Source organism: Bacteroides sp. 1001136B_160425_E2, assembly GCF_015559655.1.
In the GTDB taxonomy this organism is placed as follows: domain Bacteria; phylum Bacteroidota; class Bacteroidia; order Bacteroidales; family Bacteroidaceae; genus Bacteroides; species Bacteroides luhongzhouii.
Window position 1 is genome coordinate 115,344 of the sequence record NZ_JADMQH010000008.1, and the last position, 115,343, is coordinate 230,686.

General features: G+C 40.1%; 92 protein-coding genes, 1 tRNA gene and 4 pseudogenes (2 of these 97 cut by a window edge). 52 read left to right on the forward strand and 45 right to left on the reverse strand.

Annotated features, from left to right (window positions below; all coding sequences use genetic code 11):
* On the forward strand, window positions 1–98 hold the 3' end of the coding sequence (locus I2I04_RS09830; RefSeq protein ID WP_143258408.1) for an ATP-binding protein. The gene continues 649 nt to the left of window position 1, outside the view; the window shows 98 of its 747 coding nt (coding positions 650–747); its start codon lies beyond the left edge, outside the window; the stop codon is at window positions 96–98.
* A 15-nt stretch (window positions 99–113) separates the two neighbouring features.
* A complete protein-coding gene (locus tag I2I04_RS09835) occupies window positions 114–485 on the forward strand; it encodes a DMT family protein (RefSeq protein WP_195471180.1) in 372 nt (123 codons plus the stop codon).
* Here the strand turns inward: I2I04_RS09835 and I2I04_RS09840 are convergent.
* From I2I04_RS09840 to I2I04_RS09860, 5 genes are all read right to left on the reverse strand, one after another.
* The gene (locus I2I04_RS09840; protein ID WP_195654921.1) at window positions 417–3,704 is read right to left on the reverse strand and encodes an efflux RND transporter permease subunit; all 3,288 of its coding nucleotides are present in this window, start codon (window positions 3,702–3,704) and stop codon (window positions 417–419) included. The two genes, I2I04_RS09835 and I2I04_RS09840, sit on opposite strands and share 69 nt — an antisense overlap.
* An 11-nt stretch (window positions 3,705–3,715) precedes the next feature.
* Entirely contained in the window at window positions 3,716–6,766 is a 3,051-nt protein-coding gene (locus I2I04_RS09845; protein ID WP_195654922.1) for an efflux RND transporter permease subunit, read from the reverse strand.
* A gap of 56 nt (window positions 6,767–6,822) precedes the next feature.
* On the reverse strand, window positions 6,823–7,902 hold the full coding sequence (locus I2I04_RS09850; RefSeq protein ID WP_195654923.1) for an efflux RND transporter periplasmic adaptor subunit: 1,080 nt from the start codon (window positions 7,900–7,902) through the stop codon (window positions 6,823–6,825).
* Window positions 7,903–7,907: 5 nt separating this feature from the next.
* The gene (locus I2I04_RS09855) at window positions 7,908–9,392 is read right to left on the reverse strand and encodes a TolC family protein (RefSeq protein WP_195654924.1); all 1,485 of its coding nucleotides are present in this window, start codon (window positions 9,390–9,392) and stop codon (window positions 7,908–7,910) included.
* Between the two features lie 256 nt (window positions 9,393–9,648).
* Window positions 9,649–10,056, reverse strand: coding sequence for a fibronectin type III domain-containing protein (locus I2I04_RS09860; RefSeq protein WP_195654925.1), 408 nt, complete (start codon window positions 10,054–10,056; stop codon window positions 9,649–9,651).
* A 107-nt stretch (window positions 10,057–10,163) separates the two neighbouring features.
* On the opposite strand from I2I04_RS09860, the gene I2I04_RS09865 reads away from it, so the two are divergent.
* Window positions 10,164–11,297 carry a hypothetical protein gene (locus I2I04_RS09865; protein ID WP_229126966.1) on the forward strand — a complete coding sequence of 378 codons (1,134 nt, stop codon included), beginning with the start codon at window positions 10,164–10,166 and terminating at the stop codon, window positions 11,295–11,297.
* A 210-nt stretch (window positions 11,298–11,507) separates the two neighbouring features.
* On the opposite strand, the pseudogene I2I04_RS09870 reads toward I2I04_RS09865, so the two are convergent.
* Window positions 11,508–12,029: pseudogene (locus I2I04_RS09870) on the reverse strand (DUF3874 domain-containing protein); the annotation flags it as partial.
* Between the two features lie 6 nt (window positions 12,030–12,035).
* Entirely contained in the window at window positions 12,036–12,185 is a 150-nt protein-coding gene (locus I2I04_RS23220) for a hypothetical protein (RefSeq protein WP_223225835.1), read from the reverse strand.
* A gap of 308 nt (window positions 12,186–12,493) precedes the next feature.
* On the opposite strand from I2I04_RS23220, the gene I2I04_RS09875 reads away from it, so the two are divergent.
* Window positions 12,494–13,132, forward strand: a complete 639-nt coding sequence (locus I2I04_RS09875; protein WP_117684312.1) for an HU family DNA-binding protein — start codon at window positions 12,494–12,496, stop codon at window positions 13,130–13,132.
* 108 nt (window positions 13,133–13,240) lie between these two features.
* Here I2I04_RS09875 and I2I04_RS09880 read toward each other — a convergent pair whose 3' ends face one another.
* The 6 genes from I2I04_RS09880 to I2I04_RS09905 are packed head-to-tail and all read right to left on the reverse strand — an operon-like array spanning window position 13,241 to window position 17,749.
* Window positions 13,241–14,251, reverse strand: coding sequence for an FAD:protein FMN transferase (locus tag I2I04_RS09880; RefSeq protein WP_195654926.1), 1,011 nt, complete (start codon window positions 14,249–14,251; stop codon window positions 13,241–13,243).
* A gap of 30 nt (window positions 14,252–14,281) precedes the next feature.
* On the reverse strand, window positions 14,282–14,863 hold the full coding sequence (locus I2I04_RS09885; protein ID WP_143258458.1) for a manganese efflux pump MntP family protein: 582 nt from the start codon (window positions 14,861–14,863) through the stop codon (window positions 14,282–14,284).
* Window positions 14,864–14,869: 6 nt separating this feature from the next.
* On the reverse strand, window positions 14,870–15,619 hold the full coding sequence (locus I2I04_RS09890; protein WP_185911445.1) for a DUF6048 family protein: 750 nt from the start codon (window positions 15,617–15,619) through the stop codon (window positions 14,870–14,872).
* Entirely contained in the window at window positions 15,603–16,187 is a 585-nt protein-coding gene (locus I2I04_RS09895) for a DUF6452 family protein (RefSeq protein ID WP_143258461.1), read from the reverse strand. The genes I2I04_RS09890 and I2I04_RS09895 overlap by 17 nt, the downstream gene beginning before the upstream one ends.
* Before the next feature lie 21 nt (window positions 16,188–16,208).
* Entirely contained in the window at window positions 16,209–17,159 is a 951-nt protein-coding gene (locus I2I04_RS09900; RefSeq protein WP_143258463.1) for a glycosyltransferase family 2 protein, read from the reverse strand.
* 32 nt (window positions 17,160–17,191) lie between these two features.
* Window positions 17,192–17,749 carry a DUF4199 domain-containing protein gene (locus I2I04_RS09905; RefSeq protein ID WP_143258465.1) on the reverse strand — a complete coding sequence of 186 codons (558 nt, stop codon included), beginning with the start codon at window positions 17,747–17,749 and terminating at the stop codon, window positions 17,192–17,194.
* Window positions 17,750–18,057: 308 nt separating this feature from the next.
* Here I2I04_RS09905 and I2I04_RS09910 point away from each other — a divergent pair.
* A tRNA-Thr gene (locus I2I04_RS09910) sits at window positions 18,058–18,131 on the forward strand.
* Window positions 18,132–18,315: 184 nt separating this feature from the next.
* Here the strand turns inward: I2I04_RS09910 and eno are convergent.
* From eno to crcB, 3 genes are all read right to left on the reverse strand, one after another.
* Window positions 18,316–19,596, reverse strand: coding sequence for a phosphopyruvate hydratase (gene eno / locus I2I04_RS09915; protein ID WP_143260335.1), 1,281 nt, complete (start codon window positions 19,594–19,596; stop codon window positions 18,316–18,318).
* A 179-nt stretch (window positions 19,597–19,775) separates the two neighbouring features.
* Window positions 19,776–20,438 (reverse strand): pentapeptide repeat-containing protein, encoded by a 663-nt coding sequence (locus I2I04_RS09920; protein ID WP_143260336.1) that lies wholly within the window; start codon window positions 20,436–20,438, stop codon window positions 19,776–19,778.
* Window positions 20,435–20,809, reverse strand: coding sequence for a fluoride efflux transporter CrcB (gene crcB, locus I2I04_RS09925; RefSeq protein WP_118194696.1), 375 nt, complete (start codon window positions 20,807–20,809; stop codon window positions 20,435–20,437). Before crcB ends, I2I04_RS09920 begins: the two co-directional genes overlap by 4 nt.
* A 356-nt stretch (window positions 20,810–21,165) precedes the next feature.
* Here crcB and I2I04_RS09930 point away from each other — a divergent pair, with 356 nt between their 5' ends.
* The 6 genes from I2I04_RS09930 to I2I04_RS09955 all read left to right on the forward strand — a co-directional run bounded on the left by I2I04_RS09930 (window position 21,166) and on the right by I2I04_RS09955 (window position 30,325).
* Entirely contained in the window at window positions 21,166–23,325 is a 2,160-nt protein-coding gene (locus I2I04_RS09930; RefSeq protein ID WP_195471194.1) for a glycoside hydrolase family 97 protein, read from the forward strand.
* 164 nt (window positions 23,326–23,489) lie between these two features.
* Window positions 23,490–24,899, forward strand: a complete 1,410-nt coding sequence (locus tag I2I04_RS09935) for an amidophosphoribosyltransferase (protein WP_143260340.1) — start codon at window positions 23,490–23,492, stop codon at window positions 24,897–24,899.
* Window positions 24,900–25,052: 153 nt separating this feature from the next.
* Window positions 25,053–26,276 carry a peptidase T gene (gene pepT / locus I2I04_RS09940; protein ID WP_143260341.1) on the forward strand — a complete coding sequence of 408 codons (1,224 nt, stop codon included), beginning with the start codon at window positions 25,053–25,055 and terminating at the stop codon, window positions 26,274–26,276.
* A gap of 63 nt (window positions 26,277–26,339) precedes the next feature.
* The gene (gene gcvT, locus I2I04_RS09945) at window positions 26,340–27,425 is read left to right on the forward strand and encodes a glycine cleavage system aminomethyltransferase GcvT (RefSeq protein WP_143260342.1); all 1,086 of its coding nucleotides are present in this window, start codon (window positions 26,340–26,342) and stop codon (window positions 27,423–27,425) included.
* A gap of 151 nt (window positions 27,426–27,576) precedes the next feature.
* On the forward strand, window positions 27,577–29,850 hold the full coding sequence (locus I2I04_RS09950; protein WP_195654927.1) for a cation:proton antiporter: 2,274 nt from the start codon (window positions 27,577–27,579) through the stop codon (window positions 29,848–29,850).
* Between the two features lie 49 nt (window positions 29,851–29,899).
* The gene (locus I2I04_RS09955) at window positions 29,900–30,325 is read left to right on the forward strand and encodes an HIT family protein (protein ID WP_143260344.1); all 426 of its coding nucleotides are present in this window, start codon (window positions 29,900–29,902) and stop codon (window positions 30,323–30,325) included.
* A 292-nt stretch (window positions 30,326–30,617) separates the two neighbouring features.
* On the opposite strand, the gene I2I04_RS09960 is transcribed toward I2I04_RS09955, so the two are convergent.
* The 4 genes from I2I04_RS09960 to I2I04_RS09975 form a co-directional block, all read right to left on the reverse strand.
* A complete protein-coding gene (locus I2I04_RS09960) occupies window positions 30,618–31,043 on the reverse strand; it encodes an RNA-binding S4 domain-containing protein (RefSeq protein ID WP_143260345.1) in 426 nt (141 codons plus the stop codon).
* Between the two features lie 108 nt (window positions 31,044–31,151).
* Window positions 31,152–31,718: an aminoacyl-tRNA hydrolase gene (gene pth / locus I2I04_RS09965; protein WP_195654978.1), complete on the reverse strand. Its 567-nt coding sequence runs from the start codon at window positions 31,716–31,718 to the stop codon at window positions 31,152–31,154.
* A 136-nt stretch (window positions 31,719–31,854) separates the two neighbouring features.
* A complete protein-coding gene (locus I2I04_RS09970; protein WP_143260346.1) occupies window positions 31,855–32,445 on the reverse strand; it encodes a 50S ribosomal protein L25/general stress protein Ctc in 591 nt (196 codons plus the stop codon).
* Window positions 32,446–32,582: 137 nt separating this feature from the next.
* Complete coding sequence (locus tag I2I04_RS09975; RefSeq protein ID WP_143260347.1) at window positions 32,583–32,984, reverse strand: PUR family DNA/RNA-binding protein; 402 nt, start codon at window positions 32,982–32,984, stop codon at window positions 32,583–32,585.
* 168 nt (window positions 32,985–33,152) lie between these two features.
* On the opposite strand from I2I04_RS09975, the gene nusB reads away from it, so the two are divergent.
* The 6 genes from nusB (at window position 33,153) to I2I04_RS10005 (ending at window position 37,268) form a co-directional block, all read left to right on the forward strand.
* Window positions 33,153–34,079, forward strand: a complete 927-nt coding sequence (gene nusB, locus I2I04_RS09980; RefSeq protein WP_143260348.1) for a transcription antitermination factor NusB — start codon at window positions 33,153–33,155, stop codon at window positions 34,077–34,079.
* A gap of 39 nt (window positions 34,080–34,118) precedes the next feature.
* Entirely contained in the window at window positions 34,119–34,442 is a 324-nt protein-coding gene (gene yajC / locus I2I04_RS09985) for a preprotein translocase subunit YajC (RefSeq protein WP_195471204.1), read from the forward strand.
* Window positions 34,443–34,463: 21 nt separating this feature from the next.
* The gene (locus I2I04_RS09990) at window positions 34,464–35,477 is read left to right on the forward strand and encodes a CdaR family protein (RefSeq protein WP_143260350.1); all 1,014 of its coding nucleotides are present in this window, start codon (window positions 34,464–34,466) and stop codon (window positions 35,475–35,477) included.
* Window positions 35,467–36,081 carry a dephospho-CoA kinase gene (coaE, locus tag I2I04_RS09995; RefSeq protein WP_195654928.1) on the forward strand — a complete coding sequence of 205 codons (615 nt, stop codon included), beginning with the start codon at window positions 35,467–35,469 and terminating at the stop codon, window positions 36,079–36,081. The genes I2I04_RS09990 and coaE overlap by 11 nt, the downstream gene beginning before the upstream one ends.
* A gap of 24 nt (window positions 36,082–36,105) precedes the next feature.
* Window positions 36,106–36,534 (forward strand): DUF5606 domain-containing protein, encoded by a 429-nt coding sequence (locus tag I2I04_RS10000; RefSeq protein WP_143260352.1) that lies wholly within the window; start codon window positions 36,106–36,108, stop codon window positions 36,532–36,534.
* A gap of 476 nt (window positions 36,535–37,010) precedes the next feature.
* A complete protein-coding gene (locus tag I2I04_RS10005) occupies window positions 37,011–37,268 on the forward strand; it encodes a hypothetical protein (protein ID WP_195654929.1) in 258 nt (85 codons plus the stop codon).
* A 56-nt stretch (window positions 37,269–37,324) separates the two neighbouring features.
* Here I2I04_RS10005 and clpB read toward each other — a convergent pair whose 3' ends face one another.
* On the reverse strand, window positions 37,325–39,913 hold the full coding sequence (gene clpB / locus I2I04_RS10010) for an ATP-dependent chaperone ClpB (RefSeq protein ID WP_143260354.1): 2,589 nt from the start codon (window positions 39,911–39,913) through the stop codon (window positions 37,325–37,327).
* A 285-nt stretch (window positions 39,914–40,198) separates the two neighbouring features.
* On the opposite strand from clpB, the gene I2I04_RS10015 reads away from it, so the two are divergent.
* The 4 genes from I2I04_RS10015 (at window position 40,199) to I2I04_RS10030 (ending at window position 43,442) form a co-directional block, all read left to right on the forward strand.
* Window positions 40,199–40,783, forward strand: a complete 585-nt coding sequence (locus tag I2I04_RS10015) for a DUF6621 family protein (protein ID WP_195654930.1) — start codon at window positions 40,199–40,201, stop codon at window positions 40,781–40,783.
* Window positions 40,784–40,856: 73 nt separating this feature from the next.
* The gene (locus tag I2I04_RS10020; RefSeq protein WP_195654931.1) at window positions 40,857–41,753 is read left to right on the forward strand and encodes a LysR substrate-binding domain-containing protein; all 897 of its coding nucleotides are present in this window, start codon (window positions 40,857–40,859) and stop codon (window positions 41,751–41,753) included.
* A gap of 116 nt (window positions 41,754–41,869) precedes the next feature.
* The gene (locus tag I2I04_RS10025) at window positions 41,870–42,244 is read left to right on the forward strand and encodes a YccF domain-containing protein (RefSeq protein WP_143260357.1); all 375 of its coding nucleotides are present in this window, start codon (window positions 41,870–41,872) and stop codon (window positions 42,242–42,244) included.
* Window positions 42,245–42,368: 124 nt separating this feature from the next.
* On the forward strand, window positions 42,369–43,442 hold the full coding sequence (locus tag I2I04_RS10030) for a YeiH family protein (protein ID WP_143260358.1): 1,074 nt from the start codon (window positions 42,369–42,371) through the stop codon (window positions 43,440–43,442).
* Between the two features lie 120 nt (window positions 43,443–43,562).
* Here I2I04_RS10030 and recA read toward each other — a convergent pair whose 3' ends face one another.
* From recA to I2I04_RS10050, 4 genes are all read right to left on the reverse strand, one after another.
* The gene (gene recA / locus I2I04_RS10035) at window positions 43,563–44,597 is read right to left on the reverse strand and encodes a recombinase RecA (RefSeq protein ID WP_004302078.1); all 1,035 of its coding nucleotides are present in this window, start codon (window positions 44,595–44,597) and stop codon (window positions 43,563–43,565) included.
* Window positions 44,598–44,622: 25 nt separating this feature from the next.
* Window positions 44,623–45,078 carry a thioredoxin-dependent thiol peroxidase gene (bcp, locus tag I2I04_RS10040; RefSeq protein ID WP_143260359.1) on the reverse strand — a complete coding sequence of 152 codons (456 nt, stop codon included), beginning with the start codon at window positions 45,076–45,078 and terminating at the stop codon, window positions 44,623–44,625.
* Window positions 45,079–45,107: 29 nt separating this feature from the next.
* Entirely contained in the window at window positions 45,108–46,301 is a 1,194-nt protein-coding gene (locus tag I2I04_RS10045) for a saccharopine dehydrogenase family protein (protein ID WP_143260360.1), read from the reverse strand.
* Window positions 46,302–46,399: 98 nt separating this feature from the next.
* Complete coding sequence (locus tag I2I04_RS10050; RefSeq protein ID WP_195654932.1) at window positions 46,400–47,683, reverse strand: hypothetical protein; 1,284 nt, start codon at window positions 47,681–47,683, stop codon at window positions 46,400–46,402.
* A 145-nt stretch (window positions 47,684–47,828) separates the two neighbouring features.
* On the opposite strand from I2I04_RS10050, the gene I2I04_RS10055 reads away from it, so the two are divergent.
* From I2I04_RS10055 to I2I04_RS10100, 10 genes are all read left to right on the forward strand, one after another.
* Entirely contained in the window at window positions 47,829–48,617 is a 789-nt protein-coding gene (locus tag I2I04_RS10055) for an META domain-containing protein (protein ID WP_195654933.1), read from the forward strand.
* Between the two features lie 325 nt (window positions 48,618–48,942).
* Complete coding sequence (gene dnaK / locus I2I04_RS10060; RefSeq protein ID WP_143260363.1) at window positions 48,943–50,856, forward strand: molecular chaperone DnaK; 1,914 nt, start codon at window positions 48,943–48,945, stop codon at window positions 50,854–50,856.
* 203 nt (window positions 50,857–51,059) lie between these two features.
* Window positions 51,060–51,605, forward strand: a complete 546-nt coding sequence (locus I2I04_RS10065; RefSeq protein WP_195654934.1) for a helix-turn-helix domain-containing protein — start codon at window positions 51,060–51,062, stop codon at window positions 51,603–51,605.
* Window positions 51,602–52,864 carry a site-specific integrase gene (locus tag I2I04_RS10070; protein ID WP_195654935.1) on the forward strand — a complete coding sequence of 421 codons (1,263 nt, stop codon included), beginning with the start codon at window positions 51,602–51,604 and terminating at the stop codon, window positions 52,862–52,864. The genes I2I04_RS10065 and I2I04_RS10070 overlap by 4 nt, the downstream gene beginning before the upstream one ends.
* Before the next feature lie 312 nt (window positions 52,865–53,176).
* Entirely contained in the window at window positions 53,177–53,530 is a 354-nt protein-coding gene (gene mads1 / locus I2I04_RS10075) for a methylation-associated defense system helix-turn-helix domain-containing protein MAD1 (protein WP_004313943.1), read from the forward strand.
* A complete protein-coding gene (locus I2I04_RS10080) occupies window positions 53,527–54,126 on the forward strand; it encodes a BT4734/BF3469 family protein (protein WP_195654936.1) in 600 nt (199 codons plus the stop codon). Before mads1 ends, I2I04_RS10080 begins: the two co-directional genes overlap by 4 nt.
* Window positions 54,077–55,882, forward strand: a complete 1,806-nt coding sequence (locus I2I04_RS10085) for a DUF3987 domain-containing protein (RefSeq protein WP_195654937.1) — start codon at window positions 54,077–54,079, stop codon at window positions 55,880–55,882. The genes I2I04_RS10080 and I2I04_RS10085 overlap by 50 nt, the downstream gene beginning before the upstream one ends.
* A 101-nt stretch (window positions 55,883–55,983) precedes the next feature.
* Complete coding sequence (locus tag I2I04_RS10090; protein WP_195654938.1) at window positions 55,984–56,352, forward strand: MobC family plasmid mobilization relaxosome protein; 369 nt, start codon at window positions 55,984–55,986, stop codon at window positions 56,350–56,352.
* The gene (locus I2I04_RS10095) at window positions 56,336–57,235 is read left to right on the forward strand and encodes a relaxase/mobilization nuclease domain-containing protein (protein WP_195654939.1); all 900 of its coding nucleotides are present in this window, start codon (window positions 56,336–56,338) and stop codon (window positions 57,233–57,235) included. Before I2I04_RS10090 ends, I2I04_RS10095 begins: the two co-directional genes overlap by 17 nt.
* Window positions 57,235–57,888: a hypothetical protein gene (locus tag I2I04_RS10100; protein WP_195654940.1), complete on the forward strand. Its 654-nt coding sequence runs from the start codon at window positions 57,235–57,237 to the stop codon at window positions 57,886–57,888. Before I2I04_RS10095 ends, I2I04_RS10100 begins: the two co-directional genes overlap by 1 nt.
* A 27-nt stretch (window positions 57,889–57,915) precedes the next feature.
* On the opposite strand, the gene I2I04_RS10105 is transcribed toward I2I04_RS10100, so the two are convergent.
* From I2I04_RS10105 to I2I04_RS10140, 8 genes are all read right to left on the reverse strand, one after another.
* The gene (locus tag I2I04_RS10105; RefSeq protein WP_195654941.1) at window positions 57,916–58,437 is read right to left on the reverse strand and encodes a very short patch repair endonuclease; all 522 of its coding nucleotides are present in this window, start codon (window positions 58,435–58,437) and stop codon (window positions 57,916–57,918) included.
* Between the two features lie 76 nt (window positions 58,438–58,513).
* Entirely contained in the window at window positions 58,514–62,644 is a 4,131-nt protein-coding gene (locus tag I2I04_RS10110) for a hypothetical protein (RefSeq protein WP_195654942.1), read from the reverse strand.
* Between the two features lie 152 nt (window positions 62,645–62,796).
* Complete coding sequence (locus tag I2I04_RS10115; protein WP_255553077.1) at window positions 62,797–65,013, reverse strand: DUF2357 domain-containing protein; 2,217 nt, start codon at window positions 65,011–65,013, stop codon at window positions 62,797–62,799.
* A gap of 14 nt (window positions 65,014–65,027) precedes the next feature.
* Window positions 65,028–66,197 (reverse strand): McrB family protein, encoded by a 1,170-nt coding sequence (locus tag I2I04_RS10120; protein WP_229126968.1) that lies wholly within the window; start codon window positions 66,195–66,197, stop codon window positions 65,028–65,030.
* 683 nt (window positions 66,198–66,880) lie between these two features.
* The gene (locus tag I2I04_RS10125; RefSeq protein WP_195654943.1) at window positions 66,881–68,080 is read right to left on the reverse strand and encodes a DNA cytosine methyltransferase; all 1,200 of its coding nucleotides are present in this window, start codon (window positions 68,078–68,080) and stop codon (window positions 66,881–66,883) included.
* Between the two features lie 14 nt (window positions 68,081–68,094).
* On the reverse strand, window positions 68,095–68,304 hold the full coding sequence (locus I2I04_RS10130) for a helix-turn-helix transcriptional regulator (protein WP_065538137.1): 210 nt from the start codon (window positions 68,302–68,304) through the stop codon (window positions 68,095–68,097).
* A 137-nt stretch (window positions 68,305–68,441) separates the two neighbouring features.
* Window positions 68,442–69,152 carry a hypothetical protein gene (locus tag I2I04_RS10135; protein ID WP_195654980.1) on the reverse strand — a complete coding sequence of 237 codons (711 nt, stop codon included), beginning with the start codon at window positions 69,150–69,152 and terminating at the stop codon, window positions 68,442–68,444.
* Window positions 69,153–69,159: 7 nt separating this feature from the next.
* Complete coding sequence (locus I2I04_RS10140; RefSeq protein ID WP_195654944.1) at window positions 69,160–70,710, reverse strand: RNA-binding domain-containing protein; 1,551 nt, start codon at window positions 70,708–70,710, stop codon at window positions 69,160–69,162.
* Window positions 70,711–71,183: 473 nt separating this feature from the next.
* On the opposite strand from I2I04_RS10140, the pseudogene I2I04_RS23505 reads away from it, so the two are divergent.
* Window positions 71,184–72,820: pseudogene (locus I2I04_RS23505) on the forward strand (M64 family metallopeptidase).
* Between the two features lie 33 nt (window positions 72,821–72,853).
* On the opposite strand, the gene I2I04_RS10150 reads toward I2I04_RS23505, so the two are convergent.
* From I2I04_RS10150 to I2I04_RS10170, 5 genes are all read right to left on the reverse strand, one after another.
* The gene (locus I2I04_RS10150; protein WP_195654945.1) at window positions 72,854–75,109 is read right to left on the reverse strand and encodes a cation:proton antiporter; all 2,256 of its coding nucleotides are present in this window, start codon (window positions 75,107–75,109) and stop codon (window positions 72,854–72,856) included.
* Window positions 75,110–75,236: 127 nt separating this feature from the next.
* The gene (locus tag I2I04_RS10155; protein ID WP_008644519.1) at window positions 75,237–76,253 is read right to left on the reverse strand and encodes an inorganic phosphate transporter; all 1,017 of its coding nucleotides are present in this window, start codon (window positions 76,251–76,253) and stop codon (window positions 75,237–75,239) included.
* A gap of 15 nt (window positions 76,254–76,268) precedes the next feature.
* The gene (locus I2I04_RS10160; RefSeq protein WP_143260367.1) at window positions 76,269–76,916 is read right to left on the reverse strand and encodes a DUF47 domain-containing protein; all 648 of its coding nucleotides are present in this window, start codon (window positions 76,914–76,916) and stop codon (window positions 76,269–76,271) included.
* A gap of 77 nt (window positions 76,917–76,993) precedes the next feature.
* Window positions 76,994–77,629: a DedA family protein gene (locus I2I04_RS10165; RefSeq protein WP_195471229.1), complete on the reverse strand. Its 636-nt coding sequence runs from the start codon at window positions 77,627–77,629 to the stop codon at window positions 76,994–76,996.
* A gap of 149 nt (window positions 77,630–77,778) precedes the next feature.
* On the reverse strand, window positions 77,779–78,210 hold the full coding sequence (locus I2I04_RS10170) for a hypothetical protein (protein WP_195654946.1): 432 nt from the start codon (window positions 78,208–78,210) through the stop codon (window positions 77,779–77,781).
* A gap of 390 nt (window positions 78,211–78,600) precedes the next feature.
* Here I2I04_RS10170 and I2I04_RS10175 point away from each other — a divergent pair.
* From I2I04_RS10175 to I2I04_RS10185, 3 genes and pseudogenes are all read left to right on the forward strand, one after another.
* A pseudogene (locus I2I04_RS10175) lies at window positions 78,601–78,759 on the forward strand (carboxypeptidase-like regulatory domain-containing protein); the annotation flags it as partial.
* Window positions 78,741–79,342: pseudogene (locus I2I04_RS10180) on the forward strand (carboxypeptidase-like regulatory domain-containing protein); the annotation flags it as partial. The pseudogenes I2I04_RS10175 and I2I04_RS10180, both read left to right, overlap by 19 nt.
* Before the next feature lie 61 nt (window positions 79,343–79,403).
* Entirely contained in the window at window positions 79,404–79,580 is a 177-nt protein-coding gene (locus tag I2I04_RS10185; protein ID WP_004316890.1) for a DUF4250 domain-containing protein, read from the forward strand.
* Between the two features lie 93 nt (window positions 79,581–79,673).
* Here I2I04_RS10185 and I2I04_RS10190 read toward each other — a convergent pair whose 3' ends face one another.
* Window positions 79,674–85,136, reverse strand: a complete 5,463-nt coding sequence (locus tag I2I04_RS10190; RefSeq protein WP_195654948.1) for a TIM barrel protein — start codon at window positions 85,134–85,136, stop codon at window positions 79,674–79,676.
* 43 nt (window positions 85,137–85,179) lie between these two features.
* Window positions 85,180–86,346 carry an Ig-like domain-containing protein gene (locus tag I2I04_RS10195; RefSeq protein WP_195654949.1) on the reverse strand — a complete coding sequence of 389 codons (1,167 nt, stop codon included), beginning with the start codon at window positions 86,344–86,346 and terminating at the stop codon, window positions 85,180–85,182.
* Between the two features lie 583 nt (window positions 86,347–86,929).
* Here I2I04_RS10195 and I2I04_RS10200 point away from each other — a divergent pair.
* Genes I2I04_RS10200 through I2I04_RS10210 form a run of 3 tightly spaced genes read left to right on the forward strand, consistent with a single transcriptional unit; the run spans window position 86,930 to window position 92,138 of the window.
* Window positions 86,930–89,929: a SusC/RagA family TonB-linked outer membrane protein gene (locus I2I04_RS10200; protein WP_195654950.1), complete on the forward strand. Its 3,000-nt coding sequence runs from the start codon at window positions 86,930–86,932 to the stop codon at window positions 89,927–89,929.
* Between the two features lie 11 nt (window positions 89,930–89,940).
* On the forward strand, window positions 89,941–91,734 hold the full coding sequence (locus I2I04_RS10205; protein ID WP_195654951.1) for a RagB/SusD family nutrient uptake outer membrane protein: 1,794 nt from the start codon (window positions 89,941–89,943) through the stop codon (window positions 91,732–91,734).
* Between the two features lie 50 nt (window positions 91,735–91,784).
* On the forward strand, window positions 91,785–92,138 hold the full coding sequence (locus I2I04_RS10210; protein WP_195654952.1) for a hypothetical protein: 354 nt from the start codon (window positions 91,785–91,787) through the stop codon (window positions 92,136–92,138).
* A 339-nt stretch (window positions 92,139–92,477) separates the two neighbouring features.
* On the opposite strand, the gene I2I04_RS10215 is transcribed toward I2I04_RS10210, so the two are convergent.
* Complete coding sequence (locus I2I04_RS10215; RefSeq protein ID WP_008651343.1) at window positions 92,478–93,566, reverse strand: LacI family DNA-binding transcriptional regulator; 1,089 nt, start codon at window positions 93,564–93,566, stop codon at window positions 92,478–92,480.
* A 74-nt stretch (window positions 93,567–93,640) separates the two neighbouring features.
* Between I2I04_RS10215 and I2I04_RS10220 the strand changes: the two genes are divergently transcribed.
* From I2I04_RS10220 to I2I04_RS10285, 14 genes are all read left to right on the forward strand, one after another.
* Window positions 93,641–94,939 carry a Gfo/Idh/MocA family protein gene (locus I2I04_RS10220; RefSeq protein ID WP_229126969.1) on the forward strand — a complete coding sequence of 433 codons (1,299 nt, stop codon included), beginning with the start codon at window positions 93,641–93,643 and terminating at the stop codon, window positions 94,937–94,939.
* A gap of 11 nt (window positions 94,940–94,950) precedes the next feature.
* Window positions 94,951–96,423 (forward strand): divalent metal cation transporter, encoded by a 1,473-nt coding sequence (locus I2I04_RS10225; RefSeq protein ID WP_195471242.1) that lies wholly within the window; start codon window positions 94,951–94,953, stop codon window positions 96,421–96,423.
* Between the two features lie 3 nt (window positions 96,424–96,426).
* On the forward strand, window positions 96,427–97,263 hold the full coding sequence (locus I2I04_RS10230; protein WP_195654953.1) for a sugar phosphate isomerase/epimerase family protein: 837 nt from the start codon (window positions 96,427–96,429) through the stop codon (window positions 97,261–97,263).
* Window positions 97,254–98,198 (forward strand): sugar phosphate isomerase/epimerase family protein, encoded by a 945-nt coding sequence (locus I2I04_RS10235; protein WP_195654954.1) that lies wholly within the window; start codon window positions 97,254–97,256, stop codon window positions 98,196–98,198. Before I2I04_RS10230 ends, I2I04_RS10235 begins: the two co-directional genes overlap by 10 nt.
* A 57-nt stretch (window positions 98,199–98,255) precedes the next feature.
* Window positions 98,256–99,407, forward strand: a complete 1,152-nt coding sequence (locus tag I2I04_RS10240) for a 2,4-dienoyl-CoA reductase (protein ID WP_195471248.1) — start codon at window positions 98,256–98,258, stop codon at window positions 99,405–99,407.
* Between the two features lie 39 nt (window positions 99,408–99,446).
* Window positions 99,447–100,445 (forward strand): sugar phosphate isomerase/epimerase family protein, encoded by a 999-nt coding sequence (locus I2I04_RS10245; protein ID WP_229126970.1) that lies wholly within the window; start codon window positions 99,447–99,449, stop codon window positions 100,443–100,445.
* A gap of 7 nt (window positions 100,446–100,452) precedes the next feature.
* Window positions 100,453–101,415, forward strand: coding sequence for a VOC family protein (locus I2I04_RS10250; protein WP_195654955.1), 963 nt, complete (start codon window positions 100,453–100,455; stop codon window positions 101,413–101,415).
* 84 nt (window positions 101,416–101,499) lie between these two features.
* A complete protein-coding gene (locus I2I04_RS10255) occupies window positions 101,500–103,119 on the forward strand; it encodes a DUF1080 domain-containing protein (RefSeq protein ID WP_195654956.1) in 1,620 nt (539 codons plus the stop codon).
* Window positions 103,120–103,147: 28 nt separating this feature from the next.
* The gene (locus I2I04_RS10260; RefSeq protein WP_195471318.1) at window positions 103,148–103,663 is read left to right on the forward strand and encodes an RNA polymerase sigma factor; all 516 of its coding nucleotides are present in this window, start codon (window positions 103,148–103,150) and stop codon (window positions 103,661–103,663) included.
* Between the two features lie 157 nt (window positions 103,664–103,820).
* Window positions 103,821–104,360, forward strand: a complete 540-nt coding sequence (locus tag I2I04_RS10265; protein WP_060451175.1) for an RNA polymerase sigma factor — start codon at window positions 103,821–103,823, stop codon at window positions 104,358–104,360.
* Window positions 104,361–104,364: 4 nt separating this feature from the next.
* Window positions 104,365–104,709: a hypothetical protein gene (locus tag I2I04_RS10270; RefSeq protein WP_143260371.1), complete on the forward strand. Its 345-nt coding sequence runs from the start codon at window positions 104,365–104,367 to the stop codon at window positions 104,707–104,709.
* A gap of 33 nt (window positions 104,710–104,742) precedes the next feature.
* Window positions 104,743–105,306 carry a hypothetical protein gene (locus tag I2I04_RS10275; RefSeq protein WP_143260372.1) on the forward strand — a complete coding sequence of 188 codons (564 nt, stop codon included), beginning with the start codon at window positions 104,743–104,745 and terminating at the stop codon, window positions 105,304–105,306.
* 48 nt (window positions 105,307–105,354) lie between these two features.
* Entirely contained in the window at window positions 105,355–108,108 is a 2,754-nt protein-coding gene (locus tag I2I04_RS10280) for a TonB-dependent receptor (RefSeq protein ID WP_195654957.1), read from the forward strand.
* A gap of 89 nt (window positions 108,109–108,197) precedes the next feature.
* Window positions 108,198–109,769, forward strand: coding sequence for a ClC family H(+)/Cl(-) exchange transporter (locus tag I2I04_RS10285; protein WP_195654958.1), 1,572 nt, complete (start codon window positions 108,198–108,200; stop codon window positions 109,767–109,769).
* A 278-nt stretch (window positions 109,770–110,047) separates the two neighbouring features.
* On the opposite strand, the gene nfo is transcribed toward I2I04_RS10285, so the two are convergent.
* The 4 genes from nfo to I2I04_RS10305 form a co-directional block, all read right to left on the reverse strand.
* Entirely contained in the window at window positions 110,048–110,881 is an 834-nt protein-coding gene (nfo, locus tag I2I04_RS10290) for a deoxyribonuclease IV (RefSeq protein ID WP_195654959.1), read from the reverse strand.
* A gap of 80 nt (window positions 110,882–110,961) precedes the next feature.
* A complete protein-coding gene (locus tag I2I04_RS10295; RefSeq protein ID WP_195654960.1) occupies window positions 110,962–113,583 on the reverse strand; it encodes a DUF4962 domain-containing protein in 2,622 nt (873 codons plus the stop codon).
* A gap of 34 nt (window positions 113,584–113,617) precedes the next feature.
* The gene (locus tag I2I04_RS10300; RefSeq protein ID WP_185911448.1) at window positions 113,618–114,886 is read right to left on the reverse strand and encodes a sugar MFS transporter; all 1,269 of its coding nucleotides are present in this window, start codon (window positions 114,884–114,886) and stop codon (window positions 113,618–113,620) included.
* Window positions 114,883–115,343 carry the final stretch of an ROK family protein gene (locus I2I04_RS10305; protein ID WP_195654961.1) on the reverse strand. 511 nt of this gene lie beyond the right edge of the window, so only the last 461 of its 972 coding nucleotides appear in the window; its start codon lies beyond the right edge, outside the window; its stop codon occupies window positions 114,883–114,885. Before I2I04_RS10305 ends, I2I04_RS10300 begins: the two co-directional genes overlap by 4 nt.

The window sequence follows — 115,343 nt, forward strand, 5'->3', positions numbered from 1 at the left end:
TGCGACAACTGGAAGCGATGAATCCGGAGGCACGTTACAGCCTTTGGGGAAGCATGACCAATGTACAGGAAGAATTATTACCAGATCAAATAGATTAATTTGAATAGATTGTTATGAAAGGATTCTATACCATTTTGTTGCTGATCGTATCCAATGTTTTTATGACATTTGCCTGGTACGGCCATTTAAAGATGAAACAGGAGTACGGCTGGTTCGCAGCTCTTCCGTTGATCGGTGTTATTACGTTTAGTTGGGCAATCGCTTTTTTTGAATATTCCTGTCAGATACCAGCCAATCGTATCGGCTTTATAGGTAATGGAGGACCGTTTTCACTGATGCAGTTGAAAGTCATCCAAGAGGTGATAACACTTATTATTTTTACAGTGTTCACTACTATCTTCTTTAAAGGCGAAGCGTTACATTGGAATCATTTGGCTGCGTTCGTTTGTTTGATTGCGGCGGTGTATTTTGTGTTTATGAAATAACGGCATTAATATTGGCATAAAGAATACCAATGCGATGATTGAAAATAGTAAACCTCCTATTGTGCCAATCGCGAAAGAGAACCAAAACGCTTCTGCCTGCGGACCATCGATCAAGAACGGAACCAAGCCCAATACAGTAGATAATACAGTCAATAAGACTGCAACAATCTTATGATTATAGGCTTTAACATAGAGCTTGACAGGAGGGAGCGGTTTGGCTCGATAGCGACAGTTGCTACGAATGCCATTGTATTCGTTTATGATATAAATAGCTGCATTCACCACCAGTCCGCTTAATAAAACCAGCGATGCAAAACCACCTGTTCCAAAGTTAGTGCCAGAGAAATAGAACGTCAAAAAGGTCCCGATAAAGGATATCGGAATCAGTGATATAATCACAAGTGGCTGTCGCAATGATTCAAACAAAATGGAACAAGTGAAGAAGATAATGACAACGATTAGTAGGATCAACCAATATTGAGTTCCTTGATCGTCATACCATCCATGACTTGTGTTGACTACACGAAAACCGACCGGTAGAGCAGCATTCACCTCTTCGGTGGTCTTTTTTATGAACTGATCGGACAGGTCATACGTTCCCATATAATCAAATGCTACATCAAGCGAATACTCCTGATCTTTTTTGGTGATTTGGTTACTGACAGATTGTAGGCTAATCTCTCCGATATGAGCATAACAAATGGGATTGTCATCTACGTCTATATAGCTGTTCATCAGATGCCACACATCGAACTTATCACGCAGTGTAGAGTGACAATCAATATCTATGTATTGATCTTTATTGCGGTAAGTACCTACCGATCCTTCATACAGCAGTGCAGAAAGCGCTGAATACCCTTGGTTGAGATTCAGATCATAGAGTGCGATTTTTTTCATATCATATTTGATATACATCTCATCGGTAGAATTATCTTGGTCGGCGTAATCACCGGGGCCTCCTAACTCTATATCAATGTTGGTGACTCTCTTGTTGTCTTTAATCTTTTCGGTTACCATCTCTGCACATTTGTAAAGATAGTCATAGTTATAACCACTCAACCCTATACGGCACGATTTACTTTTTCCCAGTGTGAGCGAGTTGGAGAAACCTTTTTCACTCACTCCTGTTGTGCTCCAGTCTACGCCGCCTATTGACAACGCTTCCCTAATCACTTGTGACTCTAAATGTTGAGGAAATGCCCCATATTTATATTCATCGGTAAATTCCACTTCAATAGAACCACTTTCTCCATTGATTTGTGTCACGAATTTCTTGATCTCCTTGTATTTTGTCAGGAAATGATCCATTTGCCACATCTTTTGATTCAACAGTTCCGCGTCGCCCTTTTCTGTTAATTTGGCCGATATTCGAAGTTTTACATCATAGTCACTCTGCGCAAATGTACGAGATGATTGGGTGGATGAGAAGAGATGCAGCGTCCCACCTGTCACCTTTTCAAGAGGCTGGCGCAATTTGTTTTGATAAAACTCACTGCCAATGGTCTTATTATAGGCTACTTCATACCATTTGAGTTCCGGTTTTTCTTTATTGCTATAAAAATAATGGGAGCGGCCTAATTCTCTCGGCAACTGATTCAACGGAATACCAAATACCAGCACCAAAATTGTGATATAGATCCATTTTTGTTTTTGGGTAAAGGTGATATAGCGGTTGTAGAATTTATTCCATTTTATGATCCTGCGACAACGGCGATAGTCTCTTTTCTCCTGACGACGGTTCAAGCCGTTACGATCAATAATAGCCGGCACAAAAAACAGAGCCACAAACAGAGCCACAATAAGATTGATGATGATAATAGTAGCAAAGTCATTCAGTGTTCCTCTTACATAATCGGGCATAAAGAAGATAATCACTAATGACCCGATCGTAGTGAGCAGTGCTGCCAAAATTGCGATGAAGACGCTTCGGTTACGGTAATAACTGTAGTGATCCACCATCACGATCGTGGTATCGATCATAATTCCGAACGATACGGCAACACCAGTCAACGAGATTAAATTCAACTCTATATCAAACAGATAAAAGAAGATAACCGATATCAACACATTAGCGAAGAGCGCCACGGCTATGATAGATAAATAACGACCGCTTCGACTTGATATCCAGATAAAAAGAAAAAGGATCAGTAATGAAAGGAATGTTCGTTTTATTAATTTATTCAGCTCCTTAAGCACATCCTTGGCAGCATCATAGGTTAGAGAGATATAAAACCCATCTGAAAGATTGGCTTGCACCTCCTCCATCTTTTTACGTAATTCGGAAGAGGCTTTGATGATATTCACATCAGCATCGGCTGATATACTTAGGTTGATCGTATTCAGACCGTTGATGCGGTAAAAATTGCTTTCGCGGCGTTTTTTATAGTTTAGTTTAGCGATATTATCCAAATAGATGATTTTTCCCTCTATGGTGGTAAGCGGCGTTTTCCCGATATCAGAACCAAGCGGCTCAGTTTCTAAAAGTAGCGTGATACGCTCTTTGTTACCATTACGGTCGATCTTGTCAATATCCCCGACAATAGATCGTTGCCCTAAGAAGTTTTGAAGCCCTGATGTGATTATATTGGATTCCAGGCCGTAACGTTGCAACTCTGTCTGATCATATTCTATATCCAGATAGGTTGGAGGTGCTCCCGAAACGGTGACCTCCCGCACATAATCAATTTGCGTCAGATAGGGTTTGATATTTCGCTCTACATAATTCTGAATATTGGCCGGCTCCATATCCGCATTGATGATATAGGATAAAACTTGCCGGGAATTTTGTTTCATGCCGCTTCCGACATCTCCTCCTGACAGGGAAGGGTAACCGGCTCCTTCAGGCAGCTTGCCGGCTACCTGTTTCAGTAGGGAGGATATTTCAAAACGGACGGCTGATACGCTGGCGTTCTCTTTCAGTTCAATCGCGACGTTTCCACTTCCGTAGGACGATGTAGAAGAGGTTTTCTTGACTCCAACCACTGATGAGACCATTCCTTCTATTTTAGAGGTAATCTCCTGTTCAATTACCCGTGGTGATGCTCCCGGCCAGCTGAACGAGACGTTCAACTGTTTTCCCTGTTTCGGCGTAGGATTATAAGCGACTCGTAGTAGTGGTATCAGCGCTATTCCAATCACCATCAATACCGCCATAATCAGTATGAGGGAGAAGCTGGGTATCCGCTCTAAAAAGCCTTTTTTTGTTGTATCTTTACTCATAAGCAGCAGGATTAGTGTTTACGGTAAATAACATAATAAATCAACGGTATAAAAAACAGGCTGATAAGTGTTCCGGCCGTCATGCCAATAATAATAGAGAATGACAATGGATATTGCAGATCCGAACCCATGTCTACCCGGTTCAAGAACGGCGCAATAGCCAATATGGTCGTTAGGGAAGTCATAATGATCGGCTTCAAGCGACTGTGACCACCCACTAAAATTGCCCGCAGCAGTGACATACCTTGTTTTCGCAGGCGATTAATCGTATCTACTTTCAGGATCGAGTCGTTGATGATAATACCACTCATTACCACTAAGCCAATCATTGACATGATATTCAGACTTTCACCAAATAGCCACAAACCAAACAACACGAAAAAGATATCAACCACAATCTCTGAAAGGATGATTAACGGTTGAACAATACTTTCAAATTGTGCTGCCAGAATAAAATAGAGTAACAAAATAGCTACCAATAGAATGATAATCAACTCCTTGATGGTCTCACGACTTGAAAAATACTCTCCGGTAAAGGTCACAAAGAAGTTACTATCCTCTTTTACAACCTGCTCGATGGTTTCCATTACTTGCTTCACATCGCTGTCCGGCACATCAAGAGCGATAGGGTAGTAGTCGCCATCACTGCCGGAGTAGAGCTTCTTAAAATCTTCCCCTTTAGTCTCACGTATTACCATCGAGAGCGGTATCTCCACGCTGTTTTTATTACGCACTTTGCCCGATAAAATGTCAGAAGCTTCGGCACGTGATTCCCCCGTTGTGACAGGCATCGAATAACCGCCTTGATTGATGCGAAACAGCACATTCTGACTAATGATATTTTTCATCTTTCCGTAGATATCATCATACGTAATATCATATACCGCCATTGCCTCCACATCGGCTATATAACGGATATTTTGCTCCATCACAGCCGGAGGCACAACTATATCTGGCAGTGCTTTTCGAATCTTCCCTGTCAGCTCTGTTATCTGTTCCACTGTTGGAGCTTGTCCCCCTTTGCTATGTAGTTGCACCACCAACGGACTTCCCTGTTCGGCAAATATCAGATTAAATATATTGCCCGAAACCTGAAATGTAACCAATGCTTTCGGATGATTTTCATTCACATAATCTGTCAGTCTTTTCTCTATCTTCGCCAGCGTCTCCGCGTCTTTCGCTTTGATATAAACAATACTTTCGGAGGGTGTAATCTCTTTGGTATGAGACATTAAAAACTGCTGCACGCCAATCATTGAGGTGGTTTGCTCAACCAAACTATCAACTTGCGACAACAAACGATGCACCCGCAAATCATTCTCTTCGAGTGATATACCGCTATTCCAGTCGATTGTCATAATAGTATCATCATGCGAGATATGTGGCAGACGGCTCTTTTCAACTATCTGATAGATGAGATAGGTCATCGGAATAAGTGCTACAAAGCAGACGATCATCATTTTGCCGTGCCGAAGTGCCCATTTAAGCGTCTTTTCATACGGACGGTAGTAGTTGAAAGTAAAAAAACGGGCAATAAAACGATTTTCGGTATGTGCCGGCAGCTTTTTGTACAACAAGTAGAAATAGACTGGAAGTACCAGTACGGCTACGAGTAATGAGGCAAACAGGGCTATCGTCACCGCCATTGCCTGATCGTAGAAGAGCGCGCCGGCCGTACCGCTTAGGAAGATCAATGGTACGAAAACCGAACAAGTGGTCAGCACACTGCTAAGCATCGGCGTAAAGACCTCACTGACTGCTTCAGCGATGGCGTCATTGAGTTGCATCCCCGATTGCCATTTTTGCGATATATTATCAATAACAATAATCGAATTATCAACAATCATACCTGTTCCGAGAATCAAACCGGATAACGAAATGATGTTAAGCGATATCCCCAACAGATGGAATGACAACAAAGTGACGATTAATGACAGAGGGATGGTGACAACGATCAACATCGGTGAACGGAAATCCTTCATAAACAGGAAAATGATCAGTGCCGCTAAAATAGCGCCTACCAACAGATTACTATCCAAATTTTCGATTGAATAGGCCAGCAACTTAGTTTGGTCACGGGTCAGTTCAAACCGGATGTTCGGATGTTCTGCCTCCAGATCGGCTATTAGTGTGGCGATACCCTGTTGCAGATCTTCCATCTTGGCATCGTTCTGTTTAATAATTGCCATTGAAACGGCTGGTTCGCCTTTGCTACGTACTAATCCATTTCGCTTGGCCGGACGCTGCACAATCTCACATAGCTCTTTGAACTGATAGATACGTCCATCGTGTTTGATGTATATATTTTCGATGTCTTCTTTTGAAATGATATGCGCATCGAAATGAATGCTGTAGCGATATTGACCATCTTTGATGCTCAATGCACCCAAAGATATGTTGTTGTTATTGATTGCCTGCTCCAACAGACTAATATCCGCCCCCATAGAGGTTAGCTTAGTATAATTGGGAATACAAAGCAGTTCCGGTGTCACTACCCCGCTAATATCGACCATCGCCGTTTGTGGTAACTGTTCAATACGTTTAGAGATTACGTCACGAGCAAACTGTCCCAGCTCGCTAAAATCAATACCCGCTTCACGAGGCTCCCCCTCTTTGGGCGGAATACCATTTTTAAGTGACAGGTTGAGATAGAAAGCCGGAATATCAGTCACACTGGCTTTGATTACCTTGGGACGCTCCACATCTTTTGGAAGTGAGGTGATTGCCCGGTCCATTTTTTCATTGACATCAATAAAGACGATGTCTATATTGCAGTCGGGCTCAAAGTTCATATAGATCGCTCCGACATCGGCACGAGCTTCTGCGGTTATATTTTTCAATCCGGCCACCTGCGACAACTGGTTCTTGAGTGGTTTTAACAGAGTGTTGTCTACCTCTCGCACCGACAGACCGGGAGCTGATACCTGTACAGTGATCTGCGGTATATTAATAGCTGGCATAAGCGATACCGGCAGATAACCCACCGCCACCATACCCAGCACCACGATAGCAATTACGCTCATTGTCACTGCTATGGGGCGTGTTATCAGTCTTTTTATCATACTTTTAGGGATTAAGGGTTCGCCAATTGTGTGTTGTAAGCTATAAGTTGTGTCTTTTAATTAGGCGTTACCTCCGTTTTATCAGCCAAATTCAGATTGTTAGATACAATAACAACATCATTCTCTGAAATAGTAGTCTGTTTCTTTGCGTTGCCCGTAATCACATGAGAATCAATATTAGACATAACCACATCCACGTACGTCCATACCGCTCTACCATCTTTATAACGGAAAATCACTTGGAACCCATCTCGAAGTACCACCGCATCTTTTGGAACAACAAACTGCTGTTTCAATTCACGTTCTAATAGAATCTTCACATTCATCCCTTCCACCAAATAATTATTGTGGTTGCGTACTTTTGCACGTACTTTAATCTGTCCTCGTTCATCAATCAGCGGATTGACCTCCGTTATTTCACCTACAAAGCGTTGATCTTCATTGATAAAGGGTGAGACTGTGATCTGCAATCCTCGTGTCACCTCTTCCATCTCCGCTTCCAATACACTAAACTCCACATCGAAATAGGAGTCGTCAATCAACGTACATAGTTTATCTGTCGAACGACTATATATCTTGGAATCCAAATTTGCCACACGACCGCTAAACGGGGCGATCAGGTAACAGTTAGCTAACTGACGTTCGGCTGCCTCCAACTGATCCATCGCGCTTTCATACCCTGATGAGGCCTTCATATTCTGCAAAATAGTGGGTGGTACAGCTGTTGTATCAGCCGTATAGCCCTGTCCGATCAATTTATCTACCAAGTCAATGTTTGCTTTGGCCATTGCACGGCGACTTTTTCGAAGTTCTATTTCCGCCTCTTTCGTGTCGAGCACTGCTAGCGTCATTCCCTTGTTTATTCTGTCTCCGTTGTGTATATGAATAGCAGTAATAGTCCCCGAACCATTAAATGCAAGGTCACTCTTTACTACTGCACGTAACTTACCGTTACATACGATCTGTTTTTGGAAGGACCGTTTTTTCAATACCAGCGTATCAACAGTAATCAATTGTGTTTTCTCATTGCTCTTACCGATTGGAACTTCTTCTTTCTTCTTCCCGTTACCACAAGCTGTCACTCCCAACAGGCAAATGATTATCAATAAACTTTTATGTAGGGCAAACTTCTTCATAGCTTTTATTTTTCAATGATTTTATCGAATTCCGCGCTAATATCTTTTTTATGAATAAAGTCATATAGCGATAATTTTCTTAACTCAAAATAGGCACTCCAAAAGGTACTTAATTGTGATATATATTGCTCGCTGGCATCATCCAGTTCTTTCTGCGCCGTATTCAGATCGGTCACGGTGATACCTCCGTTTTGGAACCTGTCTTTGGTGATGTCGTACCGTTGTTGTGCGATAACCAATGCTTTTTCCGATATCTCGCACTGTCTGCCTTGTTGGTTAAACTGCATTACTTTAATTCGAATATCTTGTTGAAATTGTATGGCATCCTGTTCATTTTGAGTGCGTGTCAACCGGGCTTTTGCTTCAGCCATCTTTACCTTTCCCCGGCTCATGCCCCAGTCGTAAATAGGCATTGTTAGCGAAAGTCCGACAATTTCCTGATCTTTCAAGAGGCGATATGCCTCATTGAAACTGTTTCCTGTTTGCGAAAAGCCTAGATTAGCTTGTAGCTCTACCTGAATACCTTTTGCCGCTTTGGCTTGTGCTACTTCCTGTTGCGCTTCAACCTCTTTCAGTTGAAGTGAAAAGTTCTGCGATGAATTTTGCAAGGCTTTGCTTAACACAAAATCATATTCCATAATGACATCCGGAGCTATTGTGGGCGGCAGCACCGCAAAAGAAGTCGTTTCCGAAATACCTAAATAGGTCTTAAAGTTGAAAAGTGCAATCTCTAAATTTGTTCTGCTATTACTAACCGTCAGTTCCGCATTCATCAGTGCCAATTCCAGTTGTAATAGTTCACTTTTGGTCACAGTGCCGATTTCTGAACGTTTGAGTGCTATGTCATACATCTTTCGAGTATCATTCAGATTCTCTACATTTTTCTGATGACTGGTCTGTGCCGATAAAACGGAAAAGAATTGGGAGGTAGTTCGGAGGGTTATATCCTCCATTGCTTCTAAATATACTTTCTTTTCCTTTTCGTACCGCAAAGGTTCTGTTTTCTTCTGCCATTTTAACTCATTAAACGATCGCAGAGGTTGTGTATAACGGATTGTAAGCGGATTCGAGTTATAGATTTGTGTGCCATAATTGAACTGATCCAGTCGGTCGAGTGATGTATTAAGTGATACTTTACCACCCGTCAGAGAAATGTTCTGATCTATCGAAATAGACAAATCGTTGCTTAATGTGTTATTGGCTACATAGCTGATACGACCTGTTTCCGGATCACGTACATCTACCAATGAGCGGTTATAGTTCCCTAAATTACCATGCAAATTAAGCGACGGTAGTAACTGCGCTTTATAAGAACGAAAATTCCAGTACTGTGCCATAAAATTGAGCTGTGCCATCTGAACCTGTGGAGAGTGAGAATGTGCAATCTCAATCGCTTGTTCGAGGGTCATCTTTCTCGTAGGCAGATTTTGTCCGGTAATGACATTACTGAGTAGCCACCCGACGGATATTAATAGTAGCCTTTTTCGCATTTGTGTTTATGTCTTTAAATTTATCTTCTTTTTAATCTGCGATATCTGTTCTGTAGCTATATTCCCACAATAAATACTTTATATGCTCATTGAAAAGCAGGGTGTTTTCTCCATAGTATTCTGCGGTTTTCTTAACGTGTACAAAGGTCTGCTCATTGTTTTTTATAGTGTTATTGAGTTCTTTTATAAAAAATATCCCGAATAACTCAGCATTATGATTATACGGGACTTTTCATATCTTAATATATTATTGCAATTAGAATGGATTCCTGAATGTTATAGAATTGGAAACCTCTGAATTCATGCCTCGCCCATTACTATTTTGAGCAGAAACACGAAAAACTACCGGATCTGTTCCAACCCTATTATCTACATCGGATTGCATTGTATTATCCATAGGATATTGGGGCTTAACTCTCCTTTCTAGTTGCCACCTACCTGTTTTTAACGATCTATACTCGATAATATAAAATAGTATTGGCAATCCTCCATCACTAAGGGGCTTTTTAAATCTTAATTTACAGAAGTCAGCCTCTATGTCAAAAGCACTAGGTCTTCCTGGACGACTAGGAGTAGTAGTAAGCGCAAATGTAATTGTTGCAACTGTTAAGCCTAAACAAGCAAATAACAATGGTTTCAGGATTCTTCTTTTAAGTGTTTTCATAGCTTTTTTATTTTGTTTGGTATAAAAATACAGATGTCTTTTGCAAAGGTAAAGATAATAACTATATTCGCAAGTAATTATCATTAATTATTTAAAAATACACACTTATGAAAACAAATGCTCAATTATTATTGCTTTTAATCAGTTTTTCTTTTTTTAGTTGTAATAGTGCTGTCAAGAATCAGGCTGCCCCTATCTCCAATATAGATACGGATTTCCCCATTACCGAAGAATTGGAATTCACCCCTTTTAATAAATTTGATATTCTGGAAATCGGTGGCTGCATGATTGATGACTCTATACTGTGGTTTGTCAGAAGAGGAGAAGATGATGATGACTTCGGATCCTGTTATAATTTAAATACCGGGGAGAAATTATCTATCATTGCATCGAAAGGAAGAGCGGCCAATGAATTAATTGGATTAGAAGACTTTCAAATAATAGGTGATTCCGTTCAACTTTATGCATATCCCAATATGATAAAGACTTTTGCTAAAAAAGAAATAATAGCTAATGTGCCTATGGGTGAACGAATATTTTCTGTGACAATAGCCCCGGATAGTATTTGGGTGCGCCGAATGGTCAAACTTCCTAATGGTTCTGTTCTTGCAACTATAATACCGGCTTTATCGGAATCTGAACGAACAGAAATAAATGAGTTTAATAAGAAATCAGTTACCATATTCAATAATGAGGAAGCGGACTCTTATGAAACAATAAATTATGGAAGTTTTGATCTTGAAAAAGCTAAAGGTATGGAACTGCCTGCAAATGATCTAATAAAATGTGCTTATGCTGATGGCTGTATTGCAATAAAGGGTAATGATATGGCAGCCTTTTCTGTATGTCATCAATTCATATTATATACGTTTGATATTAAGAGTGGAAATGTAGTAAACGAAAAAAGATACACAGAGATGCAGCGCGTTGAGTCAAGAGATGAAATGTCTACATCGCTTAGTACAATAAATAACAGGCAGATAGAAATTGAGACTATGCAAACTAATGACAAATATATTATATGCTCGGTTCGAGGATTTTTTAACGAAAAAGATGAAGAACTGAGACTATTTAGCGAGGCTATATTTGTATTTGACTGGGAGTTAAATCCAATCAAAAAGTTTGATTTGCCATATAGAAAAAATGGTTATTATACAGTCTCTAACGATGGTAGTGCTGTGTACTTCTGTGAGAGTAACGAAGATAGCCTCTCATTGTATAAAGCTGACTTAAATATTTAATTCATAGTCTTTATGTATTAATAATATAAAGGAATAGAGAAAGTGACAAATAAACCTTGTACACTTTCTCTATTTCAAAATGTCCCAGCTATCCTTGGTGCTTTTTGATTATATTTATGTATTCTTTCTTCACATTTTTCACATCATACTAAGCTCCTGATTTATAGATACATCCTGTGAATGAATGATACTATTTTCATTCTTCATACCCTTCACCCTCTTCACCGGATACACATTCCCCAATCTTGTATGCTGTCGGCTGATACCTGCTGCGGTCAGCACTTGCGCCAATTGGATAGGAGTACAGTTACGCAGTACAGCCGGAAACCTCTTTTTCAATTCCTGATGAATGATAGCGACGGAGAGCGACAAACAATCCGGTTCATCCAACGTGACAGGTGCGTATGTGTTACGGACAATATCTTCTATGGGGTTAACATGATAGTATGCGCTGTTATGACGTTGCAAAGCATGTTCTTCCTCCTTGCTGAACCAGTGACGGGCACCCGCAAGCAGTTCTTCTTTCAGTTGGGCATAGATTTGTGAATGTTCAATTCCGGTACAGTCAATGTCATGCTCTGCTTCAATACAAAAGAATCTGCGGCTGCCTGTCGGGTCGTGAAGCAGGTCGGTGCGGTTACTGATTCCTATGAAAGAGGCGATACGAGGTAGCGGCCGGAAATTTTTCTGATAGGCTTTGCAGATGTTGAGGCTGGACATTTGCATCAGATTTACTTGTTATGTCAGAAGGACGGGGTGTTTATGTACTTCTTGCATTTTTGGCTCTTCCTTTGACGTATTTGTTGAAACGATGACGTTTGACGATTCTTTCATCAATACCCGTATTCTTTTCGCCAAACGTTTCGAGTTATATTCTAATGTCTTCATATTTTTCTTCTTATTAAATGAATAAATGTTGTTTTTTCGACCGGTTGATGCTGCTAAGGTATAACATGAGATATGGGGGGTGCAAGTATTTAACTAAGAAAAAGTTTATTTTCTCCTGAAATGAAAAACAAGCTTTCTTATGCGGATAAGTCGTTACTTTATCGTATCTTTAGTGCTTGTTTAGGAAAAGCCGACTGGAGTTGTCCGGTTGGCTGACAATAGTTGACTGAACAGCCGATTCCAGTCGTCCGAATAGCCGATTAAAGTTGTCCTATGATGAAGTTACACATTTAAATTGATAAGAAGTAATGGCTATTGTGTTTGATTGGTATGAAAATCCTAATGCTTCTTCGGAAGAAGAAGCAGCGTTGCATCCGCGTATCTTTATGAATGGAAAGGTGGATACGGATACTCTTTGTTACAAGATTCATGACTACAGTTCGTTGACTGTGGGCGATGTAAAGAATGTGCTTGATAACTTATCGAAGATTCTTGGCGAGTCGTTGCGTGAGGGGAAAGAAGTGCATATCGAGGGGATCGGTTATTTTTATCCCACTTTGGAGGCTACGGGGAAAGTGACTCGCAGCACTCCGCATAAGACTAATAAGGTGGCTTTCAAAACTGTCCGATTTCGCCCTGACAGTAATCTGAAAGGATATTTTGTGGGTGTCCGCGCCAGTCAGTCCAAGTATGTCCGTCATTCGGAGAAGGTGTCAGAGGTGGAGATTGATATGCTGTTGAAAGAATATTTTGCCGAACATCAGATGATGACCCGCCGTGATTTTCAGGAAGTGTGTGGTTTGGCACGTACTACGGCCAAAACGCATTTGGTACGTTTGCGTGGAGAAGGAAAGCTGGTGAATATCGGTCTACGCAATCAGCCGATGTACGTACCTGCTCCCGGTTATTATGGCGTATCCAGAGATGCGGCACATCCTTCACGCTAACGACTGTGAAGGATGTGAAGAAGCATATTCCTTAGAGTAATCACACGAAAGAGTTGATAGCTTGAGACTTATCCTCATGTGAAGGGGATGAAGGAAAAGAAGCGGATCTTATTTCGCTATGTATTTTTTCATTCCTTCCGTGTAGAAAGTCTTGAACTCTCCATTTTCTTCGCTATAAATAAAGTAGGCGTCAATCTCCGGGTTCGCTTTGCAGAAGGCTTCCGCTTCTTCCAGTCCCATCACCATGAAGGCGGTAGCCAGGGCGTCAGCGGTCATACAGTCTTTAGCGATTACGGTGGAAGACAAGATGCTGTGCTGTACCGGATAACCCGTTCTCGGGTCGATGGTATGAGCATATTTCTTTCCGTCTTTGTAATAATAGTTGCGGTAATTTCCTGAAGTTGCCAAGCCTAAATCAGAAATTTCAAGTATTGTTTGTAAGTCTTGGTTTACGGCCAGTGAATCGTCGACGGGCTTATTGATTCCAATGCGCCATAAGCCTTTGGAAGGGTTTTTGCCTTTCACTACTACCTCTCCGCCGATGTCTACCATATAATTTTTTATACCTTTCCGGTCGAGCAGACGGGCTGTTACATCTACCGAATACCCTTTGGCGACTGCGCTACAACTCAACATGATACGCGGATCTTGTTTGATCACTTTGCCACTTTCCATTTTCACCTTTTCGTATCCGGTGATTTGCAACAGGCTATCTATCATGATTGAATCAGGGAAAGCGCCTTTTTTGAAACCGAATCCCCAAGCATTGGCAAGAGGGGCTACCGTGATGTCGAAAGCACCGTTTGTCTCGCGGGAAATTTCCATCGAGCGGTTGAAGCATTTCTGAAAGAAACTATCGGTAACTAATTCCTCGTTGCGGTTGACGCGACTGATAACTGAACTGTCGTTAAATGGAGACAGAGATTGATCGAAGCGTTTCAGTTCAGCTTCTATTTCCGGTTTTAAATCACCGTCATATTGATAAGTAATCTTGTATACCGTCCCAAACACCAAACCTTTGACGCTGTAATAGCCAACTTGTTGATTATGTCTGACTAATATCCAGATGGTTGCCAAAATCAGGAAAGCCAGCCAAAGGAAACTTTTCTTTGTTTTCATACGCTCTTCTTTTTAATGAGAAAACTCATTTTATTGGAGAAATAAATGTTCAATTAATATCTTTAGTCCGATAATGACTAGAATGATACCTCCCCATAACTCTGCTTTCAGTTTCCGGGCGATGCCACAGCCACATTGGATACCAAAAATCAGACCGATGAGTGACATGACAAATGAAACCAATCCGATGATGCCGATAGGAGGGAGGATTTCAGTATAGTCCTGAACTCCCAGAAAGGCAAAGGAAATACCAATTGCCAACGCGTCGATACTTGTTGCTATTGCCATTGTCAATACCACTTTTGGGTTTGCCGGGTTGAATAGTTTGCAACATTCTTCTTCTTTGAAAGATTCCCAAATCATTCGTCCACCTAAAAAGGCAAGAATTGCAAAGGCAATCCAATGGTCTACGTTTTCTATGAGATGGCTAAATGTTTTTGCACACATCCATCCGATAAATGGCATGATTGCTTGAAAAAGTCCGAATGCAAAAGCCATGATTAGCATGGGTTTCCATTGGGTACGTTTCAAAATAATGCCACTTGCAATGGAGACAGCGAAACAATCCATCGCCAAACCTACTGCAAGCAACCAAATCTCTAGTCCTGTCATTATATTCTAAAGAGGCAATTTGTAAATAAGGGAATAAGTGATTCCCATGTTGTTTGATTTAAACTTTCCGTAGCCGGGCACGTACCATGGTTCTCCGTATTCACCGGTAGATGCTTTTATCTTGTATTTCATGCGTACGGACCACCCCATGTTGAAGTTTTTGTAAATACGGACTTTTACGCCTAGTACGAGTTCCAGCCATTGCACCGATCCTTTCATACCCAAATGACTGAAAGGTACGCTGCCTCCCCAATAATCGTCTTCCAGACTGGGGTTACCTATGGCGTCTCCCCAAATAGGGTCGTCCGCCGGCATTGTGGATACATCATATTTGAATGAACTGAACGCATAACGAAGCCCTGCATATAGGTAGCTGTTCTTCTCTTTCTTCTTTGCCATGGTGTTGTAATCCACACCGATTCGGAAGAATGGAGCCATTTTGCTTTTATAGTGTATGCCTGTTTCGCTCCAAGTATCTGTTCCTCCCATACCAAATTCAAAGGTAGGGATGAATTTGTTTTTGAGGTTGACGGCTACGCTGACTTCGGAACTCATAAAGTCACCTCCCAGAAGCTTGCTTCCGATGCCATATAAATCCACACCGACATACGTACCATTGTAAAACGGAATGGTATCTATCTCGGCAACCTCTTTCTTTTTCTGGTCTCTTTTGGGCGTTTGCGTAGGGCGCTGTTGTTGGGCCAGCAACGGAAGTCCAATGCAAAAGAGCAGAAGCAGACTAATCAGTCGTTTCATCAGATGTGCGTTCTGGCCGATAATTATAGAATATCTGCAAGTTCTGGATTTCATTTGTATTGGCTTCTTTATTTTGTATATGAAGAGAATCTATCTGGTCCGGTTGTCCATTACCGTACGGAGGAGGATTGCCTGGTCTTCCCGGTTTGCCAAATTTAGCACTGATGATATTTTGTTTCATCATATATCCACATTCCATGGACTGGAAATAAGGCGTATTTTGTTGTACGATGTATAATGTGTCGACGTCATTTTTTCTACGTTTAGGGTCATATCTGAGTATGAACACAGTAGAGTCACTTGTGTATCGTAGTGGTAGCATCAGGGTATGCACATTCTTCTCATTGTTCAGAATGATAGAATCGGTGCCTAATGCGGTGATTGTCAACGAATCAAGTGTATCTTTTAGTGCAACATTAGGGTTGTCCGGATCGATGGTATATATCGTGCAATACATCATCGGACGTCCTGCCAATGAGCAATCATTCTCGTCCGAGCACGAGGTATGTATGCTGACAGCACCGCCAACGATTATCAAAAGAAGAAAGATACGAATTAAATTCTTCATAGTCAGTTCATTGAATGTGAATCAAATTTTCTTTTCTATCTGATAGTTATTCCGTTCCGGTGCATTGCGGGAGATTAATTCGCCAAGGAAGCCGGCTAAGAATAATTGTGTACCTATAATCATTGCCGTCAGTGACAAATAGAAATAGGGAGAGTCGGTCACCAGTCGGTAGGGGAGACCGTTGGACATAGCATATAATTTACTGGCACCTACGATGATGACAGAAATCATTCCTACGAGAAACATCAATGATCCCAGCAGTCCGAAGAAATGCATCGGTTTGATACCGAATCGGGAAAGGAACCAAAGAGAGAGTAAATCCAGATACCCATTCACGAAACGGTTTAGTCCGAATTTGGTTGTGCCGTATTTACGCGCCTGGTGGTGTACCACCTTTTCACCGATTTTATTGAATCCGGCGTTCTTTGCCAGATACGGGATATAACGGTGCATTTCGCCATAGACTTCGATATGCTTTACAACGTCTTTTCGGTACGCTTTTAAACCACAGTTGAAGTCGTGCAGGTTTTTGATGCCCGACACTTTGCGGGCAGTCGCATTAAACAACTTGGTCGGCAGGGTCTTCGAAATAGGATCATATCTCTTTTGCTTCCAGCCGGATACCAGGTCATAACCATCCTTGGTAATCATTCGGTAGAGTTCGGGGATTTCATCCGGGCTATCTTGCAGGTCAGCATCCATCGTTATGACTACGTCTCCTTTCGCTTCTGCGAATCCACAGTAGAGCGCAGGTGATTTACCATAGTTGCGACGGAATTTGATACCTTTTACGTGTTCCGATTGAGCTTTAAGCTTTTCGATCACTTCCCATGAATGGTCGGTACTTCCGTCATTAACGAAAATCACTTCGAATGAGAATCCGTTGGTTTGCATTACCCGTTCTATCCAAGCATAGAGTTCGGGTAGTGACTCTTCTTCATTGAATAATGGGACTACAACTGATATATCCATTTTTTAATAACTAATTACTTACGAATCACAAATTATGATTGAGACAGTCCGTCATCTTCCGGTTTGGCCTTTTTCATTACCATCAATGCGGTAGGGATGGCCAGGATACTTCCCCAGAATACATCCCATGACAATAGTTGCATGGTGATATTAATGGAAGTAAGTGAACGGGCGGTATCTATCGTTTCTTTTATAACTTCTTTGTTTTCTATCAAAGCCGGAGTGTTGGTCATCAACTCGTCCCATAGCTGGATGTAAGAGTTAACGATAAATCCGTGATCGATGAACTGGAAATAAGCGTAGTGGGCCACGGCTACCAATAGGGAAGCAAACATATACATAAATATAGTGAAGAGCATGGCATGTGAAAATTGGATACTTCCCCCGCAAATTTTATCCCGGTACATTTTCGTGTAGTGATATCCGATGAAAGGTACGGATAATGTCAGGATTACAAATAAAAGCGAAAGGAAAGGTATGTGGAATCCCAGCGGAAATAATATGAACTTCAATATCCAGTAGATTCCCATGTACGTGCCAAAATGCATGGCATATTTTTGTAAATAGCTTCTGTTCTCTGTCATCTTCATTTATAAATTGCGCACAAAGGTACAAATAATATCGGTTGGTAGGGGAAATCTGGTTGTTAAAGTTAATAAAGCAGGGGAAGTTGCTGTCTGAATATTTTTTTTCGATTTTAATTGCTTGAAACGTAGCTTGTTAGTGTTTTGTTAGTAAAAAAGTTGTCTGCAGCTATTGCAGAATACATAAAAATGTCTACCTTTGCAACCGCAAAACGGGTAAGTCCTATACGGCCAGCTCCCTTCGAATCCTCCAGGGCTTGATCGCAGCAAAGGTAGTTGGTTGTAGCGGCGCGATATAGATAGCTTACCCACCCGCCTCTTTAGCTCAGTTGGCCAGAGCACGTGATTTGTAATCTCGGGGTCGTTGGTTCGAATCCGACAAGAGGCTCAAAAAAAAGTATAATAAATCCAAGAGAAAAAGCATTCAGGTATTGATCTGGATGCTTTTCTTTTTCCATCCTAATGAAGATGGAAGTGGAGGTATTTTTGCGGGTAGCAGATTAATGTAAAAAAGAGGTGTAAAAAGCTTTTTTCTGACACACCTCTTTTTAGTTTTATAGAGATTTAGTTTTTTACTTGATTCTCTTGTATCCATACACAGCCAAGTCACCGAGTTCTTCTTCGATGCGGAGCAGCTGGTTATATTTAGCCATACGATCCGAGCGGCTTAAAGAACCTGTCTTGATTTGTCCGCTGTTAGTAGCTACTGCGATATCAGCGATAGTAGCATCTTCTGTTTCACCTGAACGGTGAGAAGTAACAGTGGTGTATCCATGACGGTGAGCCATTTCGATAGCATTCAATGTTTCGGTCAACGAACCGATTTGGTTTACTTTAATCAGGATAGAGTTGGCACAGCCTTTTTCGATACCCATGGCAAGGAAGTCTACGTTAGTTACGAACAAGTCGTCACCTACCAACTGGCAGCGGTTACCGATGCGTTCTGTTAATTTCTTCCAGCCTTCCCAGTCGTTTTCGCTCATACCGTCTTCGATGGAGTCGATAGGGAACTTGTTAATCAGTTCTTCCAGATAGTTGATTTGTTCTTCAGCGGTACGTTTCTTGCCTTTTTCGCCTTCAAACTTGGTATAATCATAAATACCATCGTGGTAGAATTCAGAAGAAGCGCAGTCCATACCGATCATTACATCTTTGCCCGGTTCGTAGCCTGCGGCCTTGATAGCGGCAAGGATCGAGTTCAGGGCATCTTCTGTACCTTCGAGGTTCGGAGCGAAACCTCCTTCATCACCTACGGCAGTACTTAAACCACGGTCTTTCAAAACCTTCTTCAAGGCATGGAATACTTCAGCACCCATCCGCAGACCTTCTCTGAAAGAAGGAGCACCGACAGGACGAATCATAAATTCCTGGAAGGCGATAGGAGCATCGCTATGTGAACCACCGTTGATGATGTTCATCATCGGTACAGGCATTACATACGTATTTGTTCCACCGATGTAACGGTATAGAGGAAGATCCAAGTAGTTGGCGGCAGCTTTGGCTACGGCAAGAGATACACCGAGAATAGCGTTGGCACCTAAATTGGATTTAGTCTTAGTGCCGTCTAATGCCAGCATTGTGTAGTCGATACCTCTCTGATTGAGCGAAGACATACCAACCAGTTTCGGAGCGATGATTTTATTTACATTGTCAACCGCTTTTTGTACTCCTTTTCCACCATAGCGTTTTTTATCACCATCGCGAAGCTCCAATGCTTCATGTTCACCTGTGGAAGCACCGGACGGTACAGATGCACGTCCTGTGATGCCGGATTCCAATACTACGTCAACCTCTACTGTGGGATTACCTCTTGAATCGAGAATTTCTCGAGCTACAATTTTTTCAATTTTCATCGTTTCTATTGTTTTTGAATAAGATTTCTGCAAAAGTACGGACTTGACAGGGAGTGAGAAATCACTATAAATAGGTATTCTTTTTGAACCTATTCCCTATATGTCGTTAGTCCGACCTTATACTATAACAATGGGACGATGTTTTTTGTTTGAGTGTGGCGGGGTGAATTTGCAGGATTTTAATCTTCGATAATAACCCCTAACAGTGGAAGCAAATCCATAGCCTGCAAGGAGGTGATGATGGCCCCTTTCAGATCGCTGATGTTAAGCGTGATTCCGCTGATGCGGGAAGTGCGCAAATCTATTCCGCGGAGCGAAGCATGTGAGAAATCGGCTTCTACAAGGTCGCAACCGTCAAAAGCGACAGATGAAAAACGACAGTCGTTTAGAGTCCCGTTGCGGAGCAGGCTGTGTGCGAAACGTACCTGATTCATTTTACTCATGGCGAGGTTGATGTAACCGGCGTTGCAGTCGTGCAGCAGGACATGATTCATTGTTGTTTCAGATAAATTGGTACCCAATAGTTTGCAGGAAATGAATTCTACCCGGTAGAGGGAACTTTCAGCGAAAGAGATGTTGGATAAATCACAGTTTTCGAACCTGACATCGGTCAGTTGGGAAGAACGGAATTTACATTCGCTGAATGTCTGATTTTGGAAAGTGCAGTTCTTGAAACTTTTATAAGATTTGTCGATGCCTTCTTCTTTTCCTTTGCAGAATAAAAGATGAGAGACGGTTTCTTCTCTATCGAGCCATTCCCGCAGGGGAGTCGTGCTGACTTCCTGTTCCTCCATCATAGGAGGAACTACTCGGACGGGTTTGATTGGGTTTCTTTTCATCATGCCTTTCCCACATATCCGCCGGCTACCACAGCGGCCAATCCTATACCTATACTTATTAATGTATATAGAATAAATGCTCCGTAAAATTCTCCTTTCAATAGAGCTACACCGTCGTTGGAGAATGTGGAGAAAGTGGTGAATCCTCCGCATATACCTGTTGTCAGAAACAAACGGGCTTCGAGTGGAAGATGAAATCGTTCTGAAAGAGCATAAAACAGGCCGATAAGAAAACTACCGAGGAGATTGACGGTGAAAGTAGCCCATGGAAAATGGTAGGGGACAATCCGTTCGTGCATTAACAACTGAATGAGATAACGCAATGCACTGCCTGTGCCTCCGCCGATAAAGATATAGATAATTTCTTTACTCATTTGATTGATAGATTGATATTATTTGTAGGCGACCTCGAAATCCTTTTCGACTTGCTCGAAACCTCCGGGGTAAACCAAGGTGTTGTGTCATATAAATAATAAAATGTTTATTGATGTGATTGAGATAATAGTCTGCAAATATAGAAAGATTATGCAATATTCATATTTAATCCTTTTAATTTATTCACCATAGACACTATATTTTTTTTGAGAGTAAAATATGTTATCTGCTTTATTATTAAATACTTATTTCATTTTTGATTTTGTATTCCTCTATATTTTCTTTATAAAGAAAAACACCTCTTGTGTTTCCGGTCTATCTTTGTCATACGATTATTAACTAACTCATTTATATCATGAAGAACATGAAAATAGGAACCGCAATAGGGCTTTGCTTGTTGCTCTCTTTTTTCTTCGGCACATCAGCTAAAGCCGAAAGTATCACTTCTCCTGACGGACAATTAAAACTTAATTTCTCTGTCAATACGCAAGGAGAACCGGTGTACGAACTCTCTTATAAAGGAAAAGAAGTAATTAAACCTTCGAAACTGGGATTGGAATTAAAGAATGATCCGGGACTGATGAACGGATTCACGCTGATCGATACAAAAACTGCTACTTTTGACGAAACATGGCAACCTGTGTGGGGAGAGGTGAAATCCATCCGCAACCATTATAATGAAATGGCTGTCACCTTGAATCAAAAGGCACAAGAGCGTAATCTTATTATTTGTTTTCGTCTTTATAATGATGGTTTGGGATTTCGTTATGAATTTCCACAGCAGAAAAATCTGAATTACTTCGTTATCAAAGAAGAACATTCCCAATTTGCTATGGCTGGCGATCATACCGCCTTCTGGATTCCCGGCGATTATGATACACAGGAATATGACTATACCGAATCCAAACTTTCAGAAATTCGCGGATTATTGCAAGGGGCAATCACTGGAAATGCTTCTCAAACACCTTTCTCTCCGACAGGTGTACAAACTTCCCTGCAAATGAAAACGGCTGACGGATTGTATATCAATCTGCATGAAGCTGCTTTGATCGACTATTCTTGTATGCATTTGAATCTGGACGATCAGAACCTGATTTTTGAATCATGGCTGACTCCTGATGCGAAAGGGGATAAGGGGTATATGCAGACTCCCTGCCGTTCACCTTGGCGTACGGTGATTGTAAGTGATGATGCCCGTGATATTCTAGCTTCCAAATTGACTTTGAATCTGAATGAGCCTTGCGCTTATGAAGATGTTTCCTGGATTAAGCCGGTGAAATATATCGGAGTGTGGTGGGAAATGATCACCGGAAAAGGTTCCTGGTCATATACGGATGATGTTTATTCGGTGAAACTTGGACAGACGGATTATTCCCAAACGAAGCCAAATGGACGCCATTCGGCCAACAATGATAAAGTGAAACGTTATATCGACTTTGCTTCAGAACATGGATTTGACCAGATATTGGTGGAAGGCTGGAATGAAGGTTGGGAAGACTGGTTTGGAAATTCGAAGGATTATGTCTTTGATTTCGTCACTCCGTATCCTGATTTTGACGTGAAAATGCTCAATGCGTATGCTAAGGAAAAAGGGGTGAAGCTGATGATGCATCACGAAACTTCTGCTTCTGTACGTAACTACGAACGTCATCTTGATAAAGCATATCAGTTTATGATAGATAACGGGTATAATGCAGTGAAGAGTGGATATGTAGGTAACATTATTCCTCGTGGAGAGCATCATTACGGACAGTGGATGAATAATCATTATTTATATGCGGTAGAAAAAGCAGCCGAGTATAAGATATGTGTAAATGCTCACGAAGCAACCCGTCCCACAGGATTATGCCGTACCTACCCGAATCTGATTGGTAACGAATCGGCTCGTGGCACGGAATATGAAGCTTTTGCAGGCAACAAACCGTTCCATACCACTTTGCTTCCTTTCACCCGTCTGATTGGCGGACCGATGGATTATACGCCGGGTATTTTTGATACCAAACTTTCTTTCCTGTCGGGCGATCACAGCTTTGTACGTACTACTTTGGCTAAACAATTAGCGCTTTATGTAACTATGTACAGTCCTTTGCAAATGGCAGCCGACCTTCCGGAAAGTTACGAACGCCACATGGATGCCTTTCAATTCATCAAAGAGGTAGCTGTTGATTGGGATGACAGCAAATATCTGGAAGCAGAACCGGGCGATTTTATCACGGTTGCCCGTAAAGCAAAAGGCACTGATAACTGGTTTGTAGGCGGCATTACCGATGAAAATCCCCGTACCTCTACTTTTGCACTTGATTTTCTCGAACCGGGAAAACAATATGTAGCCACTCTTTATGCTGACGGAAAAGATGCGGACTTTGAAAAGAATCCGACCTCTTATCAGATAAAAAAAGGATTGGTGACAAACAAGAATAAGATGTCTGTAAAGCTGGCACGCAGCGGAGGATTTGCGGTAAGTCTGATAGAAGCAACTCCCGCCGATTTGAAAACAATCAGGAAATGGAAATAAGATTCAGGTAAAAAGATTGTTTACGGATTCCTCGTTTTTTAATAAATATTAGTTGTGCTTCGCAAAGAAAACTAAAACTTTGCGGAGTACTTTTTTTATAGGACGAATTCTTTTTTGTACTTTTGCGCCATCTTTTTTAAAACATCATCAATAAAGAGAACAACATGGGAGGTTTTTTCGGAACAGTCTCGAAAACTAGTTGCGTGACTGATTTATTCTATGGCACAGATTATAACTCACATCTGGGTACCAAGCGAGGAGGACTCGCAACATACAGTGAGGAAAAAGGGTTTATCCGCTCTATTCACAATTTGGAAAGTACTTATTTCCGAACCAAATTTGAAGGAGAACTAGACAAATTTAAAGGAAACGCCGGCATCGGCATCATTAGCGACACAGACGCACAACCTATCATCATCAATTCTCATCTCGGGCGCTTCGCCATTGTCACAGTCGCTAAAATAGTCAATATCCAGGAATTGGAAGAAGAACTTCTCAGTCAAAACATGCACTTCGCCGAACTTAGTTCGAGCAATACCAATCAGACGGAGCTTATCGCATTACTTATTATACAAGGTAGAACCTTTGCTGAAGGTATCGAAAATGTGTTTAATCACATTAAAGGTTCTTGCTCTATGCTGCTCCTGACGGAAGATGGTAGCATTATCGCTGCCCGTGACCGTTGGGGACGTACTCCGGTAGTGATTGGAAAGAAAGACGGTGCTTATGCTGCGACGAGCGAATCGTCCAGCTTCCCGAATCTGGATTATGAGATTGAGCGATATTTAGGTCCCGGCGAGATTGTCCGCATGTATGACGATCACATCGACCAGCTTCGCAAACCCAATGAGGATATGCAAATTTGCTCGTTCCTGTGGGTGTACTACGGTTTCCCGACTTCTTGCTATGAAGGAAAGAATGTGGAAGAAGTGCGTTTCACCAGCGGATTGAAAATGGGGCAGACTGATGAATCGGAAGTAGACTGTGCCTGTGGTATTCCTGATTCGGGAGTGGGTATGGCTTTAGGATATGCCGAAGGAAAGGGAGTTCCCTATCATCGTGCTATCTCGAAATATACACCAACGTGGCCCCGCAGCTTTACTCCCAGCAATCAGGAGATGCGTTCGCTGGTAGCCAAGATGAAGCTGATTCCAAACCGTGCAATGTTGCAAAATAAACGTTTGTTGTTCTGTGACGATTCTATTGTGCGGGGAACTCAATTGCGTGATAACGTGAAGATTCTGTATGATTATGGAGCAAAGGAGGTACACATGCGTATCGCTTGTCCGCCATTGATTTACGCTTGTCCGTTTGTCGGTTTCTCGGCTTCCAAAAATGCATTGGAGTTGATAACCCGCCGCATTATCAAGGAACTGGAAGGTGATGAAAATAAGAATTTGGAGAAATATGCCACTACCGGTTCTCCGGAATACGAAAAGATGGTTAGTATTATTGCCGAGCGTTTCGGACTTAGTTCATTGAAGTTTAACACGCTGGAAACGTTGATTGAGGCTATCGGATTACCTAAATGCAAAGTATGTACACATTGCTTTGATGGTAGCAGCCATTTTTAAAGCAGTAAAATAGGATATTTAAATATCCGGATAAAAGTATACAATAAAAAAGAGCCGTGAATTGCTTTGTAATTCACGGCTCTTTTTTTACCTTTACGGCACTATAAACTATCAATTTGTAAATTGTAATTAGTAACTTGTAATTAAAACAATATGACTTTAGTAGACAGATTTTTAAAGTATGTAAGCTTCGATACACAATCTGATGAATCGACTGGGCTTACTCCAAGTACTCCGAAGCAGATGATTTTTGCTGAATACTTGAAAAAGGAGTTGGAATCTTTGGGATTGGAAGATATTGCTTTGGATGAGCATGGCTATCTTTTTGCTACACTTCCGGCCAATATAGATAAAGAAGTACCCACTATCGGATTTATTGCCCACATGGATACAAGTCCTGATATGAGTGGTAAAGATGTCACTCCGCGGATTGTGGAAAAGTATGATGGCTCGGATATTGTGCTTTGTGCTGAAGAGAATGTGATTCTTTCTCCGTCGCAATTCCCGGAATTGCTGGATCATAAGGGGGAAGACTTGATTGTAACCAACGGAAAGACGTTGCTCGGTGCCGATGACAAAGCCGGTATTGCAGAAATTGTATCTGCAGTGGTTTATCTGAAGGAACATCCTGAAATCAAGCACGGTAAAATCCGTATCGGTTTTAATCCTGACGAAGAAATCGGTGAAGGTGCTCATAAATTCGATGTAGAGAAATTCGGTTGCGAATGGGGATATACGATGGATGGAGGTGAAGTAGGGGAGTTGGAGTTTGAAAACTTTAATGCCGCTGCCGCAAAAGTAACCTTTAAAGGACGTAATGTGCATCCGGGATATGCCAAGAATAAGATGATTAACTCTATCTATCTTGCCAATCAGTTTATCATGATGCTTCCCTCACAGGAAAGGCCGGAACATACGACCGGCTATGAAGGATTTTATCATTTGATCGGTATTCAGGGGGATGTGGAGCAAAGTACTGTGTCTTATATCATCCGCGATCATGACCGTGCAAAATTTGAGAACCGCAAAAAAGAGATGGAACGTCTGGTAGCTCAAATGAACGCTGAACATGGAGCTGGTACAGTGACACTCGAACTGCGCGACCAGTATTATAATATGCGTGAGAAAATAGAACCGGTAATGCATATCATTGATACTGCTTTCGCTGCTATGGAAGCTGTTGGTGTAAAGCCGAACGTAAAACCGATTCGTGGAGGTACGGATGGTGCGCAGCTTTCTTTCAAAGGATTGCCTTGTCCGAATATCTTTGCCGGTGGTCTGAATTTCCACGGACGTTATGAATTCGTGCCTATCCAGAACATGGAAAAAGCCATGAAGGTTATCGTGAAAATAGCTGAACTGGTAGCTTCCAAATAAAAAGTAGTAAGCACCAGTAATACTTAAAATTTAATATTTGATTAATCTTAATACTTTAAAATAATGAAAACCACTCCGTTTACAGAGAAACATATCATACTCGGTGCTAAAATGCACGAGTTTGCAGGTTATAATATGCCTATTGAGTACTCTGGTATCATTGATGAACACCTGACTGTTTGTCAAAGTGTCGGTGTATTTGATGTGTCGCACATGGGAGAATTTTGGGTGAAAGGTCCACATGCATTAGCCTTTCTGCAGAAAATAACTTCCAATAATGTGGCGGCACTGGCTCCGGGAAAAATACAATATACTTGTTTTCCAAATGAAGAGGGAGGTATTGTAGATGATTTGCTGGTATATCAGTATGAACCGGAAAAATACATGCTGGTAGTTAACGCTGCCAATATGGAAAAAGACTGGAACTGGTGTGTTTCTCACAATACGGAGGGAGCTGAGTTGGAAAACTCTTCGGACAACATAGCTCAACTCGCTATACAGGGTCCGAAGGCTATTCTGGCTCTGCAAAAGTTGACGGACATTGATCTTGCTTCTATTCCATATTATACATTTAAAGTTGGAACGTTTGCAGGTGAAGAGAATGTGATAATCTCCAATACGGGGTATACCGGTGCGGGCGGCTTCGAACTCTATTTCTATCCGTCTGCTGCTGATAATATATGGAAAGCCGTTTTTGAAGCTGGTGAGGAATTCGGTATTAAACCTATCGGTTTGGGAGCTCGTGATACACTTCGATTGGAAATGGGCTTCTGTTTGTATGGTAATGACTTGGATGATACTACTTCTCCGATAGAAGCCGGCCTGGGCTGGATTACTAAGTTTGTGGAAGGTAAGGATTTTATCAACCGTCCGCTGCTGGAAAAGCAGAAAACGGAAGGTGTTACCCGTAAATTGGTTGGTTTTGAAATGATTGACCGCGGGATTCCCCGCCACGGTTATGAATTGGTGAATGCTGAAGGCGAGCAAGTGGGAGTGGTTACTTCCGGTACAATGTCGCCTACTCGTAAGATTGGTATCGGTATGGGATATGTAAAGCCGGAATATAGTAAGGTGGGCACAGAAATCTGTATTGATATGCGTGGCCGAAAATTGAAAGCCGTGGTAGTGAAGCCTCCTTTTAGAAAATAAGAAATAAGCTTGTTGTTGTGTATAGCCCCGGATAAGTCTCGACTCTATCCGGGGCTAACTTATTTTATGGTGGTTATTGTAAAACATATCTATAGATATGTTGTTTATTCCATAGAAATAATATAATTTTGTCATCAAATACGATGAAATAATGTCTCAATTACCTACTCTTATAGCTGACCTCGCACTGATATTGATCTGTGCTGGTGTTATGACTTTGTTGTTTAAGAAGTTGAAGCAACCTCTGGTCTTGGGATATGTAGTTGCCGGATTCCTGGCAAGTCCGCATATGCCGTATACTCCTTCAGTGATGGATACTGCCAATATTAAGACATGGGCAGATATTGGTGTCATTTTCTTACTGTTTGCTCTCGGTTTGGAATTTAGTTTTAAGAAGATTGTCAAGGTGGGTGGTTCTGCCGTCATAGCTGCCTGTACCATCATTTTTTGTATGATTTTGTTGGGTATAGGGGTCGGTATGGGCTTTGGCTGGCACCGGATGGACAGTCTGTTTTTGGGTGGTATGATTGCGATGTCGTCTACTACTATTATTTATAAAGCTTTTGACGATTTGGGATTAAGGAAAAAACAGTTTACGGGATTGGTGTTAAGCATTTTGATTTTGGAAGATATTTTAGCCATTGTATTAATGGTAATGCTTTCCACTATGGCGGTCAGCCATAATTTTGAAGGGACCGAAATGTTGGAAAGTATCGGTAAATTATTGTTTTTCCTTATCCTGTGGTTTGTTGTCGGCATTTATCTGATTCCTGAATTCTTAAAGCGCTGCCGGAAATTGATGGGAGAGGAGACTTTGCTTATTGTGTCGTTGGCACTTTGCTTTGGTATGGTAGTGATGGCAGCTCATACTGGTTTCTCTGCTGCATTTGGTGCATTTATTATGGGCTCTATTTTGGCGGAAACGATTGAAGCGGAATCCATAGATCGGCTGGTGAAGCCTGTTAAGGATCTTTTCGGAGCTATCTTTTTCGTATCGGTCGGCATGATGGTAGATCCGGCAATGATTGTAGAATATGCTATTCCTATTATAGTAATTACTTTGGCTGTCATTTTGGGGCAGTCAGTTTTTGGAACTTTTGGTGTTATACTCTCCGGGAAACCGTTAAAGACAGCTATGCAATGCGGCTTTAGTTTAACGCAGATTGGTGAATTTGCATTTATTATTGCTTCTTTGGGAGTCTCCTTGCATGTAACGAGTGATTTTCTGTATCCGATAGTAGTAGCAGTCTCTGTCATTACTACTTTCCTGACTCCTTATATGATTCGTCTTGCCGAGCCGGCTTCTACTTTTGTAGATGCGCATCTTCCGGAATCATGGAAAAAAATGATGATGCGTTACTCCTCCGGTTCGCAAACTGCACTTAATCACGAGAATTTGTGGAAGAAGCTAATCTTGTCAATGGCACGTATTACAGTCGTTTATTCAATTGTCAGTATATCGATTGTTGCACTCTCTTTTCGTTTTGTCGTGCCATTCTTTAAAGAGAATCTGCCTCACTTCTGGGCATCGTTATTAGGAGCAGTATTTATCATTCTGTGTATCGCTCCTTTCTTGCGTGCCATTATGGTGAAGAAAAACCATTCGGTCGAATTTATGACTTTATGGCATGATAGTCGTGCCAACCGTGCGCCGCTGGTATCAACAATCGTGATTCGTATTATGATAGCAGCACTTTTTGTCATCTTTGTTATTTCCGGATTATTTAAGGCGTCTATTGGGTTGATTATTGGCGTGGCCGTACTTGTTGTTTTGCTGATGGTATGGTCTCGCCGCCTGAAGAGGCAATCGATATTGATTGAACGTCGCTTTTTTCAGAATCTTCGTTCCAGAGATGTACGTGCAGAGTATTTGGGAGAGAAAAAACCGGAATATGCCGGGCGTTTGTTGTCACATGATTTACATCTTGCCGATATGGAAATTCCGGGTGAATCCTGCTGGGCAGGAAAGACATTGATGGAGCTGAATCTGGGAAAGAAGTTTGGAGTTCATGTGGCTTCTATCCTTCGCGGAAAGAGGCGTATTAATATTCCGGGCGGTTCTGTCCGGTTATTCCCAATGGATAAGATACAGGTGATAGGGACAGATGAACAATTGAACGTCTTTAATGAAGCGATGCAAAATGGAGCGAAGATAGACTGGGAGGTCTATGAAAAAAGTGAAATGGCTTTGAAGCAGTTTATTATTGACAGTGATTCTGTTTTTCTGGGTAAAACGATTCGTGAATCGGGCATTCGCGACAAATATCATTGCATGATAGCGGGCGTTGAGAGTGAAGACGGCACGTTGATGGTTCCCGATGTAAATGCTCCGCTCAAAGAAGGTGATGTTGTTTGGGTGGTAGGTGAAAAAGAGGATGTGTACCAATTAGTCGATCAAAAAAACGAAAAAGTGCAAGCCGGATAAGAATGGAATACTTATTTTTGCAACGATAAAAACTTAAAATAATAATATCATGAAGAGTGATCCGAAAGAATGTCTGTATTGCCAGAACAATGAAACGTTGCATAATCTGATGATTGAGATTGCGCAATTGAGTGTGTCACGTGTGTTCCTGTTTAAAGAACAAACATATCGTGGACGTTGTCTTGTTGCTTACAAAGAACATGTGAACGATTTAAATGAATTGAGTGATGAAGACCGTAATGCTTTTATGGCAGATGTAGCGCGTGTCACTCGTGCCATGCAAAAAGCTTTCCAACCGGAAAAGATTAATTATGGTGCTTACTCAGATAAATTGTCTCATCTGCATTTTCATTTAGCGCCTAAGTATGTGGATGGACCTGATTATGGAGGTATATTCCAAATGAACCCGGGAAAGGTTTATCTGACTGACGCAGAATATCAGGAATTGATTGATGCTGTTAAAGCAAATCTATAAATAGAAATATGGAGTTCATCTTGAATTCTATTTTCTCTTTATATCATATTTGTATAACGTCCAATGGTAAGATTACTATCTTAGCAGTCAAAAAGAAACAGTCCCTTCCAAGTATCATTGCATACGGGGAAGAGTCTGTTTTATAACCAAAATTGTAGCCGGAAGTCCAGTGTAGAGTTGTGTGTGGCCGGCGTATTATTAGTGTTTAAAAACAATGATGAACGGTGAACAAACTATGCTATATCCGCAGGCTTGTTCACCGTTCATTGTTGAATCTGTGATGTATTTTCCGTTATTTATCCTCTTCTTCAAAATCGAAATCAAAGTCAAAATCATCCATGAATTCCGGGGTTGTAAATTCTTCCAGTTCCCGGCGATCTTTCTTGGTCGGGCGTCCGGTTCCACGTGCACGATCTACGAATCCGCTGATTTTACTCATTTCAAGCAGCTCATATTGATCGGGAGTAGTTACGTTTTCCATCATTTCCGATACGAGCTTGGCACCTACACGTTTTTCAATAGTTTGTAATACCTTGAATGAGTAGGTGATAGGCGGTTTCTTCACTTGAATAACGTCCCCCGGTTTTATCATGCGGGCAGCTTTGACCAGAGAACCGTTGATGGTAATTCGTCCTTTTTTGCAGGCTTCTGCTGCAATCGTACGTGTTTTGAAGATGCGGACAGCCCACATCCATTTATCTATTCTTGCTTCGGCCATTTTAGTTAGTTATTTAGTGATAAGTAATTCGTTGGTTAGTATCTCAGTTGACGTTGTCATTTATCGCTAACCGTTCATTGTTATCTTTATTTTTATAGGACTAGTCCATTATTTTTTATTGAACTGGTTCATCGTGATGTCAATGCCGGCGAGGCAGAAACTTTTTATAATTTCTCCTGCCATCTCCAGTCTTTCATCCATTGTTTTCCAATCTTCGTCAGTGAAGTGTCCGAGTACATAATCAACCTGTCCGCCACGTGGGAAATCATTTCCGATACCAAACCGCAGTCGGGCATAGTTTTGAGTACCCAAAGTAGCGGCGATATGCTTCAACCCATTATGCCCTGCATCACTCCCTTTTCCTTTTAGGCGTAAAGTACCAAAGGGAAGAGCCAGATCATCTACTATGATCAGTACATTTTCCAATGGAATATTTTCTTTCTGCATCCAATAGCGAACGGCCAGTCCGCTCAGGTTCATAAAAGTTGATGGCTTAAGCAGAATTAACTGGCGTCCTTTGATAGAAAAGCTGGTAGTGAATCCATATCGTCCATCCATAAAAGGAGGAGCGTTATTGATTCTGGCCAATGCTTCTATTGCCATGAATCCGATATTATGTCGGGTTTCATGATATTCGGGACCAATGTTTCCCAGTCCGACAACTAAGTATTTTATCATCGTTTTTCCGTAAAACAGTTCATTAATATAGAAAGAGAAACGCAGATTAATACAAATTAATGCAGACTGAACATCTGCTTTAATCTGCATTAATCTGCGTTTGAAGTATATCTCTTTACAGGGATAATCTCAATTACTTACCAGCGGCGGCTGCTGCACCTCTTGCTGCACGAGTCAACTTAACAGCACATACAACGGCTTCTTTAGCACTGATCAGTTCAAGACCTTCGAAGCTCAGTTCGCCAACTTTAACAGTCTTACCCAATCCCAGGTGAGAAACGTTAACGATCAACTTTTCAGGAATTACATTGTACAAAGCTTTCACTTTGATCTTACGCATTTGCAGTGCAAGTTTACCACCGGCTTTCACACCTTCTGCAAGACCTTCCAACTGTACAGGAACTTCCATTACGATAGGTTTAGCTTCATCGATTTGGTAGAAGTCAACGTGCAGGATAGTATCTTTTACCGGGTGGAACTGAATATCTTTCAGGATAGCGTTTACTTTTTTGCCATCGATAATCAGGTCTACAACGTAGATGTGCGGAGTGTAAACCAAGTTACGAAGTCCTTCGTTAGTCACTGTGAAGTGAACTACTTCATTACCTCCGTAAAGTACACAAGGTACACCACCATTCTTACGAATTTCTTTCAAAGCTCTTGCTTGTTCTGAAGAGCGTTCTGCAATTGTTCTTGCAGTTCCTTTTACTTCAATTGATTTCATTTCTTTAAAAAATTGTGTTACTCTAAATTAAGTTAGTTTGCTTAATTCACCATCACACGATGTGGATTATCACACGATGTTGCAAAAAAGCGGTGCAAAAGTACATCTTTTTTTTGAAATATCAAAGAGTTACTTTCTTAAAAGTCAATATCAATCTTAATTTCGCTCTCCAATTTGTTTTCCTGAGCTTCTTCGATTGCTTTCCGTTCACTTTCTTCATCAGCTTCGATATTCAGGCGGGCAATATATTCGTTCGCGTCGTTGCACTCAATGAAATTGACTGCTTCTTCGAGTCCTGCCATAAACTTCTGAAAGTCCTCCCTGTATAGGAAGATTTTGTGTTTCTCGAAACTAACTTGAGAATCATCACCTTCTCCCGTTATCACTTTTTTGCTCTCTGTAATAGCCAGGAACATTTCATCTTTACGATTCTTTTTTACGTCGAGGTAATAGATGCGTTTACCTGCTTTAATGGACTTGGAGAATACGATCTCCTTATCATTCATGTCTGCGCTCATTTTCTTTTTTAAATCTTCCATATCTTTCGGTCCGTTTATAATCGGCTTCAAAATTGGATATTTTTTTTAAACTGTCAAAAGAAAAAGCGCAGAGAATCAAATACTGCATTAAAAAATGTGATTTATTAGTGGAAACTCATTAAAAATATCTACTTTTGCAGTTCGATAACAACAGTATTAATTTGAATTATGATCAACAGAGTTCTTATTCGTCTTAAGATTATACAGATAGTATATGCCTATTATCAGAATGGCAGCAAAAATCTAGACTCAGCGGAGAAAGAGTTATTCTTTAGTCTTTCAAAGGCGTATGACCTTTACAACTATTTGTTAATGCTGATGATAGCATTGACAGAGTATGCACAAAAACGTATCGATACGGCAAAAGCTAAATTGGCACCTACGAAAGAGGAATTGTATCCTAATAGGAAATTCGTAGATAACAAGTTTATTGCTCAATTGGAAGTCAATAAGCAATTGGTCGATTTTATAGCTAATCAGAAAAGAACCTGGACAAACGACCAGGACTTTATCAAAGAGCTTTATGAGAAAATTGTAGAAACCGATATCTATAAAGATTATATGGCTTCTGATGACAACTCATATGAGGCTGATCGTGAATTGTGGAGAAAAATCTATAAGACATACATCTTTAATAATGATTCTCTCGACCAGGTATTGGAAGACCAGAGTTTGTATTGGAATGATGATAAAGAAATTGTGGACACATTCGTCTTGAAAACAATCAAACGCTTTGATGAAAAGAAGGGCGCCAACCAGGAACTGCTTCCGGAATTTAAGGATGACGAAGATCAGGAGTTTGCACGTCGTCTGTTCCGTCGTACTATTTTGAATTCTGACTATTACCGTCATTTGGTTAGTGAGAATACAAAAAACTGGGATCTGGACCGTATCGCATTTATGGATGTAATCATTATGCAGACTGCATTAGCAGAAATTCTTAGTTTCCCGAACATTCCGGTCAGTGTTTCGTTAAATGAATATGTAGAGATTGCGAAGTTATATAGCACCGCTAAAAGCGGTAGCTTTATCAACGGCACGCTGGATGGAATAGTTAATCAATTAAAAAAAGAAGGTAAGTTGACTAAAAACTGATACCTTTGTCCATATAGTAGAAACTAAAACAGATTATTTATGAACGTATTGACTGTATTATTGCAAGCTCCTGCCAGTGCTGCCGGAGGTGGAAGTATGATGTGGATCATGCTGATAGCTATGTTTGTTATCATGTATTTCTTTATGATCCGTCCTCAAAATAAGAAGCAAAAAGAAATAGCTAATTTCCGTAAATCTCTTCAGGTAAATCAGAATGTGATTACTGCAGGTGGTATCCATGGAACAATCAAGGAAATTACTGACGACTATATAGTACTTGAGATTGCTTCTAATGTAAAGATTAAAATAGACAAGAATTCTATATTCGCTGATGCTTCAGCGGCTAGCAATCAATCTAAATAAATAGTTGGTAAATAAATGCCTATGTTTGATCGTAGGAATGTAAAATATACATATTTAAAACTATCTAAGAGAATTAAGGATTTTCTGCTCAGTGATAAGAGCAGAGAGTTCTTAATTTTTTTATTTTTCTTCTTGATAGCCGGTGGATTCTGGTTGCTTCAGACGCTTAATAATGACTATGAAGCGGAGTTCTCTATTCCGGTGCGAATGAAAGATCTTCCTAACAATGTAGTGTTGACTTCGGAACCTCCTTCCGAACTTCGTGTCAGAGTGAAAGATAAAGGAACAGTGCTTCTCAATTATATGTTGGGGAAGAGTTTCTTTCCAGTCAATCTGGGTTTTCTTGATTATAAAGGAAAAGATAATCATGTGAAGATTTATGCTTCCGATTTTGAGAAAAAAATATTAAGCCAACTGAATGTGTCCTCCAAAATTCTATCGATCAAGCCTGATACATTAGAATATATCTATTCCGAAGGAAAGTCCAAGCTGGTTCCTGTTCGTTTTCAGGGAAAAGTCACGGCTGGACTTCAATATTATGTATCAGATACAATTTGTAATCCGGACTCTGTATTGGTTTATGCTCCGGAAGGAATTTTGGATACTATCACAACTGCATATATTCAAAATATAACTTTGGAGAATATATCCGATACAACCCGGCGACGAATTCCGCTGACTTCGGAAAGAGGAGTGAAGTTTGTTCCGGCTTCGGTAGAAATGACTTTCCCGGTGGATATTTATACGGAGAAAACGGTCGAAGTGCCATTACATGGAGTTAATTTTCCGGCAGATAAGGTGTTGCGTACTTTTCCTTCCAAAGTTCAGATTACTTTTCAAGTGGGGTTAAAACGGTTCCGCAGTATAAAAGCAAGCGATTTTATCATCAATATCTCTTATGAAGAATTGCTGAAGCTTGGCTCTGATAAATATACGGTTAAATTGAAGTCGGTTCCAAGTGGAATAAATCAGATACGTATTGTTCCCGAGCAAGTGGACTTCCTGATAGAACAAATTACTTCTAATGGCGATTAAAATTGGCATAACCGGTGGCATTGGTAGTGGGAAAAGTGTTGTTTCCAGACTACTCGGAATAATGGGAATATCTGTCTATATATCAGATATAGAAGCAAAGCGCATCACACAGACAGATCCGGTGATTCGCCGGGGGCTTTGTGACCTGGTTGGTCAGGATATGTTTCAGGGTGGAGAGTTGAATCGTCCTCTATTGGCATCCTATATGTTCGGTCATCCGGATCGCGTGCAGAAAGTGAATGCGATTATTCATCCGCAAGTGAAAGAAGATTTTCGCCAATGGGCTGCCCGGTTGGAAAGCGAACAGTTGGTGGGTATGGAGTCTGCTATACTTGTAGAAGCTGGTTTTAAGAATGAAGTTGATTTTCTGGTTATGGTATATGCACCGCTGGAAGTGAGAGTGAGACGTGCTGTAAAGCGGGATTGTTCGTCAAGAGAACTGGTGATGAAGCGTATTGAAGCTCAAATGAGTGATGAAGTTAAGAGAGGGCATGCCGATTTCGTGATAGTAAATGATGATGAAACACCGTTAATTCCACAGGTTTTGAAGCTTATTTCTTTGCTATCTAAAAATAATCATTACCTTTGCTCCGCAAAAAAATAATTAATAAATAAAAAGATATATACTATGTTGAAGACTATCTTGTCTATCTCAGGTAAACCGGGATTATACAAACTTATTTCGCAAGGAAAAAATATGTTGATTGTTGAATCAGTCAATGCAGAAAAGAAACGTTTCCCCGCTTATGGTAATGAAAAAATTATCTCTTTGGCAGATATAGCAATGTACACGGACGATGCAGAAGTTCCTTTGTATGATGTGCTGGAGTCAATAAAAGAGAAAGAAAAATCAGCGCAGGCTTCTATTGATCCGAAAAAAGCTACTCCCGAACAATTGCGTGAATACTTGGCTGAGGTATTACCTAACTTTGATCGTGAACGTGTATACGTAGCCGATATCAAGAAATTGGTTGCTTGGTATAACATCTTGATCTCTAATGGAATTACAGAATTCAAACCGGAAGGAGAAGTTCAGGAAGAAGCAGCTGCAGAATAATCTGTATCGTTTATTCAATCGAAATAGCAAACATGATAATCATTTAGGATGGTTATCATGTTTTTTTTGTATAAACACTTGTGAGTTCAAGAAAAAATTAGTATTATTTGGGTAATGTTTTATTAAAATAAATATCTTCTACTTATATTGTAAATAATGATGCTTTTTATGTATCTTTGTGGCTGTTCGCCATTCTTGGGAATATTGGTGTGAATGGTGATAGCAATAAAGAACAAAAGCGTTATAAAGATATTATTCAAGACTTGAGACCTAGACAATATTTGAGACTACTTAGGACTAATGTTCAAACGCTCGTGCTCTGCCACATATGTAAATATATGGTATTGAACATTGGTTGTGTGTAGCATAATTTAGTGGGTAGATGTCTAAGGCGTTGAGGGGGATGATAATTGTGTAGTAAGTTCCCACGCTTTTTTATTTTTTAATAGCCTTCTAGGGGAGCAGTTGGTTTTTTGATGTTGGGTATGGAGACAATAACAAATAAAGAAGTAAGCGTCCGTTTGGACAATGAAAAAGGGATATTATGCCTGACAGGTTTGTTGGCAGGTACAATGGTATTCCTTTATGATTCGCAGGGAGAGCTAAGAGGCAAGTATAAATTTTCTTTGCCTTCATTGACTATGGAAATACCCCAACAGGGCACTTATGTTTTGGTGATGAGTCATCCGAACTGTCAACCAGAAGTCCGGAGGATTACATATTCAGGGATATAAAAAATGCCGGTATGCTTATAAAAAGCATACCGGCATTCTATTTAAATGGAGACTTTTTAATTTCTGAATACTAATCCGTCTCCGTCGGCATCAACGATAATTGCTTTGCTTCGGTCTACTTCCTGAGATAGTAACTTCTTGGATAGATCATTCAGCAGATAGCGTTGAATAGCTCTCTTCACGGGACGAGCTCCAAATTCCGGATCATAACCCACTTGCGATAAGAAGTTCAATGCTCCTTCTGTCAATTGTAGTTCCACTCCGTTTTCAGCAAGCATTTTCTGTACTCCCTTTATTTGTAAAAGCACAATTTGCTTGATTTCTTTTTCGTTCAATGGTAAGAACATAATCGTTTCATCAATACGGTTCAGGAATTCTGGACGAATTGTCTTTTTCAACATATTCATAACTTCCTTCTTCGTTTCTTCGATTACTTCTTCCTTATTGGAACCATGCAACTTCTCCATCTGACTTTGTATATAAGAACTACCCATATTTGAAGTCATGATGATAATGGTATTTTTGAAGTTGACCACCCTTCCTTTATTGTCAGTCAGTCGTCCGTCATCCAATACCTGTAACAGAATATTAAATACATCCGGATGAGCCTTTTCTATTTCGTCAAACAGGACAACAGAGTACGGTTTCCGTCGTATCGCTTCTGTCAACTGACCGCCTTCATCGTATCCAACGTATCCCGGAGGCGCTCCGACTAAACGGGAGACACTATGCTTTTCCTGATACTCACTCATATCGATACGAGTCATCATCGTTTCGTCATCAAACAGGAACTCCGCCAATGCCTTTGCCAATTCGGTTTTACCTACACCGGTGGTTCCCAAGAAGATAAATGATCCGATCGGACGTTTCGGATCTTGTAATCCGGCACGACTACGGCGCACAGCATCTGCCACCGCTTCGATGGCTTCGTCCTGACCGATTACACGTTGATGAAGTTCCTCTTCCAAGTGCAACAGCTTATCTTTCTCGCTTTGCAGCATCTTGCTGACAGGAATACCTGTCCAACGGGAAACGACATCAGCAATGTCTTCAGCGTCTACCTCCTCCTTAATCATAGCTTTATCGCCTTGCATATCACGCAGTTGCTTTTGAGTATCTTCTATTTCTTTATCCAAAGCCTGAAGTTTTCCATAACGGATTTCGGCTACTTTGCCATAATCGCCTTCACGTTCAGCTTTTTCGGCTTCAAATTTAAGATTCTCTATCTCAACCTTGTTCTGTTGGATTTTATCCATCAGCGTTTTCTCACTTTGCCATTTAGCTTTGAAGGATTTTTCCTGTTCTTTAAGCTCGGCAAGTTCCTTGCCGATGATTTCCAGTTTCGGTTTATCGTTTTCGCGTTTGATAGCTTCACGCTCAATTTCCAACTGCTTGATTTTACGGGAAATCTCATCCAGTTCTTCAGGAACAGAATCTACTTCCATACGCAGTTTGGCTGCGGCTTCGTCCATCAGGTCAATGGCTTTATCCGGCAGGAAACGGTCGGTGATGTAACGGCTACTCAATTCGACGGCTGCAATGATTGCGTCGTCTTTGATACGTACGTGATGATGGTTTTCGTAACGTTCTTTCAATCCACGAAGGATGGAAATGGTACTCAAGTTATCCGGTTCGTCCACTTGCACGATTTGGAAACGACGCTCCAATGCTTTATCCTTTTCGAAGTATTTTTGATACTCGTCGAGGGTTGTTGCTCCAATGGAACGTAGTTCTCCACGAGCTAAGGCGGGCTTTAGAATGTTGGCGGCATCCATGGCACCTTCACCTTTTCCGGCACCTACCAGTGTATGAATTTCATCAATAAACAGAATAATATCACCTTCTGATTTCTTCACTTCATTGACAACCGATTTCAATCGTTCTTCAAATTCACCTTTATATTTTGCACCAGCAACCAGTGCTCCCATATCCAGTGAATAAACTTGTTTGTTTTTTAGATTTTCGGGTACATCTCCACGAAGAATACGATGTGCTAAACCTTCTACGATGGCCGTCTTACCGGTACCCGGTTCACCAATCAGAATCGGGTTATTCTTTGTACGGCGGCTCAATATCTGTAATACCCGGCGGATTTCTTCATCGCGTCCGATTACGGGATCCAGTTTTCCGCTACGGGCAGCTTCGTTCAGGTTGATAGCATATTTTTCCAATGATTGATAAGTATCTTCACTGGATTGTGATGTTACCTTTTCTCCTTTTCTCAATTCGCTGATAGCATTGCGCAATTCTTTTTCTGTCATACCAGCATCTTTCAAGATCGTGGAGACGGTACTCTTAACAGTCAGCAATGCCAATATGATAGGCTCCAATGAAACAAACTCGTCGCCCATTTCTTTAGAGTATTGTGTTGCTTTCTGCAAAACTTCGTTGGATTCACGACTTAGGTACGGTTCTCCGCCAGATACTTTTGGCAGTGAATCGATTTGCTTGTCGACCACGAGAGCTACCTGTTGTCCGTTTATACCAAGTTTTTGGAAGATAAAATTAGTGACGTTTTCGCCTACCTTCATTACTCCCTGCATGATGTGGACAGGTTCAATGGCTTGTTGCCCCCGGCTTTGTACCAGGTTTACGGCCTCCTGTACCGCTTCTTGAGATTTAATGGTAAAATTGTTAAAGTTCATATCTTTGTTCTCCTTTCTTATTTCATGTTTTTAATAACACCTAAAAGGGCGCAAAAGATTTGCCAAGTATAAAAATGTGACAAAATAGCATGAGTATTAAGGAGTTAAAGGACAAAATGACCTTTTTTATCTGGGAGGAATGACGAATTTGCTATAAAATATCATTTGTTATATGTTGTGTATATTAGAGTAATCTTAATCTGTGATGAAAGAAAATAAATATTGAAAAGTGGATAAATAAAAGTATTGTAGTATCTTTATCCGCTGTAATAATATATAAGGTATATGAGTGATAAGCCCCAAATAAAACTTTCTGAAACAGTGGTGTTGATTGACGCTGCTTTCTTGAATTTTGTAATAACAGATATAAAAGGATATTTTGAAAAGACTTTGCATCGTTCTTTACAAGAGATAGACCTCTCGAAGTTGACCACCTATATAACTTTGGATGCAGGGATTACAGAAGGGAAGAATGAAGTGCAATTCCTTTTTGTGTATGATAAAGAATCCAGTCGGTTGCAATATTGCCAACCTTCCGATTTGCAGGAAGAACTGAATGGAGTTGCTTTCCAGAGCCCTTATGGTGAGTATTCTTTTGCCAGTGTCCCATCGGAAGGGATGGTGTCGAGGGAGGATTTATTTTTGGATCTACTCTCTATCGTTTCCGATTCGGCTGACGTGAAAAGAATAATCGTTATTTCTTTTAATGAGGAGTATGGAAAGAAGGTGACGGATGCTTTGCGTGAAGTGAAAGACAAGGATATCATTCAATTCCGTATGAATGAGCCGGAATTTCCGGTAGATTATAAATGGGATATATTGGCTTTCCCTGTCATGCAGGCGTTGGGAATAAAGGCAGAAGAGTTGTAATAGTTATTGTGTATTTATTCTTCCCGTAATTCATTATTCGTCATTGATTTCTTAACTGTTAATCATAATTGTCGTGTCCGATTTTCGTTTAAAAGTATTTCAGAGCGTAGCAAAGAATTTAAGCTTTACGAAGGCTTCGCAAGAGTTGTTTGTCAGCCAGCCTGCTATCACTAAACATATTCAGGAGTTGGAGACTTACTATCAGGCTCGTTTGTTCGACCGTCAAGGAAGTAAAATTTCGCTGACTAAGGCTGGAGAGTTATTGTTGAAGCATGGCGAGAAGATTCTGGACGATTATAAACAGTTGGAATATGAAATGCATCTGTTACATAATGAATATATTGGTGAACTGAAACTGGGAGCCAGTACTACGATTGCGCAATATGTACTTCCTCCTTTGTTGGCAAACTTTATAGCCAAGTTTCCGCAAATCAATCTTTCTTTAATTAATGGAAATTCCCGGGGAGTGGAAGCCGCCTTGCAAGAACATCGAATTGATTTAGGATTGGTAGAGGGTATCTTCCGTTTACCTAATCTGAAGTATACTCCATTTTTGCAAGATGAATTGGTTGCTGTGGTGCATACTCTGAGCAAATTGGCCGTTCCGGATGAGATAACTCCAGAAGATTTGCCAAATATTCCTTTAGTATTGCGGGAAAGAGGTTCTGGAACATTGGATGTATTTGAACGCTCTCTGTTGCAGCATAATCTAAAGCTCTCTTCTTTGAATGTATTGATGTATCTTGGTAGTACGGAGAGTATCAAGCTTTTTTTGGAACATACGGAGTGTATGGGAATTGTTTCTATCCGTTCGGTGCATAAAGAGCTGGTAGCCGGTAATCTGCGTGTGATCGAAATAAAAGGAATGCCGATGCTGCGCGAGTTTAACTTTGTGCAATTACAGGGGCAGGAGGGAGGATTATCACAAGTATTTATGCGTTTTGTCGGACATAATAGTAAGAGCCTGTAGGGTTTGGGAGTTTTCCATCGCATTTATAACTTGAATTCAGCTAGATTGTTATTATCAGGGTAAAGTGGATGAGATAACAAAAAGAAAATTGGAAAAATAACTAAAACTACATTTATATGGGCTGTTTAATGAATTTATTGTGGCTGTTGCTTGGTGGTATCTTTACTGCTGTTGAATACCTCATCTCAAGCATATTGATGATGCTTACCATTATTGGCATTCCGTTTGGTATGCAAACCTTGAAATTGGCAGGGCTTGCTTTGTGGCCTTTTGGTAAAGAGGTAAGAAGTGGGAACCGCTCCAGTGGTTGTCTTTATATATTAATGAATATTCTGTGGATATTTTTGGGTGGCATTTGGATTTGTCTGTCCCATTTGGTTTTCGGGGTTATACTGTGTATTACTATCATTGGTATTCCTTTTGGTTTACAGCATTTTAAGTTGGCAGCCTTAGCGTTATCACCTTTTGGGAAAGATATTGTAACAGTGTAGAAATATAGAGGAGGCATTCTCCTATAATTAAAAGTTATGATGTATAATTAGAAACAATTAGCCTGTTTTGATTGTTTGATGTATCTTTGCGCCCGAGAAAAATGTAAACTTAAAAATAGAAGATATGTTTGAAAAAGGAAACAGAGCGAACACTTTACATGGTATTCTGCTAATAGCTCTATTCTCATTTGCGGCATTTTATATTGCCGAAGTTCCTATTGTGAAAGAACTTTCGTTTAGTCCGTTGATTGTTGGTATTGTGCTAGGGATGCTTTATGCCAACAGTTTGAGAAACAAACTTCCTGAAACATGGGTACCCGGAATTAAGTTTTGTACAAAACAAGTGTTGCGTTATGGTATTGTGCTTTACGGTTTCCGGTTGACGTTAACGCAGGTTGTGGCCGTAGGTTTGCCTGCTATTATTGTTGATATAATTATTGTGGCTGGTACCATATTTCTTGGAATATGGTTTGGACGTTTGTTGAAAATGGATAAAGATACGACCTTGATGACTTCTACAGGCAGTGCTATATGCGGAGCGGCAGCAGTACTTGGGGCTGAGCCGGTAGTGAAGTGCGAAGGGCATAAGACTGCTATTGCAGTTTCTACAGTTGTGATATTCGGTACAATTTCAATGTTTTTGTATCCTATTATGTATCGTATGGGCTGGTTGGGCGGACTATCGGACACAGGTGTTGCTATTTATACCGGAAGTACCTTGCATGAAGTGGCACATGTGGCAGGTGCAGGCAATGCGATGGATCCTACTGATGTTTTAGGGATTGCCGGAACAGCTACCATTACTAAAATGATTCGTGTCATGATGTTGGCTCCGGTACTTGTCATTATGAGTTTTGCATTGGCGAGTCGTAAAAAAGTATCTGTTAATGGTACGGTAGAGAAGAGTAGAATCAGTATACCTTGGTTTGCTTTTGGATTTATCGGCATTATTTGTTTGAATTCATTCTTACAATATTTGTGTGGAGTGGATAGTGTGAAGGAAATCCCGTTAAACGGAACAATTGAATATATTGATACCTTTATGTTGACAATGGCTATGACGGCTTTGGGTACAGAAACTAGTCTTGACAAATTCAAACAGGCTGGTGCCAAACCGTTTGTATTGGCGGGAATGCTTTATATCTGGTTAGTTGTGGGAGGTTATTGGATAACGAAATATTTGCTTGAAATATTCTAATTAATATTTATCTTTTTCTCCTAACAAGGAGAGGAGAAAAACAAGTCCCGCAGAGTGAATATTTGTAATAGACATTACAGATATCCTCTGCGGGACTTGATGTATCGGGGAGAACTTCTTTTATTTCTTCTTCAATTCTTCGAAGATCAATCCTTCCAGTTCTTCAGCCAATTCAGGATTATCCATGATACATTGCTTGGCGGCATCACGTCCTTGTCCTAATTTAGTGTCGTTGTAGCTATACCATGAACCACTTTTCTTGATGATTCCCAAGTCAGCACCCAAGTCGATGATTTCTCCGGAATGGGAGATACCTTCACCGAACATGATGTCAAATTCAGCTCTGCGGAAAGGAGGTGCTACTTTATTCTTCACCACTTTCACCTTAGTCAGTTTACCGAGAATCTCTTCGCCATCTTTGATAGGTTGGCTACCACGGATATCCAGACGTACAGAAGCGTAGAACTTCAAAGCGTTACCACCAGTTGTTGTTTCCGGATTACCGAACATAACGCCGATCTTCTCACGCAACTGGTTGATGAAAATACAAGTCGTACGTGTCTTGCTCACAGCAGCCGTCAATTTACGGAGTGCCTGCGACATCAAACGTGCCTGAAGACCTACTTTGTTGTCACCCATGTCGCCCTCAATTTCCGCTTTAGGAGTCAGTGCGGCTACAGAGTCAATAACGATGATGTCGATAGCAGAAGAACGGATCAGTTGTTCCGCAATCTCCAACGCCTGCTCTCCGTTATCCGGTTGAGAGATGTAAAGATCATCGATATTTACGCCTAGTTTAGATGCGTAGAAACGGTCGAAAGCGTGTTCGGCATCAATAAAAGCAGCGATACCTCCGGCCTTTTGTGCTTCAGCAATGGCGTGAATAGCCAATGTTGTTTTACCGGAAGACTCCGGGCCATAGATTTCGATGATTCTACCTCTAGGATAACCTCCAACGCCAAGTGCCACGTTTAGGGCAATAGAGCCTGTCGGGATCACTTCTACTTGTTCAACACTATCATCACCCATTTTCATGATAGAACCTTTACCGAAGCTCTTTTCTATCTTTTCCATGGCAGCCTGTAAGGCTTTTAGTTTTTCGCTTGATGCCATTTTATTATCTGTTTCAAAATTAAGTTCGTCTTTCTTTGCCATACCTTATTCTTATATAATTAAGGAGTTATTGATTTAAAATCTGTGAGGCATGTTCCTTGGTCTTCACTTCTTTGGGAGTGATAATCCGTTCTACGATTCCTTCTTCATTTATCAGGAAAGTAGTGCGGAAAGTCCCCATGTAAGCACGTCCGTACAGTTTCTTTTCTCCCCATACTCCAAATTCTTCTACTAACTTTTTGTCAGTGTCAGCAATCAGAGTGAAAGGAAGATTGTTCTTTTCGATGAATTTCTGGTGCGACTTTTCATTGTCTACGCTGACACCGATTACTTCATAGCCGGCTTTACGTAGTTCGGAATAGTTGTCGCGCAGATTACACGCTTGTGCGGTGCAACCTGATGTACTGTCCTTTGGGTAGAAGTACAACACAATTTTTTTTCCTTTATAAGCACTTAAATGGATTTCTTCGCCTTTCTCATTGATACCCAAGACTTCCGGTGCTTTATCTCCTACGTTTATCATAACTTTCTTTTTAATGAGCAAGTGTACTCTTATAATTCCAAATCCTTGTCAAACTCTTCATGCCAGGGAAGACCTTGCTTATTGAGTTGTTCCATGAACGGATCCGGATTGAATTCTTCCACGTTGTTTACACCCGGACGGTTCCATTCGCCTTTGAAGAACATCATGGCTCCAATCATTGCCGGAACTCCGGTGGTGTAGCTAACTCCCTGCATACCAGTTTCCTGATAAGCTTCCTGGTGACTACAGTTGTTGTATACATAGTAAGTACGTTCCTTACCATCTTTCAGACCACGGATACGACAACCGATAGAAGTTTCTCCTTCGTAGTTTTCTCCTAAATCCTGCGGGTTAGGCAATACAGCTTTCAAGAATTGTAATGGTACAATCTTCATTCCGTTATAGTCAACCTCGTCGATTCGTGCCATACCGATGTTTTGGATAACACGTAAATGGGTTAAATACTCCTGTCCGAAAGTCATCCAGAAACGTGCACGTTTGATAGTCGGATAATGTTTCACCAATGATTCCAGTTCTTCGTGATAAAGAAGATAAGAGTCACGTGGACCGATGTTCGGGTATGTCAGGTCTTTGTGGATTTCCAACGGACCGGTAGTAACCCATTCGCCATTCTCGAAATAGCGTCCGTTCTGTGTAATTTCGCGGATGTTGATTTCCGGATTGAAGTTTGTAGCAAAAGCCTTATGGTGGTTACCTGCATTGCAGTCTACAATGTCCAGATATTGAATCTCATCAAAATAATGTTTAGCTGCATAAGCAGTATAGATACCGCTTACTCCCGGGTCGAATCCGCAACCGAGGATAGCTGTCAGACCTGCTTCTTTAAAACGATCGTGATAAGCCCACTGCCAGCTATATTCAAAATGAGCTTCATCTTTCGGCTCATAGTTAGCGGTGTCCAGATAGTTCACTCCAGCTTTCAGACAAGCTTCCATAATCGTCAGATCCTGATAAGGGAGAGCCACATTAATCACCATTTCCGGTTTGAAATCATTGAATAAGGCTACCAGCTCTTCTACATTGTCTGCGTCAACTTTAGCTGTTTTTATATTGGGGTTACCTATTGCCTCGACGATTTTATCGCATTTCTCTTTCGTACGACTGGCAATCATGATATCTGTAAATACATCGGCATTTTGTGCCACTTTGTGTGCAACGACAGTGCCAACACCGCCCGCACCAATAATAAGAACTCTACCCATTTCGTTAATTGCGAATTAAAATATTAAGAATATTAGAATTGTTAGCTTTGCAAATATACGTGATTATTTTCAGATAATCATTGCGCAGCTACTCCTTTTTATTTGTAACGTTGCAAGGTTCCGTTTTCGAATTCCAGCGTTTTGCCATTGTAGAACCAGGTTTCGAAACGACTGTCTTTTTTCAGCTCGATTTCTATCGGATCGCCAATGGATAAACGACATTCTACTGTGCTCATTCCTGCCTCCAAATCACCTCGGGAGATAATCTGCCAACGGCTTTCTGTAATGCCCGGATATTTCTTATGTATATCCTCGAATCCGAAAAAGTCCTCGATATAATTATCATTTTTGACAATCACGTCATATTTCAGATCTGTTTCCAATTCATAGATTGCCCCGTCCCTGTCCGTTAATGACAGGGTAGCCAGGCTGCCGGGAGGAGATAATTTAATCTCTTTTATTTGCAGAACCGTATATCGGGGCAAGTGAATACGTGATTCGGTCTGTTTATCTTCAAAAGATACGATTCTTTTGGCAGGCAGCATTTTTTTAGGATAAACGGTCATTCCCAGGTATTTATTTTTCAGACTTTCAATAGTTCCCAGACTCTTGTTGGTGAAGCTGAATGCATTTGAAAAATATTTCATTCTCTTTTCGCCTTGAAAATCATTCAGGTCCATGCCGGAGTTTGTTCGTGAGAGAGCGACTTCCAAATAATAAGAATGTCCCTGTGTATCTTTGAATACGATCTTCACAGGATATGCCTGGCTGCCGACTCCGATAGCGGTAATCGTAGCTTCCGTATTGACAGGAACTGCTATATCCCGGTAGCCGGAATAATTGTTGGCATCGTCTACCCGGGCACTTTCAGATTGTATATAGACTGTTTTTCCTACTAACAACTCCTTGGCAGTATCTACATCTTTCAGATAAACCAATCCATTGATACCGGCACGGGGAGCTTTCTCGCAAATCTGGTCCAGCCGCATGTTCTTTATGTCATAATAATATTTTCCTTCCTCACATTCGAATACGAAGCGAGTGGAATAGTTAGTTCCGGTTGATATATTTTGAGCCTTCTCTTCTGTTCCCGTGAAAGTGAGAATCTTGTGCTTCAGCAGGCTGTTGTCTATTCCTTTTTCGGTGTCGTAGCTGGAAAGAGTAGGAAGGAACATGTTCCGTGTAGAAGGAACAAACATAAATTTCATTCCTGGTGTCCATTTACACAGCGGTTGCAGTGGGAAGTTACTTTTGATGAACTGCTCTTCTTCGCCTACAGGGATTTCCTGCGTGGAAGGAGTAGTGACAATGTAATCACTTTGAGCTGTGATAGGACACCTGCCACAACAGAATAGAATTAAAGACAGGGCAATTATTCTCATATTTGTTTACTTTAAGTGAACTATGTAAATTGTTCGTTTGTTGTATATCTATTGGCAAATGTATATATTTTATGTTGTATTGGATGTTATTTCCCAATCTTTTTGATATCTTTGCCCCTGATTTTAACTTAAACGTTATAACAATATGAAGAAAGTATTTGTTTCAATTTGCATTGCTGGTGTAGCACTTGCAATGTCTTCGTGCCGTTCGGTTGAGAAGGCAATCCCCCTATCATCTATTAATGGTGAATGGAATATCATAGAAGTCAATGGCTCGAAAATCACTCCGGGCGAAAGTAGAACCCTTCCTTTTATCGCTTTTGATACAGCAACCGGTCGTGTGTCCGGCAATAGTGGCTGTAATCGTATGATGGGTAGCTTCGATGTAAATGCGAAGCCGGGAAGCCTTGAACTTACAGGAATGGCTAGTACCCGAATGATGTGTCCGGATATGACTACTGAAAATAATGTGTTGAATGCTTTTGCTCAAGTAAAAGGATACAAGAAGGCAGGTAAAGACAAGATGTATCTTTGCAATTCGTCCAACCGTCCGGTTGTCGTTCTACAAAAAAAAGAGGCTGATGTGAAACTTTCGGTTTTGAATGGAGAATGGAAAATTAAAGAAGTGAATGGTGAAGCAATTCCTTCCGGTATGGAAAAACAACCTTTCATTGCTTTTGATGTGAAGAAAAAGACCATTCATGGCAATGCAGGATGTAATTTGATTAATGGTGGTTTTGAAACCAGTACAAATAATGCCAAATCTATTTCTTTCCCGGGAGTAGCAAGCACAATGATGGCTTGTCCTGATATGGAAACAGAAGGTAAGGTGCTGAAAGCTATCAATGAAGTGAAATCCTTCGATGTGTTGTCCGGTGGTGGCATTGGTTTGTATGATGCAAACGGTGCATTGGTCATCGTGTTGGAAAAGTAAAAGAAGAATTATATATAATAGGATATGCCTGTGTCGCACTTGACGACACAGGCATATTTTTTTTCCTTTATCGAACCAGAACCGCTTGTATTTGTTTAAAGAAACAGTTACTGATTGGCTTTGGATATGACTATGTCAGCAGTGTTTATTTATTAAAACTGTCTTTTTGGCAGATATTATGTCATGCATTCGTATAATTTCCTTTTGGCACACGGTTTGCTTTTTAATAAGCGTCCGTTCGCGACGAAGCTCCCTGATAAGAGCAGAGAAACAACCGGACAAAAAGAAATCATTGAATAAATAATAAATAAAAAAAATAACGATCATGGGAAAAATTATTGGTATTGACTTAGGAACTACAAACTCTTGTGTTGCCGTATTCGAAGGTAACGAACCTGTAGTAATTGCAAACAGTGAAGGTAAACGTACGACTCCTTCTGTTGTCGCTTTCGTTGATGGTGGCGAACGTAAAGTGGGGGATCCTGCAAAACGTCAGGCTATTACGAACCCTACACGTACAATCTTCTCTATCAAACGTTTCATGGGTGAAACGTGGGATCAGGTACAAAAAGAAGTGACTCGTGTTCCTTATAAAGTAGTGAAAGGTGACAATAACACTCCACGTGTTGACATCGACGGACGTCTGTATACTCCGCAGGAAATCTCTGCAATGATTCTTCAGAAAATGAAGAAAACTGCTGAAGACTATCTCGGACAGGAAGTAACAGAAGCTGTTATCACCGTTCCTGCCTATTTCTCCGACTCTCAACGTCAGGCTACAAAAGAAGCCGGACAGATTGCCGGTCTGGAAGTAAAACGTATTGTAAACGAACCGACAGCCGCAGCTCTTGCTTACGGTTTGGATAAGGCTCACAAAGATATGAAGATTGCTGTATTCGACCTTGGTGGTGGTACATTCGATATCTCTATCCTCGAATTCGGTGGTGGTGTGTTTGAAGTTCTTTCTACAAACGGTGATACTCACCTTGGTGGTGACGACTTCGACCAGGTAATCATCAACTGGCTGGTACAGGAATTCAAGAACGACGAAGGTGCTGACTTGACTCAGGATCCGATGGCTTTGCAACGTCTGAAAGAAGCTGCTGAAAAAGCTAAGATTGAACTTTCTTCTTCTACAAGTACTGAAATCAACTTGCCGTATATCATGCCGGTAGGTGGTGTGCCTAAGCATTTGGTGAAGACTTTGACTCGTGCAAAATTCGAATCTTTGGCTCACGAATTGATTCAGGCTTGTCTTGAGCCATGTAAGAAAGCAATGAGCGACGCAGGTCTGAACAATGCTGATATTGATGAAGTAATCCTTGTAGGTGGTTCTTCCCGTATTCCGGCTGTTCAGAAGTTGGTAGAAGATTTCTTCGGCAAGACTCCTTCTAAAGGTGTGAATCCGGATGAAGTGGTAGCTATTGGTGCGGCTGTACAGGGTGCTGTTTTGACAGATGAAATCAAAGGTGTAGTATTGTTGGATGTTACTCCGTTGTCAATGGGTATCGAAACACTGGGTGGTGTGATGACTAAGTTGATCGACGCTAACACTACCATTCCGGCTCGTAAGAGTGAAACATTCTCTACTGCTGCCGATAACCAGACGGAAGTTACTATCCATGTATTACAGGGAGAACGTCCGATGGCTGCACAGAACAAATCAATCGGTCAGTTCAACTTGACAGGTATTGCTCCGGCTCGTCGTGGTGTTCCTCAAATTGAGGTTACATTCGATATTGATGCGAATGGTATCTTGAAAGTATCTGCTAAAGATAAGGCTACCGGTAAAGAACAGGCTATCCGTATCGAAGCATCCAGCGGCTTGAGCAAGGAAGAAATCGAAAAGATGAAGGCCGAAGCTGAAGCTAATGCTGAAGCAGATAAGAAAGAACGTGAGAAAATCGACAAGCTGAATCAGGCTGACAGCGTAATCTTCTCTACTGAAAATCAGTTGAAGGAATTAGGTGATAAGTTGCCGGCTGATAAGAAAGCTCCGATTGAAGCTGCTTTGCAGAAATTGAAAGATGCTCACAAGGCACAGGATTTGGCGGCTATCGACACTGCTATGGCAGAAATCAATACTGCCTTCCAAGCTGCAAGTGCTGAAATGTATGCACAGAGCGGTGCACAAGGTGGGGCACAGGCTGGTCCTGATATGAATGGTGGTGCTGGGCAGCAAGATAACAGCAAGCACGGAGATAACGTTCAGGATGCTGACTTCGAGGAGGTCAAATGATTCCGATAAGGAAACAGAGAATAAACAATAAGCAAAGGCGTGCAGCTCAATGAGTTGCACGCTTTTTGCGTTTATGGGGTTCATGGTTGCTATGTGTTTTCTATGGGCTTTTTTATCTCTTATTTGCGACATATTTGCGACACGTCTTATTTGGCGATAAGGTACAACTTAGACTGATATAAACCATTTATAACGAGAAGAATATGCCAAGAGGAAATTACACCATTCAAAGAAGTTGTGAGGAGTGCGGTAAAATCTTTACTCCTCCCACATTGATGTCAAAGTATTGTTGTCCAACTTGTTCCAAGAGGGCATACAAGAAAAGGCAAATCGCAAAAGAGAAAGAGGCGATACGTCAAGCATTGGTCAAGCGAATACCATCCAACAAGGGGTATCTGACAGTTAAAGAGTCTGTGCTGATTTACGGCATTAGTAAAGATGTACTTTATCGTATGATACGGCAGGGCTTGATACCATCATACAATTTTGGTCAGCGTCTGACACGCCTTAGTCGGCAGTATATGGATGAACACTTCAAAACAAAGGCTGGCAGTAGAAAGAGAAAAAAGGAAGCATTGTCCTTTGAACCCAAAGACTGTTACACTATCGGAGAGATTGCCAAAAAGTTCCATATCAATGATAGCAGTGTCTTTAAGCACATACGCCGTCATTCTATTCCTACACGCCAAATTGGTAATTATGTTTATGTTCCCAAATCTGAAATTGATAAATTATATAAGTCGTTATGAAGAAAGCATTACCTAATACCAAAGTGACCGTCAAGCTCAGAAGGTCGAATTACAAAGAAGAGTGGTATCTGATTATAGAGTCGTACCCGGTTTACAAGAGAGGTTCTAAACGGGCAAGCCGTGTGGTGGAATCTATTAACCGGACTATATCCACACCTGTTTGGGATAAGTCGTCCATTGCACGTATCTTGCCGGATGGAACATTCAACTATAAGCCTAAGCGTGATTTGAATGGAATCATCCAATGCCGTTCAACGATAGACCAAGAGGCTTGTATCTATGCAGACAATGTGCGTAAGTTACGCCAACACGAATATGACAGTGCCGTCCTATACACTGATAAGGAAAACGAAATCGCGGCACAAAATGAACGAAGCGAACAGGACTTTATCAAGTACTTCAATGGCATCATCAGCAAACGGCATCCCAATAGCTCTAATTCAATCATAGTCAACTGGACCCGTGTGGGAGAATTATTGAAAATCTATTCGCAAGGCAACCCGATTCCGTTTAAGACGATTTCCGTAAAACTACTTGAAGACATCAAGATGTTCCTGTTACGTGCCCCGATGGGAGGCAATAAGAAAGGAACTATCTCACAGAATACGGCATCCACCTATTTCTCCATCCTCAAAGCCGGATTGAAGCAGGCATTCGTTGATGAATATCTGACGGTTGACATCAGCGCAAAAGTAAAAGGAATAACAAACATAGAGACGCCTCGTGTTGCACTTACTATGAATGAAGTGCAAATGTTGGTTGATACTCCTTGTAAAGATAATGTTTTGAAACGTGCGTTCTTGTTTTCTATCCTTACAGGATTGCGACATAGCGATATTCAGTCATTGAAGTGGAAGCAGATTCAACAGACAAGCAAAGGTACATGGCAAGCGGTCGTGATTCAGCAAAAAACAAAACGACCCGATTATAAGCCAGTCATCCAACAAGCCCTTCAACTATGTGGTGAACGCCCAAGTAATGATGAAGCACTTGTCTTCGAAGGATTGACAGATGCCTCTTGGATTTCCCGTCCTTTGAAAGCTTGGATAGAAGCATCTGGCATCAAGAAGCATATCACCTTCCATTGCGGTCGCCATAGCTACGCTTCGCTATTGTTGGAAAATGGTGTTGACATATACACCATCAAGTCTTTAATGGGACATACAAATGTCAAAACCACGCAGATTTATACGCATATCGTAAATGAGCAAAAAGAGAAAGCTGCTAATACGCTGTATATAGAAAATTTGGCTTTATAGGTTATAGTGGAAACTTCCACCATTGAGCACCAACGACTTATATAACATCAACGACACACTTGCCACCGTATCCCCCTCATGAAGCATCGGCTTTTTGAGGGGGATTTTGTTGCATAGACGTTCTCCGTGAAGAGGGTATTAGTCCTAATTGTGGTTTATCCCTATTTTATTTTCTCTTTCAGCAAATCATTATGTTAATGAAAATTAAATCCGTCGGTGGCAAATAAGTGGCTAATTGGTGGCTTTCAAGCACCTATTTGGCACTCATAAACATCCCTATACTTTTGCGGCATCAACTTTAATACGAAGAAAATGGCTTATAAAGTAAATTCATTGGAGGAAATGCCAAATGCGTTGTCCTACCTGATTGAGTCCGTAGAAGTACTACAATCCAAAGTAAATGCCTTGCAACATAAGCAGGCAAGTAATTCACCCAAGTGGATGGATATAGACGAGCTTTGTGCTTATCTGCCATCACATCCAGCCAAACAGACAGTTTATGGATGGGTATCTACCAAACAGATTCCCGTACATAAAATAAATAAGGCTTTGGCTTTTCTGCAATCGGAGATTGACGATTGGTTGAAGAACAAATCGCACAAGACCCAAGATGACTTAATGGAAGAAGCCAGACGATTTGTCGAATCTAAAAAGATTATCAGATGATGGGAACGACAGATTATTGCTTTTCGTTCTTTCGCAAGCCCATTCAAAACATCGAACCGATAAGGGCGGTAGGCATTGTGGATGTGTATCGCTATGTCATCGGGCATTATGCGCAACCACAAACCGCATCCCTGCGTTCGATGCTACCTTCTCCCGAATCCAAAAGATACAAAGCCACCCATTTCGACTATTGTACTTTTTCGGGATTATTCCGTAAACGGAGTGAAAAGGAACTGATTATGCACTCAGGATTGATGTGTCTGGATTTTGACCATGTGGAGAATATCGTGGAGCTAAAACAGCAATTGCTCAATCATGAATATTTCGATACGGAACTGTTATTTGTTAGTCCATCCGGTAGCGGATTGAAGTGGATAATACCTGTTGACTTGAAAGGATGGGAACATTCCCGGTACTTCAAGGCTGTCGCCAACTGTATCAAAGCAACAGGTTTGCCATCAGTGGATATGTCCGGCAGTGATGTGGCTCGTTCTTGCTTTCTGCCATACGACCCACAAGCATATATTAACCCTAAATACAAAGATGATGTCGAAGAAAATATTTTCCGCCCAAGATTGGGAGAATGTCCCTTCTGAAGTACTGCAAACACATACGCCTGATATTGTCCCTATATATAATAAGGTTAAAGACGATGTGGAAAGTGTTGTTCGGGAGATAGAACAACGTGGCATTGATATAGCACCCAATTATAAAGATTGGATGGAGTTGGGTTTTGCACTTGTTGATGGATTAGGAGAGAACGGACGGGAGTATTATCATCGCATCAGCAGATTTTACCCTACTTATCAAAGGGAAGAAACTGACAAACAATATACGCATTGTTTGCAATCCAAAGGGCAAGGCATTACTATCCGTTCTTTCTTCCATTTGGCAAATCAAGCCGGAATCTCATTGGCTCCATCCAACAAAGAACATTTATCCATTTTGCCAAATATCCAAAATGGCAAAACGGGCAAATGGATAAAGTCAGAGGAAGAACTTCCTGCATTTCCTGAATGTGTGTTTGAGCATCTTCCTCCTTTTCTAAATGAGATTGTCAACAATTCCATTTCGGTGGATGACCGTGACACGATATTGATTGGAACTATTGTGTGTTTGTCGGTTTGCTTTTATAATGTTTGTGGTGTGTACGATGAACGCATTGTTTATCCGAATCTATATCTGTTTGTTGTGGCAGATGCAGGTATGGGAAAAGGGGCATTAACCCTATGCAGAGAACTGGTAGTACCCATTAATCGCAATTTACATGAACTCTCAAAGCGATTGGAACAGGAATATAAAGAAGCGATGAATGCTTATATCAAAGGTAAGAAAGATAATGGAATGACTATGCCAGCCGAGCCGCCCATGCGTATGCTTGTCATTCCTGCCAATAGCAGCGCAAGCTCTTTCTTGAAGATACTGGGAGATAATGACGGAATCGGACTGTTGTTTGAATCGGAGGGCGACACGTTAAGCCAAACATTGAAGTCGGACTATGGCAATTATTCCGATGTGTTGCGAAAGGCATTTCATCATGAGTTGGTAAGTTTGAGCCGTCGCAAGGATAGGGAGTATTGTGAAGTAGCTAATCCAAGAGTGTCAGTAGCTTTGGCTGGAACTCCCGAACAGGTAAGAAGGTTGATACCTGACGCGGAGAACGGATTGATGAGTCGCTTTTGTTTCTATATCATTCGCTTCAAGCGAGGTATAAGAAATGTGTTTGCCACAAGCGACATTTCCCAATCCAAGAATGCCAAGTTCAAACTATTGGGAGATAAGTTCTGCCATCTGCATGAGGAATTTGTACGACAGGGAAATTATTCATTCTCCCTTCCCTCCGATTTACAGGAACACTTTATAGAATACCTCAGCCGTGTGAATGAGGAGTGTTGTGACGAAGTGGATAACAAGATGCAAGGAGTAGTCAGACGGATGGGACTGATTGCTTATCGTATAATGATGGTGTTGACCGCTGTCCGGCATTTGGAGAATGTACATCGCAATTCTTCCTCACATGACAAGACAAAGCAACTGGTCTGCCATGAGTTTGACTATTCTACAGCCATGAATATTTGCGAAACCTTACTTTATCATGCCGTATTCATTTATCAGAATTTGTCAGGATATCAGTCCAAACGATTCAATTTCGCTTCGCAAGAGACCGGCGTTTATGCACGAAGGAATACCCTTTATAATATGTTACCCGATACTTTTACAAAGAAGGATTATGATGCACAGGTTTCATCTTTGGGCGAAAATGGAAGTACTGCAAACAAGTGGATAGAAGCCTTTATCAAAGATGGTAAGCTATGCCGAATAGAGCAAGGGAAATATAGGAAGATTTTTTGAGTGGCAAGTTTGTGTTTTAGTGCCACTAAAACCTATGCGGCAAGCGGATAAACTGCCACTCTCAAAAAATCAATTCATGAACATTGAAAGTTAAGATAAATATGAAGGAGAAGAAACTTGGCGGTCGCCCTAAGTTGGCGAACTATCAGAAACGTACCAAATGTTTTCGGGTAATGTTTACCGAGAACGACTATATCTATATCCAATCCAAAGCGGAACAGGCAGGATTGTCTGTCAATGAATTTTGCCATCAGGCGGCAATGGATTGTCAGGTCTGTCAACGTATCAGTCCTGAAATGGTATCGGCAATCCGTGACCTTTCCGGCATCGCTAATAATGTCAATCAGATTGCCCATCAGATGCACACTTATGGTTTAGAAGCAGTCAAACAACAATACTTTTCAATCATATCAGAAGTCAGTAGAATTATCACTCAAGTAAAGAACAATAGCCATGATAGCGAAGATTAAAACAAGAGCAGATTTCGGAGGAATAGTAAATTACGCCAATGACCAAAAGAACAAGAAGAAATGTGCCATACTTTTAGCACACGAAGGTGTCTGTGCCATCAGTAATAAAACCATAGCCGATTCTTTTCAGATACAAGCGTCCATGCGTCCGAAAGTAAAAAATCCGGTGAAACACGTATCACTTGCTTTCTCTTCGCAGGACATTAACCGTTTCCCCGATAACGAAGAAGGAGATGCACTGATGGTAGAGATTGCCAAGAAATGGATGGAACAAATGGGCATCCGCAATACTCAATATATTATAGCCCGACATCATGACACGAAACATCCACATTGTCATTTGGTGTTCAATCGGATAGACAATAATGGCAATCTCATTTCTGATAGCAATGAAAGGATACGTAATACTAAAGTATGTCGGGCTTTGACTAAAGAATATGGACTGTACTTTGCCCCAAAGAATAGTAAAGCCAGAAACAAGAGTCGTTTGCGCCCTTATCAATTACGGAAGTATAATCTACGTTCTGCAACTCTTGATGCACTGGCTGTATCTCGTTCTTGGAATGATTTTCTTGGCATTCTCAAAAGTCAGGGTATAGGTATGCGCTTTAATCATACAGATAACTCTGATAAAATTCGTGGTATATCATTCTGTCAAAATGAGTATAGTATAGCTGGTTCTAAACTTGACCGTGATTTGAGTTTTAACAGCCTTTGCGCTACATTGGGCAATGTGGCATCTGAACTGATTGTTCAACCTCACCAAGCCATAACTTTCAGTGGAGGTGGAGGAATATGTAATGAACAGGGATGGCGAGACGACAAAGACAAGGATAACCAAAGAAACGAACCTTTTTATAAACCCTCAAAACGTAGAAGATAATGAAAGAAGATGTAGTAGCTGCAAATCTTGCTAATTTGCGCCAAAGTATCAACGAGCTAAAAGAGTGTATTGAAAAACAGAATACTACAATTCCCAAACCAGATCAGTCTGTAAAAATAGATTTTGACGAAAAGACCATTTATAATGGAGTCGCCAAAAGTTTCTGTACTTGCTGGAACGATGCGTTATCAGTGGTGAAGAAGCATATCTGGAAGCAACAATCGGACACATTGCCGTTCTCGCTATGGTTTCCGAAGCTTATTGAATTATTCAAGCAGAAGTCCAGATTTCTTGAATATCTTTATCGGCACGTTTGCGATTATAATCTTAATCGTATGACTATTGAAGCAAATACCGACTGCATATTAAAACGGCAGGATGAGATACTTGCGAGGATCAATGAATTGAAAAGTCCGGTAACGGTTATTCCGCCCAATATCAATGGGATGTTTATACGCGGCTATCATATAAAGCTCCGATATGTTGTAGCCTTTATTGTCATCATTGTTACGTGGGCTGTTACTGCATCGGTTAGTAGCGTGAAGTATAAGGAAGAATCCTTTGCACATTATTCGATATATCGGATCGTGAAGGAACAGCATCAGAACTTGATGGAAAAAGCAGGAATAGAGCCAATAAGAAATACGGAATAGTCATCGGAGAAAATAAGTAACAGCACTTTATTGTTGCTTATTATTTCTTCCATAAGTCACTTCTGGTTCTGCCGCTATGAGTGTACTGTCTGTATCAGACAACTCGTATGTTCTTATTTTCCTGTCTTCAAGAAAAATATGATTCAATGTATAAGCTAATGACTCTAGTGTTTGTATCCGGACTTTTGGCTTTAGTTGACACTCCCAAATCGTGATACAATGCCAGCCCATAGCAGCAAGCTGGCATTGTTCCTTTTTATCTCGTTCCTTATTCCTTTCTATCTTGTTTGACCAAAAATCTATATTGGTTTTAGGTAAACGGAAATATTTGCAATTATCATGACCATGCCAAAAGCAACCGTTTACAAAAATGACAGTGCGATATTTGCGAAGCACCAAATCGGGATGACCGGGAAGGCGCGGATGATTTAGCCGATAGCGGAAGCCACGGCTAAAAAGGAACTTTCTCACCAGTATTTCAGGTTTTGTGTTCCTTCCTTTTATAGCGGACATACAACGATGGCGTTGTTCTTTAGTTAATTTATCCATATTTGTAAGGTGTATTCATAGATGAATAGACTTATTAGATTCTTGCAAAGCCATAAAAACAAAAGATGCATAGTCGCTATCTCTCATGGGACGTTCTCATACATCCTGTTACTTTGCCTTCCTCATCCAATGTATAAGTACCACTCACTACAAGCCACATAGGAAGATTAGGTATATTATTATAACTATGTAACCCTATGATGTTTTTTTCACCAAGTACATACCACAATATTTTCTTGTGATGCGTTTTGAGATAATCCAATAGGGCATCCTTCCGGACTAAAAGATAGTTTTTTGACTTCTTTACGACTCCTGCATCGAAACAAATCACCTTGCCTTTTTCATTTAAGAATATCCCTTCTTCGTCTGCATATTGCATCCTAAGACCATCAAATAACTGTTTTGAAGGCATGAGACAGTAAAAGGATGTTTCTTTAGAATGATCTTCTTCTGCCTCCCACAAATAACCGATTGTGGTTATCTCTGCATGAGTTATAAACCGATTCGTTTTCTTATCATATATTCCCCTCTTAGTAAGCCCTTCAGTATCAAAATGTTTATATGCTGGTGACCAGTAATATTCACGATAAAACAATTCATATTTATCAGAGCATTCGGGCATCCATCTTCCACCAAAATTTTGTTTCACTGCCCATTTATAAACAAGAGGGAACTTGTCTTCGTCAATGATGCAGCTTCTTACTTGATACCACAGTCTTTTGTATATGCAATCTTTGCCATGTGGTTCATTCCATTCTGGATAACATTCCAATGCAAGCCAATCGCATCCATCAGCATCTGTCAATTCTATAATTGGCTCGGCTGCTGGAATATCATCCTTTATATTAAGCCAATCAGGCATTTCATGCTCCCAGTTAGCATATTTCCCTCCATACCACCAGAAATCTTCTTTGAGGTCTGAATTTTGACGATTCTCATTTACTCTAACAAGAGTTGTTGGATCAATATCACGAACGGTTGGTTCCCAAGTTCCCTCATATTCTACGACATTATCACTCCATGAATATTCTAATTTTTCGAAATTATCTGCTACACGAGCTAACAATTCATGTAAGGCCAGCCACTGATATTTCTTGCCAATTCGTTCATTTGGTATGGTTGAGCGTCCTCTTCCAGATCCAATTTTTTGGTCGAATGTACCATGCTTGTCTTCTCGGTATCCATGCTTGTCAATAATGAGTTTTATGGCCACGTTACTCAGGCGTTCTGCATCAATTTTCCAGTTGCTCAATGCACTTTGAAATGTATATCTTCCAAAATCTCCATAAAGGCCTATGGCTGAATGTTCTGTAAACATGGAAGTAAGCATGTTACACATACCCGGAGAATTCTTGTATTCCCCGCATTCGTCTAATATAGACTTTATTTCCTCATCAGATACATGGGTATAATCAAAAGAGCTATTATATGGCGGTCGTATTTTATTAATATCAATATTCAGTTTTTCTCCTATAAAAATAGCATATTCTATAACATTCCGTGCATAGTCACGCAGCAAGATGTGAGGGTAAACCTCACCCTCAACATTAAATACTGACGAATAAATGTATTGGCACAAACTGGCTAGATATTCTTTTGATTTTGATCTCACAGCGCAGCCTAATGCTACACCATAAAGTCTTTCATGAATATATGGATCATCTGCTTTTGAGAACTTTTCCAAAAGTGGTATAAGTACCTGCATTCTATTATGCAGAAGTTGTACGAGGGCTTTTGTCGCTGTATCGCGTAGTTGTCGATTGGTACTTGCCAAAAACCAAGAAAGTAAAGTAGCTCCCAACTCAGCAGACTCTTCATCCATATTGACCTTATCGCTTTCATCCCATGCCCAGTTAATAATATCTTTTATTATTTCATCCTGATTGCTATAAATGCGATATAATGTAGGTGTCCACATGGCATCCCTGTCAGCTAACCGCATTGGTTCCAGCATTTTGTGAAGATAATCGGCATTATAATAGTTTCCCGGATTAAATGCAACCTCTATAACGGTTCGAATAAAACGGTCTCTGAATTGTTCATTACTTACAAATTCTGCAAAATATGTGTCGAGATGTGAGTCTATTGTTCTTTCCTCTCTCCATATTAAACTAGAAAGAACTGCATTTATAATGGCTTTATTACTATGGAAATTAGGTAATGAATCATATAATTCTATCCCCTTACGTTCTGGCAATAAAATTGCCAGTGATTCCAATAATCCGCCAACTATATAAGGAGATTTTATCGTTAGTACATATTCCTCTAGAGCTTTATCGTCAAATTGTAATTTATCTATTAGATATTCTGCTTGAAGAAAATTTTCAAATCGTTCATATGTGAAATATATGCACTCCTCGTACTTGTCAACCGTATTATAAAAAACATTTTTGCTGAAAACACCTTCAGATATCAAACAGTCCAATAATTCACCTTCTGTAAACACACGGGGATAAATATCGGAAAAGATTTCTATAGCAGTGTCTATTGGCATTTCATGCCTTCCTTCTTTAGCTGTGAATTCTATGTACTTACGGACAGCCTTGTCTACACATTTGATTGATGGAGAATAATGTTTGGCTTTCCTGAGAGATTTTTCAATACCATCAAAAAACAAATTCATTATTGATGTTATACCTTTCACACCATCCGGTATCTTCTTATAACCATTGTTCTTCATTCCTTCACAGAACAAATGTAAAAACAGTGGATTTTTAAATTCGGGATTGAGGAGTGGAACTGAAGGATACAATATACCATATTCCTTAAAATATAGTTGTACGGCCTTTTGTGTATTAGCCCCAAATCCATAATGTCTTGCCCACACACAATAATCATTCCCAAATTCTTCCCATGGAAGTATTGCAGGTTGATATGATGTACGGATGCTTAATACGAGTCCAAGCCACGGATGTTGTCGAATTTTATCAATAAAACTACGGATATTACTTTGCCAAATAACCAGCCCATGTCCCTCATTTATTGCATCTATGAAAATGATGATGCGATGTCCAGTTGCTTCAGCTTTAGCTTCAAGCATATCTAATAATTCTTCCGAAGAACCGCTAAAGTTAAGCATTCTCATCATCTGAGTAAAAGGTTCTTCATCTGTGATGAATTTCTGCCCTAAAAAAAGTAGACTAAACTGTTTTTCTATTTTCCTTTTTTGTACTGCATCAGCCATCAAATGCGACTTCCCGACTCCGGCATCTCCTTCAAGTATTAAGATTGGGTCATTTATCAACCTCATTATATCTTGACACAAATTGTTGTAAACGTTTAAAATATCTACACCTAATGCATATATGTTACGCGATGTTCTGTTCTCTTCTTCTGTTACTTTTTCTTTCTCAACAATATTGTTGGCAATATCTTGAACAGCTTCCCCCAGTGACATCAATGCTGGTAATAATTCATTGAGTGCTATTCTATCTATACCGATGATATTAATCTCCTTTACTTGTTTAATTACATTGCGAGCATTCTCTACCAAATTAAGAATATCTTGACAATGCTTATTCTTCTCTATTTTTCCACATATATCTTCTGTTATTTTCAGTTCTTCATCAAAGAAACGTCTTAGTGAATTTCCTCGTGAAAGCACCTCAAAATATTGAACAGGCTCAACTGCAACATTCAATTTAGGCGTATACCGTTTACCTAAATCTTTTATGGAGTCTGCATTAAATCGCATTAAATCTTCATCTGTAAGTTCTTGCTTCCCAAACCAAAATCGAAGCAGGCCTTGATTAGAAGACTTTTGAAGTCTTTCTATTAAGTCTGATGCCCACCAAAAATCAAAAGCAACATGAGGATTAATCTTTGACCATCTTTTCACATATCCATCAATACGTTCTTTCATGCTCATCCTGCCAGTGACATGAGCATCTGAAGGATCTGTGGGTACTGCTATGACATATCGCTTCAAATTAGGATGGGAATTGAGAGCCTCTTTTACTGACTTATCTATTTGTTGATATTGTGAATCTTCGAAAGCCTTACAAAAAAATTTAGCCTGCCAAGCTATAATACTTCCATCTTCAAGAATCCAATAACATTCTACTCCTCCATCGGGTTTTCCGTTGCGCACAAATTTTTTTGAATATCGAATATCCTCTCGGCGAGCCAGTTGGCACACGAACTCCTCAAATCCCTCATTTGCAGACCCGTACAAGAACCTAATATTATTAAAATCAATATTAAACATAAATGCTACTTTTGTTATAGTTTTTATTTACTCATGTGCGTAATGCCCAATTATCCTTTTCTCACTCTTGCCTTATACCCCTAAACAATATCTTTATATATTGAATAAACTCTTCTTTATTACCAACAACAGCTTTGGCAAATGTAGATGATTTACAACCCTTTATCCATTATAATTATTTTGTCCAACTCTTCAAAAGTAGTGTCAATAAACGTGTAGTTTATCATCTTGCTTGTATTGATGGGATGAATATCGGTATATTGTTTACGCAAGTAGCGCAGTTCGAAGGCTAAGCGAAGGTCATCGGCACTTTCTTCTCCATCGGTTTGTTTTGCTTCCTTTGACGTGATAGTCCTAACTCGCACAATTTCATAGACATCACATATCCCTTCTCCTTTGAAGTAGGGCATGAAGTAATGTAGATTTTGCAGAGCAATAGTAGTTGGAAAATGACTACCTGTGTAATAGAGTGTGGCATTACCATCCTTGAAACTTTGCAAATAGCCTTTACGGCTGCTGTTTGTAACAAGACCTATGAGTACACGGTTTCCTACTTCTACGAATGTTCCCTTTTGCGGTATCACTTTAGAGATTGTTTCTTGTGATTTTGTGGTGATAAGTTGTTCAACGAACTGCTCCAATAGCTGGCGATTATGTTGGTCTTTAGGACGAAGTGGGAATGCACCGATGTTCACTTCGTCTATAGTCTTACGGAACTTCGATACAGCAACATCGGTTGGCTCGCCATCACCCGGGAACAAAATATAACCACCTATCACTTCCTTTTTCAAAGTATTCGATTGATAGTCTTTATAATAGATGGCATCACGGTATCTGTGCATTTGGTTGATAGCATCTTCCGGTGGAACGTCCACACCGTTTTTGTCTTTCCCGTCAATACGATATTTCGCATCAAACAGATAAGTCATTTTCATTCCTTCTTGCAAATCGTTCTTGGTCAGTTGCAGGACAATATCCGGCTTTTGTGGCACTGTGCGCACCACAAGATCTTTCATTCCAATGTCACTATTCCCCTTGTCTGTGTTCTTTGGATTATAGACTAATTCAGCCAGTTCCACATTGTCTTTCTTGAAAAGGATACGGGAATGTTCTCCTTTGCCCAAATCCCACGTGAACAGGCCATTCATTTCCATACGGTTTTTATGGTCTATATCTTCATCAGACAAATGAAGTTTTTCCTTCACAATATGGCTCACTTCTATGAAACACCATATCTCGTAGAGTGTCGCTATATCTTTGGTTTGCAAACGGTATATGCCATCATTCAAAGAATAAGAGCGGCGGAGCAGGCTCCACGTGCGATATACCTGACTGTAGCCGGTAGCTTTCTGCAAAACCAAACTTTCCTGATTCATTCCTTTGTAATTTCCTACTGTACGGAAGAAGGGATTTCGCTGCAAGTGTTTCAATATAGCCAATGTGGCTTGCATGTCATCCTTCATCATATCCGAAGCATTCTTTACCGCTTCTATGCGCTTCTTCAAAACTGCGTATTTATCCGTAATTTGTCCAATAGCGAATTTCAAGAACCTGTTTTCCTGCGTGTCATTTGTTCGGACGCGTTCTTCTACACGATATAAGTGAGAGCTGTCCTGTCTGTGTTCTGCCAATTCGTTTTCTATGCAAGAGGGGACAAATGTCAGTTTATCGGCACGTTTGTAAGTCTCTTTTCCGTGTAACCGATGTCTTGGGCGGTCAATGATGTTTTTGCAGGCCTTGATGAATTTCTTTTGCTCATTGGCAAATACGCTCCACCAGATTATTTCCGGGGTCTCTCCGCTTGTATCGGGCGAAAAGCCATGAAAGGTTCTTCGCATATAGTCGAGCGAAAGCATTCTGTACTCTTGTTCAATATCCTCTATAATGGCTTTCCAATGCTCGTGATAGTTGAGCTTTGTGCTCAACACTTCAAAAGAGAAGACAAAACTGCGGGTTTCTGCTCCCACTTGATACATGAGTTGTATTTCGCTGCGACCAACCTCATTGCCATAATTCAAGAAACCTGCCAATATCTGTCTGCGAAAAGTGAATTTTTCATTTTCACTCTGGAGTATGGAGCCAAACTGAGCCTTTTTCACATAGTTCTTGAATTCCACCCAAATAGGATAATCGGCGTTGTCGAAAAATATGGCAGGAGCTTGTTGGCTATTTTCAATCGCAATTTCTTCTCCAATATAGTTGCTCAGGATAACAGATGATACGCCTTCTGACCAAGAATAAGTGGAGTGTAAGCATTCTTTTCCAATATTACTCTTGGCTTTATACCAAATGTCATCGAATTTTGCGCATTCGACAATCATTTCAAAATCCTGATGCTTTATGGTGAGCAGTTCCATCGTCCTTTGCAAATATCTGATTGTTTTTAGCTCCAGAAACTTGTATAGCCGGATGACAACCGTTCTTGCATTTCTTTCAACTTGGCTATGGAAACGGATTCTATTTTCTTATCTTCTCCGGTCAATGCTAACAACTGCGCTTCGATAGTAGTAATCAGTCTTTCAAGAAGTGAATGCTTGACTTTTGTATCATCACCTTCTATTCGCGACAAGATTTTCATGCTTGTTATCTCGTCCAATGCGGTTGCTATGACCTCATCCTCACTGAACTCGTTTCCGTTTTCATCCATATTGTAAGGCAAGTTGTTTACCACATAAAGCAGGAATTCGTTTCGTGTGCGGTAAGCAACCTTGAACGGAGTGCCATTAAGGACATCATTCACAGCTTGCAAATAGGTCAATACCTTATTACAAACATCCTCGTTATCTGCATATACATCCACACCTTCTACAGCTGTACCGATAAGCATATCGCTATTCAGCTTACCAATACGTTCATATTTGCTGTCCAATCCGGCATACAAATCCACTTCATTCATTTCTATGGTCATGGCACGGTCAAGTACCTTACGTGAGAATGAGAAGGTTGTTTCATCCATATTTACCGTACCCACTACGATTAGATTCTGTGGAATGGTGATACCCTCTTCCAAAAAGCGGTTCCTTAATGCTTCATTGTCTCCTGTCAGTTCGGCTGTCAATACCCGATACCAATCCTCTGTACTTTTTTTCAGGATAGGGTCTGTTGTAATCGTACCGTCTTCGTTGCTTTTACGAGATTCTATCACACTAAGAAATTCCGCAAAATATTGTTCGACAGGAGCAAGATTCATTTCATCCAGACAAAGGAAATAAGGAACATCCAGGTTCTCCCAAGCCTTTGTGATAAATCTTAAGAAATCGCCAATCACATATATGGGTTTTCCACTGACACGACTCACATATCCCATAAGTTCAGTGGAATCATGCCAATTGGGTTTTACCTGAATCATCTCAAAATTCTTAGGTTTCTGAGCTTTATATTCAGTGGAATCTTCGTCCCAACACGCACGGGCCAATTCACGGACAATACGGCTTTTGCCCGTACCGGATATACCGGCAAGCAAAAGGAAGGGTTTAGTCTTTATAGCCATGATAATGTCTATATAGTGATAGTATTGGAAATCTGTACGTTTTTTGTCTTTAGTGTCAAACATTCTATAAATTTCTTTTGGAGAAATCTTAGTTTCCTCCTGTGATAAACTCAATCTCCCATACTTTGCTATATATTCCGTAAAATCAGAATCTGATGGTAAAAACTCATTTAATAAACTAGTGGAGTAGTTTATGGCTAAACAATTCTTGATTTCTGATCTGTTTATTTCAGAAATGCTAAATTTATATTTTCTGCATAACCATATTGCAAGAGCGATTCTGCACTCTTTGTTTTTTATATATTTCTTTATATTCTTGTAGAGAGTCTCATTTATGGATAAAACTCCATTTTGTACGTTAAATAATGCAGCATCTTTCGTCCTACGTGGGAAATCATGTAAAACTACAGGATTTGCAATAGACTCTTTTACTACATTTACGGAGAAGAAATTGCTTCCGACTTTATAATCTTTTTCGTCTTTTATATCAGTGAAAAAGTTCGATGTATAACAAGACCCATCTATACTTACAACATCTCCTACATAATTAATAAATAACTCTCTGTCTTCTTTTTCCTTTGTATCGCAATTTTTATTGGTTTTTAAAACAAAATGGTCTAATGCGAATAAATACCTGATGGCACTTATAAATTGGGTGGCACCTTGACTTGAAGGGCTGTCTGTATTGTGTGACAGTATTTTATATGCTGTCAATAGGGATTTTTTATCAATATAAGCCATATCTATTATTCATTAATTGGGAGGAATCTTAACAAAGCGGTTGCTGTAATCCAGCCAAGTATTGGAGGAACGGCATTACCAATAACTTTATATCTAGCTGCTAAAGGTATTGCATTAAACAAGTAGTTATCAGGGAATGACTGAATTCTTGCACATTCCCTAACAGAATACCGTCTATTTTTAATGGGGTGAGTAATTCCACATTTGTCAGGTTGCGCAGAAGCTGTAATTGTACCGCAAATTTCTCCAAAAGCAAATCGTCTAAAAAATTTTGGAGCATGATAACGTTTAGGGTTATCATAGATATTCCTAAATCGTGGAGTCAGCATTTCGTAGGGTATGTCTTTCCATGATTTTCCTTCCATACATATTGTAGGTAAATTCGTATGGGAATATCCGTCATAAAAATATTGGAATCCTTCAATGCCGTGAGCACAGCTTCCGATTAAATTTACTGTTTGTTGTGTTCCTGGGCTAAATTCCCATACTTCATTATCAGGTAAGTTTTCTACACCTTGTAATATTCTTCCTAATACCAGTTCTTCGATGTTCCCATAATGTTCGGATGGGATATTGTTTTCTTGAACAATTGTTTTCAATAAGTTGAAATCAAAATGTCCAAGATTCAACTCTCTATCTATTCCAACCATTAGAACACGATAGCGTTTTTGGGGAACGCCGTAATCAGAAGCACAAACTAATTTGTATGAGACATCATAACCTAAATCGCCCATGATTCTAACGATTTCTTCAGGTACACTATTGCCATTTGCTACATGTGAAGATAGAATGCCTCTAACATTCTCAAACAGAAATGCTTGAGGACGATGGCCAGCCTCAATCTTTGCAGCAATGATTCTATGACATTCTTCAAATAATGTACCTCTTCCGTTTTCATCATCCACTCCTTGTCTTTTGCCTGCATTAGAAAATGGTTGGCATGGGAAACCGGCTAAAAGTATATCAAAATCAGGTATATCATTAGCATCAATATCTCTAATATCAGCTAAAAGGCAATTGGCTCCATCATTTGTTAATAATGGGTTGGCATTATAACAAGACTGTGCGTCTTGGTCAAAATCATTTGCAAATACAATTTCTGTATCTAATCTCTCATAATCGTGTCCTCTGAATGCAAATCCTCCGGTAAATCCTAAATCAAGACCACCACATCCGGAAAACAAAGATACTATTGTCTTAGGCATTTGTACGTATTAAGTTAAATATTTTTTATTGACCACAATAAGTCCTTAGTATCCACTTCAAGGACTTTTGCGATTTTCACTAATGTCTCCAAGTTCGGTTGCATGGTATTTGTGCACCATTTTGACACAGTTCCCGGATCTTTTCCCAACTGTTCTGCCAACCATTTATTGGTGCGTTTCTTTTCTGCTAAAATCACCTTCAAACGATTTATATCTTTATTCATACGTTCTATGATATGTTTTGAATGCAAAGGTAATCATTATAATCGAAAACTTATTCCAATTATAATGATTTTCTGACAAATATATGTCGGAAAACAGCTTTATATTGAAATATACTTCAATGTGTGTATCGGAAAACTCACTTGGATTGGTTCTCTTTTTCCCTTCTCTCTTTTACCTTTTCCAATCCTGGCATCTTTTTAGCCAATACACTTTCTCCTGCAGGAAAGTAAAGTGGAAAGACCTGAGATAAGAAACTTACAATATCACTACGCTTCTTGCCCATGTTGAAAAAAGTAGAACAAACAAAGTACATAATATCTTGCTGACTACATGTATCTTTTAGCTGAATGGTTATTGAGGGTGTGATTATCAAACCGTGTTCTGCAAATGCGCAAGCACTGGCAAGAATAGCTTTCTGTTCTTCTTCGGTAAACATCTTTATTTTCCCTGCGAACCATTCAAGTTCTCTCTGCTGAAATGCTTGTTGCTTTTCATTCTGATGTTCCAATAGAATTGCTACATTTTCTTGTTGCTTTTCGGTCAAGGCATTTTCCAATGCTTGATTCTTTCGTTTAAGGACATTGAATTTCAGCAATGCGGCAATGTACATACAGAAATACCCTACTGCAATATCGAATATCAGGACAAGCAGATAATTGTTGCTTGAATTTTGGGTGTCTCCAGCCATATATTCATTGATGGGAATAACTGTAAATAGCATGATGATAGCTATTGCATAAAGCACCCTGTATCGCGTTTTATGGTTTACCTGCGGTAAGGAGGCAAACAAAAAGGCGATAATCAAAACGGCAATTATAGCACTGAATGGTATGAAAGATGTTACCATATGTTTATTACTCAGTTTGAGGGTTAACAATAATGCGCCAATAGCCAGCTTTATCAGAACCTTCATGAGCCAAAATCTCCATATCCCTAAGGCTTTTGATGTTTTTCTCTATGGCACGTTTAGTTACACCAATTTTATTAGCCATATTATCGGCTGTGATTGATGGGTCAGAAATAACAAGGTCGATTATCTTTTGTGCAGTTTTACTGACCTTCTTCGGTGTTTTCGATGTATCTCCGAACCTATATGCATTTACACCGAACTTTTTCACCGAACCTTTTTCGTTTACACCGAACTTTTCTGCATTTACACCGAACTTTTCGACCGAACATTCTTCGTTTACAGGGTACTTTTTGAGGGTACTATTTACCCTATTGGCCACTTCCTCAACTGGTATTCTACCGTTCTCGCTCCAGTTCAGATTATAGAATGTGGTATAGAAAGAAGTCGCTTCCGTTTGATATTGTGGCTCTTTCCCTTGCAAGAAATTAGGCAGCTTCTCTGTAAGTTCCCGCATTTTCCGTAAGCCGGAACCACGTTTCTCCATATAGTCCAACTGTGTGAACACATTCGCAATGACGGGATTGCGGCGCATGGAAGGCACTTTGAATATGTCACGGTCTTGAATCTGTGTACCGTCAAGCATAGCACCGGGTGATACCAATTCTACACGGTCATCGTAAATGTCAATATGCACTTCACCGCCCATTACCGTATAATCTCTATGGATAAGATGGTTTACCAACCCTTCAAAGATGGCACGGTCGGAATAGTCAGGGAGATTCAGACGATAGTTCGGCATCTTCACCCATCCGCTCATGGTGTAGTTCTTGATGAAGTCCATGCCGTATTTCAATAGCAATACTAGGTTAGCCCGGTGTTCTACGGAACTGATGGCGTCATCCTTATAGAGTCCAGTCCAACGGGTGCAGAAGATACGCGATTGGAATACGGTGCAATTATCCACGAACAATAATCCGGCATTGGTCAGTTTACCATCAGGAGTAACCAGACCAAATGATTCCAGATACTTGTCATTCCATTCCTGATGGGTTTGCTCGCGGAAGGTATTGGCAAGGATAATGAACGAGCGCTGGCTGGCATCCACTTGTGTAGGCAGTGAATCCCATGTCATGTGCGTACCTTTCAATACCAGCGAAAGAAGTTGCTGCGAATTACACTCTACACTTTCATTGCCAACCCGTACATACGCGGTACGTGTTCCGTCCTGATAATAGTAATAAGGTGTAAGCGTTCCAGCCTTTACTTTCACTTCAAGCAAAGAGTGCCCTTCATGTTCTATCGGAATAAGTTGAACTTCCGGCACAGGGTCAAGTCTCGCTTTGATGGTTTCACTGATAAAGTCAGCATCGGATTGTGGATTCTCCAAACCTACAATCACTCCATCGTCGTTCACACCATAGAACAAACTGCCACCATCCGTATTGGCAAAAGCCGATACAGATTTAAGCCATGACTTCACCTTCTTACGTTCCAGCATTTCCTTGAAATCGTAAGCCGAGCATTCCGCTATCAATGTATTGTTTTGAATTTGCATTGTTTCCTTATAATTGTTAGGGTACAACTCCCCAATATCATGTACAAAGGCAAGGATAAAAGTGGAGATTCTGTTAAAATTGACACAGACTTTTGATTTTTATGCGTTTACATCTCTTTATTTATGAATAAAAATCGTACTTTTGCAATCAAGAGCTGTGGTTGCTTATGGATGCTTATTTTCGGATTTGCGATATAATTGCAACACGTGTACGCAAGTTGCTCATACTGAGATAATGTTGATTTTGAGGAAGTGAAATAAGATCGCTGAAAAAGACGATTGAAATAAAATAATAGAAAAGAGCTGAAAGTTATAAACTTTCAGCTCTTTTTGTTTTTGAATAACCATTGTTTTATATCAGGTTGTTTGAAAAGATACCTATATGTCTTTTTTTTAGGGCGATTTGTCGAATAAATTTTTTAGTAACGAGAATCTAACGTATCTTTGGTATAACAAAATAACATTTAACGGGTATGAGAACAATTTATCTTCTATTATTTCCCTTGTGTTTGTTTTTTATAGTATCCTGTGCTGAAGACGAAGTAGATCCTAACTTCTCAATAGAGAATGTCGGAGATGTCGTGATGGGTTTGGCTAAAGGTTCGCAGGTAACAATCAGTTTTACGAGTACCCGTGAATGGAAAGCGAGTACGGCTGCCGATTGGTTTACAATCGCTCCGGCTTCGGGGGAAGCGGGGACATGCGACATTGCGCTTACAGCTACCAGTGAGAATGTAACAGGAAGTGTACGTACAGCGATGCTTACATTGACTTCCGGGATGTTGACGCAAGACATAACCATAGAGCAGGAGGTGGCAGAATTCGTCAATCTGGAGCAGAATACATATAATGTTCCCGCTGAAGGTGGAGAACTGGATATTAAATTTTCTACGAATATAGCTGAAGATGAATTATTGATTTATGGTTCTTTGGGTACTGGCACTTGGCTAACGCAGGAAGCAAAAACTCGTACATCATCTTCCTACATGCTTAACCTGACTGTACTGCCTAATACTGATGGCGTTTCACGTATCGCTTATATCTACTTTGTGAGAGTGACAGATATGGAATCTATGGTAGTGGAGATGGTTACTATTATACAAAGAGGTAATGTTACAAATGAATATACTGATTATTCGTCAGATAAAAAAGTACGTATTCTGCAGACTGCAAAGCTGGGAAAAGGTCTTCCTATTGTGCTTATGGGCGATGGATTTATAGATACTGAAATTAACGATGGAACTTATGACGTCGTTATGGACAAAGCTTTTGAGAATCTCTTTACGGAAGAACCTATCAAGTCACTTCGAGATTATTTTAATGTATATGCAGTAACTGCGGTTTCGAAACACAATCTTTTTGGTATAGGATATGAAACAGCGCTTGGTTGTGAACTGGCGGGTGGAAACAGTACGGGGATTTCCGGTGAAGATAATGCTGTACAACGTTATGTACAATGCGTGGATAATATAGATATGAAACATTGGCTGTTGTAATTCTAAATTCTCCTGCGTATGCAGGAACTACTTATTTTGGTTATACTAATCAGACGAAAGTGGTTGAGTTTGCTATTGCTTATTGTCCGGTGATATATGATTTGCAAAGTGAAAGTTTCAGGCAGGTACTTGTACACGAGGCTGTTGGACATGGCTTTGCCAAATTGGAAGATGAGTATGCTTATCAGGAAAATGGGACTATTTCTTCTAAAGAAATAAAAAATGTTCAGTATCTGCAGACATTAGGATGGGCGCAGAATGTTGATTTTACATCCGATCCATCTCAGGTGCTTTGGTCGGCTTTCTTGAGTGATAATCGGTATGCGTCAGAAAAACTGGGAGTATTTGAAGGTGCATGTACTTATATAAAAGGTGCGTATCGTCCTTCAGAAGAGAGTATGATGAATAGTAATACCGAGGGATTTAATGCTCCTTCCCGTAAAGCGATATATAATAAAATAATGGAAAGAAGTTTGGGGAAACAAATGGCTTATGAGGAGTTTGCCGCATTTGATTTGCAGAATAAATCACAAACGCGCAGTGCTAAATCAACTGTAAGACCAGGTAAGCCATTCACGCGTCCTCACTTTGTAAATAGAATGTTAGATAGGTAAAGCAGATATATTCCATTCTGGCTTAGATACAAATTACGTTAAGTAGAGTATTTTTCTAATCTTTTCCCGGTTGCCCACAATCCAAACGAGATCTCCTAATTGGAAAGTTGCGTCTTTATCCAGGGTAATCAGTTCGTCATTTCGTTCAATAGCTACAACAATACTGTCATGCTTTTCTCCCAAATGAGACTGAGCGATGGTTTGGTTTAAAAAGCGGAATTCTTCGTCTACCGTGAAAGAGTGGAGAGTTATCTTTTTATCCACTGCATCCGTATCTGATGTGCTTTTTACATCTTCTATTCTATTTCTGAATCCCTGCAATTGTGTATCTGTACCAACTACAGTCAATTTATCCTGTGGATAGATGTGTTCAGAGCTTTTGGGTATATATATGTTCAAATCACCACGTGTGATTGCGACCACATTCACTCCAAAGTTTTGCCTGAATGAAAGTTCTCCTAAAGACTTGCCGATGTAATCGGAATAGGGCGATACAACGACAGATGTCAAATCGAGGTCTTTGTCATTGAACTCGCTATTGAAACTTGTTTTTAGCGGGTGCCGTTTTTTAGCAACCTCTTCCCGTCGGTTGAGATTGGCCAAGAATCTCGTTTCCAACCGTGAATATTGTGTGAGGTCTTCCTTAAGAATAAGAATCAGTGCCACTACAGCTATGGCGATAATCACACTTATTCCCCAGTTCAACTTGAAATAGCTGATAACTACGCTAGTGATAAAGAAAAGAGCAACAGATACCCGGCCTAAAACGAGAGAAACCAGTCGTCCGTGATTGTAATTCTCATCTCTCCATAGCTTCAGGAATAATTCGGAAGAGTTGTATTTGTTGGAGATGAGTGCCCACAAAAAAGGAGTCATAAGCAAAAGAGTGCCCAGACACATCACCAGATTAATCCATATGGTAACAGGAGTAAACATTTCACTGATGGCAGGATAAATAATTTGTATAGACAGCAGCCAGATAGCAGTGAGCAGTACGCTATAAATAATAACCCTGCCAATCATGTTTTTTAGTAATTTCTTCCAGTCGCTATCGTGGTTCATGGTCTTCTTGCCGGAAGCATAACGATCTAACGTCTCCTGTACTTTAGTAGGCAATATTTTGTAAAGCCATTCGGCAAAAGGATTGGCCAAACGGATAAAATAAGGAGTCGTGAAAGTGGTGATAACAGACACAGCCACAATGATCGGTGAAATAAACGGATCGAGCACTTTGAGCGAAACACCCAGTCCGGCGATGATGAAAGCAAACTCTCCGATTTGTGCCAGACTGAATCCGGATTTGATAGAAGTGTTCAGTGGTTCTCCGGATAAGAGTACGCCAAATGAAGAGAAAATGGCTTTGCCGATAATGGTAACCAGAGTAATGATGATAACAGGCCAGGCATATTCTACCAATACGGCCGGATTCACCAGCATACCGACCGATACGAAAAAAATAGCTCCGAAGAGGTCTTTTACCGGTTGTATGATATGTTCGATGTGCTCGGCTTCGATGGTTTCGGCAAGGATAGATCCCATGATAAATGCACCTAACGCTGTTGAAAAGCCTGTATAGGTGGCCAATACCACCATTCCCAGACAAAGACCAATCGAAACAATCAAAAGAGTCTCATTATTCATCAGCTTCTTTGCTTTTTTAAGAAAAGCCGGAATAACAAAGATACCGATGAGAAACCACAGGATTAAAAAGAAAACGACTTTGAGAACACTAATCAATAAATCTTCACCCACAAAGTCCTGACTTACCGCCATTGTAGAAAGAAGCACCATCATTAAAATGGCAATCAGGTCTTCTACTACCAGAGTACCGAATACGATGCCCGTAAAACGTTGGTTGCGTAACCCCAAATCATCAAAGGCCTTGATGATAATTGTGGTAGACGACATAGACAACATTCCTCCAAGAAAGATGGAATTCATCGTGCCCCATCCTAATAATTGTCCTACCAGAAAACCTATGAGCAACATACTGACGACTTCGGTGGTGGCCGTAATAAAAGCTGTGGAACCTACATTCATGAGCTTTTTAAAACTAAACTCCAGTCCAAGTGCGAAGAGCAGGAATATAACACCTATTTCCGCCCATATATTGATGTTTTCGATATCTCCCACTGTGGGGAAAATATTTATATAAGGCCCTGCTAGTAATCCGGCAATGATGTAACCTAAGACTAAAGGTTGTTTCATCCATTTGAACAGCAAGGTTATTACACTGGCCGATATTAATATTAGCGCAAGGTCGGCAATCAAAGTTGGCAAATGTGACATTTAGTGATGGATTTATTCATTTTTATATTCCTGATAGTTAGACAGAAAAGAACCAAGGGACATGGATGTTCAGCTCTTTTCTTTTGCGAGAGTGTCGGCTGTCAATTATTCATTATATTGTTTTCCTCTACAAAAAGAGGGAAACAATATAATAGATAGCTGCTGCCAAGAGTCCACTGACCGGAATTGTAAGAATCCAGGCAGTCATGAGGCTTTTTGTTATTCCCCAGCGAACGGCAGAGAGGCGTTTGGTCGCACCTACTCCGATGATTGCACCTGTGATAGTATGTGTTGTACTAACGGGGATTTTCAGCATTTCCGTGATATAGAGAGTGAAAGCACCGGCTGTTTCGGCAATCACTCCTTCCAATGGAGTTACTTTGGTGATTTTGGTTCCCATTGTCTTTACTATTTTCCAACCTCCGGACATGGTGCCGAGTGAGATGGCGGTGAAACACGAAAAAGCAACCCAGTCGGGAAGGTCATTGATGCTGTTGATACCCATACCCAATCCCATAGAATGGGCGGCTATCATGGCAGCGGCAATGATACCCATTACTTTTTGTGAGTCATTCAAACCATGTCCGACGCTGAAGAGAGCGGAAGAAACGAGCTGCAACCTTTTAAACCAAACTTCAGCTGTATGAGGATGTGCACGCCGGCAGATGTAAAGAACAAACAGAGTGAAACCGAAAGCAATCACCATTCCGATAAAAGGAGCCAGAAAAATGAAAGCTGCAATTTTAAGAATGATATTAAGTTGAATTGCTTCAAATCCGTTTGCCATAATGGCAGCTCCTGCAAATCCTCCGATAAGCGTATGTGACGATGAAGACGGGATACCTTTCCACCACGTTACCAGGTTCCAGGTGATGGCTGCTATGACTCCTGCCAATATAATAGGTAAAGTGATGTATTGTTCTACCACCGTCTTGGATACTGTATTGGCAATACCGAATCCGCCTATGATATATTTGGCAATGAAAAAAGCAACGAAATTGAAGAAAGCAGCCCATAATACGGCTTGAAAGGGAGTAAGCACCCTGGTAGATACGATTGTAGCTATTGAGTTTGCTGCATCGTGAAAGCCGTTGATATAATCAAATATCAGAGCCAGAATAATGATAGTCACTAATAATTCCATGTGTTCCGGCTTGCTTTATGCGTACTTTACAATCAGGTTTTTCAGAATCTTGCCTACGTGTTCTGCGGCATCGGTCGTTTTCTCCAGTTCATGCATGATTTCTTTAATTTTGATAAGTTCAATGCAATCCTTTTCTTCTTCAAATAGCTTGGTGATAAAGAATTCATATACGTCATCTGCCTGATTTTCGATTTCATGTAATCTTGAGCAATATTCCCGGAGAAGAATCGGTTTCTTACGGAATGTTTCAAGTTCGTCCATGGCTTTACAGATGTAGGTCGCTTCTTCCTGAATCAAACGGCTCAATTCTTTGCCATTTTCCGAGATAGGATGGGGATTGTAAATAGAGATCCGTTTGGCACAACTATTTATTCCGTCGATGACATCATCCATGCAGGAAGCTAAGTCATGAATATCTTCACGGTCGAAAGGAGTGATGAATGTAGTGCCCAATTCATCAAAAATCCGATGCGTCAGTTTGTCCCCTTCACGTTCCAGCTCTTTGATTTTCTTGTAGTAGTCTGCACGTTCTGTTGGTGAGTCATGTTGCAAGCTTTCTGTTAAAACAACGGATGCTTCACAAAGCACTTCTGAAAGTTGTTTCAGCAATGGGAAAAATTTGGGCTCCTTTGGAGTAAACCGGCTAAAAAAAGAATTTTTCATAAGTGTAAAAACTTTAAATTGTTTTTTCTTCTCTATTTATATTAGTAACAAATGAATACAGATTATAGTTTGGTGTTTTAAGATTTTAGTTTGGCTCGTACTACCTCTATGATTGCAGGCAATATAGAGATGAATATGATGGCAACAATCAGCAGTTTCAAGTTCTCCTGTACAAACGGAAGGTCTCCGAAGAAATAACCGGTGTAGCAGAAGATGCCAACCCAAGCCGCACCGCCCGCTAAATTATACATCATAAAATAGTAATAATTCATCTTTCCCATTCCTGCCACGAAGGGAGCAAACGTGCGAACTATCGGGACGAATCTGGCCAGAATAATTGTTTTCCCACCATATTTCTTATAAAACTCGTGTGTCCTCTCCAGATGGCTTTGTTTGAATATTCTGGAATTGGGATTATTGGAAAGCTTTCGACCGAAGAAATGTCCGATCATGTAATTGCAGGAATCGCCTAATACGGCAGCGGCAAATAAAATGATAACGAGTATATGTACACTGATAGGCATGTCAGGTAAGGCAGAAATGGCTCCGGCTACGAAGAGCAGAGAATCACCGGGAAGAAAAGGAGTGACCACTAATCCGGTTTCACAGAAGATTATAAAAAACAAAATGGCGTACGTCCAAGCATGATAATCATGTACAATCATAACCATATATTGATCGATATGAAGTATAAAATCCAATAAAAAGTCCATTTTATATACTTTGGTTGTTATGGTAAAAAAAGAATGTTATTGGCTTCCGGACCATAGTGAATACTCTTTTCACTTTAAATGGCGGAAGCAAACAGAAAGTGTGGCATAAAAGACTGGAATAATCTTATGCCGGAAAAAATATAAAATAGCTAAATGAGTATGTGACCTAATGAATAGATATGATATCTATCAGAATATTTAAAAAGATTGGTATAATATGAAAAACCTGTCCATTGGTTTTGAGGAAGCTGAATCTTCAGAGAGCTTAGTATACGGATAGTGGCAGAAGGAATATTGAATCGTAGTATCTTTAAAGGAGAGAGGTGGCGGAAGGAGAATGGATTTAAAACGCCATTATCGTTATTGTAATCTTGTTTTCCAGCGTATTCTTTTGTTTTGACTAGTTTCTGTTCTTTATCCAGCTGTATGATGCTGGTTTTGGAGGTGTATGAGTTGGTATAGGTTTGTGTACTGGTACTACCGGCTTCTAACCGGTATGCCTCTTGTGCTTCATCGGAAATCAGATGGAATCCCCAACTCAGAAATACGCCTAATAGTATACAGAATATGTACTTCATCATAACGGCCGTAAAGGTAGAAACTATTTTTATATGAAATACATATTCACAAGCATAATTAACAATTATAATTGTAGCTCTATCGGGAGGGATTCATTATAGTTATGTTAACTTCTGTTGTTTACAGTGAATACAGTAGTCGTAATGCGCAGTTCGCAGTTTTCCGCACTTGGGGCAGGTGTATTTATGATTTTGCCATATTAAGAAGTTTTCTTCTCCCTGTTCTTTTATGAATGTAAGATCATTAATTTGCCGGGAAAATTACTATTAATTTCCGGATATAATATTGGAATCTGATTTCTTTTCCTTTTTTTGTAAAAGCTGTAGGGTATTTCCGGTTTGAACGCTCTTATAAATAGAAACGCAATTTATTTACCTATAAAAAGCATCAGTATGAAGAATGTAGAAAAACACTTGGTTGGATGGCTATCAGTTTGTTTGCTGCTTTGTAGCTATCTTGTGTGGGCGCAAGGAGATGCCGGAGATTATCTTACGATCGTTGGTCTGGTGAAAGACAAGCAAAATAAAAAAGCTCTTTCGAACCTAAAGTTGTTCCTTTGCAGGAAGTAGTGATTCGTCGAAGTGAACCAAAGAAACTTTTGTAGGAGATGATTGAACGACGGGAACAGAACTATTCGCATGCTCCCGTGTATCTGACTACCTTTTATCGTGAAGGAGTTCAGTTGAAAAACAAATTTCAAAACTTGTCAGAAGCAGTGTTTAAGGTTTATAAGACATCCTCACATTCAGTTGTGCCGGATCAAGTGAAGCTATTGAAAATGAGTCGGCTAAGTAATGTGGAAGCGAAAGATAGCTTGCTTGTAAAAGTAAAGTCGGGTATTCAGGTCTGTATCCAGATGGATATTATAAAAGATTTCAAAGTGAAACAGGCCAAAATGCTGTTTGGCAGTCGTGATCTTCATATCTGGTTTGAGATGATTACTTGCAAAGTGGAAACTGGACAGGTAGTCGCGTTTCCCCGTACGGAAAGATTGCCTACCCGTACAATCTTCTCCGATACATCTTTCAATATGATGAGAACTTTTGGAAAGACTTTAATGTGATCCCATTGGAAGAAGAAATCAGCAAACTAATAGAAAAAATCTCTTTGAAGATAGAAGAAATAGGAGATTGATTTATTTTGCCATTCAACAGGATTGCTGTACCTTTGTACCCGGTTTAAAAGATTGTATGTTATGGAATTACCGAAAGATCCGATGATGTTGTTCAGTGTCATCAATATGAAGTTACGCGATTGTTATTCTTCACTTGACGAACTTTGTGAAGATATGAATGTGAACAAGGATGAATTAGTGAATCAGTTGAAAGCCGCAGGTTTTGAATATAGTGCGGAACACAATAAGTTCTGGTAATCATCTGTTTTACTTGTCTTAAAAATATAAGAGATTCCTCTATAGATTTATTGTCTATAGAGGAATCTCTTAATATTAGGTATTGTGTGAAAGCTACTTAGTAGCTACGTCTATTGCCCAATAAGCATTGGCATTAGTGGAGCCAACACCTTGTCCGTTTCGTGCGCCAAACATCTGTATACGTAGCAATCTGGCTTTTACATTCTTTGGGAATATGAATGTTTCATAATCAGATTTATTACTGCCTACTCCCGGCATAACTTGCATTCCCATTATATGTCCACGACCTAAATTGTCGGGTTGCCATGATGGGTTTTGGACTTTTTTCCAAGTATAGCCATCATTAGAAATCTCAAAATCAAAATAATATTGTCTTCTGATTTGCGTATTTCTGCCATAGCCGAGCGATACCTTTTCTATTTCCACAGGGGTGTCTCCTAAATAAAATTGTACGTATGGAGAACCTGATTGACTCCATAAAGTTTTGGGATTGCCATCTGTCAGTTTTTCCAATTGCTTGCTGCTTCCATTGGATGAGATTTTTTCTTTCGATACAAATCCATAAACTATCGTATAGACACTTGTTATCTTTCCATTTTTCGTAACAGTGAAAGTCATACCTCTACTATTTTCGTCTTTTTCTATACTGGTTCCCTTTTCTCCTTTGGCAGTCACTTGAGGTAATGTCTTGTAATCTAAAGCGATAGGAATAGTATAATTCAACACTTCTTTTTTGAAGTTTTCTAATTTTACTCCGTTGATGTTGATCTCACTTAAATAAGCAAACATATCGTTGAAACTGCCAGACTCATCTTTATAGGCCGGAATGTTCGATGAGTTTGTATTGTCTACAGCTTGTTGTCCCATTCTGTCCTTGAGCTGTTGTAGGTATAGGCTGGCCGGATTCATCTTTTTACCAACGCTGTATTCATATGCCTTAAAGTTTGGCACGTTTCCCGGATCTACTTCCGCCATGATAAACGGTAGGCGATCGTTTGCATCTGATTGTCCGAATAAATAGTTGGCTGCCAGCTGATTTTGGCTGATGATGAACTTACCTTCATTGTTATACAAGGTATAGTTTGCTCCCGACCAGCCATGAGCCGTTCCGTTATTCCAGCGGTTTTGCACATAGATACGTCCTTTGATATTATCGAACAATCCACCGGTTGACCATCGGAGATGTGGTTCGTTGGCATCGAATTGGTAATCACTCCGATCATTATAAAATACGTTTGGTCCCATCACTTGTCCCATGATAATAAAACCGTGGCGAGTATATCGGGCATAGTTGCGCTGATTTAGAACGAGTGACCCACCGGAGTTCGTAAAACTATATCGGCGCTCTCCACCCGTGCCACTGACAGGTTCAAGGCAATTGACATCTTGTACGGTTACCCATCTGGCTCCATCTGATATATTAACTGCTACGTCAATATGGTAATTAGTGATTCTTCTTACCCATATATTTTCAGCATTACCGATACGCACGGCTACTTGTGCGTGATATTCATCATCATACGATTTGTAATTTATTCCAAAGGCGGAGTTTTCTGCGGTAGTTGATTTATCAAAGCGGGAAAGAATTTGAATATTTTCAATGCCGACATTTTGTACTCTGTTGTCGGATGTAAAACGGGTAACAGTCGATACGCCATATTTCATATCCAATGGATCAACAATAGGTTCTACCAATGTAATTGTATTAGTTTGAGAATTGATAGATTTAATGGTACGTTCCTGATAAACATCCATATAAGAGTTCTCTAATTTTCCATTCACTGCCCATTGATTGGCGGAAGGTACGGATGGTGCGTCTGTAATGACATCCATTTTTAAATCTTGTGCCCATGAAGCATTAATAATTCGGTTAATACGTATATTATCTCCAGCTTTTAATCCTTCGACTGTTTGCAGCCTGATAGTACGTGTACCGGCAGGAACATATTGATCTGCTATTTCTATTGTCTTTTCAGTGTTGATATTTCCACCGGCAAAATTGAATACGGCAACATTTTTATTGTATGAGTCGGCTACCCATGTGGCTACTACTTTGGTAACATTCTTTTCTGCTTTTTCTGATTGTTCATAATCAAACCAGTTATTTGGACCAAGTGGTTTGGAATGTTGTTTTATATTTTCGTGTCCGTCACCTTCTCCTTTAATAACAATTCCGCTTTTATCAATTTTGATTGATTGGCTGACACGGAATGTTCCTGCTTTTAGTAAAATAGCTCCTCTAAATCCATTTTCGTCTGGCTGGAGGCGTCCCAACATATTAATAGCATTTTGAATACGTTCCGTATCATCTGCATTCTGATCAGCGGAAGGTTCCAAGATGACACGAACAGGGACGTTCGGAATTTCCACGCCACCACCTTTGTAACCTACATTGGAGTAATCTATCACTGTATTTCCTTTGTAATCCGGTATATAGACAAGCCGACCTTCCTGCATATAGATAGCAGGGTAAGGGCTCTCATAGGTATACGAGGAAATATCTTCTTTTATGGAAGTAAAGTAATAGGAGTCATAAATGGTTTTATCGCTGGTTATGGCAAATTCCATATGATATGTTCCCAATGCATCAGCTAACCTGTCAATGTCAATTTTGTAAGTATCTCCTTTCTTTATATGAATCGGTTTTAAAGCATATATTACTTTACCGTCAGGAGCCATCAGATTTCCTGTCACAGAAATATCCTTTTGCGCTATAATATGATAAGATGGTACATGAGTCCCTTGTTGAATAACTGCCGGTCGTCCCACCATTATATTCATTTTGTCATAATCGGGTTTTATTCTGGCTGCATCAAAAGTGGGATAAGATGGTTGCGGGAGTGCGCCATCAACTAATTGTTTTTGGAACACAAATAGATTGTAAATCTCAATAAAACGATTGGCCAGTTTACCACTTACCATCACATACCTTGCTTTTATTACTTCAGGGAATGAGTGAATGAAAACCTTGTTTCCATTGGCATCAGGCAGTTCATCTACATTTTGCGAATGTATGATTGTCCATCCTTTAGGAGCACTGTATCCGTTCAACCCATCAGAACCGCTGTCCTTAGCATTAGAAAGTTTATTCCATTTATTTAAGTCATTTGTGTAGGCAATCTGATAAACTCCATCTACTAATCGTTTCTTTAGATTAGCAACAGAAGTTCCCCAGGCCACTCCGATGGAATGAATATCTTTTTCTTCTCCCAAGTCTAAGGCTAGCCAGAAAGTCTCTTTTCCTTCACTGTTTGCTTGAGAGCCATCTACTTGATAACCACTTCCTGATGTTCCTGTAGAGTTGCCGTCAAAAGCTTTTTCGACTGTACAATTCTTGCGGTAAGTACTGACCTTAATCTTTTGTGGATCAGGATTAAGAGCAAGATTAATCAGTTCGTATCTTTTGACATTGATGGAATAAGTTTCTTTTGTTTTACCATTACTTATGATTAACAGATCTTTATTCTGTATCTCTTCTATATCCGTTCTGGGAACTCCATTCGAATCTGTTACTCTCATAGATAGCCCTTGAGGGATATTGATTTGCTCATTCAGTTGATAAGGGCTGGTATTCGTTAATAGAGTCAGAGTCTTTGTCTTCTCATTGAATTCCAGAATATTAGGATGCAAGGACTTTAAAACAAAAGACAAACCACCCTCACTTTGGAGGTTGGCTTGTATCATTGTTGTTTCGGGAGGAGCCATTTTTACACCAAGTGGCTTTCCTTTACTTATTTCTTTGAAAGATTTGGTATCTTCCATTACTTGCTTTAACTTCTTGATAAATTCAATCGTCTCTTCGTAAGGAGGGGTCTTTAAGGAAGTTGGGGAACCAGAGTCTTTACTGATCCATAACAACTCTATAGGAATGTATCCTCTATATGGACTTTTACGAATATCTCTAATCAAGCGGTTTAAGTCCATTAGCTCTTGTGTTTCTGCTCCTGCCGGTTTTTTCTTTATCTGAAAATTGTTGGAGTAAGGCAGTACAAGGGCAATATCCCTGTACCAATCGTACTTGGTAGCATCGGTATTCAGAAAATCACGATAGAATCCTGTATCATTTACAATACCGACATTGTCACAATCAACCCATTTTAATAATTGTATTACTTGGTTGGCGGTGGCAAGCATATCGCCATGATTTTGTACTCCGATGCGTACGTCCGGATAATTCTTTTGGGCATACATGGCAACCTCACGGATATGTGGGGCTATTCGTTCCCTTGCAATTTTCTCCCATCCTTCACGACGAATATCTGCAGGAGGCGGACCTGCGAAAATGCGTAGTACGGGAGCTCCCATTTCGTGAGCGATTTTAATCCAGTATTTAATTCTTTCAACATCCATTTTTCGGCGTGCCTCATTAGGATCGGCAAAGTTGTTTTGAATGCCTGTACCACTAATGGCTATGTTCAATTCTGAACAGAGCTTCTTAATGTTCTTTGCATATTTGATTATTTCAGAGTCCGGTCGGGTAGGCATTGCTGTATTGCTATACCCCGGAATATAGTAACAGGTGACATCTACCGCATCAAAACCAACCTTTGCTGCCCATTTAATAGCATCCAGTGTACTTAATTGCGGAGCCACTGTGGAGTTGTTTATCCAAGCGTTGATATTTGTATTGAATGTATACATGTTCAAGCTTAGTTTATAATCTCCCGAGTAATAATCTCCCGAGTAATCTTTATCTGTACGGTCAAAATGTGGCAGAAGTTGATCGCGCAATGGGTCGTAAGCCGAATCATTGTATTCAGCTGCCTGTTGAATGGCAGGTAATTTATCTCCATTATCGGCAACGAAGTTGAAAGCACTCCAGTCTACAGACCCACAGTTTTCCACTTTCATGAATTCGTCATATACTTTGCGACTAGGTATATGAATGACCATTTTAGTTACTCGCTCGAACCATAGTCCTTCTTTTCCTTCGGGCCTTTTTAAAGCTGGAGGAGCATTGAGATATAGTTCTGATAAATTAGTACAGTAATAGAACATTCGTGGATCAGCATGTTTCAGTTTAGGGAGTCTTGCAATTCTTAGCTGACTATTGTTTGAGCCTTTTGGCTGTGCGAATGCTTGTACACCGGTCTTTTCTACATTTGGGAAATTAATAGTTTCAAGTTTTTCACAACCACTGAAAGCTTTAAGTCCTATTTCTTTTGCTTGGGTTGCCTTTACTTTTTTTAGATTGGGCATCCCGTCAAAAGCTCCTTTGGGGATAATACCATTAGTAAAATTGGCTGTTCCTTCAATAGTTAGCTCTTCCAGCCCAGTTAAACTTTTCTTTATGAACTTGCAATCATCCGGAGTTAATTCTCCGGCTTGGATAATTAATGTCCTTAGTTGGCTGTAATTGTTTCCAAATTTAGCGTCTATTTTGGATTGCAATTTTCCACCCGACAAAGATTTGTCAGTAAGAACTAATTTGTCTGATGAGGACTTTATAGTTTCAGTTATAAAGTCCGGAATACTAAATGTCTTGTTAACATAAGCAGCTGACAATGCAACCGCGAATAACAATGCAAATGCAGAGCCGATTATTTTTTTCTTCATTATGTTGTGAAATTAGTTATTTATTTCTGAAATGCTAGCGTCTTTACTCTTCATAGCCGATTAAATAAAATTCAGCCATTTCTATTGTTGAACTGCTTTGTTTGTTCCAGTCTGTTATTTCAACTTTTATATATCGGTAGGTATGAGCTGTGCTTCCTTTTAAATCTATTTCTCCGGAATCAGAACCAGCTGTTTCTGAGTTGGGTATTGGAACATTCTCTTTAATCATTTCCCAAGCTCCACTGTCAGAGTTTTTTCCATATATTGTAACAGCTTTAACACATGCTCGTGAATTTCTACCTTCAGGTTGGATAACTTTGAATGAAAGAAATTCATTATTGTTATTTCTATCAATTACAAAATATGAATTATTGGTGTCATCCTCCGGTCTGTTTTTTCCTCCTGGTTTATCGAATTTTATTGTTGATGCTTTATCCTCATCAATTACTCTAGCCCTCACAATTTCTGCGGTTTCGTCCCCTGATAGAGTCAAGTATTCATCAGATTCTGTTACTATCCAATTTTCTCTATTTAGTATTACAGGTACTTTGATCGGAATGTCTTTGACTTCAAGTGCTGCGGATATTTTGATAATCGGATTCTCCGAGCTTGTAATCGTGATTGTCGCTGTTCCTGGCGCAAGTGCTTTAATGATACCAAATTCATCAATTTCTGCAACCTCTTCTTTATCTATTGAATAGGTAACATTGGGGTTTGTTGCATCTTCGGGGGTAATAATCACGTGCTCTGATAAATTGAATGTTTGTCCGGGGCTCTCAATGATAATACCATCCTTTATGTCTTCAGAAAGAGTGATGTTTTCTACTGAAACTTTTCCTGCTACTACATTTACAGTAAATGCAAACCCTAATTTGGAATTATGTGAAGGAATCACATTGATTGTTGTTTCACCTACTTTAATGGCAGTGATGACGCCTTCTTCGCTGACTGTTGCTATAGCCTCGTTTGATGATTTGTATTGGAAGGTGTATTCTTCTTTGTCTATAGCATCCTCAGGGTATAAGTTCAGTCGAATTGTGAAACTGGCATTTCGTTCGAGGTTGAGAGTGCTTCCTTGTATGTCATCAGCTTTAATCCATATTACTTTATCATCTTCTTTAGAAGAATCCGCAGGATCTTCATTACAACTGATTAAAGTTGCAATGCAAACAAAAAATAGAAAATTTAATAAATAAGTTGTCTTCCTCATGGCTATAACTCTTATAATGATTATAATACCAAAAGGCTTAATGAATGGTTTTTATAATAGGAGTAATGCAACAACACTGCGACTGTGTATTACTGTGTATTATATTCAGGCACTGCAAAGATATAGATAAATATTTAAAAGCCAAATCTTTCGTCTCTTTTTTTATTTCTCCTTATTTTTTTTATATCTTGCATACTTTAAATTAATTATTGGTGCCTTATGTGTTGCTATATTTGTTGTTTGTTGTGTTCGTGCACATTTTTTGTTTAAAGAAAAATATATTCGTTTATTTGATTGATATATAGTGTATTGTGCTCTTTGTTTCTGCGTTTTAATTAATCTGATGAAAAAAAATAATAGCAAAAATATACTTGGTTTCAAATAAAATCATATATTTGCAACACAAATACACAACTTTTGCTTTTGTTTGTGTGTGTTCGTGCACACTATTCAGGCGTAATCAAGAGATTGTAACTTAAAAATGCAGCCAGAGGGCTTAATGATGGTTAGTGATTCGAAGGTGAGAGTTTGGGGTTTGTATAGGAAATAAATATTTTATTAAAACATTAAGAATCTTTATTTAATGGAAAACAGGCTAATACACTTATGGAAAACAGATTGTCTGCTGATTCGATTGCTGTGTGTGGTAATTTTAATATCATGGGCAAATGTGGAGGCTGGTGCTCAACAGAAAAAGGTGGAGCGGGCTATAAAGGGGGTTGTTTTGGATAGTGACACGAATGAACCTCTGATCGGAGTGAATATAACATTCAAGGAAATAAAGACTGGAACTATAACGGATGTTGATGGGAATTTTTCTTTGCCTATAGATAAGCAGAGAAAAGTATATAATCTCGTCTTTTCTTACATTGGATATCAAACAAAGGAGATAGCTTGTGCGGGAAATGAACCATTGATTATAAAACTGTCGCAGCAGGCTCAGGCGTTGGAGCAGGTGGTTGTGGTTGGTTACGGTGTTCAGAAAAAAAGTGATGTAACGGGGTCGGTAGCTACGGTTTCTAAAGATCGTATTGAAAATACTATAACTACGGATATCTCCCAGTTGTTACAAGGTGCGGTTCCTGGATTGAATGTAATGTCGCAGGCTGCAGGAGCGGATCCAAGCAGTGGGACTGTTATGTTGGTTCGTGGTCGAAATTCTATTAGTGCTAATAATGAGCCGTTAATAATATTGGATGGAGCACCTTATTACGGAAGTCTTTCTGAAATTGGGACTAATGAAATAGAGAGCATTAATGTGTTGAAAGATGCTTCTTCGGCTGCTATATATGGTGCACGTGCGGCGGCGGGAGTTATTTTGATTGAAACAAAGAAGGGGGTTAAGGGAAAAATTAAAGTTTCCTTTGATGGCTTTTATGGAATACAGAAGGTTGCCAATTATCCGGATTTGATGAATGGTGAACAATATCTGAATTATAAGAATGGATGGACGAATGATGATGCTAATGATGAAGATGCTGCGTTGACTGATTTTGAAAAGGCAGTTTATCAGAGCGGTTCTTATAAGGATTGGTCGTGGAAAGATTTGATTGTAAAAACAGGTCATACCAAGAATTTTAAATTGGGGGTTTCCGGTGGTGGAGATTATACACGTTTTAATTTTAATGCTTCCTATTTGGGTACGGACGGTATTGTGATAAATGATGAATATAAACGGTTGAATACCAGACTGAATGTCACGACGGATATTAACAAATGGATTCGTATGGGGAATAGTGTTGGTTGGACTTATATTGACAGGAGTGGCGCTAAACCGCCTTTTGTGGATGTGTTTAATAAATCTCCGCTTGCAAAACCATTCAATGATGATGGAACAGTTAATATAAATCCAACAGGTGAGGATACTAAAATCAATCCTTTGGAATGTTATTTATATGATGATTTGAATGTAAATTATGCTCTCACAGCTACTAACTATCTGGAGATTAAGATTCCGGGTGTGAAGGGACTTTTGTATAAATTGAATACGAATGTTCAATATGGCGCTGGAAAACAATATTGGTATCGGGGTTCTAATACAAAGAAGAGTGGTGCTTTTGGTGGAGAGGGAGAAATGGCTAATACCATGAAGTATTCTTATCTGGTAGAAAATATTGTGAGTTATCAACATACGTTTGCTCAAAAACACGAATTGTTTTTAACGGGGCTTTTTAGCTTTGAGGAAAGTCATAAAGAAGGGACGACAATTATGGCTAAGGGGTTTAGTGGAGATGATCGTTCTTATTATGGTATTCATGATGCTCAAGAGGTTAAGGTAGAACCGTTTGTGAACGATAAAACCCGTTTACATTCATATATGGCTCGTGTTAACTATGCGTATGATAGTCGTTATTTGTTTACGGCTACTGTAAGACGCGATGCGTCTTCTGCATTGGGGCAATATAAACATTGGGGTACATTTCCTTCTATGGCTTTGGGATGGAATATTCATAATGAGAAATTTTATGCTCCCATAAAAGAGGTTATGAGTACTTTAAAACTTCGGTTGTCGGTTGGTAAGAATGGGCAGAGCGGGTTGTCGCCTTACTCTACTCTCCCTATTATGTCAGATAATGGATATACGAATGGAAGTTCTCCTCTTCCCGGTTATATTCCCGGCACTATTGGTTCTCCTAATTTGGGTTGGGAAGTCATGACTTCCTATAATGTAGGGTTGGATTTTGGTTTTTTGCGTTCCAGAATTACCGGTGAATTTAATCTTTATAAAAATATGAATAAGGATTTGCTTCTGAAGCGTACGATATCTTCTGTACATGGTATTAGTGAAGTTATGCAGAATATCGGTAGAACGGAAAATCGCGGAGTGGAGTTGTCTTTAAGTTCGAATAATATTACGTTGAAAAATTTCTCTTGGCATACAGGGCTTAGCTTGGCATGGAATGATAATAAAATAAAAGAGCTGTATGGAGATGGCTTATCGGATATTACCAATAAATGGTTTATAGGGCATCCTGTATTAAGTAATTTTGATTACAAAATTATTGGAACGTGGCAGTTGGGTGAAGAGGAAGAAGCAGCTAAATATGGTGCTAAACCTGGTTATGCGAAGTATGAAGATCTTAATAAGAATGGTGAGATAGATCCGGATGACCGGCAAATTTTGGGTTCTTCTGAGCCGGACTTTACTTGGAGCTTGTCAAATACACTGAAATACAAAGATTTCTCTTTGTTTGTATTGTTGTATGGAGTTTCAGGGTCAACTAAAGCTAATCCGTTTAAAGATAAGACCTATTTGATTAATCATAATTTTTGGACTGTGGATAATCCTACCAATGAATATTGGAGTACAGAGAAAAATGCAAATAAGTATATTGCAAATAAATCTATAAGTCCGAGTAGTTATGAGAGTGCAGATTTTATGAGGATTAAGGATGTGACACTGACTTATACGCTTCCAACACGTATTGTGACTAAAATGGGCTTGAGTAAATTAGCGGTCTATTTTACTGGAAAGAATCTGTTAACGGTGACGGGATGGGAAGGTATGGATCCGGAATTTGATACTCAACGTGCAATTCCGGTTAGTCGTGAGTATTCATTTGGTATTAATCTGGCATTTTAAATACTGGCAATATGAAAAAAGGAAAATATACCCTGTTTTGGGGAATGATTGTTGTATTGGGGTTTTCTTCTTGTCAAAATGATCTTTTGAATGAAGAACCGAAGCATCTGTATACGGCTGATCGACTTTATACGAGTCTGGAAGGGTATGAAAATGGTTTGAATGGGCTTTATGCAGAGGTGAGAAAAGAGTTTGAAGGGATGAATTATACGACCAATTTCGGTACGGTAGATTTGCGTAATGTGCTGTTTACTGTTGGTACGGATAATATGGCGACCGGGAGTAATAAGGGGAATGTGCATAGGATGTTGAATAGCTGGGGCGTAGCAAATCATCCTTCTTATAAAGATTTTGATAAGTATTTTTTGTGGTTCTATGAAACGATAAATGCGGCTAATGCTATTTTGGACAGGGCTCCGTATTCTGATATTAGTTGGGATGATGGAAGCGGTAGCAGTCAATATTATAGGGTGATGGCTGAAGCTAAGTTGTTCAGGGCATGGGCGTATCGGCATTTGAGTTATTTATGGGGGCCGGTTCCAATTGTTACTACAGAATCTACGGATGCTATTCGTACGGATTTCGTGCGGGAGCCAGTTGAGAAAGTACGCCGTTTTATTATTGAAGATTTGGAATTTGCAGCAGAATACTTGCCGTGGATCCCTTCTCGGGCAGGTACAATGACAAAAGGAGTGGCTATGACTTATTTGGCGGAGATGTATTTGGCACTTGGTGATGCGGAAACTGCATACAAGTGGGCAAATAAATGTATTACGGAAGGTCCGTATGCTATTCAGAGGAGTAAGCGTAGTACGGACAAGTCTGTGTTTATGGGTATGTTTCAACCTGAAAATATAAATAGTTCTAATCCGGAGATTTTGTGGGAGTTGAAGTGGGCAAGAGGAATTGTCGGTGGTGGTGAGAATATTATGCGTCATGAGTCTACGTTGCGTTATGGAAATACAAAATGGAAAGGTGCGGATGGGTTAACGCTGGGATATACAGAGGAGCGCGGCGGACGTGGATGGCATCGGATGAGTATATTGAAAAATACGTTGTTGTTATATTACAGTTCAAGTAAAGATGCGAATCCTGCTAACGGGCAGATTGATGAGCGTGGAAATGAATATGCAATTGGTCAATACTTTGTGCTGACGGATGCTGATAAACTGACGGATGGTAATGGAAATGATATTATGAATGCTACGGAGGGACGTCCATGGAAAATAGGGGATAAACTCTGGATCGGAGCGTCGAAAGATGCATCTGTTAAAACTACAAGTGGTGGATATGATTATAATAACTTGAGTGATACTAAGGTTACGTCTAATAATCATCCATATCCATTGAAATTTGCTTTTTGTGATGTTGGGTATCCGGAGAATACGGAATCTCATTTTTCTCAAATTTATATGCGGTTGGCGGAGACGTTGTTGTTAAGGGCAGAGGCTTCTATTAGATTGGGTGATTTGGCATCGGCGGTTAGTGATATAAATGAGCTGAGGGATAGGGCTAATGCGAAAGCAATTACTGCGGCAGATTTGGGGGCTTCTTTGGAAGAACAGTTGAATTTTATATTGGATGAGCGTAGTAGAGAACTATTGTTGGAAGAACATCGCAGATATACATTGCTTCGTATGGGGGGTAAGGATTTTATGTATCCTCGAATTAAGGCGTATAATCCTATTGATGGAACAAACTTTGCTTTAAGAGATACTATCTTTCCGATACCGCAAACTGTTATTGATGCTAATCGTACTTTGTATATGCCGCAAAACCCGGGCTATACATCAGCGAGTGAATGATAGAATTGTGAGACTTGGTTTTAAATAAATTATGTATTAAAAAAAGAAAAATGATGAGAAGTATTATTTTGGCGTTATGCCTATTGTTTGCATCTTCTGCATGTGTGGTTACGTTTGCGCAGAAGACAAAAAGTGTTGAAGAAAAGGCGCAGAAAATGGTAGAGAAACTGGATTCTTTGTTGGGGTTAACTCAAGAACAAAAGGATAAAATTCTAGTGATATACTCGAAGCCTAAAGATCAACGTGGTAAGGTGGATGCTCAGCTGAAAGAAATTTTGACGGTAGAGCAGTATAAAAAATATCAGGATAATAAAGCTGTGGAAAAAGCGAAGAAAGGTAAAGGAAAAACTGGAGATAAACAAGAGAAGAAAGGTGGAAATAAGAATAAAGAAAAGACTAAATGATGAGTTTTAAAGATTAAGTTTGAATTTCATAGAAAGGAGCTTTCTTGAACTTTATGTGGATGGAAAGCTCTAGTATTTTAGAGGTTTAGGATAAGGTGTGGGTTGTGTCAACTCGCACCTTATTCATGTTTTCTTGTTTCAAATGATTGCTGTAAGAAGGATTAATAAGACTGGGATTATTCTCACTGTTGTGAGAAAAAAATCTCACCGTTATGAGAACTTTTTCTCATAGCAATGAGAATCTTTTCTCATAACGGTGAGAATGTTTGAGAATTTAGTGATTGTAAATGGTTGTTTTATTGAGGATTGCGGGAGTGTTAAAACCTTGTAATTGTATTATTATCGTTGTGTGTTGAAAAATAAAGTTGCCGCACTGGATTCTTTATATAAATCAGCATTCTCTTTTACAATAATATCCATTGGCATATAGTTGTTGTTTTGCACACTTTTTCCAAAAACCAAATATTGTATAAGTGTTTCTACTGCCATGTAGGCTTGTTGTCCGGCTCTTTGTTCTACGAGAAAATCAAGATAACCTTCGTCTAGCGCTTTTGCATTTTTTTCTGTTAAGTCTATTCCGACGAATTTGACGTCGCGGATTTTATGTCTTTTGAAATAATTAGTGATGACATGTGCTCTGGAGTTGAATATGACCGCTCCTTTTATATTGTGGTTTGTGATAAAATAGTCTTTTAGTAAATCTTCATTTTTCTCGTTGTCCTGTGCAGAGTAATTAACACGACACAGTTTATTCTGTAGCTTATGTTCTGCATAGTAGGCCATAAATCCGGCTTTTCTTAGAATGGTGGTATTGGCGCTTTCATCTCCAACTCGTATGGCTTGAAAAAGAGCGATGTCTGCGTCTTTAGGAGTAATCTGGGTGATTAATTTCGCAATGAGATATCCACATGTGTATGGGTTGGCTGTGTAAAATGCCAACGGACTGGCTCCTTCTACTGTGGAGTCAACAAATATATATGGAATATTCATGTCTGAAAGTTGGTTGGCCAGGTAGATTGTCTCATCTCTAAAAGTGGGGCCGATAATTACGGCGTCCGGTTCGTGCTGAATAACTTGTTCAAAAGAAGTTCTGCATGAAAAAAGGTCGAAATGGTTGTAATAGCAGAATTCGCATTGAATATCTATTGCAGAATAGGTTTCTAAAGCTGCATTAATTCCTTTTTCGGCAAAAGACCAATATTCTCCTGCACTGGATTTAGGAATGGCAATAACAAATTTGTAGCTTTTCCGAAGAGAAATGGCAGAAACATGAATGTTAGGTGTGTAATTCATTTTTTGCAAGGCTTCTTCTATTCTAATTCGCTTATCTTCGGTGACATTACCTCGATTGTGTAAAACACGGTCAACTGTTCCGGCTGAAACTCCTGCTAAATCAGCAATATCTTTAATTCTAATTTTTTTTGCCATATGAATTACCTTCTTCTTTAAAACTTTTTTAATACTGCAAAGATAACTATTATAAGGTAATAGTAAAATATAAAATGGAAAAAATACATAGTTTTTTATTGATATTGTTTGTGATTCAAAAAAAACTAAATATATTTGTGGACGTACACAGTTTGAGTGTGGTATATTTAAAAACAATAAAAAGAGATACGATGGAAAAAAAAACTTTAAAAGCTGGGTTTGTTGGTTCTGGATTTGCAGCACGCTTCCATTACAACGCGTTACAACATGTGTTTAGTGCAAAAGTAGAAATAGCTGGTGTATTCTCTGTGGCTAGAGAAGAAGCAGAGCAGTTTGCCACTCATGGAAATATGGTTATTTTTGATACACTTGAAGAATTGATTGATGCTTCTGATGTTATTCATGTGTGTACTCCACCGGTGACACATGAAGAAATTGTAGTCGCCGCATTAGCCAAGAATAAGAATGTGATTGTGGAAAAACCATTCACGGGTTATTTTGGTGATGGTACAGAAGGTTTTAGTGGAGAAAATTTTTCGCGTGAAGAAGGACTTCAAAAAACAGTAGAAAGTATCAAAAGAATGTTGGATGCTGAAAAAGCTAGTACTGGGCGGATTATGTATGCTGAAAACTGGGTGTATGCTCCTCCCGTACAAAAGGAACGTGAGATAATTGAAAAATCAAAAGCACAGATCTTGTGGATGAATGGGGAACAATCTCATTCGGGTTCACATTCTCTAGCTTATGGTGAATGGAAATTTTCCGGTGGCGGTTCTTTGATAGGAAAAGGTTGTCATCCGTTGACTGCTGTTATCTATTTCAAGCATGTGGAAGGAAGAGCCCGCTTTGGCGAACCTATACGTCCGAAAACAGTTTCTGCCCGCGTGCATTCTATTACCCGTTTACCAAATTTCGATGATCAGGGATATTTGAAAACTCATTATAAAGATGTGGAAGATTTCGCAATTGTCCATATTGTATTTGAGGATGGTACGATTGCCGATGTTATAGCAAATGAATTAAGTTTGGGCGGCACTAATAACTGGATTCGTGTCAATGCAAACAATCATCGTACATTGTGTAATATGAGTCATAACAATACTATGGAAACATACACTCCCGATGAGAAATATTTTGATGACATTTACGTCGTGGAAAAGACCGAGACTAAACAGGGATGGTCACAAATATCTCCAGACGAAGGCTGGTTTTTGGGATATCAACATGAATTAAATGCATTTTATAATGCTGCTGCTAATGGAACACCGATAGAAAGTAATAGCAAGTTGGCTGCGGATACTATGTCTACACTATATGCAAGTTATGTTTCAGCAGAGAAAAATGGTGCTGAAGTAGAAATATCCATTCTTTAATGATATAAACCATGGAAGATAATAAACGTATATACGAATCGATGTCGAGTGATGAAATTTCTGCTGCCTATAATTCTCTGGAAGGGAAGTCTGAATTGGTGAAGAAAGAAGTAGCGGAATTGCGGGGACTAAAGAATGAAGGCTTTTGGAAACGTACTAAATGGTATTTTTCGAAATCGGGTCCAGGATGGATGCAAAGCGCTATGACTCTTGGAGGAGGTAGTGCCATGGCTTCTTTGTTTTCAGGCGCACATGCACAATACCAGTTATTGTGGGTACAACCTGTCGCTATGGGAATTGGGATTATTATGCTATCGGCTTTGGCTCATCAGACTATGTGCAGGGGAGAACGCCCTTTCTATGCAATGAAGAAATATGTGAGTCCGGTTATTGCGTGGGCATGGGCTTTGTGTACAATCGTTGCGACTATGATCTGGCATTTCCCACAATATTCTCTAGTTTCAGGAATGACTCTTGATTTGGTACAGGCGTTCGGAGGGTTCCAGCTGGAAGATGGTTCAGTAGGACAAACAGCTGCGTTGTTGGGAATTGCAGTGGTAGTCTTGTATGTTTCATGTCGTATTGTATGGAATTATAATAAAGGAAATAAAGGAATCAAGATTTTTGAGAATATAATCAAGAGTATTGTTTGGTTTATTATTCTTTCATTTTTGATAGTCGTTGTAGTTTGCAGTTTCAGTGGCAATGGAATAGATTGGTCGGCTGTGGGAAGAGGATTTTTGCCTTTTTCTATGGAAGGTGGATTCCATTTAAATATTCCAGGAGATACACAAGGCATTCAGATTTTTATAGCATCGTTGAGTGCAGCTGTCGGTATCAATATGACATTTTTATTTGGATATTCTTTCTTGAAAAAAGGTTGGACAAAGGAATATTCCGGACTGGCAAAGTTTGATTTGATAACAGGAATGTTGATTCCATATACTATTGCAACTTCTTTGATGATAATAGCTGCAGGGGCTACGATCACTCTGGCACCAGGTGAAACCTCTATTTCACCGATTAAAGCTGCGAGTATGCTGGAAGCAGCCGGTCTTCCGGCGTTAGTATCCCGTTTGATTTTTGGCTTGGGGATTATTGGTATGTCTCTGAATGCTATAATACTTCATATGGTAGTTTGTGGTTTTGCAATTTGCGAGATATTTAAATTACCCGAAACAGGCTGGAAGTACAAATTGGCTACATTAGTTCCCGTACCGGGATTTTTGGGTGCTATACTTTGGAGTAAAATGGGTACATGGATTGCTATTCCTACATCAGCCGTTGCATTGATTTTATTGCCTGTGGCATATATCGGTTTCTTTTTATTGAATAATAGTGAAAAGTACATGCGTTCCGATATGCCTCGTGGTAGTAGGCGGTTTTGGTGGAATACCGGTATGATCGTGGCTATTTCTATAACGTTGATTAGTGTCATTTATTATTTGGTGAAAGTGGCACCTACATATTTTACAAAAATCTAATATATGGTTAAGTTAAGTGGATTTGCAGACGAAGTTTATGTGAACTTTAAGCAGCAATTGGATTTTTTTCACTCAGTGGGACTCCAATATATTGAATTACGCTTTTTGGATGGAATAAATATTTTAGATATTTCTAAGACAAAGTTGATAGAGGTTAGACAGATGTTGTCGGATAGTGGCATTGGCATTAGCGCCATTGCCTCACCGATTGGCAAGTACGGTTTGGATCAGCCTTTCTCTCCTCATTTTGATAAGTTTAAACGTGCTGTCGATGTTGCTTCATTTTTAGATACTGAGTTGATTCGGGTCTTTAGTTATTATGCACCCGAGGGAGAAGATGTAAATCGGTATCGGGATGAAGTGATGGAGCGTATGACAGCAAAGGCTGAATATTTAAAAGGTGGCAGAGTGAATATGGTACATGAAAATGAATCTCATATTTACGGATACAGTGCGCAAAACTGTGTCGATATTGCATCTACTGTTAATTCTGAACATCTGTCTCTTGCGTACGACCCGGCCAATTTTGTATGGGGAAGTGACATTGTGAACAATGTGGAGGTGTGTTGGCCATTGATGAAGTCGTATACTACTCATATACATATTAAAGATTGGAAATTGGGCAGTAAAGACATTGGCAGTCTTCCTGGTGAGGGAGATGGACAGATCGAACAGTTGATACAGGAATTGTCCCTTATGAAATATGAGGGTTTTGTGACTTTAGAACCTCATATGAGTTCTGGAGGACAATTTGGTGGAGAGACAAAGCCGGAACAGCTGAAAGCTGCATTGGAAAATGTAAAAGCGTTTTGTAATAAATATAATATAGTATGCGTATAGAGACAGATGCTAAGATAGAACGGAGGATTGAGAATATTCCAGCTCGAAAAAAAATAGTTCCACGGTTCGATTTACAAAAAGGTTATAAGGTAGATCAACCACAGGTAGAAGTAGGGCTGAATGCATTTTCGTTTAATGATGAGTTGATAGACTATGCAAAAGGGTTAGGTAGCGGATTATCAGTTTTTGATTTAATCGATTTCTGTGCTTTACACAATATTAAAGCATTAGACTTAACGGCTTATTATTTAATCGGTTACCCGGATGTTCCTGCTGATAACTATCTATTTGAAATTAAAAGATATGCTCGCAAACGTAATATTCATTTATCCGGAACTGGTGTTTGGAATGATTTTGCAGATCCGGATCCACAAAGAAGAAAATATTTTGTCCAGTTGATAAAAAACTGGATTGAAGCTTCGTCTAAAATGGGAATTGAAGTTATTCGGGTCTTTTCGGGAGTTCCACCGGAAGGATATACGGAAGAAAAACGTCCGGAAATTGTAAGGCAAATAGTCGAATGTTTGAAAGAATGTGCTGTTCATGCTGGTAAATATGGGATTATGATAGGCTTACAGCACCATGCGGATATGCTAAGGACTGCTGATGAAACCATTGAGATGATAAAAAAGATAGATTCTCCATGGGTAGCTGTGATTCTTGATACAGGTAATTTAATTAGTGAGGATCCTTATGCTGATATGGATAAATTGATGCCCTATGTAATTAGTTGGCAGTTGAAGGAAAGTGTGTTTGGGTGGAACTTATCTGTGAGGACTGATTTGAAAAGAATTATGCAGATTATACGCAAACATAATTATCGTGGTTATTTGCCGGTAGAAACATTGAATACCGGAATTTGTAAGTATGATCCTTATGAACAGGTTCCCCGATTTATTAACGAGGTTAGGCAGGCTATTGCTTCTGCTTTTTGAGAAGAAGTGCTGTGCGTTTGGTTCTCGGATTAGACTTTCTTATAGATAATAACTGAAATGGAAAATTTATTTAAAAAAGGAATAATAGGTAATCGGGTTATTCAAAACAGGTGGGTTGCCCAGCCCATGGAAGGCAATTCCAGTGGGCCGGGAGGATCTGTATCAGAGCTTACAATAGATAAGTATAAAAAGCTGGCAGCAGGTGGATGGGGAGTCATTATAGTAGAAGCTGTATCTGTAACTTCAGGCTCATTGGCGAGAAAAAACGCTTTGGTGATGAATTATAGAAACTTGGATGGATTCAAAAAGCTTGTTGACCATATAAAAGCTATAAATCCGGATGTGACTCTTTTATTTCAAATTACTCATTCCGGCTCTATTAGTAATCCTGTTTTTTCGGAGCAGGTATCTGTTTCTCCGCTTTCGGAAGGGAGATTACTTAGCTCTGATGAAATAGAGCAGATTAAAGATGATTTTATAACTTGTTCGTTGCTAGCGGAAGAAGCCGGTGCAGATGGGATTGATTATAAATGTTGTCATGGTTATTTGGGTGCAGAAATGTTGCGTCCGGCAAATGTTCGTACAGATAAATGGGGAGGATCTTGGGAAAATCGCACGCGTTTCCTTCGCGAAGGTATCGAAGAGATTATAGCCAGGCGTAAAACTTCTAATTTTATATTAGGTAGTCGCATCTCGGTATATGAGGGGCTGAAAGGATGTTGTGGAACCTCTGCTCCGAATGAGTTGATTGAAGATTTAACAGAATCACTTCAACTTGTTCGTTTGATGGATTCATTACATATGGATTATGTGAATGTATCCGCAGGAATTCCTGCAAAAACTCCGAATCTAACTCGTCCAGTTCAGAAGGCTGAATTAATGTATTTGAATCATTTGCGTTATACTAAAGAAATAAAGAACGTGTTGAAGGATTCTTCAATGAAAGTAATAGGTTCTGCCTATTCTATCTTGCGCGAACGTGCTTTTTCTGTAGCAGATGAAATGTTGGAGAAGCGTTACACTGATTTCATCGGTTGGGGAAGACAAACGCTGGCTGATCCTTTGACACCTCGTAAACTACAGAATGGAGAAAAGGTAAATTTCTGCATGGCCTGCTCAGGATGTTCAAAAATGATGCTGAAACAGATAAATGTAGGATGTATTATATTTAATGAATACTATAAAAAATATTGGAAAGAAAATCTTTAGTAATACCAGTGGAAATACTATATAAATAATTGTAATGCCATGATAAAAAATAGATTATTGCTGATTGCTGCTCTACTTCTACTGTCAATAGGCTGCATTTTTGCACAAGGTAGACGTCAATCTAGTAAAACTGTCAATACAAACAAGCCAACAGGTGCGCCTATCGAACATTTTAAGAAATTTGATACATCTGCTTCTTATGTAAAAGTTGCTTTGAATGCATATTCATTTACTAAGAATTTGAATGATTATATTAAAGGGCGTTCGAATGATCCTATGACGCTTTTTGATTTAATTGATTTTTGTGCAGCTAATAAGATTGATGCTTTGGATGCTACAGGATATTTCTTTGTCGGTTATCCTGATGTACCGACTGATAAATATATTTATGAAGTAAAGAAATATGCTTTTCGTAAAGGAGTTGATATTTCGGGTACGGGAATAATGAATAACTTTGCTAATCCTGATGCGGTGGCTCGTGCTAAAGATGTGCAGCGTGTAAAAGATTGGATCGATGTTGCAGCAAAACTTGGCGCTCCTGTCCTTCGGGTATTTTCAGGACCTGTTCCTAAGGGGTATGAAGATAGATGGGATGAAGTTGCTTCATGGATGATTCCTTGTTTCAAAGAAGTGGCAAAGTATGGAGAGAGCAAAGGGGTGATGGTAGGCGTACAAAATCATGGAGACATGATGGCTACCGGAGAACAAACGGTAAAAGTATTGAAAGCAGTAAATCACCCTTGGTTCGGCTTGATACTTGATACTGGCTATTTTCATACAGAAGATCCATATCGGGATATGGAGATGTGTCTGGACTATGCTATTAATTGGCAGATAAAGGAGAGCGCTTTGGGGAAAGAGAGTATGCAGCCTCTTGATTTGAAAAAAGTCATGAAGATGGTTCGTAAAGTGGGGTATCGTGGTTATCTACCTGTTGAAACGTTGTCTGTGCCGGGACGTCCATACGAACCGTTTAAGCTGGTTCCGGAATTTATAGAAAAAGTTCGTAAAGCTATTGAAGAAGAATTTGCAAATTGATAATATTATGAAGAAAAGTAGATTAATTGTATTATTATGTGCTCTGCTGGGCATATGTGGAACGATAAATGTTGAAGGACAGACCCCACAACGCCCACCTATTACTGGAGTAGCCCATGCCGCTTTTTTTACGAAAGATTTGGAACATACCCGCAGTTATTTAAAAGATTTCTTGGGATATGATGAAACTATAACTCTAAAAAATGCGGAAGGGAAAGTGTCATTATCTGTTTTTAAGATTAATGAAAGACAACTTATAGAGATTTTTCCGGAGCGTAAGGAGAGATCTAACCGTATGTATCATTTTGCTGTCGAAACGACTGATGCAGAAGCAATGAGGATTTATTTGAAATCGAAAGGTTATAAAGTCCCCGATCATACTCCGAGAGGTAGAACAGGTAATTTGAATTATTTTGTAACAGATCCGAATGGCACAATATGTGAAATCGTCCAGTATGGCACAGAAGGGATGATGGAAGCTAAAAAGGGCAAAGATTTATCAGAAAATCGGATTTCAACCCGTATGAGCCATGTTGGTTTTATGGTGGCTGACGTAGACAAAGCTGTCGAATTTTATTGTGGTGTATTAGGCTTTAGAGAAGTATGGCGAGGAGGCAGCGATCCGGAGAAGGTCAAATGGGTGCATCTTCAAGTACCGGAAGGGAATGAGACGATTGAACTGATGCTTTATGATAAAGAACCTACTTGGGAACGTATGGGCTCTATGAACCATATCTGTTTGGAGGTGAAAGATATTTATACTGCTGAGTCCACATTAGCAGGTAGAGTGCAGCCGAAAGGAGTACGTGCGGCAACCCCGCCTAAAACTGGTTTTAACAAAAAACGGCAGATCAATTATTACTTGATTGATGATACACGAATTGAAATAATGGAAGAACAGCCTTTTGATGGAGTTCCTGCTCCATCTTCCAAAGGTAAACTGATGAAATATATTCCTGCCGATAAATAAAGAAGTTATCAAAGAATAATATATCTTTGATGACGTTCAAATGAGAAAGAATCGTTTCTAATCTATATATTATAAAAATAAGTTATGAAAAAAGTTTTGTTATTTATATTCCTTGCTGCTGCAATGTTTTCCACATTAAAGGCAGAAGAGGGGAAATGGATTAATCTGTTTGATGGAAAAACATTAAATGGATGGAGAGTATTAGGAGGTAAGGCTACATTTAGAGTAGAAAAAGGGATGATTGTTGGAACCACTTCGACTGGTGGTGAGAATTATAATACATTTCTTTGTACAGAAAAGGAATATGGTAATTTCAATTTAGAGTTTGAATTCCTGGTAGATGAGGGGCTGAATAGTGGGGTGCAGTTCAGGGGAGTATTTTCTGATGGTTTGGTACGTGGGTATCAATTTGAAATAGATCCGGATAGGACTACCAAGTATTCGGCACAACCTTGTAATCAGGATGCAAAGGGGCAGATAATACCTTCGGGCAAAGAACCAAGAAGTTGGACAGGAGGAATTTATGACGAAAAGCGCAGAGGATGGTTGAACAATTTGACAGAGAATCCTGAAGCACGTGCTGCTTTCAAACCGAACAGCTGGAATAAAGGTCGGATCGAAGCTCATAAAGATGGAATACGGACTTATATTAATGGAGTACTCGCATCTTCAATGGTCGATTATATGACACCAAATGGCTTTATTGGTTTGCAAGTACATTGGTTGAAAGAGTATAAAAAGATGGAAGTACGTTTCAGAAATATACGTATTCAGGATTTAGGATTGAACCCTGTGGGGACAGGGGAAACTGTAGATCGGTTTATTGGTGAATGGAAGGATGATCGGACAAATTATTTGGCACAGTCTTATATAGACAAGGCTACAAAAGAATATAAATTGAATATTTCCAAGATTCCTTATGCAAATGCTGAACCTTTCGTTGTGTTAACAGGAACCGTTAGTGGAAATCATATAACTTACTCTAATGAACAAGGATATAATGCTACTGTGGAGAAAGGAATTCTGAAAGTAAAAGGTGAGGGATTAGATTTTTCCGGAAGACTGGTTATTCGCAAATCTCCTACTCTGAATATGCCTGCTCCAAAAGATGCAGAGATTTTATTTGATGGCAATGATCTGAAAGCATGGGGAGGATTAGTTAAGAAAGAGTGGCTGAAGTGGAGTTTTGATGCAGATAAGTCGGTTGAGCTAACTCCTGCCGGTAATATTCGTATGATTCCCGGTCGACAGTCTATTATTACGAAGAAAGATTATGGAGATATTAAACACTTACATTTAGAATTCCGGTTATTGGGAGAGGTGACGAATGGTGGTGTGTATATGCAAAGTCGTTATGAGTTTAATATTAAAGATTCATGGGGGCAGGGTAAAGGAGCACCATGTGGCACCTTTGGTAATTTAGTAAATTCAAAAGAGCCTGAATTTAATTATGCACTACCTCCAATGGTATGGCAAACGATGGATATTCAATATAAAGCAGCACGTTTTAATGAGCAAGGTGAGAAGATAGCTAATGCACGAGTATCAATGAGTATGAATGGTATGCCTATTTATGAAGATTATGAGCTCGATCTTATCAAGGGAGCAGCTGGGGGACGTACCCCTCTGGGACCATTAGGCCCTATTTATCTCCAAGAGCATGGGACTGCTTATGAATTTAGAAATATCTGGGTCGTTGAGTAAAATAATGACTGATGCTGTATATCCGGCAATGAAGAAAATGGATTTTGCTCAAAACATTGTAAAAATGGAACGCGATCTTTATCACTTTGCATACAAGTTAACCTCTGACTATGATTCTGCCAATGATTTAGTGCAAGATTGTATATTGCAAGCACTAAATAATGCAGAGAAGTTTATGTATGCTGATAATTTGAAAGGCTGGATGTATACTATCATGCGTAATATTTTTATAAGCAACTATCGGCGTATGATGCGTGAGATGAATATTATTGATAAAACTTATACTGTTTTCCAACAAAGTTTAATAGAAGACGAAGACAGTGATCGTTTTGAATTATCTTATGACGTCAAACAACTATATCGTGTGATATATTCCGTGCCTGATGAATTGAGAGTACCATTTCAGATGTATGTAGCCGGATTTAAATATAGAGAAATTGCTGAAAAATTGAATTTACCTATAGGAACAGTGAAACATCGTTTGTTCTTTATCCGTAAGCGTTTAAAAGATGAGCTAAAGAATACTTTAGATGTTGGAAGGTAGGTATAATACTAAAATAGAGAGAGAAATGGAAAAGTCGGAATGGGTAATATCCTGTTTCGACTTTTTTGTATCCGTTAATAAATACAAAATACAATGTTTCATATTTAACTTCAACAGTCTTCCCCGTTCTAACTAATAAAGCTTAGAAAAAGAATTGATGATAAACGAGAATAAAATTCGTGAAGCTTGTGCCTCGAATCGCGAACGGGGATTCAAGATGTTGATGGACTCTTTTCAGGTGCCGATATATAATTATATCCGTAGATTGGTTGTATCTCATGAAGATGCGGAAGATGTGCTTCAGGAAGTCTTTATCCGGATATTCCGGCATATTGATCAGTTTCGCGAAGAAAGTTCACTGTCAACCTGGATTTACCGGATTGCAACGAATGAGAGTTTACGCTTGCTCAACGGACGTAAAGATGAAGGAGTTGTTTCCGCAGAAGATGTTCAGGAAGAGTTGATGGGCAAGTTGAAGGCTTCCGATTACATTGATTATGAAAATGAGCTGGCAGTAAAGTTTCAGGAAGCCATTTTAAGTCTGCCGGAAAAGCAGCGGCTTGTATTCAATTTACGTTATTACGATGAACTTGAATATGAAGAGATTGCCCGTGTACTGGACAGTAAAGTGGATACACTAAAAGTGAATTACCACTATGCGAAAGAGAAGATAAAGGAATATATATTAAACAGATAGAATAATGAAAAAGGATTTTGATTTTGATGATATTGGTAAACAGACACCTTACCGTACCCCCGATGGATTCTTCGAGGACGTGCAACGAAAGGTGATGGAACGTGCCGGAGTGAAGCAACAGAGGAAATCTCATATGAAGCTGATTATTTCTACGGTGATTACCATAGCGGCAGTATTGGTCGGATTTCTGTTTGTTCCGTCTTTGCGACAGGCGGATGAGGAGAAAACGTCTTCTTCGAATGTGTTAGCCAACGGTATGGAACCGGTAGATAAATGGATTAAAGAACTATCAGATGAGGAGTTGGAAGAGCTCGTCAGCTTCTCTGAAAATGATATATTTTTGAATTAAGTAACTCAATTAATTATTTTAAACGTGAAGATTATGAAGACTAAATTTATTTATGTAATTTTGGCCGTTCTCCTGATGGGAAGCCAGATGACTTTGTCTGCACAGAATACAGATAATAAACAAAAAAAACAGCGTCCTACACCAGAACAAATGGTGCAGATGCAGACTAAACAAATAGTAAATACGTTGATGTTGGATGATGCAACGGCAGCTAAGTTTACTCCGGTATACGAGAAGTATCTGAAAGAATTGCGTGAATGTCGTATGATGACTCATAAGGCGAGAACAGAGAAAACTAAAGCACAAGGCACAGACGCTAATGCTAAGAAAGAACGTCCGTCTATGACTGACGATGAGATTGCTACCATGTTGCGGAACCAGTTTACTCAAAGCCGTAAAATGCTGGATATTCGTGAAAAGTATTACAATGAATTCAGCAAGATACTTTCGCAGAAGCAGATTTTGAAAATTTATCAGCAGGAAAAGATGAATGCTAATAAATTCAGAAAGGAATTTGATCGCAGAAAAGGTCAGAAACCGGGACAGGGACACCACCAGGGACAAAGAAATCGTGCTCCTCGTCAAGACCAGAAATAAAGATTAGGTTTATTTTATTATAGTTTTATTTTACTAAATCAACACAATTTGAACATAGACAGCCATATTTATTCTTTTCAGTACCGTTTGATTATTTGTTATGTCTTGCTACTGATTAGTTTGACTGTTTTTGCTCAGTCCGGCAAAGAGAGCTTTTCCGGTCGTGTGATTGATACTGAAACCAATCAGCCGGTACCGTTTGCTACGGTCCGGCTTTTGGCTTTACCGGATAGTACATTGTTGGGCGGCGGCGCTACGGATGCTATCGGTAAATTTCAACTTTCCGTTTCCGTTCCTACTGCGACTAAGGCGAAGTCTTTATTATTGCAAGTTTCATATATCGGATATAAGCCTGTTTTTCATCCCATTTCCATTTCCCGCAAAAGCACCTCCTATGAATTGGGAAATATCAATCTGACTCCGGAAAGCTATGCTTTGGATGAGGCCGTGGTAGTAGGTCAAGCCCCGATGGCAGTGACGGAAGGAGATACAACAGTATTCAATGCTTCCGCCTATCGTACTCCCGAAGGTTCGATGCTTGAAGAGTTGGTGAAACAGCTTCCGGGAGGCGAAATAGATGCGGATGGTAAGTTATTGATACATGGTAAGGAGGTGAAGAAGATTTTAGTAGACGGTAAAGAGTTTTTCTCTGATGATCCGAAAGCCGCCCTTAAAAATCTTCCTGTGGAAATGGTGGAGAAGTTGAAAGCCTATGAACGCCAGTCAGATTTGGCGCGTCTCACCGGGATAGATGACGGAGAGGAAGAGATGATCCTGGATCTGTCCGTGAAAAAGAACATGAAACGGGGCTGGATGGAGAATTTTATGGGAGGATACGGGAGTAAAGACCGTTATGAATTAGCCAATACCTTGAATCGCTTTCGTGAGAACTCTCAATTAACGATTATCGGAAATCTGAATAATACCAATAATCAGGGATTTTCGGAATTACAGAATGAATCTTCAAATTCTACAGGTAATATCCGTAGTCGGATGGGGTTGACTACTTCCCGTTCATTGGGACTAAATGCGACTCATGACTGGAAGCGGGTTAAGTTACGTTCCAATGTTCAATACGTGGGTACAGACCGTTTGGAAGACAGCCGTACAACGGTCGACAATTTTCTTCGTAAGGATCAGTCAATCAATCTGGGCACGAACAATAGCCGGATGCAGAATCATGAGTTGGTGGCCAATGCCTTTCTTGAATGGAAAATGGATTCTGTTACTACATTGATTTTCCGTCCTCAATATCGTTTCTCTGCCAATGACAGAGAGAATAGTGGCTTTCAGGAAGGGTGGGGGAATGATGTCTTGTTGAATGAGAGAGAGTCCTCCGGCACCAATCATAATTCCCGGTATAATTTGACGATGATGTTGCAACTTAGCCGGAAATTGAGTCGTTTGGGGAGAAATGTCGCTTTGAAAGTAGACTATGGTACTAATGCTTCAGCTACAGACCGGAAGAGCCTTTCCACCACCCGGTACTTCAAAAATAATACGAAGAAGATTCAGAATCAGAAAATAGAGGATGATGTTGACGGGTATAATTACCGGGTGCAACTGGTGTATGTAGAACCATTGCCATGGCGGCATTTCCTGCAACTCCGTTACAGCTATCAGTATAAAGTGAACAATTCGGATCGTTTTGTCTATGACTGGGATAAGGAACTGGAAGAGTTTGCTCCCGACTTTGATGAAGACTCCAGTAACCGTTTTGAAAATCAATACAGTAATCACTTGGTGAACCTTGCCATACGTACTTCACAGAAAAAGTATAATTATAATATTGGAGTTGATTTTGAACCACAAAAGTCTGTCAGCCATTCTTTGTTGAGCGACGCTCCCGAAGATCAGTTGGAAAGATCGGTCATGAATTTCTCACCCACAGTCAATTTCCGCTACAAGTTTTCAAAACGTACCCGTTTGCAAATTGTGTATAGAGGAAAAGGAAAACAGCCAAGTGTACGTGACCTCCAACCTGTGACCGACCGTACCAATCCTTTAAATATCCGTGTCGGTAACCCTTCGTTGAAGCCTTCATATACGAATACGTTTACATTGAATTTTAATTCCTACAATACCAAACATCAGCGAAATATGGTAGCTACCGCTTTGTTCGAGAATACCATTAATAATGTAACCAATCAGGTGACTTATGACAGCGAAACCGGTGTGCGAACGACGTCTCCGGTCAATATGAATGGTAATTGGCGCGCCATGGGGTCTTTTTCTCTCAATACCCCTTTTAAGAATCGTAGCTGGATATTTCGCACTTACTCCTATCTGCAATACCGGAATCAGAATGGCTATACAACTTTGAATAAAGAAGAACCGGTGAAAACCTCCGTACAGCATTTAACGGGACGTGAGCGTCTACGGCTTACTTATCGTACCCGTCAAATGGAACTTACGGGGCTTGTCGGCCTGATTTATAACAATTCTTATAATGATGTGCGGGAGAAACGTACTGAAACTTTTGATTATCAGGCAGGAACCCAACTGCAACTTTATCTGCCTTGGGGGATGGAACTATATAATGACCTGACTTATTCTCTCCGCACCGGTTATGGTTATGAAGGTTATGCCAAAGAGAATTTCATGTGGAACTGCCAACTATCAAAAGCCTTTCTAAAAAAGAAACAGTTATTAATCCGTTTCAAGATCTATGATATTCTCCATCAGGACATCTCTTTGATACGCACGATTACCGCCACTGCTATTCGTGATACTGATTATAATGCATTGGGTTCTTACTTTATGGTACACGCCATACTTCGTCTGAATATGATGGGAAGGTAATTAGAAATTAAATCTTCATTAGTTTGAAAACCACAGCTAGGTTTTGATTGTTGTATGTCCTACGTATAAAACAATGTAAGGCTAGCTGGATGTTTCGACTGATAAAAAAGATAAAGGATAAGGGCCGCTGGCGAATCTTTAAACTGAAGTTAATTGATGCGCGGCTTTACTTTGTCAGTATCTTCGTAGGATTACTGACGGGACTTGTTGCCGTGCCTTATCATTACCTATTACAGTTTTTCTTTAATCTCCGCCATGATTTCTTTGATTCCCGTCCCCAATGGTATTGGTATATTCCTCTTTTCCTGTTGATGTGGGGAATACTTGTATTCGTCTCCTGGTTGGTGAAGAAAATGCCGCTTATTACCGGTGGGGGGATTCCGCAAACACGTGGAGTTATTAATGGGAGGGTTGATTATAAGCATCCTTTTCTGGAATTGGTAGCGAAGTTTGTGGGTGGGATACTTGCATTAAGTACCGGATTGTCTTTGGGGCGTGAAGGACCGTCCGTGCAGATCGGTTCGTATGTGGGATATTTGGTATCCAAATGGGGGAGGGTGCTTAGCGGAGAACGGAAACAATTATTGTCTGCCGGTGCCGGTGCCGGATTGGCGGCTGCTTTTGCTGCCCCATTAGCTTCCTCGTTGTTGGTTATTGAATCTATTGAGCGGTTTGACGCGCCTAAAACGGCTATTACTACGCTTTTGGCAGGAGTAGTGGCAGGTGGGGTTGCCAGTTGGATTTTCCCCATCAATCCCTATTTTCATATAGATGCTATTGTGCCGGGAATGACTTTTTGGGGGCAGGTGAAACTGTTTCTTTTGTTGGCTGCTGTGGTTTCTGTTTTTGGAAAATTCTTTTCTATCACTACTCTTCAGGTGAAGCGCATTTACCCTGCTATTAAGCATCCGGAATACGTGAAGATGCTCTATTTGCTTTTTATCGCTTTTCTGATTTCTATGGCTGAGTTTAATCTGACGGGAGGAGGGGAACAGTTCTTGCTCTCACAGGCCATGCATCCGGATACACATATTCTTTGGATTGTCGGCATGATGTTGCTGCATTTCGTTTTTAGCACCTTTTCTTTTTCCTCTGGTTTACCGGGAGGAAGTTTTATTCCCACGCTGGTGACAGGAGGACTTCTGGGACAAATAGTGGGATTGATTATGGTTCAACAGGGTGTCATTGCTTATGAGAATATCAGTTACATCATGTTGATTTGTATGTCGGCATTCCTTGTTGCGGTAATTCGTACGCCTTTGACGGCTATTGTCTTAATAACCGAGATTACGGGACATTTGGAAGTCTTTTATCCTTCCATTGTTGTAGGAGGATTAACCTATTACTTTACGGAAATGCTTCAGATAAAACCGTTCAATGTAATTTTATATGATGATATGATTCATTCACCTGCCTTTAAGGAAGAGCCCCGTTATACATTGTCTGTAGAAGTAATGAGCGGGTCTTATTTAGATGGCAAGATTGTGGATGAACTTCGTTTACCGGAACGTTGCATAATTATAAATGTGCATCGTGACCGTAAGAATTGGCCTCCCAAAGGACAGAAATTAATGCCTGGCGATCAAGTTCAAATAGAGATGGACTCACAGGATATAGAGAAATTGTATGAACCTTTAGTTAGTATGGCGAATATTTATTAAGCGTGTTGGCAGAATAAATTCATTTCGATGCGAGAATGAGGTAAACTCATACAATTATAGTTCAAAAAACTTCCGTAAACATTCTCAAGTATACTTATCCCTATGAGAAAAAATACTCATAGCGATGAGAAGAAATTCTCATTGTAATGAGAAAAAGTTCTCATTACAGTGAGAATATACCCTTGTCAGAATAGGCTGAAACAGTTCATTACCGTGCAATAATGAATTAATTCCGTTAATGGGTCGAACTTCTAATTAATTTGTTGGCAATACCATGATTATTCCATGCTTCTTAGCCATGCAATTTCTTCTGTCCATTTACTTTCGTCCGGTGTTTCAAGTATCAATGGCATATTATCGAATCTGGAATCTTGCATCAATCTTTCAAAAAAGGTTTTTCCAATCAGTCCTTCACCAATACTATCGTGACGGTCTACATGGGTGCCCAGTGCTTTTTTTGAATCATTCAAGTGCATACCTCGAAGGTAATTGAATCCCACTTCCTTGTCAAACTCATCAAATACCTTATCGTATTCATTGACAATATCATAACCGGCGGTATAAGTATGGCAGGTATCGAGGCAAACACCCACCCGGCTCTTGTCGTTTACCCGGTCGATGATATATTTCAGTTGCCAGAATTCGCTACCTAGATTACTTCCTTGTCCGGCAGTGTTCTCAATAACGGCTGTTACGCCTTTTGTTTTTTCTAAAGCGATATTAATGCTTTCTGCGATGAGCGATAAGCAATCTTCTACTGATATTTTGTTGAGAGAGCTGCCCGGATGGAAATTTAAAAGTTTCAATCCAAGCTGTTCGCAACGTTGCATTTCATCCAGAAAAGCGGCACGGCTTTTTTGAAGTCCCTCTTTCTCCGGGTGTCCCAGGTTGATAAGATAACTGTCATGTGGCAGGATATATTCCGGTTGAAAACCGTATTTTCCGCAATTCTCTTTGAAGAGGCTGATACTTTCTTCTGTTAAAGGTTTGCTTACCCATTGGCGTTGATTCTTGGTGAATAACGCAAAAGCATTTGCTCCTATTTCATGCGCATTAACGGGGGCGGACTCTACGCCACCGGACGCGCTTACGTGTGCTCCGATATATTTCATTGTTACTTCTTTATTTGTTTTACTCTGCAAATATAACGTTTTTATAGGACTATATGTTTCTTCATCTAAAGCGGAGGAGATTAAATCTCAAAATCCGGTAAATAGTCTGTCAGGACTTTATTAACCTGTTTGCCTTTTACCTGATCTGTGACTATCGTTGCACCTTCCTTTTTACCGACATCATAGTTTAAAGAAACCTTTTCTGCTTTGTTGCTGACATAGATAGCAGCTTTCCCTTTTTCAGTCAGGTTACAAGTTATAATCCAGTCGCCTACCTGAATGGTATTACCTTTGCGAACTACCTGCATATCCGGACGGTTCTTTCCATGTGTATCCATTACTGTCAGGAAACGGGCCGTTTTACACGGAACTGTTGTAGACGAGAAATGCCAGTGATTAGGATATTTCAACGCTTTCCCTTGTGCGTTCGTCACATTTTTCCAGTTGGTTGGCGCACAGAAGAAAGTATCTACCATCGCTTGTTCCGTTTTTGCCGAACTGAAAAGATGGGCAACAGAGATACCACCGGCCTTATTCTTACCAATGATTTTCACTTCATCGGTTAGTTCCTGTATTTCCATTGGCAGTTCTACGGTATGTAAAAGATAACTCCAGGTTACGGCTTCTTTTCCTTCCAGTTCATCATAAATCACGAAAACTCCGGTAGTTCCCAATTGGATGATATGACGACGGAACATATCCAGCTTGTTCTCATCCCATCCTTTTTCGGGCGTATATTGCGTACCGGATAATTCGCCACGTTTCAACCATAGGGGAGAAGTCACTTTACCATAAGCATTGGAAGCGTCTCCTACCATGTAAGCGATTTTTTCTCCTTCATACCAACGTGGAATCCAGCCGTATCCTTCCGTCCCGATCTTCTGCGTCATTCCATTCACCAGAATACTATTGTGTGCACGGGTATTACGGTAAGAATACATACAATGATCGTCTGTAAAACCAGTGCGATGTCCGCTACTGTAAAAAATGGCTTTACCTCCGTAGAATGTATTGAAGGCATTTTGATTGGCTAGTGCATGGGAAGTGGAACCGTAGGAACTGGAACGGAACGACAGCATTGCATTCTTGTCTATATCTCCTAAAGAAGTATTCATCGTACCGATTCCCGTTTCATTAAATACTTTTGCCATCGGTAATTCTGCAAGAGTAGTACCTTCTTTGGGGAGCGCTTTCTTTGTTGTACAGCGATACCAGGTCAAGTCTCCGGATTTTCCGAGGAAAGTCTTCTCCATAATATCCGGTTCTTTTTGCAAGATAGTGCGTACATAAGCGGCAGCCCATGGATTATTACATTCACGTGCCAAGGCATCTGCATACCCTACTCGTGTACCGTTTGGCTTCATCTTACTTTCATGTGAGTTTCCTTGTCCGGCGGATTTCGAGAATGGTGGCTGTTGATAGATGACGTAAAACGCATTGTTGTTATACCAAGGATCAGCAAAGAAATCGAATCCGCTGATACGGGAATAAAAAGCGGGAACTTCAATCAATGTGCGGAGATTGACTTGGAAATAAGAATCGCCATTGTGCCATCCTCCATCAGTGTTGAGACCCGGCAACCGAGATACCCACTCATTGTAGCAATAATCTACCCAGGTGGAAGCCATCGGTAGTTCACCATACGTAGCAAACGCAGCCATATTCAGGATGCGGAAAGTCATTTGCCAGACGTGGTTATCAGCAATACGGTTTTCTAAGTGATTGACATATTCATGATAGAATTTCTTTCCATTTTCTCGAATGGTTCTTAGGAGCAGTTTCTTTTCATTCGGAGCCAGCAGGTTATACCAAGCGTCATACGCTGAAGTGCTCATAGACAGAATGGTGGAACGGTTGAAATCTCCTGCGAAGTACTTACTGTTTTTCCATGAAAGAATTTCGGAAAGACGCTTTATACCTTCTTTGTAGTATACCTCGTCTTTCGTTAGCAAGTAGGCACGTACCATGGCTTCGATATTCGCTTCTTCACGGTCTACAATCTTACGACTTTCCCGAATCAGAGCGGAACGATATTGAACGATATTTGTCAGTTTGACAACCTGGGTCGTATCAATTTCTTCTTCCAAATGTTTCAGTGGGTGATTCAGACATTTATCGGCTTTCCGGATATAAGCTTGTGCTTCCGGATTATTTTTGTTCCGTTCGATGATATTGTCCCAATCTTCGGCATCAAGCAAGATACGGGGATGCGTTTTGGGCAATTTGGCTAGCACCTCTTGTAGAGAAGGCGGGTTGAACATACGTACATGTTCGTCTATATAAAAATGAGAAACGGGCGACCATTCTTCTTTTCCGTCTTTGTCAACGTAGGCATATTGCCAATACCATTTTCCTTTTTCAAACAGTTTGAATGGGTTGAAAAAGGCCCATTTTCTTTCGGCGGTTATCACTTCCGATTTGAATTTCGGGTCGCGTGCGATCCGAATGCGGTAAGTCACTTCCGGTTTGTAGTCTTCTTCTTCCACTCCGTCCAATACGGGACCCAGGTGTGGGAATTTGTCCGGCCACATGAAACGTGGAGGATTGACAGTGATATGTTGCCCGTCCAGTGGTGAAGGTGTTTCGCGGACCTCATGCATCAATGTCTGTTGAGTCAGACGCATGATTCCTTTTTGCGCATACCCGTTGGCGGATAGCAGAATGGTGAACAAGAAAAAAATAGATATTCGTTGTTTCATCATATAACTTAGCATTTTTTTATTCATCGTTTGTTGTTCAACGTTGTTTGAACAAATCTTTCAGACGAACGGTCTTGTTATTAATCAGTGGGCGTGCCCAAAAACCGATAAAGGTGATGTATCCTACGAAAACAAGGATAAACAGCATACCTGTGCGGAGTGATGTAGCATCTGCCAGCGTACTCACAATCATCGGACCACCGGCACCACCTACGATTGCCGAACATAAAATACCGGCGAATGAACCGTGATGCTGTGAAGCAGAGTTCAAGGCCAATGAGAATACAATGGAATACATCATGGAAATACTGAATCCGACAGCAGGAAAAGCGATCATAGATACTTCCTTGCTTCCGAACAATGCCGATAATAATAGGATGATGGTCAGGATTCCGGAGATTTGCAGCAATCGCTTGCTGTCAATCAACTTGAGTAGAATCATACCTACGAGACAGCCGGCTGTCATCAATCCCCAGAAATAGCTCACGGCTTGCGCACCATCAGTTTGCGGATTGACTCCGTGGTATTGTTCCAGGAAGGTACTCATAAAGATAGAAGTTCCCTGTTCCGTACTTACGTAGCAGAAAATCCCCAGGAAAAACAGCCATACATATTTCTGTTTGAATAAAGCCAGATATGAATCTCTGGACCCGCTTTTCTCATCTTCTTTCAATTCGATCTTGGGAAAGCGGGAGACACCGACGGCAATCAGCATTACTAACAACAGGATGGTGAATACCCAGTAAAGAGATACCCACGGCATTTCCCGTGGGGTGATATCGGCCAACAAGTCGATAAAGAAACCTTTACCGGCTGTATAGGTTGCCGGGTCAAGTTCACGAATCAGATAAGTATATACCAGAGGGCTTAGGAAAGAAGCGATGCCAAACATGAATTGTGCCAGTTCGGCTATAAATGCATAGTTTTCTTCTCCTCCTACAGTACGCTGGAGCGGATTCAATACAGTTTGCAACATGGCCATTCCTAATCCGATGATGAAAGAAGAAGCTAATAACATCGGATAAGTATGCATGCAGGCAAACAGGATGGTGCCGATGAACGGCATCAGGAAGCCACCGAATAATACCGGTTTTTCACCGAAACGGTCAATGAGTAATCCGGCAGGGATAGACATGATGGCGTATGCCAGGAAGAAAGAGGTCGGGATAAATCCCGCCATTGCCAGGTCACTTAGATTGAAGTTGTGGATGATGTCTGGAATGAGTGGTCCCAGAATATTAGTGATAAACGAGATGGTGAACCAGAACGCCATAATCAGCGCCAACATTCCTAAATTCTTTCTCATAATTTAATCAGGTTTGGAGCAGATAATTGAGTAAATACAAGTGAAGCCGCTCCAATACTTCCGGCCTTGTTTCCAAGAGCGGCAGCTATGATTTGAGTATTCACAGCACAGTCGGGGATGGCATAACTACGTGCTTTTTCGCTTACTTTCTGAATGTAAAAGTCTCCTGCCTCGGAGAGTCCTCCACCAATCACAATCTTTTGCGGACTGAAGATATTGATAAAGCCTGCAATTCCGTGTCCCAAAAAGTCGCAGTGTTCTTCCAGTGATACTTTTGCAATCGGATCCCCTTGCTTGTAAAGACGGACAATTAATTCTCCGTTAATCTCTTCATTCGGGTAGGAGATACCTGCGTCTGCTATTCGTTGACTGAAGCGGCGTACCAAAGCGGAAGTGGAAGCATAGTGTTCCAGACAGCCGACAGAGCCGCAAGCACACGGTTCACCATTGGCAATGA

What these genes read in the sequence shown, in the direction of transcription:
- I2I04_RS10200 (WP_195654950.1), top strand. Translation starts at nt 86,930, where the DNA reads ATGGAAAACAGGCTAATACACTTATGGAAAACAGATTGTCTGCTGATT.
- nusB (WP_143260348.1), top strand. Translation starts at nt 33,153, where the DNA reads ATGATCAACAGAGTTCTTATTCGTCTTAAGATTATACAGATAGTATAT.
- I2I04_RS10055 (WP_195654933.1), top strand. Translation starts at nt 47,829, where the DNA reads ATGAAGAAAGTATTTGTTTCAATTTGCATTGCTGGTGTAGCACTTGCA.
- I2I04_RS10170 (WP_195654946.1), bottom strand. Translation starts at nt 78,210, where the DNA reads ATGATGAAGTACATATTCTGTATACTATTAGGCGTATTTCTGAGTTGG.
- I2I04_RS10015 (WP_195654930.1), top strand. Translation starts at nt 40,199, where the DNA reads ATGAGTGATAAGCCCCAAATAAAACTTTCTGAAACAGTGGTGTTGATT.
- I2I04_RS10050 (WP_195654932.1), bottom strand. Translation starts at nt 47,683, where the DNA reads ATGAGAATAATTGCCCTGTCTTTAATTCTATTCTGTTGTGGCAGGTGT.
- I2I04_RS10140 (WP_195654944.1), bottom strand. Translation starts at nt 70,710, where the DNA reads ATGCAAATTCAAAACAATACATTGATAGCGGAATGCTCGGCTTACGAT.
- clpB (WP_143260354.1), bottom strand. Translation starts at nt 39,913, where the DNA reads ATGAACTTTAACAATTTTACCATTAAATCTCAAGAAGCGGTACAGGAG.
- mads1 (WP_004313943.1), top strand. Translation starts at nt 53,177, where the DNA reads ATGGCTTATAAAGTAAATTCATTGGAGGAAATGCCAAATGCGTTGTCC.
- I2I04_RS10120 (WP_229126968.1), bottom strand. Translation starts at nt 66,197, where the DNA reads ATGTTTGACACTAAAGACAAAAAACGTACAGATTTCCAATACTATCAC.
- I2I04_RS09990 (WP_143260350.1), top strand. Translation starts at nt 34,464, where the DNA reads ATGTTTGATCGTAGGAATGTAAAATATACATATTTAAAACTATCTAAG.
- I2I04_RS10110 (WP_195654942.1), bottom strand. Translation starts at nt 62,644, where the DNA reads ATGTTTAATATTGATTTTAATAATATTAGGTTCTTGTACGGGTCTGCA.
- crcB (WP_118194696.1), bottom strand. Translation starts at nt 20,809, where the DNA reads ATGAGTAAAGAAATTATCTATATCTTTATCGGCGGAGGCACAGGCAGT.
- I2I04_RS10235 (WP_195654954.1), top strand. Translation starts at nt 97,254, where the DNA reads ATGCGTATAGAGACAGATGCTAAGATAGAACGGAGGATTGAGAATATT.
- I2I04_RS09975 (WP_143260347.1), bottom strand. Translation starts at nt 32,984, where the DNA reads ATGGAAGATTTAAAAAAGAAAATGAGCGCAGACATGAATGATAAGGAG.
- I2I04_RS10135 (WP_195654980.1), bottom strand. Translation starts at nt 69,152, where the DNA reads ATGGTAACATCTTTCATACCATTCAGTGCTATAATTGCCGTTTTGATT.
- I2I04_RS10085 (WP_195654937.1), top strand. Translation starts at nt 54,077, where the DNA reads ATGTCGAAGAAAATATTTTCCGCCCAAGATTGGGAGAATGTCCCTTCT.
- I2I04_RS09890 (WP_185911445.1), bottom strand. Translation starts at nt 15,619, where the DNA reads ATGAAACGACTGATTAGTCTGCTTCTGCTCTTTTGCATTGGACTTCCG.
- I2I04_RS09840 (WP_195654921.1), bottom strand. Translation starts at nt 3,704, where the DNA reads ATGAGTAAAGATACAACAAAAAAAGGCTTTTTAGAGCGGATACCCAGC.
- I2I04_RS09895 (WP_143258461.1), bottom strand. Translation starts at nt 16,187, where the DNA reads ATGAAGAATTTAATTCGTATCTTTCTTCTTTTGATAATCGTTGGCGGT.
- I2I04_RS10100 (WP_195654940.1), top strand. Translation starts at nt 57,235, where the DNA reads ATGAAAGAAGATGTAGTAGCTGCAAATCTTGCTAATTTGCGCCAAAGT.
- I2I04_RS10250 (WP_195654955.1), top strand. Translation starts at nt 100,453, where the DNA reads ATGAAGAAAAGTAGATTAATTGTATTATTATGTGCTCTGCTGGGCATA.
- I2I04_RS10295 (WP_195654960.1), bottom strand. Translation starts at nt 113,583, where the DNA reads ATGATGAAACAACGAATATCTATTTTTTTCTTGTTCACCATTCTGCTA.
- I2I04_RS10130 (WP_065538137.1), bottom strand. Translation starts at nt 68,304, where the DNA reads ATGAATAAAGATATAAATCGTTTGAAGGTGATTTTAGCAGAAAAGAAA.
- I2I04_RS09855 (WP_195654924.1), bottom strand. Translation starts at nt 9,392, where the DNA reads ATGCGAAAAAGGCTACTATTAATATCCGTCGGGTGGCTACTCAGTAAT.
- I2I04_RS10265 (WP_060451175.1), top strand. Translation starts at nt 103,821, where the DNA reads ATGATAAACGAGAATAAAATTCGTGAAGCTTGTGCCTCGAATCGCGAA.
- I2I04_RS09905 (WP_143258465.1), bottom strand. Translation starts at nt 17,749, where the DNA reads ATGAAGATGACAGAGAACAGAAGCTATTTACAAAAATATGCCATGCAT.
- I2I04_RS09950 (WP_195654927.1), top strand. Translation starts at nt 27,577, where the DNA reads ATGTCTCAATTACCTACTCTTATAGCTGACCTCGCACTGATATTGATC.
- I2I04_RS10245 (WP_229126970.1), top strand. Translation starts at nt 99,447, where the DNA reads ATGATAAAAAATAGATTATTGCTGATTGCTGCTCTACTTCTACTGTCA.
- I2I04_RS10225 (WP_195471242.1), top strand. Translation starts at nt 94,951, where the DNA reads ATGGAAGATAATAAACGTATATACGAATCGATGTCGAGTGATGAAATT.
- I2I04_RS09835 (WP_195471180.1), top strand. Translation starts at nt 114, where the DNA reads ATGAAAGGATTCTATACCATTTTGTTGCTGATCGTATCCAATGTTTTT.
- pepT (WP_143260341.1), top strand. Translation starts at nt 25,053, where the DNA reads ATGACTTTAGTAGACAGATTTTTAAAGTATGTAAGCTTCGATACACAA.
- I2I04_RS10270 (WP_143260371.1), top strand. Translation starts at nt 104,365, where the DNA reads ATGAAAAAGGATTTTGATTTTGATGATATTGGTAAACAGACACCTTAC.
- I2I04_RS10205 (WP_195654951.1), top strand. Translation starts at nt 89,941, where the DNA reads ATGAAAAAAGGAAAATATACCCTGTTTTGGGGAATGATTGTTGTATTG.
- I2I04_RS10125 (WP_195654943.1), bottom strand. Translation starts at nt 68,080, where the DNA reads ATGCCTAAGACAATAGTATCTTTGTTTTCCGGATGTGGTGGTCTTGAT.
- I2I04_RS09880 (WP_195654926.1), bottom strand. Translation starts at nt 14,251, where the DNA reads ATGAAAACAAAGAAAAGTTTCCTTTGGCTGGCTTTCCTGATTTTGGCA.
- I2I04_RS10065 (WP_195654934.1), top strand. Translation starts at nt 51,060, where the DNA reads ATGCCAAGAGGAAATTACACCATTCAAAGAAGTTGTGAGGAGTGCGGT.
- I2I04_RS10215 (WP_008651343.1), bottom strand. Translation starts at nt 93,566, where the DNA reads ATGGCAAAAAAAATTAGAATTAAAGATATTGCTGATTTAGCAGGAGTT.
- I2I04_RS10240 (WP_195471248.1), top strand. Translation starts at nt 98,256, where the DNA reads ATGGAAAATTTATTTAAAAAAGGAATAATAGGTAATCGGGTTATTCAA.
- recA (WP_004302078.1), bottom strand. Translation starts at nt 44,597, where the DNA reads ATGGCAAAGAAAGACGAACTTAATTTTGAAACAGATAATAAAATGGCA.
- I2I04_RS10190 (WP_195654948.1), bottom strand. Translation starts at nt 85,136, where the DNA reads ATGAAGAAAAAAATAATCGGCTCTGCATTTGCATTGTTATTCGCGGTT.
- I2I04_RS10070 (WP_195654935.1), top strand. Translation starts at nt 51,602, where the DNA reads ATGAAGAAAGCATTACCTAATACCAAAGTGACCGTCAAGCTCAGAAGG.
- I2I04_RS10025 (WP_143260357.1), top strand. Translation starts at nt 41,870, where the DNA reads ATGGGCTGTTTAATGAATTTATTGTGGCTGTTGCTTGGTGGTATCTTT.
- gcvT (WP_143260342.1), top strand. Translation starts at nt 26,340, where the DNA reads ATGAAAACCACTCCGTTTACAGAGAAACATATCATACTCGGTGCTAAA.
- I2I04_RS10165 (WP_195471229.1), bottom strand. Translation starts at nt 77,629, where the DNA reads ATGGACTTTTTATTGGATTTTATACTTCATATCGATCAATATATGGTT.
- I2I04_RS10275 (WP_143260372.1), top strand. Translation starts at nt 104,743, where the DNA reads ATGAAGACTAAATTTATTTATGTAATTTTGGCCGTTCTCCTGATGGGA.
- bcp (WP_143260359.1), bottom strand. Translation starts at nt 45,078, where the DNA reads ATGATAAACGTAGGAGATAAAGCACCGGAAGTCTTGGGTATCAATGAG.
- I2I04_RS10185 (WP_004316890.1), top strand. Translation starts at nt 79,404, where the DNA reads ATGGAATTACCGAAAGATCCGATGATGTTGTTCAGTGTCATCAATATG.
- I2I04_RS10300 (WP_185911448.1), bottom strand. Translation starts at nt 114,886, where the DNA reads ATGAGAAAGAATTTAGGAATGTTGGCGCTGATTATGGCGTTCTGGTTC.
- I2I04_RS10105 (WP_195654941.1), bottom strand. Translation starts at nt 58,437, where the DNA reads ATGGATAAATTAACTAAAGAACAACGCCATCGTTGTATGTCCGCTATA.
- I2I04_RS10285 (WP_195654958.1), top strand. Translation starts at nt 108,198, where the DNA reads ATGTTTCGACTGATAAAAAAGATAAAGGATAAGGGCCGCTGGCGAATC.
- I2I04_RS10000 (WP_143260352.1), top strand. Translation starts at nt 36,106, where the DNA reads ATGTTGAAGACTATCTTGTCTATCTCAGGTAAACCGGGATTATACAAA.
- I2I04_RS09900 (WP_143258463.1), bottom strand. Translation starts at nt 17,159, where the DNA reads ATGGATATATCAGTTGTAGTCCCATTATTCAATGAAGAAGAGTCACTA.
- I2I04_RS10045 (WP_143260360.1), bottom strand. Translation starts at nt 46,301, where the DNA reads ATGGGTAGAGTTCTTATTATTGGTGCGGGCGGTGTTGGCACTGTCGTT.
- I2I04_RS09955 (WP_143260344.1), top strand. Translation starts at nt 29,900, where the DNA reads ATGAAGAGTGATCCGAAAGAATGTCTGTATTGCCAGAACAATGAAACG.
- I2I04_RS10030 (WP_143260358.1), top strand. Translation starts at nt 42,369, where the DNA reads ATGTTTGAAAAAGGAAACAGAGCGAACACTTTACATGGTATTCTGCTA.
- I2I04_RS10095 (WP_195654939.1), top strand. Translation starts at nt 56,336, where the DNA reads ATGATAGCGAAGATTAAAACAAGAGCAGATTTCGGAGGAATAGTAAAT.
- eno (WP_143260335.1), bottom strand. Translation starts at nt 19,596, where the DNA reads ATGAAAATTGAAAAAATTGTAGCTCGAGAAATTCTCGATTCAAGAGGT.
- coaE (WP_195654928.1), top strand. Translation starts at nt 35,467, where the DNA reads ATGGCGATTAAAATTGGCATAACCGGTGGCATTGGTAGTGGGAAAAGT.
- I2I04_RS09860 (WP_195654925.1), bottom strand. Translation starts at nt 10,056, where the DNA reads ATGAAAACACTTAAAAGAAGAATCCTGAAACCATTGTTATTTGCTTGT.
- I2I04_RS09885 (WP_143258458.1), bottom strand. Translation starts at nt 14,863, where the DNA reads ATGACAGGACTAGAGATTTGGTTGCTTGCAGTAGGTTTGGCGATGGAT.
- I2I04_RS09970 (WP_143260346.1), bottom strand. Translation starts at nt 32,445, where the DNA reads ATGAAATCAATTGAAGTAAAAGGAACTGCAAGAACAATTGCAGAACGC.
- I2I04_RS10195 (WP_195654949.1), bottom strand. Translation starts at nt 86,346, where the DNA reads ATGAGGAAGACAACTTATTTATTAAATTTTCTATTTTTTGTTTGCATT.
- I2I04_RS09865 (WP_229126966.1), top strand. Translation starts at nt 10,164, where the DNA reads ATGAAAACAAATGCTCAATTATTATTGCTTTTAATCAGTTTTTCTTTT.
- I2I04_RS10230 (WP_195654953.1), top strand. Translation starts at nt 96,427, where the DNA reads ATGGTTAAGTTAAGTGGATTTGCAGACGAAGTTTATGTGAACTTTAAG.
- I2I04_RS10005 (WP_195654929.1), top strand. Translation starts at nt 37,011, where the DNA reads ATGTTGGGTATGGAGACAATAACAAATAAAGAAGTAAGCGTCCGTTTG.
- nfo (WP_195654959.1), bottom strand. Translation starts at nt 110,881, where the DNA reads ATGAAATATATCGGAGCACACGTAAGCGCGTCCGGTGGCGTAGAGTCC.
- I2I04_RS10155 (WP_008644519.1), bottom strand. Translation starts at nt 76,253, where the DNA reads ATGGAATTATTAGTGACTATCATTATTCTGGCTCTGATATTTGATTAT.
- I2I04_RS09850 (WP_195654923.1), bottom strand. Translation starts at nt 7,902, where the DNA reads ATGAAGAAGTTTGCCCTACATAAAAGTTTATTGATAATCATTTGCCTG.
- yajC (WP_195471204.1), top strand. Translation starts at nt 34,119, where the DNA reads ATGAACGTATTGACTGTATTATTGCAAGCTCCTGCCAGTGCTGCCGGA.
- I2I04_RS10160 (WP_143260367.1), bottom strand. Translation starts at nt 76,916, where the DNA reads ATGAAAAATTCTTTTTTTAGCCGGTTTACTCCAAAGGAGCCCAAATTT.
- I2I04_RS10255 (WP_195654956.1), top strand. Translation starts at nt 101,500, where the DNA reads ATGAAAAAAGTTTTGTTATTTATATTCCTTGCTGCTGCAATGTTTTCC.
- I2I04_RS09845 (WP_195654922.1), bottom strand. Translation starts at nt 6,766, where the DNA reads ATGATAAAAAGACTGATAACACGCCCCATAGCAGTGACAATGAGCGTA.
- I2I04_RS09935 (WP_143260340.1), top strand. Translation starts at nt 23,490, where the DNA reads ATGGGAGGTTTTTTCGGAACAGTCTCGAAAACTAGTTGCGTGACTGAT.
- I2I04_RS10210 (WP_195654952.1), top strand. Translation starts at nt 91,785, where the DNA reads ATGATGAGAAGTATTATTTTGGCGTTATGCCTATTGTTTGCATCTTCT.
- I2I04_RS10150 (WP_195654945.1), bottom strand. Translation starts at nt 75,109, where the DNA reads ATGTCACATTTGCCAACTTTGATTGCCGACCTTGCGCTAATATTAATA.
- dnaK (WP_143260363.1), top strand. Translation starts at nt 48,943, where the DNA reads ATGGGAAAAATTATTGGTATTGACTTAGGAACTACAAACTCTTGTGTT.
- I2I04_RS09930 (WP_195471194.1), top strand. Translation starts at nt 21,166, where the DNA reads ATGAAGAACATGAAAATAGGAACCGCAATAGGGCTTTGCTTGTTGCTC.
- I2I04_RS09920 (WP_143260336.1), bottom strand. Translation starts at nt 20,438, where the DNA reads ATGATGAAAAGAAACCCAATCAAACCCGTCCGAGTAGTTCCTCCTATG.
- I2I04_RS09875 (WP_117684312.1), top strand. Translation starts at nt 12,494, where the DNA reads ATGGCTATTGTGTTTGATTGGTATGAAAATCCTAATGCTTCTTCGGAA.
- I2I04_RS09960 (WP_143260345.1), bottom strand. Translation starts at nt 31,043, where the DNA reads ATGGCCGAAGCAAGAATAGATAAATGGATGTGGGCTGTCCGCATCTTC.
- I2I04_RS23220 (WP_223225835.1), bottom strand. Translation starts at nt 12,185, where the DNA reads ATGAAGACATTAGAATATAACTCGAAACGTTTGGCGAAAAGAATACGG.
- I2I04_RS10220 (WP_229126969.1), top strand. Translation starts at nt 93,641, where the DNA reads ATGGAAAAAATACATAGTTTTTTATTGATATTGTTTGTGATTCAAAAA.
- I2I04_RS10090 (WP_195654938.1), top strand. Translation starts at nt 55,984, where the DNA reads ATGAAGGAGAAGAAACTTGGCGGTCGCCCTAAGTTGGCGAACTATCAG.
- I2I04_RS10260 (WP_195471318.1), top strand. Translation starts at nt 103,148, where the DNA reads ATGAAGAAAATGGATTTTGCTCAAAACATTGTAAAAATGGAACGCGAT.
- I2I04_RS10080 (WP_195654936.1), top strand. Translation starts at nt 53,527, where the DNA reads ATGATGGGAACGACAGATTATTGCTTTTCGTTCTTTCGCAAGCCCATT.